Here is a 115,343-nt window from a genome sequence, read left to right on the forward strand (position 1 = left end):
ATGCGATTGGCAAAGCCGAGAATTCTGGTAACTGCACCTGCGGCGATTAAGATAACCGCGCCATAAAAGAACGATTGTCGCATACAAAGGTCCTTTCTGTATTGAGTAGTGGCTTCTCCACTTTTTCTTACTGTAAGGATATGGACGTGCCGGGCTTGGCATGACTAATTTGAGAGGAGAGAGGATAGCGATGGGCATGGAACTTCCGTTTGGTGATCTCTATGAAGATCTGCGAGACCTGTGTGTGAGCAAAGCAGAGGAATTTTCCTTATTGGGTTATGAAAATATTGGGCCGCGGGATATCTGGAAATGTGTAGCGGGACAATACAAGCAAATCCCAGCGATGCACCAGTTGGTGAACGATATTCTCTCCTTGAAAATAACCAAATATATGAACTATGTGATGATCGCCATGTACAAAAATCCGGACTCGATTTGACACCGATTTTTCTGCTTGGCTATAATGGGCATGTTGGTTACGGAATTATCGGGATTGTGAACCAGCGAGAGCTGTGAGGGAAAGGGGCATATTAGAGAGATGATTAAATGGAGCAGATTTCTGCTCTTCCTCGTCGTGGTCGGATTATTGGCTACCTTGGTCGGAACGACGACGGGGAATGTGGCAAGCAATATCAAATTGGGCTTGGACTTGCAGGGCGGATTTGAGATCCTGTACCAAGTGCAGCCGCTAGAAGGCAAACAGGTAAATACCGATTTGCTGAAGGCAACCGCAAAAATGGTAGAAAAGCGTGTAAACATCGGGGGCGTCGCCGAACCTGAGGTTACAATCGAGTTGCCGGACCGGATTCGCGTGAAAATTGCTTCAGCAAAAGCGAGCCAGGAAGAATTGCGCAGCATTATCGGGAAACCGGCTGTATTGACATTCCGCGATGAATCGGGCAAAACCGTGCTGAACGGAAGCGATTTGGCCGCCAATGGCGCAGGAGTCGGGTTTGACGATCTGAAACGCCCACTGGTTACGTTGAAATTTGCGAATCCAGAAAAATTTGCAGAAGTGACAAGAGTCAACCTGAAAAAGAAAGTTGCCATCTATCTGGATGAAAATATGCTGACTGACCCAACCATTCAATCGGTGATTACTGGCGGTAGCGCACAGATTACCGGGAATTACACTGTTGAATCGGCGCAGCAGCTGGCTGATATTTTGAACTCCGGTGCCCTTCCTGCCAAACTGACGGAAATGCAGGTAACGTCTGTAGGAGCAAGCCTTGGTGCGATGGCGCTGCAAAAAACGATTTATGCTGGTTACATCGGTGCGGCGCTGATCATTGTGTTTATGCTCGTCGTGTACCGCATGCCTGGCATGATCGCGAACATTGCGCTCGCCGGCTTCACGTATTTTTGTATGCTGGTCCTCGACTGGATGAATGCGACGCTGACCCTTCCGGGGATCGCGGGCTTTATTTTGTCGGTCGGGATGGCGGTAGACGCGAATATCATCACCTTTGAGCGGATTCAGGAAGAGATTCGGTCGGGGAAAACCATCCTTTCGGCTTTCCGTGCTGGACAACGCCGTTCGTTCATCACGATTATCGACGGACACGTGACAACCATGATCGCGGCTGCTGTGCTGATGTATTTCGGGACAAGCTCCATTCAAGGCTTCGCGATCATCTTGATTATGACGATCATCGTCAGCATCATCACCAATGTGTTCTTCTCCCGTCTTTTGCTCTGGATGGTTATTCGCGCCAACATGTTTAAGAAACCGTTCTGGTACGGAGTAAAGGAGAGTGACATCGGTGAGCTCTAAGAAGCTGGATCATGAAGATGTCATCAAGTTTGACATTGTTAAAAATAGACGCAAATTTTACGCCTTGTCCGGGGTGATCCTGGTCGTAGGGCTTATCATTATGATGGTGTTCGGCCTCAATTTGGGGGTAGACTTCAAAGCGGGGACACGACTCGATCTGTATATCGGCAAAGACTTCAACACAGAGGATGTTCATAAGATCATTGAGGAAAAAGCGCCGGGTTTCCACGCATCCCTCGTGACCAAGTTCGGTGACAAGGATCTGTCGGCAACGACCCGTTTTGACCAAAAAGTGCCGTCCAAGCAGTTGGAGGACATCGAAGCGGCGATGAAAGCAAAATACGGCAACCAAGTTACAAAACAAGAGTCGTCCGTAGACCCGTCCATCGCCAAAGAGCTGGCTTGGAAAGCAGGGGTGGCACTCGCGATCGCGTCCATCGGGATCGTGATCTACATTGCGTTCCGCTTCCAGTTCCTTTTCGGGATCGCCTGCATCATCTCGCTTTTGCACGATGCGTTCATTCCAATCGCGTTGTTCTCCGTTTTCCGTCTGGAAGTGGATCTGACGTTCATCGCGGCGATTTTGACAATTGTCGGTTACTCGATCAACGATACCATCGTTATCTTTGACCGGATCCGTGAAAACTTGCGCACGATGAAAGCAAAAACGCCGGAAGACCTCGAGCATCTTGTCAACGTGAGCCTCTGGCAAACAATGCGCCGCTCGGTCTTTACCGTTGCGACTGTATTCTTTACAGCGCTGGCGATTGCGCTTTTGGGTGGCGAAGGAATCCGCAATTTCTCACTTGCCCTTATTTTCGGTCTGGTGAGCGGTACCTATTCTTCTATCTTTATTGCTGCACAAGTGTGGGTTACACTGAAAAAACGCGAAATGGCACGCAAAAAATTTGCTCCGACCCCGAACGAAGGGTAAGACATTCTCCCGCAGGTGGACATCACCTGCGGGTTTTCTTTTTTTGTACAGATAAGAATTTATAAAATTCTTATCCAGTATAAGTGCAACCGCGGCTCCGCCAAAAGCTTGGCGTAGCCAGGTTTTCTAATCGTGTAAGAATTTATAAGTGCATGCGCTTATAAATTCTGGAGCGGAAGAAAAACTTCCGCTTTTAAATAGAATCGGCTTCTTCGAAAGGACTTCTGTAAAGAAGTTTTTCTTATTGACGCTTGTGGCTACAAGAAGATTTTTGCAAACGAGGAAAGGAAATCGCTCCAAAGTGATACACTATCTGGGAGAAAGGGGAGTACATTCATGGACGATCGTTTGGCAAAAGCCCAGTTTGGCGCCTGGGTGGGAATTATCGGCAACATTTTGTTGACCGCCATCAAGTGGGTGATCGGCTACGCGGCCAATTCGCGTGCGTTGATCGCCGACGCTGCCCATTCCGCCTCGGATGTCGTCGGGTCTGTGGCTGTACTTATCGGGCTCCGTGCCGCCGAACGACCGCCTGACAAGGACCACCCTTACGGACATGGGAAGGCGGAATCTGTCGCTTCTATCATCGTCTCCGTCCTGCTGATGCTGGTCGGCTTCGAAATCGGGTACGGCTCGATCGAATCGTTGTTCAAACCGTTGCAGGCGCCCGACATGCTGGCGGTATGGGCTGCAATCGGCTCGATGATTGTCAAGGAAGCCATGTTCCGCTACAAATACAATCTGGGCAAAAAATTAAACAGCCAGTCGCTCATCGCAAACGCTTGGGAGCACCGCTCGGACGTCTATTCTTCATTCGCCGCGCTGATTGGCATCGGCGGCGCCATATTCGGCGCGAAATGGCATGTGGGCTGGATGCTGTATCTCGACCCGGTGGCGGGCATATTCGTGTCCTTGCTCGTGTTGAAGATGGCGTACGATATTTTGATGGAGTCGATCCACAGCACGCTCGACCATGTCTTGCATGAGGAACAGACGACTCCGCTGCGCGACTCGATCCGATCGGTAGAAGGTGTGCTCCGCGTCGATGAGCTGCGTGCACGGGAGCATGGCCATTATCAGATCGTCGATGTGAAAATCAGCGTGAATCCGCATATCACCGTGGAGGAAGGGCACCGGATCGGCAAGCAGGTGAAGCATGATTTGCTCACCCAGTTCAAAGAAGTGCGCGATGTGTTCGTCCACATCAATCCATTTGATCCGACTGAAAAAGGGCACGCGCAGAAGTCAGAATAACGTACATACGATTCCGTTTTGCGAGCGTACAGTCGATCGCTGGCAAAGGCTTGGCTCCCGCCCCATTTTCGCATATAATTAACTGGGATTGGAGGGGGGGCCTATGCTAAAAGCGAGGACGCGCTGGCAAGTGGCCAGCTATGATGAAGCGATCACGAGTGAGCTTGCGCAAGCCTGTGGAATTTCTCCGCTGCTGGCGAGATTGCTGGCGATTCGCGGACTCGATACGCCGGAGCGGGCAAAAGCCTTTTTGCATGTAAGCGAAGAACAATTTCATTCCCCATATTTGCTCGATGGCATGGAGCAAGCCGTGCTCCGCATTCGGCAAGCAATTGAAACAGGGGAAGCCATCTGCATTTATGGTGACTATGATGCCGACGGGGTGAGTTCTACCAGCTTGATGGTGCATCTCATGCGCGAGCTGGGGGCGAACTTTGATTACTATATACCGAATCGCTTTAAAGAAGGCTACGGCCTAAACAAAGAAGCGCTGACCCATTTGGCGCAGTCCGGTGTGAAGCTCGTCATCACTGTCGATACGGGCATAAGCGCTGTGGAACAGGTAGAGCACGGACAGCAGCTTGGTATGGACATTATTGTAACGGACCACCATGAGCCGCCTGCTGTCATTCCCGATGCATATGCCGTAATCAATCCCAAAAAGCTGGGCTGCACCTATCCGTTCGATATGCTCGCAGGAGTGGGCGTCGCGTTTAAGCTGGCGCATGCTTTGCTGGAAAAACCGCCGATGCATCTCATTGATCTGGCGGCCATTGGCACGATTGCCGACTTGGTCCCACTGGTGGATGAGAACCGGATTTTTGCCGCATTGGGCCTGCGCCGTTTAAATGCGACGCGCAACATCGGGCTGAAGTCGCTGATTCGTGTGTGCGGCTTGGAGGAAACGGAGCTGTCGGCAGGTCAAGTCGGCTTTGCGATCGGGCCTCGGATTAACGCTTCCGGACGTTTGGAAACCGCAGAGGCAGCTGTGAAGCTGTTGACGGCTACCGATACGGTTGAAGCCGACCGGTACGCAATTGAGCTCGACCAACTGAACCAGGAGCGTCAGGAACTGGTCGCTCAAATGGCGGAAGAAGCGATCGCAATGGTGGAGCGCGAGTTTCCGATCGAGACCAGTCCGGTGCTCGTCGTGGCTCAAGAAGGCTGGAATGTAGGTGTGGTGGGCATCGTTGCCTCGAGATTGGTGGAAACGTTCTATCGGCCGACCATCGTACTCGGCATCGACCTCGAAAAAGGCATTGCCAAAGGCTCGGCCCGCAGTATCGCCGGTTTTGATATGTATGAAGCGCTGACGGCGTGCAAAGATTTGCTGCCGCATTACGGCGGCCATGTCATGGCGGCGGGGATGACCCTACCGATCGAAAACGTCGATTTGCTGCGCGAACGTCTCAAAGAGGTAGCTAACGAGTGCTTGACGCCCGAGGATTACGTGCCGATCACCAAAGTCGATTTGGCGACGACCATCGACGAGATCGGACTGGATTTGGCAGAGCAATTGGAGGCGCTTGCACCGTTTGGCATGGGCAACACGACACCGATTTTGCTCATCGATGAGGTAGCTGCGGCAGACATCCGCAAAATCGGACGCGATGAAAACCATTTGAAGTGCACCTTGGCGAATGGGACCAAGAACCTGGACGCGATCGGCTTCAAGCTGGCGCATTTGGGCGACCAGTTTACGCCGAAGGCAAAGCTTGCCGTGGTCGGCGAGCTATCAGTGAACGAGTGGAACGGCAAGCGTAAGCCACAAGTCATCATCCGAGACGCGTCGATTCCGCATCTGCAAGTGTTTGACTGGCGCGGTAGTAGGGAAAAACGGGCGAAATGGCGCCAGCTAGCTCGCGAGAAGCATGCGTTGACCGTTGTTTTTCATGAAGAAAGCATCCCGGGCCTTGATGAACTGATGCGCAAGGAGCCGGAAGGGGTAGCGGCGCCGGCGAGCTATCTACATTGGAGCAGCGATGTGCAAGAGACTGTGCCCAAGGAGTGCCGTTGGCTTATCCTCTACGACATGCCGACTAGACGCGCAGCGCTGTCCAGCCTGCTCGCTGCTAGCCCGCAGCTCGAACGGATCTACTGCATTTTTGGTGACCCGGAGCACGGTCTCGATCAAATCCAGTTTCCGCGACAAGAGCAATTCAAACAACTGTACCAATTCATGAGACAGTATCCAGCGATCAAAAAGATCCATCTCGATGCTTTGGCGAAACGGCAACAGCTCAAGCCTGACATCCTGAAGCGAATGCTGGCTGTGTTTTTAGAGCTGTCCTTCATCACCGAGACCGAGGCGGAATACGTGCTGAACCCGCAGCCGGCAAAGTCAGCGTTGGATCGCTCCGCCTATTTTCAATCATGGCAAGAGGAAGCCGAAATGGCGACAGAATTGTTGCTTTCCTCGCACGAATCTCTTATTCACTATCTTACGACATGGATGGCGACGACGCCGTCTTAGGAGGACATGAAATCCATGAATTTTAAAGATTATATTCGCGTTATTCCCGATTTTCCGCAACCAGGCATCCGTTTCAAAGACATCACTACTTTGCTGAAAGATGGTCCTGCCTACAAAGCGGCGATTATGGAGCTCAAAAGCTTTGCAGACACGGTGAACGCTGATGTCATCGCTGGACCGGAAGCGCGCGGCTTCGTTGTAGGCGCTCCGCTCGCGGTGGAAATGGGAATCGGCTTTGTGCCGGTGCGTAAATCGGGCAAGCTGCCGTTCGAGTCTATCAAGGCTGACTACAGCCTCGAATACGGCAAAGACGCGTTGGCGATGCACGTAGACGCGATCACACCAGGCACGCGCGTGCTGATCGCAGATGACTTGCTCGCGACAGGCGGAACCATCGCGACGACGATCAAGCTGATTGAGCAGTTGGGCGGCATCGTGGTCGGCGCCACATTCTTGATTGAACTGTCCTACCTGGATGGACGTAATCACCTGGGCGACATTCCAGTAAAATCCTTGGTGCAATATTAATCTTTCACTTAGAAAACCTGGCTCCGCCAAGCTTTTGGCTTAAGCCGCGGTTGCACTTATACTGGATAAGACTTCCATGCCTCGAACAGCGGCATGGAAGTCTTATCTGTATTACAAAAGACGGGCAAATGCCCGTTTTTTCGTTTTCATCGAACTACACCTTTACAAGCAACCCGACTTACCAGATAATAATATGAAACACCTACATTCTTTTCTTTCGGCTTGTCCGGAGGATTCACCATACATGAACAGGTTGCGTACAAGGGAAGGGACCTATGATAAGCGGCGTAGAAGAAGTGATTAAGAAGGCGAGTGCCTATTTAACCGAAGCTGACGTGGTAATGATTAAGCGCGCTTATGAGATGGCGAACAAGGCCCATGAAGGCCAAATTCGCAAATCAGGCGTTCCTTACATCATGCATCCGATTGCAGTAGCCGGGATTTTGGCCAATCTGCAGCTGGATGCAGTTACAGTGGCTGCAGGCTTCCTGCACGATGTAGTGGAAGATACGGACATTACGCTAGATATGCTCAGGCAGGAGTTCGGCAACGAAGTCGCTTTGCTTGTGGACGGCGTAACCAAGTTAGAAAAGATCAAGTACAAGTCCAAAGAAGAGCAGCTTGCGGAAAATCACCGGAAAATGCTGGTGGCCATGGCCCAGGACATTCGCGTGATTTTGATCAAGCTGGCTGACCGTCTGCACAACATGCGTACATTGAAGCACATGTCGGAAATCAAGCAGCGGGAAATCTCCGACGAGACGCTGGAGATTTATGTTCCATTGGCCCATCGTTTAGGGATTGCCTCGGTCAAATGGGAGCTGGAAGACACGGCGCTGCGCTATCTCAATCCGCAGCAGTATTACCGCATCGTCAATCTGATGCAGAAAAAACGCGCGGAGCGAGAGGATTATTTAAAAGAAGCGTCCGCCAACATTCAGGAAAAGTTGAAAGAACTGCATATCGAGGCCGAGATTTCGGGCCGGCCTAAGCATATATACAGCATCTACAAGAAGATGACTACCCAGAACAAGCAGTTTTATGAGATTTATGACCTGCTTGCGCTGCGTGTAATCGTACAGGATATCCGAGACTGTTATGCCGTCCTCGGGATCGTCCACACGCTGTGGAAGCCGATGCCAGGACGTTTCAAAGATTACATTGCGATGCCGAAGGCAAACATGTATCAGTCGCTGCATACGACCGTGATCGGCCCAAAAGGGGAACCGCTCGAGGTGCAGATTCGCACATGGGACATGCACAGGACCGCTGAGATGGGGATTGCCGCGCACTGGGCATATAAGGAAGGCAAAAGTGTCGTCAAGGACTCGTTCGAGGAGAAAATCGGCAATCTGCGCGAAATCATCCAAGGACGCCAAGAGGAATCTCCAAGCGCACAGGAATTTATGGAATCGCTCAAGCAAGATTTGTTCTCTGACATGGTGTTCGTCTTTACGCCAAAAGGGGACGTCGTGGAGCTGCCGAAAGGTTCCGTTCCACTGGACTTTGCGTACCGGATTCACTCGGCGGTCGGAAACAGGACGATCGGGGCCAAAGTCAACGGCAAGATCGTGCCGCTTGATTATACGCTCGCTACGGGTGATATCGTAGAGATTCTCACCTCGAAGCATTCGTACGGGCCGAGCCAGGACTGGTTGAAGATCGCCAAATCGGCGCAAGCCAGAGCGAAAATCAAGCAGTGGTTCAAAAAAGAGCGTCGCGAAGAAAACGTTGCCAAAGGCCAACAGATGGTCGAGATGGAAATCAAAGCACGCGGGTTCGATGTCAAAGAGGCCATGACAGAAGAAAATCTGAAGGAAGCCTCGGACAAGTTCAACTTCAGCGCGCATGAGGATATGTTCTCCGCAGTCGGCTATGGCGGCTTGACCGCCGCTCAAGTCGTGACGCGCCTCACCGATAAGCTGCGTAAAGAACGCGAAGAGCAGCAGGCGATACCAGAGTTCAAGTCGGCTGCTTCGCAAAAGCCGGCACGCAGTGAATCGGGCGTTAAGGTGAAAGGCGTGGAAAACTTGCTGGTGCGCCTGTCACGTTGCTGTACGCCGGTGCCGGGGGATGAGATCATCGGGTTTGTTACTCGCGGGCGAGGCGTCTCTGTGCACCGTCTGAACTGTCCAAACGTGTTGGCGGAAGATAATGAGGAGCGGTTGATTGGCGTCGAGTGGGATCAGATTTTGACCCACAACTACAGCGTGGATATCGAAATCACCGGCCATGACCGCCACGGCCTGCTCAACGACGTGCTGCAGGTTGTGAGCGAAACCAAGACCAACATCTCTGCTGTAAGCGGTAAGGCAGACAAAAACAGGGTCGCCACCATTCACATGACGATCTCGATCAACAATGTGGAGCATTTGCACAAGGTTGTGGAGCGAATCAAGCGAATCAAAGACATTTACTCGGTGCGCCGGATTTTGAACACATAGACGGAATACAACAAAAGCAGCGGCCCGGTTACGTGTGGGTCACTGCTTTTCTTTCATGCGCGAAAAATGAATGTACTCGGCATGTGTAAAAGGAAATGAGTAGACAGGAGAGAAGAAGATGCGCGTTGTTGTTCAGCGTTCCAAACAAGCGAGTGTAACAGTCGATCAGGAAATCGTTGGGCAGATTGAGCACGGCCTAGTTTTGTTGGTTGGCATCACACATACAGATACCGAAAAAGATGTGGACTATGTGGCCGAAAAGGTGGCCAATCTACGGATTTTTGAAGACGAGGAAGGGAAAATGAACCGGTCCGTTTTGGACACAGGTGGACAAATTCTCTCGATCTCACAGTTTACCCTGTATGGCGATTGCCGTAAAGGTCGTCGTCCCAGCTTTATCGAGGCAGCGCGTCCTGAGCAGGCGGAACCGCTGTACGACTTGTTTAACCGCAAGCTGCGCGAGCGCGGCCTTATCGTGGAGACGGGGCGATTCGGGGCAATGATGGACGTGCAGCTGATCAACCATGGGCCAACAACTTTGATTGTTGAATCATAAGGCTGCGATTCACACAACAAAAAAGGCCACGACCGCCAGACCATGCAAAAACCATCTCTTGGGCCGCACAAACGGCTCTTGTGAGATGGTTTTTTTTCACTAACGGACTGGAATATACAAATCCAACTGCGACTGCTCGTGCATGGGCCCGAGAAAGCGCTGGTCATACCGTTCGAAATCGTAGCCTTCGACCGGCTCGAGATTGTACTCCTTCAGCCATTTGGCGTAAATGTTTTGGAATGTAGCTGCAATTTGCGTGGTCGGGCCAGTGTGCGTAAAGACAGCATATTTTTGCGACGGGATCGTGATCGCCCGCATGCCATCAGGGATGTCCACTACATGGGAGACTTCATAGCCAGCCACATAAATCAGTAGCCCATCGGTTTTGCCGTCACATATGCCGTAGGACGCGTCCGGATTCACTTTATGCTGGACTTCATGCTCGCGTGGGATGAACCGCTGCCACATCGCAGGAATGCTGTCTTCTGTATTTGTACTGCGGTATTCCATTCCAACAATCGTCATTTCAGGTAAAACCACTACTTTTGGCTCGAGCATCATCGTTCCCCATTTCTCAATTTGATTGTTCATCATTTCGACTGCACGCAATATGTTTTGCTTCTGCTCGATTTCCATCCGAATGCGCTCGGCATGCTCCTGCAGAATGCGTGAGATCAGGGCCGGATCGTCAAAAGCGTTGCTTTGGACGAGGCCGTTGATCACCTCTAACCCGAGGCCAAGCTGTCGCAGCATGAGAATATTGCGCAGGGTGGCTAACTGTTCCGGCGCGTAGTAACGGTACTGGTTCTCACTGCCGATATGCGTCGGCGAATACAGCCCGATGGCATCATAGTGCCGCAGCGTTTTGGTCGAGATTCCAAAGATTCTCGCGATTTGGCCGATCGTTAACATCGCACGCCTCCTTTCTTTCGGCTACAACCGTATCGTACATCATTGCCCTTGGGGAAAGGTCAATGGCGATTCCACATCTTTTTACAGTACCAGAAAAATGGCATTCGATGAAAACGTTTTTGCTGAAATAAATCGTGCAGATCTGTAACTTTTTGTGCGGTAGAGCCGTGGAAAGGAGTGAAAGGGAGAGGGGGAGCCGTGAACCTAGATCACATCTATCGCCTGTACATGAAAGAAATTTACCTGTACCTCTACCGATTGACGAGAAATGAAAAGCAGGCGGAAGAATTGACACAAGATACGTTCACCCGTGCCTACTTGTATCTCGATGACTACCAAGGGGAAAAAGTGAGGCCGTGGCTGTTTAAAGTCGCTTACCATGCGTTTGTCGATTGGCATCGCAAGCATCGGGCGCAAATTCCGATGGACCCTGTCGTCTTGCAAGAAATGGTGGAGCACGCAGATGACAGAGGCAGTCCGGAGAAGCAGCTGTTGGAGAAGGAAGAGTGGCAAACGTTTCTGAAACTGCTCGACTTGCTTTCCGAAAAACAAAAACAGGTGCTGCTGCTTCGCTACAAGCACCATTTCACCTATGCAGAAATCGGCGAGGTGCTCGATGTAACGGCAGCAGATGTCAAGATAACCGTCTATCGCGGCAGGCAGAAGCTGCAGGTGATTTGGAAGGAGCGAATGAACAAATGAAGGACAGCCACAACAATTCAGTCCAAAAGCTGCAGGCCTATTTGCGTGGCGAGCTGGACGAAGACGAGATTCGCAAGCTGCGAGCAGAGATTGCGCAGGATGCGATGCTGGAAAGCAAGCTGGAGAAGCTGATGTTTGACGAACTCCTCGCTGATGATACGGATGAGCTACCGACGCTTTCCGAGCAAAAACAGCGGCAAATTTTGCGAAAGAGCAAGTGGCGCAGTAGATTCTCCCACATTTTTTTCACCACGGGGGGAATCACGGCGATCATCGTCGTACTGTTGATCGCTAGCCAGGTTTGCAATTATCTCTGGTTTTGGCCAGCGTCAAATGATTTCAAGCGGGTGATGGACGATGTGGTCAGCTTTACCAATCCGGGCGTATCAATCGGCGGCGGGGGAACAAGCGGCGGCATGTTTTTTTCCATGGAGATGAAGTACGAGCTGAGGGAACAAGTAGGTCGCGACCAAAAGCCGGTCGGGAAAGCTGAGAACCATGTTTTTTTGTTCACTCCCCGATTTTCTTATCAGTGGAATAATGGGTTCCATGACAATTTGCTCTTTTTTCATTATCCGCAAACGGCGGAACAAGGGGACAGGTACAACCAGACGGTGGAGAGGTCAGGGTGGCGGAAGCTCGCCAAGCTGCCCGATGGGACGGTCTCGCAGATGGCCATTTCGTTTGCAAAAACGATGACGCACGACGAGTATTTCGCGATCATGCGTAAATATGATCTGGACACGACGTGGCTGGCAATCGATACCGGGCAAGAAGAAGCAGAGGACGCTCACGCGCTGGGCAAAGGCGATGTATGGGGGTATGACCCTGATGCGCAATTTCTCTTTGCAGAAGGCTCACTGGAGGTAAATGGGGATGGACAGAGGAGAGCGAAGCTGTTGCTAAACGAGCTGGATTATTTGCAAAGCCAGAAGCAGCTGACCCTCGGGATGCTGAAGGATGCGCATTTTCGCTCAGATGTCAATCTGGAAGAGCGGATCGGCTATCTGAAGAAAAACGGGGTCAAGCTGTACGGGGCTGTTGTGACCGGACCGACCAAAGAGTTGCTGAAGCTTGAGCAGGAGCCGATGCTTTTGCACCCGTATGTGGGGCAAATCGACTGGTGGAACTGGGACCAAGCCGGGTCACACGGAATCGAATACAGTTATTAGATAAAAAAAGTGGCACCCCTGGCGTTTATGTCAAAAGGGGTGCTTTTGCTAGTTTCCGCAGGTTTTCAATTGTGGTGGGCCAGTGCGGCATTTTTTTTCATCTGAGATGTTTGGAGACTGGTCCGGTTCAGGATGTCCCGGAAGGTTGGGGAAGGGGAGGTGAATGTACTATGGTGCCTGTACATGGCAACCGCTGCGCTATAGATAACCTGATCGCATACGAAAGGCTGCGATAGCCGTTCAACCAGACGCTGGGCATGCTCCTGCGAGTGGGTAGTCAGTACAATGAATTCGTCGCCGGCAAAGCGGCAGATCGCATCGCTTTCGAGCGCACATTGGCGCAACTGCTCGCTGAAATGGGTCAAAACCTGGTCGCCGACCATATGGCCAAATTCTTTGTTGACGATGCCGAAATCGTTCATGTCCACAAACAAAAACCAGAAGGGCTGTCCGGAAGCTAGCAATTGCTCGGTGATATAAGTGATGTACGGACTGCGGTAAAGCTTTGTCAGCGGGTCCAACATCATGCTGATGCTGGCCATCACTGTTTCGCGTGTTACAATCCCTTCCAGCTGGCCTTCTCGCATCACAACCAATCGCTCGATCTCATGCCGCTGCATCGTGTTCATCGCGTCAAAAATAGATAGGTCAGGCGAGACCGCGATGAGTTTGGTGGTCATCGCGTCTGCTACCAAACGGTTCGGATGGCTTGTCCGGACATTGCGCGAGGTGATGATGCCGATCACCTGCTCCGCTTCAACGACGACAAGCGAACCAATCTTAAAGGCATCCATTTTCTCGCCTGCGGCTTTGACGCTTTTATCCGATGTAATCGTATGCACGTCTCGAGTCAAAATGTGAGCCAACTTCACTTCAAATCAACCTCTCGATTCACTTTGATAGACAGCTTCACTTCAGAGCGCAAAACCATGTACTCATTAAAGATTGATTCTGTTTCTTCAAAGGCTATTTGCATCAAGGTTTCACGATCGAGCATTTCCAGCAGCGTTTTCTTGACCAGAAGCGCTTCGATCTTGGCATGGTCGAGATGGATCACCTCAAATTGATCGGGAGAGAGTGCTTCTGCCATTCGCCGTACTGCCTCTGGCCCGATTGGCGCTTTTTTGCCGATAATCAGCAAATCTTGCATGGGAGGCATCTCAAATTCGGTTATATGTAAGGATAAAGACGCTTTTCGTGAGTACGGACTTCCATTGATCATGTGCATTCCCTCATCATTGAATTAGTCAATCTCTTCATAATTTACAGTTCTAAACAAATTTTTACAAGCATTCTGTAGGTAAAAAGTAGAAAATGACGAAGCTTGTTTTTAGTTAAATTGAACTACATGGCAAAAACGAACGAGCCCGGGAGGTTCTCCAAGGGCTCGTTCGTTTGATTGACAGGAGATTATCGGATCGATGCAAAGTATTTCACAATGCCGGTGTATAACCCTTGTGCTGCAGCGTCTTGCTGGCTGTCCGAACGCACGGCGAGCTCTTCTTGCGGGTTGGTGAGGAAGCCGACCTCTGCCAGTATAGATATCACCGGATTTTCACGCAGTACGTAATAGTCGCCAAAACGGGATTGTAGGTTGGCGTAATTCGTCGCTAGGACGAGCTCATTTTGGACGATGGAAGCGAGCTTGCCAGAGGTCGTCTGGTTGTAGTAAAAGACGATCGACCCGTTTGTCTGCGTATTGGGATGTGTGTTGTGGTGAATACTGACAAATAGATTTGCTTTGTTCGTGATGGCTACATCCACCCGCTGTTGAAGGGTCAAGGCACGGTCGTCGGAACGAGTCATGATCACGGTCGCGCCGGAGGCCTCGAGCTTGTTGCGGAGCTTGAGGGCTACCTGCAGGTTGATCGTTTTTTCCAGCGTGGAATAGCTTGTACCGGTTGCGCCGCTGTCTGTTCCACCATGCCCCGGATCGACGACGATGATTTTCCCATGCAATTCGTCGCCTTTGACGACGATTGGTGTCGAGTTGTCAGGCTGATCGTCAGTCGTGACCAGCCAGCTCGCGATATAGCCAATCTGCCCGTTGGCCAGCTTGATCTGGTACCAGTCACCGGAGCTTGCGACAAGTGTCAGCTTGTCACCAGTTTGCACACGAGTCAGAATCGCAGTGTTCGTGCCAGGGCCCGTACGAATATTGGTGTCGGAGCCGAGCACCGTCACCGTCTTTGCGGTAGGCGAGTGTGTCGGTGGCGTGCTTGGGACGGTGCGCTCTGGCTTGGTAACGAGCCAATTGGCGACCCAGCCGGTTTTTCCGTCAGGCGTTTGGACTTGGTACCAGTCGCCGTCCGCACCGAGTACGGTCAGTACCGTTCCCAAAGACATCGTTGTCAACAAGTCGCTGTCTGTCGTAGGCATGCTGCGCAGGTTGACGGCAGGCGCATTCACCTTGATGGTCCCGAGTGAAGCAGGCGGGTTCGGAGCGGTCGGATTGGTGCTTGTATCCGGTGTTGTCGGATTCCCAGATTGTGCGGCGACGCCCGGTTGAATCCAGGCGGCCATACCGTCGTACATGATTTGTGACCAGCCGTTCGAGCTGCTCTGGACCGTAACCTGATCGCCTTCGCTGATTTGTCCAATCGGCGCTTGCGACGCATTAGGTGCGGCATAAACGTTAACGGTTACGTGTAGTTGGATGGCAGTGCCTGCCTGTCCAGACACAGGAGGCTTTTGCGTTACGGTACCAGCCGATCCTGCTGGTTTCGCGGGTGCTGTGGTGGAAGCAGTTTCTTTAACCAGCCAACCGGCTACCCATCCTATCTGATTGGAGGGCAGTCGTATTTGCAGCCAATCGCCTTGCTGCTTTTCGACGGTGTAGCTCGTGCCGAGTGGCAAGGTGGTGGTGACCGAGGAGGTTAAGCTTGGGCCGGTACGCACGTTTAATTTGTCGACGGTTGTTTGTATGGTGCGGGCAGAGGCATAGCTGGGAAGCCCTCCGCAAATGAGTGTGCCTGCAACGACAAAGGCAAGAAGACGTTTTAACACTGTTGAACTCCCTTTCTGATAAACTCGCTGATGTTTGCCAAATTCTTCTTTGGAAAGGTTCTTGCATCATCCTGCATTTTCCTGCAAGAAGAGACAAAATCAGCGTGATTTGATGGTAATTCGAAAATCTGCCACAGGAGGATTCCTATGCGCCAATCATTGAACGAAACGTTTGCCAATCAGTTGAATCGCCAGCCGTTTTCCGTTGATTTTCATGATAATCTGGAAAAAGAAGCCGCGTTGAACGATGTAGAGATGTCACAAGAGTTTGGCTTGTCCATTCGCGAGGTGCAGAAGCTGCGCCGAAACAAGAAGTGACCTGCTGCTTACGCCCGCATGTTCATTGATTGACCGCGCTTTTCGTGTTCGGTAAGATGGATGAGTACACGAGAAAAGCAGGTGAACACATACGAATGATTCAAATACATTGCATTGGACATGCGTTTGAGCGAGAGGTCGGTTTTATTCTCGCTCTGTTTTTTGAAGATCCAGAGGTGACATACGTAACACAGCGGCAGGATGCAGCGCCGGAAGACTTGTACATTGAGCTGTCCTGCGCCCACACGACCGAAGGCGTACAGGCTGAAGGGAAGCTCATCGGTCAAGTAGGTGAAAAAGAGTTTCGCTATTTCCGCCCGTATACCGTTCGCGAGGAAAAGGCGGAGCGCAAAACAGCTAAGCAAGCGATTAGCTACACGCTGCTGACGCTGTTGGAACAGTACACCGGAATCGAGCAGGGCTGGGGAATTTTGACCGGCATCCGTCCGACGAAGCTTTTGCATAAAATGCTGGCGCAAGGGACGCCGCGAGAAGAGGTACACCGCCATCTGCGCGAAGACTACATGATGCGTCCGTACAAGCTGTCACTTTTGCAGGAAATTGTCGATCGCCAGCTGGAGGTGGTACCCGACCTATACGACATCAGTCGGGAGCTTTCGGTATATATTGGCATTCCATTCTGTCCGACGAAGTGTGCATACTGTACGTTTCCTGCTTATGCGATAAAAAGTCATACGGCATCGGTCAACCCGTTTCTGGAAGGGCTCCATTACGAGATTCGCGAGATGGGTAAATGGCTGACCAAGCACGATTTGCGCATCACCTCGCTCTATTTTGGCGGCGGGACGCCGACCAGTATAACGGCGGAAGATTTGGACGCATTGTTCGTCACGCTGCATGAATCGTTTCCTCATATGGACAAGGTGCGCGAGCTGACGGTGGAGGCGGGCCGGCCGGATACGATCACACCCGAGAAGCTGGCTGTGATGAAAAAATGGAAAACCGACCGGATCAGCATCAATCCGCAATCGTTCACGCAAGAGACGCTGCAGGCGATCGGGCGTCACCATACCGTTGAGGAAACGATCGAAAAATACAAGCTGGCAACGGAATTGGGCTTTGAAAACATCAACATGGATCTGATCATCGGCTTGCCGAACGAGGGAATGGACGAATGGCGTCACAGTCTGGAGGAAACGGCGAAGCTGATGCCGGCATCGCTCACCGTCCACACGCTGTCCTTCAAGCGCGCCTCGGAAATGACCCAAAACAAGGAACGATACAAGGTCGCTAGCCGTGACGAAATCCGCGCGATGATGGAGCTGGGCACGGAATGGACACAGGAAAACGGCTATTTGCCTTACTATCTCTATCGGCAAAAAAACATTTTGGGCAATTTGGAGAATGTGGGCTATTCGCTTCCCGGGAAGGAAAGCATCTACAACATCATGATCATGGAAGAGGTACAGACGATCCTCGGGCTCGGCTGTGGCGCCGTCTCCAAGCTAATGCAGCCAGGCAGCGAGCAGTTTACCCGCTTCCCCAATCCAAAAGATCCGAAAACCTACAATGACACATACCGTGAGCTCGTAGACGAAAAGATCAAGGCACTGGACGCCCTCTATCAATTTGCATAAAGCATCTTAGCGACAGGCTGTGAAGGCAGGCGTACGAAAGCGCAGGCCAGCACAGCCTGTTTGTCAAAAATGGGCGCATGCACCGATTGACAAGGCGTAGGAGCTCCAGTACGATGTAGGCAAAATGATTGCGCACAAATCCGGTCCGACCGGTCAGACTGAAAACAAGAAAGGAATCGGCAGCCATGGTGATCGTGAGCGAAACGGTACAAAAATACTTGCTAGACTTCATCCGCAAAAAAGAGCTGAAGCCAGAGGACAAGCTCCCCTCGGAGCGCGAGCTGGTCAACATGCTCGAGGTAAGCCGATCGTCGATTCGCGAGGCATTGCAGACGTTGGCGGAGCAAGGAATCGTCGAGAAGCGGCCGGGAAAAGGCGTCTATATTAAAAAAAATCCGTTCCAAAACAATGGGGAGATTACGCAAACGCTGATGATGCTGGTTGATTTCACGAGCTCGCTTCACCTCTTGGAATTGCGTCAAGGGGTAGAGGGGGAGATCGCTCATCTGGCGGCCAAGCGGATCGAGAAAGCGGATATCCAAATTCTCGAGCAATCGATCGTGGATCTCGAGGTATGCATCAAAATGGACACACCGATCATCGTTCCAGATCTCGTCTTTCACAACACGCTTGCCCGTTCCACACAAAATGGCATCATTTTGCAGGTATATAATTCAATTGCCGAATTTTTCAAAAAAGTGCGGATTGAGATGGCCACCGAAGACGATGTGCACCAGGCGCTTTATTATCACAAGGAAATCTTGCAGGCCGTCAAAGCTGGTGACAGCGAACGCAGCAGCAAATGGATGAGGGAGCACATTGAGGACGTCAAACAGCACTACCAAAAGATGCTGAATCGTCTGCGCTAGGTGAGGAAGAAAAATGGTAAAAAAGTTGTCACTAACTTAATGTTAGCACATATCTTTTTGTGATAAGATGGAAAAGCATCATCCAAAATCAAGATCGTAAGGAGTCACTATGTCAAAACGGGATTCAACCATCGAACAAGCCTATTTCCTCTCTTTTGTCATTGCGGTGATTGCGACGCTCGGAAGCCTTTATTTCTCAGAGGTGATGAAGTTCCTTCCGTGTGAGCTGTGCTGGTTTCAGCGGATTTTGATGTATCCGCTCACCATCCTGTTGGGCATCGCTGTCGTGCGCAAAGATTATAAACAGTCCCTCTATGTCACCGTCCTTTCGGTAATCGGCGGGCTTTTCTCCATCTATCACTACATGATTCAAAAGCTGCCAGCAATGCAGGAGCTCGGCAAATCCTGTGGCATCATCCCGTGCAACACTGACTATATCAATTGGTTTGGCTTCATCACCATTCCGATGCTGGCCTTGATTGCGTTTGTCCTGATCGCAGGACTGAATCTTTACATCTGGAAACAAACGAAGGGAGACTAATTCATGAAAAAACTGGTTATTTTTCTGGTCGCCATCGTCCTGGTTTTCATCGGCGGCATGGTGTACTCTGACTACTCTAACAAGCAAGCGGCACAAGGAAATCCGTATGGAAAAGAAACGTTGAATCCCGCCACGGTGGCACAGTTGAATGATCCGCTCTATGACAACCAGATCGTGCCGGATGCGCTGAAAGAGAGACTGGCGAAAAAAGAAGACACCTATGTTTACTTCTACAGCCCGCTTTGTGAGCACTGCGAGCGCACAACGCCGATTTTGGTTCCGGTAACGAAAGAATTGGGCATCGATATGAAAAAAAACAACGTGCTTGAATTCGATCAAAGTTGGGACGATTATAAAATCACCGGAACACCGACGTTGATCCACTTCAAAGATGGCAAGGAAGTAGACCGCATCGAAGGCGAATACGCTGCGGACGATTTCAAAAAGTGGTTCGAAATGACGGCGAAGAAATAGCAGTTGGCAAAAACTCCACGCGAGCCCGCTTGACGATCATGTTTGATTTTGATATGATTCGGAAATAATTAGTGATGATCTGATGACGGGACCAAGTACCTGCATGACGAGTAGCTAGAGAGGAAGTGTCGTGGCTGAAAGCACTTCTCTATGACGATGCAGCGAATGACCTCCACGAGGACTTCCGGTGAACGTATGATACCAGTAACCGGACAGCGTACGATCGGCGTTAACGATTTTGAAGTGGGATCATAAATATGATCCAAGCAGGGTGGCACCACGGGAGCAAATGTGAAGCAACGCGAACATCTCTCGTCCCTGATATGGCGATTTTTTCGTCGTATCAGGGACGGGAGTTTTTTATTTTATCACGTTTTGTTGGAGGAAGCGCTTATGGCCAAAATTCAAATTCCACGCGGCACGCAAGATGTCATGCCTGGGCAGGTCGAGCTGTGGCACTACATCGAGCAAAAAATGCGCGAGCTGTGCCACCGTTACAATTACGGAGAAATCCGAACGCCGATCTTCGAATCGACGGACCTGTTCCTGCGGGGTGTAGGCGAAACGACCGATGTCGTGCAGAAGGAAGTTTACTCGCTCGCATGGATCAAGGACAAACAAACGAAAGAGCTGACGCTCGGTGAAACGCAGCAGGAGGGGTTGACGCTCCGGCCTGAAAATACGGCGGGGGTTGTACGCTCCTATGTGGAGAACAAGCTTTACGGCGCGGCGAATCAGCCGACGAAATGGTACTACATCGGACCGATGTTCCGCCACGAGCGTCCGCAAGCAGGACGCTTCCGCCAGTTCACCCAATTCGGCGTGGAAGCGATCGGATCAGCTGATCCAGCGATCGATGCCGAGGTCATCTCAATTGCGATCCGCCTGTATGAGGAGCTGGGGATCAAAGGGCTATCCGTTGAGCTAAACAGCGTCGGCACCCTTGAAGACCGCGCACGCCACCGCACGCACCTGATGGCGTTTTTGGAAAATGTTCGCCATGATCTGTGTCCGGACTGCCAAGAGCGGATGGACCGCAACCCGCTGCGCGTGCTTGATTGCAAAGTGGAAAAATGCAAGACGCTGACAAAGGACGCCCCATCGATTTTGGAGCATCTGAGCGAAGAGTCTGCAGCTCACTTCCAGGCGGTGCAAGATTATTTGGCAGCGATCGGCATTCCTTTCACCATCAACCCGCGGATGGTGCGTGGACTCGATTACTACACGCAAACAGCCTTTGAGATCAAAATGGCGGAAATCGGCGCAGTGGAAACGCTCTGCGGCGGCGGACGCTACAACGGGCTGGTTGCCGATCTCGGCGGCGAGGATATGCCGGGCATCGGTTTTGCGCTGAGCATCGAGCGACTGCTCTTGGCGCTGGAAAAGCAAGGGATCGCGCTTCCGGTGGAAACCGGGATCGATTGCTTCATCGTCGTGCAAACCGAGCAGGCGAAAGCGACCGCCTTCAAGCTGCTCGACCAACTGAGGCAAGCAGGCGTGACCGCCGAAATGGATTACCTCGGGCGCAAAATGAAAGCCCAACTGAAAGCGTCGGACCGTCTGCAAGCGAAGTTTACTGCTATTATCGGTGAATCCGAGCTGGCAAACGGAACCGTTGTCTTGAAAGAAATGGCGACCGGCGAGCAACGTGAATTGCCGCTGGGCGAGCTGGCAGGAGCAATACGGAAATAAAACATACACAGTAGAGACAAAGTGGAGGGTTTAACAATGGCAAGCATTTATCGCACCCTGTATTGCGGGGACGTGAGCAAGGCACAAATCGGGCAGGAAGTTGTGCTCAATGGTTGGGTTCAAAAGCGTCGTGACTTGGGCGGCGTCATTTTCGTAGATTTGCGCGACCGCAGTGGTCTGGTGCAAGTAGTTTTCAACCCTGAGTATGATAAAGCGGCTTGGGAAAAAGCGGACCGCGTCCGCAGCGAATACGTTCTTTCCGTACGCGGAACAGTCGTAGCGCGCGCCGAAGAAGCGATCAACCCTAAGCTGAAAACAGGTGAGATCGAAGTCCACATCAATGAGATCACCATTTTGAACGAAGCGAAGACACCTCCGTTCCTGCTTGAAGACGACATCGAAGTCGATGAGCAGGTACGCTTGAAATATCGTTATCTGGACCTGCGTCGTCCGGAAATGCAAAAAACGTTCTTGCTGCGCAGCAAAGCGATGAAAGCATTCCGCGACTTCCTGGATCAAAACGGCTTCTTGGAAGTAGAAACGCCGATTCTCGGCAACAGCACACCAGAGGGAGCGCGCGATTATTTGGTACCTTCCCGCGTGCATCCAGGCGAATTCTACGCACTTCCGCAATCACCGCAATTGTTCAAGCAGCTGCTGATGGTGTCGGGCTTCGAGCGTTACTATCAAATCGCACGCTGCTTCCGCGACGAAGACTTGCGCGCTGACCGTCAACCTGAATTCACGCAGGTGGACATCGAGACTTCCTTCTTGCCGATGGAAGAACTTCTGCCGATGATGGAGCAAATGGTCGCACATGTATTCAAAGCAACCGTCGGCATCGACGTTCCAACTCCATTCCCGCGCCTGACTTATGCGGAAGCGATGGATCGTTACGGCTCCGACAAACCGGATGTGCGCTTTGGTATGGAATTGACCAGCATTTCCGACCTGGTGGAAAACTGCCAGTTCAAAGTGTTCGCAAGCGTAGTCGCTGGCGGCGGTCAAGTAAAAGGGATCAACGCAAAAGGCTGCGGCCACTATTCCCGCAAAGAAGCTGACGATCTGACCAAGTTCGTGAACCGCTACGGCGCGAAAGGATTGGCATGGATGGGCTTTAAAGACGGCGAAATCAAAGGGCCGATTGCCAAGTTCTTCAGCCCTGAAGAAATCGACGCGATCAAAGAGCGCATGGGAGCAGAAGAAGGCGACTTGCTGTTGTTCGTTGCCGACAAACCGAAAGTGGTCGCGGACGCACTCGGCGCACTGCGCAGCAAATTCGGCGCAGAGCTTGGCTTGATCAACAATGAAGAGTTCAAGTTCCTGTGGGTCGTTGACTTCCCATTGGTTGAGTGGGATGAGGAAGAAGGCCGCTATGTCGCACTGCACCATCCGTTCACTCGTCCAAAAGACGAAGACTTGCACCTGTTTGACACGAACCCTGGCCAAATGCGTGCGCAAGCGTACGACATGGTACTGAACGGCTATGAGCTGGGCGGCGGTTCGATGCGGATCTACAACCGTGACGTACAGGAAAAAATGTTCCAAGCGCTGGGGCATACTCCTGAGGGTGCGCGGGAAAAATTCGGCTTCCTGCTGAATGCGTTCGATTACGGTACGCCGCCGCATGGCGGAATGGCGCTGGGTCTCGACCGCCTGATCATGCTCCTGGCTGGCCGTACCAACCTGCGTGAAGTCATCGCGTTCCCGAAAACGGCGAGTGCCAGCGATTTGATGCTGAATGCACCGAGTGAAGTGGACGCTGCGCAGCTGAAGCAAATTCACATTGCAACAACAGCAGTAAAAGAAGAGGTTGAAGCGTAAGCGGTTTTCCCTTGGGTTAACTTGCACGCCCGCTTTTTCTTGTGTTACCATAACAATAACGAATAAGCCCTGCGATGTACGTGCCTACCGATTGTTTTGAGCCACAAATGTTTTATCGGGAGTTTTGCGTCCGGCCGGCGAAGACATGCCTCGTTCGAGTGGAAGTCTGATGCTGGTCGGCCATGCACCCACCTGCTAGCTGGCAGGTTCAAAACTGAGGTACAGTACGGCATAACGGGGCTTTTTTTCGCCATTTATCAATCCTACTTTTCCGATTGAATATAAAGTGAAAGGTTGTTTCAGTTATGTTGCATCAATTTTCACGCTGCGAATTAGCAATGGGTCCCGAAGGGCTCGAAACGATGAAAAACAGTACCGTAGCGGTTTTGGGCGTTGGCGGCGTTGGATCGTTTACGGTTGAAGCATTGGCCAGAACTGGTGTCGGCAAACTGATCCTGATCGACAAAGACGTCGTGGACATCACGAACATCAACCGACAGATTCATGCCACGTTGCATACGATCGGTCAGCAAAAGACCGAGCTGATGAAAGAACGTATCGCCGCGATCAACCCGGAGTGCGAGGTCGTCACCATGCAAATGTTTTATGACGAAACCACTGCACCGGAATTGTTTGCCCACAAAATCGATTACATCGTGGATGCGATGGACACGATGTCTGCCAAAATCCACCTTATCGTAGAAGCGAAAAAGCGCAACATTCCGATCATTTCCAGCATGGGTGCAGCCAATAAAATGGACCCGACTCGTTTTGAAGTGACGGACATTTCCAAAACGAGCTATGATCCGATCGCCAAAGTACTGCGTCGCGAATTGAAAAATCACGGCATTTACAAAGGTGTGAAGGTTGTTTACTCCAAAGAAATTCCTGTAACGATCCATACCGATGTGCGTGAAAAAATCGTCACGAATCCAGACTCGCCGATTCGCAAGGTAAAGCAGCCTCCAGCGAGCAACGCGTTTGTTCCATCAGTTGCAGGTTTGATCTTGGCTAGCGTCGTGGTCCGGGATCTCTTGAATTGGCAGCCGGCTAAAGGGTGAGAAGTATGATGGATGATCTGTTTTCGTTTTCGTATGAAGAAAAAGATTCAGGCCGAATGAAGCCGTTGGCGGCACGGATGCGTCCGAAAACAGTGGACGAGATCATCGGGCAGAGCGATATCATCGCGCCGGGCAAGCTTTTGCGCCGGGCGATCGAGGCTGACCATCTCTCGTCGCTTATTTTTTATGGGCCGCCGGGAACAGGGAAAACCACGATGGCAAAGGTGATTGCCAATTCGACCAAATCGCACTTTGTGGAATTGAACGCGGTGACTGCCGGTGTCGCAGACATCCGGAAAGTGGTTGAAGAAGCGAGGGACAGGCTGGTCATGTCGTCAACGCGCACGACCTTGTTCGTCGATGAGATTCACAGATTCAACAAAGCGCAGCAGGATGCGCTTTTGCCATTTGTCGAGGAAGGAACGATCATTTTGATCGGGGCCACGACTGAAAATCCGTATTTCGAGGTTAACGCGGCACTGCTTTCCCGTTCGCAAATTTTCCGGCTGCATTCGCTCGACACGGATGAGCTGCGAGAAGTGATGCGGCGGGCGATAACCAATGAGAAGGACGGGCTCGGTGAATTATTTGTACGCGTGACGCCCGAAGCGGAGGAGCATTTAATCCACTATGCGGAAGGCGATGCGAGACGTCTGTTGAACGCATTGGAGCTGGCAGCTTCCACGACTCCGCTGTCGGCCGACGGTTCCATCGAAATCACGCTGGACGTTGCAGTTGAATCGATTCAACGGCGGGCGGTTCGTTATGATAAGAATGGAGACAATCATTACGATACAATCTCTGCATTTATCAAATCGATTCGCGGCTCTGATCCTGATGCCGCGCTGTACTGGCTGGCCCGAATGATCGACGCGGGGGAAGATCACCGCTTTATCGCTCGCAGGCTGGTTATCTCGGCTTCCGAGGATATCGGCAATGCGGACCCGAATGCGGTGACGGTCGCGATATCTTGCTTTCAGGCGCTCGAACTGGTGGGCATGCCGGAAGGACGGATTCCGCTTGCGCAGGCGACCACATACTTAGCATGCGCTCCGAAAAGCAATGCGGCCTACAACGGGATCAATCAAGCGCTCGCTCGTATCCAAACCGACGGGCACAAGCCCGTTCCCATGCACTTGCGCGACCAGAGCTACAAGGGAGCGGCCAAACTTGGACATGGCGCTGGTTATTTGTACCCGCACAATGATCCGGAAGGTTACATTCCGCAACAATACTTCCCCGACGGGGTTTCTTATCGGTTTTATCAACCGAAAGAGATTGGCTACGAAAATGAGATCCGCGTGCGTCAAGAAGGGCGCAAACAGCGCGATGAAAAGGGCGAATAGCGGATATTCATATAGGAAAAGCTCCTCATGGAAGTACCCATCAGGAGCGTAAAAAAGGTTAGGTGCGAACGGTGCCGTCAGGCTTGTTCGGCAAATCGCCGGCTTCATTCGGCACTTTGCTGATGATATCAGCGCCAAAACGCGCTTTATGCGCAATGGTTCCGGCTGGATATTCATAAATCGTGTCAGACGGGTGATTGCGTCCGCGTTCGGAACGTTTGTTGGTAGCCATTTGGCCGTCACCTCCTGTACCGTATTTTCTCCACATCATATCTGCACATGTATGACAAATAATGCGTGATCACGCAACAGACAGGGCTTAGAGAGGAGTGTTGTTGGGAGTGAAAATTTCAACAAAAGGACGTTATGGATTGACCATTATGATGGAGCTTGCTACCCGCCACGGTGAAGGGCCGACATCGCTCAAGAGCATTGCGACACGGCATGAGCTATCGGAGCATTACCTGGAGCAGCTGATTGCTCCGCTGCGCAATGCCGGCTTGGTGAAAAGCATTCGCGGCGCGTATGGCGGTTATGTATTGTCAAAATCACCAGAGGAGATCACTTCTGGTGATGTAATTCGTGTTTTGGAAGGGCCAATCAGCCCGGTCGAGTTCACGGAAGAGGAAGATCCGGCGAAGCGCTACCTGTGGCTGCGCATCCGCGACAGCATTTCAGCGGTGCTGGATTCGACCACGCTCGCGGACCTCATCAATTACAAAGATGATGGTTTGTCTGACGGATATATGTTCTATATTTAACGGATTGATTAGTTTATAGAGGAAGTTCAGGTGACAGACGTGCGATATTTTGATCATGCGGCGACTACGCCGTTGCACCCGCAGGTCGTCGACGCGATGCAGCCGTATTTGCATGAGCATTTCGGCAATCCGTCCAGTTTTCATCGGTACGGTCGCGCTGCACGTGCGGCAGTAGAAACGGCCAGGGAAGAAATGGCCCGCTTGCTGGGGATTACACCACGCGAACTGATTTTTACCGGCGGCGCGACGGAAGCGGACAATAATGCGATCATTTCGATGGCATTCGGGCTTCGCCAAAAAGGGAACCACATCATTACGACGGCGATTGAGCATCATGCGGTTTTGCATGCTTGTGAGTATTTGCAATCGCTTGGCTTTGATGTCACCTATTTGCCAGTCGATGAAACCGGAATGGTTCATCTGGAAACGCTGAAAGCTGCAGTACGTGAGGATACGATTCTGGTTTCGATCATATACGGCAACAACGAAGTGGGAACGATCCAGCCGATCGAGGAAATTGGAGCGTTTTTGCGTGAGAAGGAAATTTTGTTCCATACGGATGCCGTTCAGGTGGCCGGAGCGATTCCGCTGAATGTAGGGCAGCTGCCGGTCGATCTGCTTTCGCTCACTGCCCACAAAATCAATGGCCCCAAAGGCATCGGTGCTTTGTATGTGCATAAAAACGTTAATTTCCATCCGTTTATCCACGGTGGCGCACAAGAGCGGAAGCGCCGTGCCGGCACGGAAAACGTAGCGGGAATTGTCGGTTTCACGGAAGGGCTGAAACGCAGCGTGCATGAGCTTGATGAGCGGGTTGCGAAATACAAAGCGATGCGTGAGGCAATGCTGTCCGTCTGGTCTGAGAGCGGTATCGAGTTTGCCGTCAATGGCCATCCCGAAAAATTTTTGCCGCATATTTTGAACGTGAGCTTTCCCGCGGTCGATACCGAAACGATGCTGATGAATCTGGACATTGCGGGCATTGCGGCCGCGAGTGGTTCCGCGTGCACATCCGGTTCGCTGGAAATTTCCCATGTGCTCGTCGCGATGGGGTTGCCAGAGGAACAGGCTAGTTCTGCCATCCGCTTCAGCTTTGGCCTGGGCGTGGATGTCGAGGATGCAGTCCATGTAGCGCAAACGGTCGTGGCGATAATCAAGCGGATCAAGCCATAGGTTCGGCGGCGGGTACAAAAGATAGCAAGAACCATCCGCTCATTTTGAGTGGGTGGTTTTCTTGCTTAAAAAAACGAAATGCGGATACGATTCAGGAGGAAACATGATACGTTATAACATTTGTTTCATTCAACAAGACGATCGCTTCCTGCTGCTGAATAGAGAGAAGCCAAGCTGGATGGGATGCTGGAATGGTGTCGGGGGCAAGCTTGAGCCGCATGAATCTCCACGTCAATCGATGATCCGTGAAATTGCAGAGGAAACAGGTCTAAAAGCCGCGGAGTACCTGTTGACTTACAAAGGGCTGGTATCGTGGACGGTTGATCGCGAGCAATTTGGGGGGATGTATCTGTATTCTGCGTCTGTTACAGAATCGTTCGCGTATGCGACGCCCCGGAAGACAGCAGAGGGCATCCTCGACTGGAAAGCGTTGGAGTGGATTTTGCATCCGAAAAATCAAGGTGTCTCGACAAACATCCCGCTGATCATGTCGCATTTTGCGGAGCCATCCGCCTTCCACCATCATTGCCACTACGATGACGACAAACTAGTAGCTACGATGACTGTGCCGATGGAAACGGCGACAGAAATGCGAGAGCAAATGAATGAATACGTAAAAGAATTTATGGCCCAAAATGGCTTGAAAGTTAATCAGCCGTTAGCCAATCGATAGCCGCCAGCAATAACGAGCCAAACATGCATCCTGCCCGCGTGTTCGGCTCTTTTTTGTTCAAGATTATCCCACGCCCGTTGCTTTCACCAACTTTTCATAAAACTTGAGTAGCATTGTAAAACTACGAACATGTGAGACAAGGGGTGAAAATGCTTGAACATCTTACTGGCGGAGGATGACACGAGGCTCGGCGAGCTGATTGTGCATATTTTGAAGAAAAAAGGCGGTTATCTGGTCGAATGGCTCACCGAAGGGGACGACGTGTACCACTTTGCGACACAAGTGCAATACGATGTGCTGATCCTCGATTGGATGCTTCCGGGGGAAGAGGGGGTGAGCATCGCGAAGCGGCTGCGGGGTGCGGGCTATTCCGGTGCTATCATCATGCTGACTGCAAAAGATGCGGTGGAAGACCGGATCATCGGCCTTGATGCAGGTGCGGACGATTATTTGGTCAAGCCGTTTGAGGTGGACGAGCTCTTGGCTCGCATCCGAGCGCTTGGGCGACGCAATTTTGCACCGATCCAAGAGCAGATTGTCACGATGCAGGGGATCAAAATCGATTTGTTGAACAGGACGGTTTTTCGCGATGACGAGGAGGTGCAGCTCACGCCGCGGGAATTCCAACTTCTTGAGCTGTTGATCCGCAATGAGGGACAGGTCTTGTCGCGGGAGTTGATTATGGAACGCATTTGGGGGCATGATGCGGACGTGTCTCTAAAGGCGATTGATGCCCAGATCAAATTGCTGCGTAAAAAAATGAACGGATCCTCGAAAAACGACCTGATTCAAAGCATACGCGGGGTGGGATACAAGCTTGATCGCCACTAGGATTAGACGTTTTTGTAAAAAACAGCGAGATCTGTTCACACTGACACAAAGCCAACTGACGATCCGCTACAGCATGCTGATCATGATTTTTCTGGCGCTGTTTATCGGTGCGGTCTACTTGCTGCTCAATGTGGCGGTATCGTTCGAGCAGGAACGGGAGCTGCAAAAAATCACTGACCAGGAAGTGGAGCTGATCGAGGCGGCGATCAAAACTCATTCCATCAGCGAGCTGCAGATTGAGGATTTGAATTTGATCCGAGATAATAGTAATCAATTTTTTTATTACCTTGTCGATACAGAAGGTCAGGTGCTTTATGGGGATGAGTACATTCACCGAGTTCAACGCGAGATCCTTGAGCGGGTGAAGGGGTGGCTGCCACAGCCCGGCGAATTCCGCTATGAGACGCTGATGCCTGTACCGCCGCCAGCCGGAAAAAAACTTCCTCCCGGGTTCCACACGATTCGATTGCTCATCACCGGCAAGACCCTTACCAAAGGGGATCAGGTTGTCGGCATTTTTTATTCCGGTCGGGACATCGGCCCGATCTATGAGTTTATGAATGGCATTTTATTGTTCCTGATCGGATTGGGCGTATTGTTTTGGGGAATATCGTTTTTGTTCAGTTATTTCATGTCGAAGCGGGCGATTGCGCCGATTCGCGAGTCGTTTTTGCGGCAGCGGGAATTCGTGGACAATGCCTCGCATGAGCTGCGGACGCCGCTCGCTATTTTGAAATCGTCGCTCGACGTGTTTGAGATCGAAGAAGAGGACCGCCTCACTGGCGTATCCAAAAAAGTGATGGCTCATATGAAGGATGAAGTGAGGCGGATGACCAGACTGATCGGCGATTTGCTGACATTGGCCCGTTCGGACTCCGAGCAGCAGTCGTTGAAAGTGGAGTCGTTCGATGTCGTCCCGGTCATTTGCGATATCCAGGAGGCGTTAGAAGTGCTGGCAAAAGAAAAGGCAATTGAGCTAACGGTCAAGATGCCAACGTCAATTCAAATCGATGGGGATCGCGAGCGGCTCAAGCAGCTGTTTTACATTTTGCTGGACAATGCACTCAAATATACGCCTGAAGGTGGCCGTGTCACGATGGTGGCGAGCGTTCAGACAAAAGAGAAGAAGCAATGGTCCGTTTTTCGTGTGCAAGATACGGGCGTAGGCATCGCCAACGAAGAGCAGGCGCGTATTTTTGACCGTTTTTATCGTGTGAACAAAAACCGCTCGCGGCAAATGGGCGGAACCGGACTCGGCTTGTCGATCGCCAAATGGATCGTGGAGGCGCATCAGGGCGAGATCAAGGTCACCAGCGAATTGCAAAAAGGGACAACGTTTGTTATCATGCTGCCGACCAGGCTTGAACGCTAGACAAGATTTCGCACCGCGGAGATTTTGACGAGATTCTTGTATAGGTCGAGAGGAATAGCCGGCAGCGTAAACAAGGCACTGATTAAAAAAGGCGTGCAAGGATAACCGATGGAAGGTATCCTTGCACGCCTTATTATCGTTTATATTCACACACCGTTCGTTACTTGCAAACTGCGCCGGTTTTAGCGTCGAGTTTGACTTCATGGTCGATGCCATCTTCGCCGTGAATGCGGATGTTGTAAAGGTCGATGCCATTTTCGTGGCGGAATTCGCTCGATTGAACATAGCCTTTATGCTGTTTCAGCGCGATCATTTTGATTTTTTCAATCGGTTGATAGCCGACTTTTTGCACAGCTTCCGATTTGGTGATTTTGCCGGTACGCGGATCGATTTTTTCCGTATAGACGTTTCCATCCTCGCCGACTACTTGAATGACATAGATTTCAACGCCATTTTCTCGCTGGAAATCCGATGTTTTAACGAAGCCTTTGTGCTTTTGAAGCGCAACATGTTTGATTTGTTCGAGAGGGAGATAGGACAGTTGATGAGATTGCTCCTGCTTGTTAATTTTGCCGCTGCGAGAGTCAATTTTTACGACGTACAGCTTGCCATCTTCCCCGACGATTTGGACGGCGGTAATGTCCGCGCCATTTTCGATTTGTCGCGCAGCCGATTTGACAAAGCCTTTGTGCTGCTGGAGAGCGATCGTTTTGATTTTGTCCAGCGGCAGAACGGTGGCTGCTTTTGCAGGAGCTGCTACTACATGGCCGATCGTGGCGGTTTGTGAATGCTCGTTCAGTTGATTTTGCCATTTCACTTGCGTATGTGTGGATGCTAGCTGAATGGGTTGTGCTTGTGTCGTATGTTCGGAAGCTTCCACTTGTTTATGTGCGTATGGATTCGCCGTATCGAATTCGGCGGCAAATACGCCGGAGGCCCCCAAAATGTTCAAAGCAACTGCTCCTGTCAACATCAATGCAAATGCGTTACGTTTTTTCATGGTTTCATTCCTCCAGGTCTGTTCTTTTGTGTGATGTGAAGCGTTGTTGTCCTTCACAATTGCTACTTTACCGATGGAGGGTGAAAAAATGGTGAAAAAGCCATTACGGAAATTTGACATAAATCTGTTAAAGATTCACATTCGTGTTGATTTATTCATGGCGTTGGTAATGGTACACTTGACCTATTACTAGTTTGCATATGCAGGCATAGGAGGTTATTCGATTATATGAACAAAAAGGTTTCCATCCGCTTTAAACTGCTGGTAACGATCATCGTGATCACGTTGGCGCCGATTTTTGCGCTGAGTTACTTGGAGTACATGAGCGCCGAAAAAGCCGTCAAGAACCTGACAACACAGGATCTGAAATATTTGACGCACCTCAAAGCGATGGAGCTGGCTCCTTTGCTGCAAAAGACCGACCTGACCGACAGCGAAAAGGCAAAGGTTGATGAAGTGGTGAAGGATGTCGCTACCACCTACTATCAACCAAACGGGATGATTGGCTACGCTTACATCTATGACAATACCGGAACGCTTTTGTTCCATCCGAAAGATCCAGGCAAAAACATTGGACAGGAAGCGTTCATGAAGCAAATGATTCAGGAGAAGACCGGTTATTTGGAATACATATGGGAAGGCAAGAAAAAAATCACGGCGTATGAAGAGCTGCCGAATGGTTGGATGCTGGCGATCGGCAGCTATGAAGACGATTTGCTGCAGCCGATCAACAAAAACAAAATCGTCATGTTCGCAATTGCCGTTGCGGGCTTTGTCGTCGCAGCACTTGCCGGAATTTTTATCGTGAACCGCATTCTTGTTCCGCTGCGCAAGCTGGTCGCGGCAATGAAAGCGGCGGAGACCGGGGATTTGACCGTGCAGGTGCCGGTTCAAACAGGTGACGAGCTGGGCCAGCTGTCTGCCATGTTCAATGAGATGATGATGGTCTTCCGCAAGATGCTCGCGGAAGTACAGGAGGTCTCGGAGCAAGTGGCGGCTTCATCGCAGCAGTTGACCGCAAGTGCGGCTGAAAGTGCGCGTGCCTCCGAACAAATTTCGATCGCGGCGACCGACATCGCGCAAGGCTCAGAAACCCAAAAGGAAACGGTGCAGCTGACCACCAATTCGTTGCACAGCATCGGACAAGATATCGGACAGATCGCCAAGTATGCCGATCATGTCAATGCGGATTCTAAGGAGGCCTATCAATTCGCTCACGAGGGCGAGCAGAAGCTGGGCGAGCTGGTCAAGGAAATGGATGACATCACCTGTAAAGTTCAGTCGACTGAAAAGGTGATTCGGGACTTGGGAGCACAGTCGGAGCAAATCCTCGGAATTATCACAATGATTCGGGAAATCAGCAACCAGACGAATTTGTTGGCTTTAAATGCCGCGATCGAAGCAGCGCGCGCGGGTGAACAAGGCCGCAGCTTCGCGGTAGTCGCGACCGAAGTGCGAAAGCTCGCGGAGCAATCCGGCAAGTCTGCGGAAGAGATTTCTGCCTTGATCCATACGATCAACGACGAGATCAGCCAAGCAGTCAGCGCGATGGAGCAGACAACAGAGGTTGTGCGCTTCGGACGCGAAGGGGTGTCGACGGCAGGCGAAGCGTTCCAGCGCATTTTGCGCTCGGTCGATGACGTTAATAAGCAAATTACGCGGATGAACCAATCATCACAGGCGATAGCCCAGGATACGCAAAAAATAGTCGGCGATGCGGACAAAATTACGAGCCTTGCTGAACAGGCTGCCGTCGACACGCAAGAGGTCGCCGCTGCGTCCGAGCAGCAAACTGCGACATCGGAAGAGATGAGCGCGGCATCAGACGTACTGGCAATCATGGCAGAGAAGTTGTCAGAGCAGGTGAAACGGTTTACAATTTAACGAAGAGATGGAGCGATCATGAGAATCCACTTGTCTTGAAAGTGGATTCTTTTTCTTATCGTAGAAGAAAGGAGGGGTCTTGATGGCGCAAGAATCCCTTTCGCTGTTTGCCGAAACCTATGTGCGCGGCCATGTTATCCAAGAAATTTTTTATAATGAAGAAAACTGGTACGGCGTGTTTCGGGTACGGGTGGAAGAGACCACCGAGCCGATCAAAGACAAGGAAACCGTTGTAGTCGGACACTTCCCTCGGCCGCATGAAGAAGAATTGTATACCTTTTACGGAGAGTGGAAGGTTCATCCTAAATTCGGCTCGCAATATATCGTGAGCCGGTACGAACGGGAAACACCGAAAACAAAGTCAGGCGTGGAACGCTATTTGGCGAGCGGCCTGTTTACCGGTATCGGAAAAAAGCTGGCCAAACGGATCGTGGAGCATTTGGGGGTGGACGCACTGAGCGTCATCGCAGATGACCCGGACCAGCTGCAAGCGATCCCGGGCATTTCGCCGACCCGGGCAAAGCTGATTTATGACTCTGTGCTGGAGCACCGTTCGCTGGAGAGGACAATGGTCTTTCTGTACGAATTCGGCATTGGCGTCCATTTGGCCCTGCGCATATATCAGACGTACAAGCTGGCGACAATGACGGTTCTGACCGAAACGCCGTATAAACTGATCGAGGATATTCAGGGAATCGGGTTCAAACGTGCAGATGAGATCGCGAGGGCAACCGGTGTGGCGGCATCTTCGCCGGAGCGACTGCAGGCGGCAGCGATTTATATCATGCAGGAAGCGTCCTATGGGGAAGGGAACGTGTATTTGCCCATGAAGGATGTGTGCGAGCGGACGCTGCAATTGTTACAGGAAGCTGGGGGCCACACGTTTACCCGCGAAGAAGCGGAGGGCGCCCTTCAGGAGATGCACCTCGCACAAAAGCTGTACTACGATGATGATGACAAAATTTATCTTCCGTCGCTGTTCTTTGCGGAAATCGGATTTGCCAAACGCGTGCGCTACTATGCCGATCGGGAGCCGGAGACCGTTTTTCCCGCATCCGAATTTTACAGTGCGCTCGGCAAGGTGGAGGATGAGCTGGGCATCACCCATGCACCCACGCAGCGTGAGGCAGTCGAAAAAGCGGTTTCCTCCGGCTTTATGCTGTTGACAGGCGGTCCGGGTACAGGGAAGACGACAGTCATTCGAGGGATATGTCGCGTGTTTTCACAGTTACACGGCATCTCCCTTGATTTGAAAAAATACAATCAACATGAAAATCCGTTTCCGATTTTGTTGGTCGCACCGACAGGACGTGCCGCGAAGCGCATGACCGAGACCACGGGGCTACCCGCGATGACGATTCACCGCTTATTGGGGTGGAATGGGCAGCAATTCGAGCACGATCAAGAGCAACAGGTACGGGGGCGATTGCTCATCGTCGATGAAATGTCCATGGTTGACATTTGGCTAGCCAATCAGCTGTTCCGCGCACTACCGGACGATATCCAGATCATTCTGGTTGGCGACCCGGATCAGCTGCCATCCGTCGGCCCGGGAAATGTGTTGCTCGATCTTTTGTCAGCTGATTTTTTACCGCGTGTTCAGCTTACCGATATTTACCGTCAGGCGGAAGAATCGTCCATCATCAGGCTCGCACATGATATTCGACAAGGAAAAGTGCCGGATGATTTGCTGACGTTTTTGCCAGATCGGCGGTTTTTCACAAGTTCGCCACAAGATGTCGTAAAAATTGTGAAACAAATTTGCGCCGGGGCCGTAAAAAAAGGGTATACTGCGAAAGATATTCAGGTTTTGGCCCCGATGTACAAAGGTGTGGCAGGGGTCAACCAACTGAACGCAGAGCTGCAAGCCCTGTTTAATCCCGGTTCTGAGACAAAACGGGAGATAACGTTCGGGGAGACCGTATTCCGTACGGGAGACAAAGTGCTGCAATTGGTCAACAACGCGGAGGAACATGTGTTCAACGGCGATATGGGCGAAATTGAAGCGATTTTCCGTCCGAATGAGAATGAGGAAAATGAAGAGCAGATGGTCATTTCCTTTGACGGGAGAGATGTTGTCTATCGGCGGTCGCAGTACCACCAGCTTACGCTCGCGTACTGCTGCTCCGTTCATAAATCGCAGGGTAGTGAATTCCCCATTGTGATCATGCCATTCGTCCGGAATTATTTCCGGATGCTCCGCAGAAAGCTGGCGTATACCGGTATCACTCGGAGCAAATCGTTTCTGATTATGTGTGGTGATCAGGAAGCGTTTCGCATGGCGGTCGAAAACGATGACGAAGGTGTGCGCTACAGTCATTTGAATCAGCGCCTTCGTGTGAACAGCTGATGGTTGGAACAGTTTGTTTCGAATGAGGAGTAGCCTCTTGCCTGATACTAAAAAGGCGGGAGGGATGTCCCTGATGCGCAAAGCACTGGATGCTATAGGCCTGCCGATTCTTTCAGTTGCCAGCGGACGAGTGACAGGAATGGTCCGCGATATACTTTGTGACGCTTGCGGACGTACGCTGGGAGTCGTCATCAAAGAGGCGAACTGGATGCACGATGGGATGTACATTCCGTTTCAAGCGATTCATTCAGTGGGCCAGGATTACCTGACCGTGCATGACGATTCGGCCCTTACTCCTCTGCATATGCTGCGAAACCTGGAAACGATCAGCCTGGTTACGGGAAAGTACAAGCTAAAAGGAAAAACAGTCGTGACCGATAAAGGGGAACGGCTGGGAACTATTGAAGATGTTTACTTCTCCATGAATTGGGAGAAGCTTGTAGGGTATGAATTATCGAACGGGTGGATAACGGATTTGACGGAGGGACGCAAACGTCTCGCCGCAAAAGATGGTTGTATTATCGGGGATGAAACACTGATCGTACCCAATTCAATTCGTATCCAGGCGTAAGAGGTGCAAGGAGGAGAGCGTCATGCGAGTGATTTGCCCCAATTGTAATTCCAAAGATATCGGCAAAATTGGTACAAACCAGTACTATTGCTGGAACTGCTACGTGGAATTGAGCGTTGCGGGAGAACAGGTATCCTCGATCTATCAGGTCGAAGAGGATGGTTCTCTGCAGTCGTTGAACGATTTGTTTTTTGAAGATCAGGTTTTGCCTGCCCAATAAAACAGCCATCGATCGTTTCGCCCAAAACGCTTTGAGGAGGAATGAAGATGTCTCGACGCAATCTGTTAAGTGTACTGATCACAAGCGGTATCGTAGCCGCCATTGGCTATATGCTGATGCCGAAACGTCGCAATGGGTTTTCGTTGAACATCAATCGTTTGCCTCTGTCGCGCAAAAATATGATGAAAGCAGGTGCGATGCTCTTTCGTTCCTTGCGAACAGCCGTAGCCAGATAATCAAAAAAGCAGCTGTCCGATGCGGACGGCTGTTTTTTTGTACAGATAAGTTTCATTAAATTCTTATCCAGTATAAGTGCAACCGCGGCTCCGCCAAAAAGCATGGCGTAGCCAGGTTTTCTAACATTGTGAAATAATTATTTTTTATAAAGGGAAATAAAGGAAAAATCCGTTTGGACAATTGAAAAATAAACAAAGGAAGCAACTTGCGACCTACATGATTTTTTATAAATAAGGTTCAGATAAATCATAATAAAATCTATTCGCAAAGTATTCAAATAAATTTGAAAGCGTTGTAAATTTATGGTCAATACCGGTTAGGGGGTATCATCCATGAGAAAGAACGCTTTTGTATTATTGAGCTCCATCGCCTTAGCTTCCGCCGCGATGGCAGGCTGTGCGGGCAATCAGACACAAGAAACCGCACAACCATCCACAACAAACCAAGGGGCGACTGCTCCATCGGCTGCAAAAACAGACAGTGGCAAGCCGAAGCTGTTCCGCATCGCCATTACGTCAGAACCTTCCACGGCTGATCCGGCGATTGCCGAGGACAATCAGTCCAATATGATGGTGACCTCGACGTTTGCCGGTTTGACTCGAATCGGTGAAGACGACAAACCGCATGAGGAAGTGGCCGAAAAAATCGACGTATCGCCCGATGGCTTAACCTATACGTTTCATCTGCGCGACTCCCAATGGAGCAACGGTGATCCGGTGACGGCTCATGATTTTGAATTCGCGTGGAAACGGGCGCTTGCACCAGAGACAGCATCCAATTATGCGTACCAGCTCTACTATATCAAAGGCGGGGAAGCCTACAACACGAAAAAAGGAAAAGTGGAGGATGTCGGCGTGAAAGCGCTCGATGACAAGACATTGGAAGTGAAGCTGGCGAATCCGACGCCGTTCTTCCTAGAACTGACGGCTTTCATGACCTATATGCCCGTCAATGAGAAGGTGGCCAAAGCCAATCCGAAATGGGCGCTTGAGGCGGCGACGCATGTCGGCAACGGACCATACAAACTGACCGATTGGCAGCACAAGAGCAAAATTGAGTTTACGAAAAACGACACCTATTGGGATAAAGACAACGTCAAAATGGATAAAATCGATGTCAGCATGATCGAGGACGAAAACACTGCTTTGTCCATGTTTGATAATGGCGAATTGGATTGGGATGGCGCTCCTTACAACACTATTCCGCTTGATGCAATGCCATCGCTCAAAGATTCTGGCAAGGTGAAAATCAAACCAATCGCCACCTCGTACTGGTACAAATTCAACACGGAAAAAGCTCCATTCAACAATGCCAAGATCCGAAAAGCATTCGCTTATGCGATTGACCGCAAAAGCTTGATCGACAATGTCACGCAAGCCGATCAAATGCCAGCGATGGGACTTTTTCCGCCATCGATGGCAGTGAAGCCTGACGGATATTTCAAAGACAACGATGTCGAGACCGCCAAGCAATTGTTGGCAGAAGGAATGAAGGAGCTCGGCATCACCAAGCTGCCGCCAATCACGATTTCGCACAATGCAGGGGACGGACACAAAAAGATTGCGGAAGCGATTCAGGGTCAATGGAAAAAAGCGCTCGGGGTCGATACTAAAATCGAGAGCCAGGAATTCAAGGTATACTTGGAAACGTTGCACCAAGGAACATACCAAGTCGGCCGCATTGGCTGGATTCCCGACTTCAACGACGCGATTAATTATGCCGAAGTGTTCAAGGATAAAAACGGCGGTAACAACGATACGCGCTGGGAAAATCCAAGATACAAAGAGCTGGTCAACCAAGCCGGCAAAGAGTCTGATCCTGAGAAACGCAAAGCGCTATTCGCGGAGGCCGAGCAAATCATAATGGATGAAATGCCGTTTATCCCGATCTATTACTATACGCGCGCATGGGTCGAAGCGGACAATGTGGCTCACGGCATTTACCAAGATCCGCTTGGCAACAGCGATTTGAAATGGGTCGATATGAAGTGATGAAAGAAAAACCCGTCTGGCTGCCCAGACGGGTTTTCACGTTTGCTTTGTGGAGTCATTACATCGCGCTGCGCTCATCAACTTCATGCGCATCGGCTTGCGCCGGCTGTGGACGGCGTCGACCAAACCAGAGGACACCGGCGATCACGACCAGGATGATGCCCCATTTGATCACTGGGTTTTCGCCAACATACGGCTTCACCAAGGCTTCGCTCGTAATCATGCTGCCTGCCGTATAGGCGAGCACAGCAGCCCCAATGTAAATCGTCGATGGGAACCGTTCCATCAGCTTCAACACGAAGCTGCTTCCCCACACCATCAGCGGCACGCTGATGACCAGGCCGGTAATGACCAGCCCAAAGCTTCCATGAGCGGCACCGGCGACGGCGAGCACATTGTCGATGCCCATGACCGTATCCGCCACGACGATGGTGCGAATCGCCGCCATCAGGCTAGTGCCGGCTTTCATGCCACTCCCGTGTGCTTCTTTGTCTTCCTGCAGCAGCCTGTAGGCGATCCAGATCAGCATCAAGCCGCCTGCGACCAAAAGACCAGGTATTTTGAGCAAATACACAACCGCAAGCGTCGCCAGCGCACGGATGATGATCGCGCCGACCGTCCCGTACACGATTGCCTTTTTCTGCTGTTCTTTCGGCAAGTTGCGCGCGGCCATGCCAATGACAATTGCATTGTCGCCGGCCAGCACCAAATCGATCACAACGATGGCCAATAGCGCGGAGAAAAAATCAAGTGACAACCATTCCATACTCCCATCTCCTCTTTCTTCTTTTTTTCTCACGCAAGGCCGAAAAACAAAAACGACCTCGCCAAGGCTTGGCAAAGGTCGTTTTTTACGCAAAAAAGACCTTTACCGTAAATGGCAAAGGTCTTGCTTACAACGTGTCCGTTGTCTGTACAACCGGGGAATGTGATTCCCGTAATGACGACTGTACAGTCCAGCTACTCCCCTTTGGAGGTGAATCATATAAGCTGATTCTAATCTGTTGATGGCTGGTTGTCAATAGGTGTACATGTTTCTTTTTGGCACTGCACATGCTAGTGAAGATGAAAGAATAGGAGGGATTCGGGCATGGAAACTGTGCGGCAATCCCGCTTCGTGCAGATCGCGGTCAATGTGATACTTGTTCTCGTCATTCTGAGCCTGCTATGGTTTCTACGGCCGATCTGGACCAAGGCTTGGCATATTATCGAGGAAATTCTCGTTCCGTTTTTATTCGGCATTTTGATTGCGTATCTGCTTCACCCGATCGTCTGCATGCTTGAGCGGCGAAGGGTACCGCGTATGGTGGCCGTGCTGCTGATCTATCTGTCGTTTGTGCTTGTCGTCGTGATTGCATGCGTCAATGCGATCCCGGTGTTCACCAAACAGCTGATCGAGCTGTCAGACGATATTCCCCGGCTGACCAATTGGTACCACTCGTGGCTGCAGGAGTGGGAATATCACAAATATTTTTTGCCGCAAAGCATCTCCAATGGGGTGGACCGTGTAATCGTCCAATCGCAGGAGAAAATGGCGGCAGGGATCGGGCAAATCGTCAACAATGCGAAAAGCACGATCGGGAAGCTGCTTGCATATGCCGTGATTCCGTTTATCGCGTTTTATTTGCTCAAAGATATGAAGTCGATACATGAGGGCGGCATGCTGATCATCCCACGGCGCTTCCGCAAACACGCACAGGCATTGCTGCGCGATGTGAATGACTCGCTGGGCAAATATTTGCACGGGCAAATGGTCGTAGCTTTGATCGTCGGGGCGTGCGCCTATTTGGCTTATTGGCTAGTGGATATGCCGTATCCGTTTGTGCTTGCTTCATTCGTCTGCCTGACGAACATTATTCCGTACATCGGGCCGATCATTGGGGCGGCACCTGCGCTTGTCATCGCGTTTACCATCTCGACGAAAACGGTGCTGGTCGTCCTGGCCGTCAACTTGGTCATCCAGGTGCTGGAAGGCAACATCATTTCGCCCAACATCGTCGGACGTTCGCTTCATTTGCACCCGCTCCTGATTATCCTTGCCTTGCTCACTGGGGAGGCGATCGGCGGGGTTGTCGGGCTGATTGTCGCGTTGCCCGTGCTGGCCATCCTGAAGGTCGTTATCAGCAGAATCGCCCTGATCATGCGCGAAGATTGACATCGTTGCAGGAAAAATCTATAATATGAATGAAATACCATTCCATCAAAATGGAATAGTGATCGATGAAGGATCGAGTAGGCAGCAGACCTTTTCCAGAGAGAGCGCCCCCTGGCTGTAAGGGTGTTCAAAAGAAGAGTTGCCGAAGGCTAATCCGAAGACTGGGAAAAAACCAGCGGCCAGACGCCGTTATCGTCTCTGAAAGCGACAGTTTTGCTACGACGCGTATGTGCGCCACAGCGAATCTGTAAGCAGGGTGGTACCGCGAGAAAACAGTTCTCGTCCCTGAGGGGATGAGGGCTTTTTTTTATTCCTTCGAAAAGCGTTTCGGCGATGCGCTAACGGTTTACGCAGGAAGGTTTTCAAATTTTTCAGGGGGTTTGGTAATGATGAAGAAATTAACCGGTAATCAAATTCGTCAAATGTATCTTGATTTCTTCAAAAGCAAGGGGCACCATGTGGAGCCAAGCGCACCGCTTGTGCCGCATGACGATGCGTCTCTTTTGTGGATCAACTGCGGGATGGCGCCGCTGAAAAAATATTTCGACGGACGCGAGATTCCAGACAATCCGCGCATCACGAACTCGCAAAAATCGATCCGCACCAACGATATCGAAAATGTCGGCCGCACTGCACGCCACCATACGTTCTTTGAAATGTTGGGCAACTTCTCCATCGGCGATTATTTCAAAAAAGAATCGATTCACTGGGCATGGGAATTTTTGACCAGTCCGGAATGGATCGGTTTCGATCCTGAGCTGCTGTCCGTCACCATCCATCCGGAAGACGACGATGCGTATGCGGTCTGGCACGACGAGATCGGCATTCCGGCAGAGCGGATCATCCGTTTGGAAGGCAACTTCTGGGATATCGGCGAAGGCCCATCCGGTCCGAACACCGAGATTTTCTATGACCGCGGTGAGAGCTTCGGCAACGATCCGAACGATCCTGAACTGTACCCAGGCGGAGAAAACGAACGCTATCTGGAAATCTGGAACTTGGTGTTCTCCGAGTTCAACCATAATCCAGACCACACGTACACGCCATTGCCGAAAAAGAACATCGATACCGGCATGGGGCTGGAGCGGATGGCATCCGTTATCCAGGATAAAGACAACAACTTCGAAACGGATTTGCTGTTCCCGCTGATCGAGGCTACTAGCAAACTGTCCGGCGTCGCTTACAAAGCGAGCGCGGAAACCGATGTGGCGCTGAAAGTAGTCGCCGACCACGTGCGTACTGTCGTGTTCGCGACTGGCGACGGCGCGCTGCCATCCAATGAAGGCCGCGGTTATGTCATCCGCCGTTTGCTCCGCCGCGCTGTCCGTATGGGTAAGCTGCTCGGCATCGAGAAGCCGTTCCTGTGGCAATTGACTGGCGTTGTCTGCGGCATGATGGGCGACCATTATCCAGAGATCACCGACAAGCGTTCCTTCATTGAGAAAGTGATTCGCGCCGAAGAAGAGCGTTTCCATGAAACATTGAATGACGGCTTGAGCATCCTCTCCGACATGGTGAAGGCGACCAAAGCAGCTGGGGGCACGCAGCTCTCCGGTCCAGACACGTTCAAGCTGTATGACACATACGGCTTCCCGGTTGATTTGACCGAGGATTTCGCATTAGAGCAAGGGCTGTCTGTTGACCGCGAAGGCTTTGACCAAGCGATGAACGAACAGCGTGAACGCGCTCGCGCTGCCCGTCAAGATGTGGACAGCATGAAGACCCAAGGCGGACCGTTGGGCGAGCTGACGGTTACAAGCGAATTTGTTGGGTATACTGAATTGGAAAGCACTTCCACCGTTGTGGCGATCATTGCTGATAATCAGCTGGTCGATACAGCCGAGGAAGGGCAAACTGTGCAAGTGCTGCTCGACCGCACGCCATTCTATGCGGAGAGCGGCGGTCAGATCAATGACCAAGGTACGCTGACCTCCGATCTGGTCAAAGCACGCGTGCTGGATGTGCAAAAAGGGCCAATGGGCCAAAACGTGCATACCGTTGTGATCGAAGCAGGCTCCCTAACCAAAGGAGCAGAGGTACACAGCGCGGTTGACCGCGAAGCGCGCCTCGATATTGTGAAAAATCATACCGCTACTCACTTGCTGCACCAAGCACTGAAAGATGTGCTGGGCAAACACGTTAACCAGGCAGGTTCGCTGGTTGCTCCAGAACGCTTGCGCTTTGACTTCAGCCACATCAGCGCGATCACGCCTGAGGAACTGGAGCAAATCGAACAGATCGTCAACCAAAAGGTGTGGGCAAACCTGTCCGTGGACATTTCGCTCAAACCGATCGCAGAAGCGAAAGCAATGGGGGCAATGGCGCTGTTCGGTGAGAAATACGGCGACATCGTTCGCGTGGTAAGAGTGGAAGATTACAGCCTGGAATTGTGCGGCGGCTGCCATGTGAACAACACAGCGGAAATCGGGTTGTTCAAACTGGTGAGCGAGAGTGGCATTGGAGCAGGTACGCGACGTATCGAAGCGGTAACCGGACGCGGCGCATTCCAGTACCTGAACCAGCAGCTGGTTACACTGCGCGATGTGGCACATGCCGTAAAATCTCCAATTCTTGCGGAAACACCTGCACGTGTGGAGGCTGTACAACAGCAGCTCAAAGAAGTACAGCGTGAAAACGAATCGCTGCGTGCTAAGTTGGGTAACATCGAGGCTGTATCACTCGTCGAACAAGTTAAAGAAGTCGGCGGCGTGAAAGTATTGGCTGCACGTGTATCCGCAACGGATATGGACAACTTGCGCGGCATGATGGATGAACTGAAAAACCAATTGGGCTCTGCCGTTATCGTGCTCGGAGCAGCTGAAGGCGACAAGGTGAACCTGGTTGCGGGCGTCACCAAAGATTTGATCGACCAAGGCTTCCATGCTGGCAAAATCATCAAAGAGGTTGCAACCCGTTGCGGCGGTGGCGGCGGCGGACGTCCGGACATGGCGCAAGCCGGCGGAAAAGATCCATCCAAATTGAATGAAGCGCTGGCAGCTGCACTTGAAATGGTACAAACCCAAGCGGTTGCAAAATAAACAAGCAGGAGTTTTTGGTGTGCCAGACGAATAAACTGGGTATCAAACCCTTGACGAACCGAGGTGTTACAGATGAATTTCATGGATAATACGATGAAATACTCCGTTCCTAAAGACAATAGCGAGGCTGAGGTGAGGGAAACCTTAACCGAAGTGTACAAAGCGCTGCAGGAGAAAGGATACAATCCGATCACGCAGATCGTGGGCTACTTGCTCTCCGGGGACCCGGCGTTTATTCCACGGCACAACAACGCGCGTAGTTTGATCGGCAAGATCGAACGCGACAAATTGATTGAAGAATTGGTGCGGGGCTATTTAGCCAACCAGAAGAAAGAGTCGTAGCGGAGGATTATGCGAGTACTTGGTTTGGATTATGGCGACAAGACGATTGGCGTCGCGGTCAGCGATGAATTGGGCTGGACGGCCCAGGGTGTCGAAACGATCCGACGCCAATCGGGTGAAAAAGATTTGGCACGTCTGCGCGAGCTGATCGGACAGTATCAGGTAGGAAAGATCGTTGTCGGTCTTCCGAAAAACATGAACGGGACGATCGGCCCGCGGGGCGAGCTTTGCCAAAAATTTGCTGACAAATTGGCACGGGAATTCTCTCTTCAGGTTACACTATGGGATGAACGACTGACCACGATGGCAGCCGAAAAAATGTTGATCTCCGCTGATGTGAGCAGGGAAAAACGCAAAAAAGTAATTGATAAAATGGCGGCGACCCTCATTTTGCAGGGATACCTGGACGCCAATTCGAGGTGACGAGCATGAGTGAAGAGATGATGGAAGAGTTTGAAGTAGGCGACGTAATTGCGTTGACCGAGGAAGGTAACGACGAGTCCCGCGATTTTCGGATCATGTACATTTTTGATATCGAGGACCAATCCTATCTGGTGCTGGTCCCGGTAGATCAAGAAGAGGACGAAGAGTACGAGGTGCACTTCCTGCGTTACGACGGTACGGATATGCTCCAGCCGATCGAGGACGATGAAGAGTGGGAGCGAGTCGAAGCTACATTCGAGACGCTGATCGCGGATCTGGAAAAAGAAGACATCTAAAAGGAAAGCCGGTGGGCCAATATTGGCCGCCGGCTTTTTTACTTGCTGGAATAACGACTGGTGTGATACAGGACGTGGTTACACAGCGGTCTGTCTTTCGCAACTTTCGGATGATCGAAATGGTTGATGAAGCGCATGCCGATTTTTTCCATCACGTTTTTGGAAGGGACATTGATAGCGGCTGTAAAGCTATATACATCGTGAAAACCTAACTCGCTAAAGCCATAACGCAAACTGGCTGCGGCTCCCTCCGTTGCAAAGCCTTTGCCCCAAGCTTCTTTTTTCAACCGCCAGCCGATTTCGATGCACGGTGTGAAATCAGACTCGAAGGTGGCACGATGAAAGCCGATGAAGCCAATGAACTCGCTGTTTTCCTTTACTTCTACGGCGTACAACCCATAACCGCTTTCGTGAAACTCGGCGACAATCGCTTGGTGGAACGCATCCGTCTCTTCGGCGGATAACCGTTTTGGAAAATAGTTCATCACCTGCTCATCCGCATTCATCTGGCGAAAAGGCTCCAGGTCAGCATGGTCCCAGTCACGCAACCGCAAACGGGGAGTTTCGAAATAAATCATGTTACACCTCCATGGATGGCGAAGATTTTTAATTCCACCTATTTACAGAAAAAGCGTATGGAAACTTTATTATAGTAGCTGGACGAAAAAATAAGCGCAAGCACGAAAAAATGAGAGCAGCGAAATTCGGAGTGGATGCAGCACCTTGTCCCAGACGCCCGGCTGCTTTTTTTGTTGGCTGCAATCGCCAACTGGAAGATGACAAGTTTTCTGCCGCGAGATGGTGCAAGCGGGACAATCTTTCGGTATAATGTATGGCGACGAGGGACAGAGGAGGCTATGTGCTTGAACCAACCGAACAAAAAAATAGAGAGACCGGTTGTAATCAGATCTGCGAAAGCGGGGATGAGACGCCGGGGAAATCGGATCATCAAGCTGATTCTCGGAGTAATCATCTTAGGTATAGTGGCATTGGGAGCAGGGGGACTCTATGTTTATTCCGAACTCCAGCCCGTCGAAGGCACGGGTACCAAGCAGGTTGTGATTCCTCCGGGCTCATCGATCGCCCAGATCGGGACGATTCTAGAGCAGGCCGGACTCATCAAAAACGGTACGTTGTTTCGCTATTATGTGAAGCTGAAAGGAATCGGCAGCCATTTGCAAGCCGGTGAATACAAGCTGACGGCCGGGCTTCCGATCGAGCAGCTGATCGCGCCGATCCAAGAGGGTGATGTGGTGGACAATTCGGTCCGCTTCACGATTCCGGAAGGCTGGAATATCGAGCAAATCGCAGCGTCGCTGGAGGAAAAAGGTCTGGTGACAAAAGCCGATTTTTTAAAGGAAGCCAATGAAGGACAGTTTCCTGAATTTCCGTTTGTCGCTCAAATTCCACAAAACAAAGAGCGAAAAAATCGATTGGAAGGCTATTTGTTTCCGGAAACATATGATGTGAACAAAGGCGCGAATGCGCAAGAAATTCTCGCCAAGATGCTCGGACAATTCGATAAGGAATTTAAGCCAGAATGGAAAGAGACACTAAAGGCGCACAATTTGACAATGGATGACGCCGTCAATCTGGCCTCGATCATTGAGCGGGAAGTGGTCGTTGACAAGGAGCGTCCGATTGTCGCGGGTGTGTTTTTTAACCGGATGCGTGATGGCTGGATGCTGCAGTCCTGTGCGACCGTTCAGTTCGTGCTGGGCAAGCAGCGCGATCGGATCACGTTTGACGATCTCAAAATCAACAGTCCTTACAACACATACATCCACAAAGGCTTGCCGCCTGGACCGATCGCCAATCCGGGCAGAGCTTCGCTGGCCGCTGTCGTGGAGCCGGCAAAAACCGACTATTTCTTTTTCGTAACCAAAAAGGACGGGTCCTCCGAGCACTTTTTTTCCAAAACGCTCGCGGAGCATTTGGCCAAGGATGCAAAGAGCAGAGGAAACTGGTAAGCAAATGTGTGAAGGAGGTTTTTTTGTATGATTACGGCACCGCAAATTGAGGCGTATATCGCCTCGCTTATTCCGGCGCGTTCGCCGCTGTTGACCCGCATGGAGGAAGAAGCTCACGCCGAGCACATTCCGATCATCCAGCTGCCGTCTGCGCAGCTGATGCGTTTTTTTGTGATGCAGCATCAGCCCAAATCGATCTTGGAAATCGGCACGGCGATCGGGTATTCGACAATCTGGCTTGCGGAAGCAGCACCTGATGCACGAATCGTCACGATGGAGATCGATCAGGAGCGGATCAGCCGTGCACGACAAAATTTCGCTGAAGCGGGCGTGACCGAGCGCATTGAATTGTTGGATCAGGACGCGACGAAGGGCTTGCCAGAGAGCTATCGCTTCGATTGCCTGTTCATTGATGCGGCAAAAGGGCAATACCGTACTTTTCTGGATCTGTATGTGCCGCACTTGAATCCAGGCGGCTTGGTCATCAGCGATAATGTATTGTTCCGCGGTCAGGTAGCTGATCTCGAATCCGCAACGCCACGTCAGCGGCCAATGGTTGAGAAAATCGATGGTTTTAATCGTTATTTGGCAGCGCATCCACTGCTCGACACAACCTTCATCCCCATCGGCGATGGACTGGCTGTCAGCGTATTGCGTAAGTAAGGAAGGGGAATTCACGAGATGGCGCACCACCCAATTTTGATCGGGGTTGCGGGAGGAAGCGGTTCCGGCAAAACGACCGTTGCTTCCGCCTTATATAAACAGTTTCAACATGAAAGCATTACGATGATCGAGCAGGACTCCTATTATAAGGACCAGTCGCACATGCTCCCGGAGGAACGCGTTCATACGAACTATGATCATCCGCTTGCGTTCGACAATGATTTGCTGCTGCATCATTTGCAAGAGCTTTTGGCAGGCAGAAGCATCCGGAAGCCGGTTTATGACTTCAAGGTGAACAACCGTGCCAAAGAGACCGTCTTGGTTGAGACGAAAGATGTCATTATCTTGGAAGGGATGATGATTTTCGAGGACGAGCGCATCCGCGATTTGATGGACATCAAGGTTTTCGTCGATACGGATGCCGACGTACGGATCGTACGGCGGATACAGCGTGACATCGAAGAACGAGGCCGGACACTCCAATCGGTCATCGACAGGTACTTGAATGTGGTGCGGGTGATGCACCTGCAATTCATCGAGCCGACCAAACGCTATGCGGACATCATCGTACCTGAGGGTGGCTATAATCGAGTGGCGCTTGATTTGCTCGCGAACAAGATCGATAGCATTTTGGCGGAAAAAAGAGAATATCAGGAGCAATAAAATGCGTGTGTTCCCTCCATTTGGCAAATACTAATTGCCGATTGGGGGGATTTTTGTTGAATAAGACGAGACAAATCAAACAGCGCAGCACGCTTGCGCTTTTCCTTTTTACATTGTTATGGGTCGGGTTGGTGACACGGCTCGGTTGGATTCAGGTCGTGGCTACCCATCACTTTTCCGATCATGATGTCGATTTGGTCAAAAGCGCGGTGAAGCAGCGGGAGCAAACGATCAAGCTGTCCAGCGGGCGCGGCGAGATATTGGACAAGGACGGCATGTCGCTAACAGGAAAGGAGCAGCGGGTGCTGGCTGTGTTTCCGCTTGCCCGCAAAAACCTGCTGGATGAAAAAGCCTTCACAGAATTGGCACGGCTCATCGGTCAACCCGAGCAAGGCTTGCGCAAGCAGCTGCAAATGGCAAAGCAGCCCGAGATTGTGCGCGATGAGAAAGGAGAGTCTGTCCGGTTAACGACAGGACAGATGGCGCAAATCAATCAGCTCGAACTTCCGGGAATTGTCGCCATCACCGTTGCCGAGCGGTATCAAGAAAATGAAATCGCCAAGCAGGTGATCGGCTATATACACCAGAGCCCTGAGCTGGTAAAAGAGCGTTATTTGCAGGAATGGAAAGCTAATCAAATGACGCTCGCTACACAGGTTGGGGCATCGGGGCTAGAAAAAAGCTTCGACCGCTTTTTGCAGGGGGTGGAGCCTGATGAACTCTCCTACTACGTTGACGGGCAAGGTCATCTGTTGCGTGGATTGGACCTCCGCCACCATGCGGGGCACAACCAATTTTATCCGCTATCCGTGAAAACGACGCTCGATCGGGCAATCCAGGAGCAGCTCGAACAAGTTGCAGATGAGAGCGGGCTGAATGAAGGCGCGATCGTCGTGCTCGATGTGACCAATGCCGACATCGTCGCTATGGTTTCCCGTCCGCAGTTTGATCCCACCAAGCTGCAGGCTAGCGATGCGTCATGGCAAAATCATGCGACGAAGCAGCTGGCGCCGGGCTCTGTATTCAAGACTGTTGTGGCTGCAGCGGCATTGGGAGAGGGGATCGTTTCGCCCACTGACCGTTTTTTGTGTGAGGGGGAATACGGTAAATTCGGTTTTTCCTGCTGGAACAAAGCGGGGCATGGCAGCATTACTTTGGAGGAAGCGTTCGCTGAATCTTGCAATATCGCTTTCGCCAAAATCGCCAGTCAGGTTGGGGGAGACACGATCGCCGCTTATGCCGAGCGGTTTGGGTTAGGGGCTGAGGTGGGGCATGTAACAGCAGCGCTTTTCAAACAGGAGCAGTTCCGCCAGATTTCGGGTGAGGAAGCTGGGCGCGTATTTTCTCCTACTGTATCGCGCGAGGATGAAGGCGTGCTGATCCAGACCGCTATCGGGCAGCGGGATGTGCGGATGACACCGCTTCAGGCGGCCAATATGATGGTGACGATTGCAAACGGCGGGCACGTCTATCAGCCGCGGCTTGTCTCTCATATTTTGTATCGAAACGGAGGCAATTTTTTTACGTTCGAGTCCAAGCCTTCTCAAGCAAAAGGGATTGATCTCGTCACCGCGTACAAGCTCAGGCGGATGATGCGGCAGGTCGTGGAAAAGGGAACGGGCAAGCTTCTGCAGGAGGCGAAATGGAGTGTGGCCGGCAAAAGCGGGACCGCCGAGACAGAAAAAAACGGCGAGCCCCGCAACCATCAATGGTTTGTCGGATATGCTCCCGCCGATGAGCCGCGTTACGCCATCGCGGTGGTGGCTGAAAATCGGCAAAACGGCAGCTCTCATTTGGCCACGAAATTGTTCAAATCGGTTGTGGATCACCTTGCTTTTCACGATCATACAGTGTCACTTGGCGGAACGGCCGGAGCGAGCCTGCCAAAATGAATCCCTTGGCCTGAATTTGCTGCTGTTTTCCCAGCCCGACAATGAGCATAATGGGGGATTTTGAGCCGTATTTGGCTTCGAATGCCTTCGTGGCGATTGTATGCTTGTCTGCACGACTTGGCGACAGGTTTCGGACGGTATGGCTGTGCCAGTCGCCGATATATTGCCAGCGACGCGTGCTTCGCGCCTGCAATCGCGTTACAAGGTTATTTAAATAAGAATCGTCAAAGACGACGGTGAGCGGCTGATGAACAGCCTTTGGGCCTGGCTCGCTCGCATACGTGACCAGCCAGTCGCGGGCGTTCAATTGGTAGCCCATCATGATCCCGCCGGTTTCCACACCGGGATTGCGCGAGACCGCTTGCTGGATTTGCCGGTGCGCTCGCGGCGAAAGGTATAGCGTTGACATCGGGTAAACCCTCCTTCGGGCAGCTTCCCGTTATCATATGCGATGACAGCCAGGAAGGGTTCATTGCCGTTTACCCAAGGCGTAAACCCGCAGCGCCACTTCCAATGCAAGCCGTTTGTCAGGTGACATGAAATCGTCGCCGAGCAGCTCTTTCATTTTTTCCAGCCGATGATAGAGCGTCTGCCGGACGATGAACAGCTTCTGGGCAGTGTTTTGTTTGGAGCCGTCCTCGGCCAAGTACACTTCAAGCGTTTTTATCAGTTCTGTACCTTTCGCACGATCATAAGCGAGCAGTGGCGCGAGAGTGTCTTCTACAAATGAAACGGTAGCTGCCTCCTTTTCAATCAGCAGCAACAGGCGGTAGATGCCCGCTTCTTCATAAAACGGGCTGATGGGACGATCAAGCAAGCGCCTGATCCGGAGCATTTGCATAGCCTCACGAAAGCTATCGCTTGCTTGCAAAAACGACTGTTTCATCCGACCGATGCCTGCGTATGAATGGGCAAACCCGAATGAGGCATAGCGGGAAGGCCCCGTCAGCGTCTCGATCGCCTTTTTCAGTCGGGCCGACGCGTGTTCGGGGGCGCCGATGTCCAGGGCGAGCACGATGATCTGCTGCGCGTGCATGGTGATGAACGGTTGAAACAGCTGAGAGAGAAACGCGAAACGGACCTGCAGGGCCAAGTGGATCCGGAGCGACTCGTCATCGTCCGGCCGCTCCTGGTTATCAGGCAGCACTGCTTCCTCCAGTTCAAGGAGTACGATTCGATACGTGCGGGCATTGGGACGCTTCACAATGCGGCTGACGAACTGCTGGACTTCCTCTTCGTTCGAATAGCGACCGTGAATCAAATCATCCAGCCAGGCTGCTTCCGATTGCGACTTTTTCTCTTCGATATAATGCTTGCGTAAAAAATCATGGGCTAGCGAAGTGGCTGCCCGATCCAAGATCAGCGAGTCAAACGGATCTGCTGCCCGCCTCGAGATGATCAGACCGATCAGTCCGAAGGTTTGTTCCAGCGCCACGACCGGGTGAAGTAAAAAGGTTGATTCGTCTTGCTCCTTCCATTGGACCGGTTCATCTGCGACGTTCGCGACTGGCAGGGCAGCACGATGGTCGTGGATGGCCTTGAGCCACGAGGCCTCCTGCTGCGGCTGCGTGCGGGGGAAGAAGAAGGGCGAATCTTGCACAGGCAAAAAAACGACCTGTGCCCCCGTGTGGTTCTGCAGCTCCTTGATGATGCTGCTTGTCGCACGAGAGGTGAGAGACAATGCATGGAAGGTGCGCGAGATAAGATCGAGCTTCACCAATGACTGGTGCTGGCGGTTGATGATCAGCGAGTGCAAATCCTGCGTCACTTCAATGAAGTTGACCGGCTGGCGAAAGACGATCAGCGGAAAATGGTGCTCGTCCGCTAGTGCTTTCATTTCATCCGAAATGGTAAAAAAATAATGACCCAGCTCGATACAAAGGCAGGTTGCTTTTCTGTCGATCAGGTTTTGCAAAAATTCGGTGTGCGAAATTTGCCCCCACGGCAAGCCCACTCCTGTGGAGAGAATCAGCTCATCGCCTTGTATGATCGTCTCGTCAAAAAGCGGGATTTCTAAAATGTGTACCCATCGTACTCTGCGATGCAGCCCCGACTTGCCCGCAACAACCTCTGCATGCGCAAAGAGGGGGCGTTTCAGCACCACGTCCAAAGTAACGGTCATATCTGACATGATTGAGTTCCCCCTTCATCTACGGAAGCGTGGATCGTACCAATTTCGGTCGTCGGAAGACAAAAATGTTAAAAATAGTATAGAAAATTTTTAACATTGTGTCTAATGTGTGTGATGCATGACGACGGTATAGTGGAGAAAAGAAGCGCGAAAGCAGGTGAATGCGAGATGGCACACATCGATTCGCTTTGGGCAGCTACGGCAAACGATCACCGAATTAGGCCAGCTCTTGAAGGGGAGTTGACGACAGATGTTGCAATTATCGGCGGGGGGTACACTGGATTGTCCACAGCCTATCACCTGGCTCAAAAGCAGGTAGGCTGCGTCGTATTAGAGCAGCAACAGGCAGGCTGGGGAGCGAGCGGCCGCAACGCAGGGATGGTGCTGACCGGCTACAAGCCGAGCATCGACTCATTGGCCAGCAAGCACGGCAAGGAAACGGCGCGTGAACTCTTGCACATTTCGGTGGAGGGCATCAAGCTGGTGGAAACAATTGTGCGTGAGCATCGCATCAGCTGTTCCTTGGAAAACTGCGGAAATTTCGATGCCGCTTTTAAGCCAGCCCATTTGGAGGCGCTGAAGCGAAATCAGGAGTTTATGCAAACGAATTTTGGCTACGAAACGTATGTGATCGATAAGGAACGGATGAAGCGGGAGGAAGTCAATTCGGACTTGTATCACGGTGGCTTGGTGGACCCGCACAGCTATTCCTTCCATCCGCTAAATTACGCGCTCGGACTGGCAGATGCAGCGGAAGCGAATGGAGCCGTCATCTATGATCGGACAGAGGTGACTGGGATTGCGAAACAGGGAAGCGAGTTTCTGATTCGTACATCCAGCGGCCACGTGCGGGCACAACATGTCGTGATGGCGACGAACGGCTATACGACGTCACTGGCCAAGTCGTTAGCCAAGAAAATGGTGCCGATCGGCAGCTTCATCGTGGCGACCGAGCGATTGTCGCGCGAGGCGGTAGAACGGCTCATCCCGCATAACCGGATGATCTCAGATACGAAAAATTTCCTCTATTACTTCCGCAGAACGCCGGATGATCGGATATTGCTGGGCGGGCGCGTCGATTTCAACGGAAAAGAGGGCGATGCGCTGTTTGGGCAGGTGCAGCAAAGCTTGATCGAGGTGTTTCCGACGCTTGCACAGACTGGGATGGATTATCGCTGGGGTGGACTACTCGGCTTTACCCTCGATTTTATGCCGCATATCGGTCAAACGGAGGAAGGCATTCATTTTGCGCTTGGCTATTGCGGACACGGCGCATCGATATCAACATTGATGGGCAAGCTGCTTGCAGAAAATGTGTGCGACCCACTGCGGGAAAAAAACAGCCTGGAGCGGCTGCCAATCCGTACGGTTCCGTTTCACAGCCAGCGTGCGCTGTTGCTCGGAGTAGCGTCCTTTTACTATCATTTCGTAGATAAGTATTTCTAAAGCGAAAACCATGTTGGGTTTTCGCTTCATCGTACGGCGAAACCATTTTTGGTTTCGCCGTTTGTCGCAAGAAGGGGGTGAGGGGAGCGACAGCGAACTATAGATTGATAGCTGTATTTTCTGACATATTATCCCTCACTGGAGTGAAATGCTGATGCTTTACCCTTTTTCAATCGCTTTGTATGTAAGCTTCGTTGTCTTTTCATCGATTTGGTTGGAACGGGCCCTGCACCCTTTCTGGGTTATTGCTGCAGCCGTTTGCTTCATGTTCACCGTATTGAATGAAAACCGCTCCAAGCATATGCAGAGCTTGCAGATTCTTTTTCTCGTCGCGTTCCATTTCGCAGCGCAAATCAACTGGTGCCACCCGCTCTATCTGATCTTAACTGCACGGGAGTACCATCGGACGCAGAGCATCCACCGCTCCGTCGGGGTGGCTGTCTTTTATTTTGCTCTCTATTCAAGCATTCGACTCAGCTATTCTCCGACCAAAGCGTACGAATTGCTTGTGACGATCGCAGATTTGTTCAGCTCATTGTTTGTCGTCTTTCTTATTTTTCTCTTCTTGCAGGTGCAAAAAGAACGGAGGCAGCTGGAAGAGGAGGCACGCCGTCTAGTCAGCCGTGACGCACTCACAGGGTTGATGAATTTTACGGAGTTCCATAAGCAATTGCAGGCATTGACACATTCCTCGGAGCCGTTCATTTTGTTTTTGCTCGATTGTCACGATTTGAAAACGATCAATTTTGAGCAAGGCTATTCTGGGGGGAATCAACTGCTGATCAAGTTGGCAGAATCTTTAGAAAAGGCTTTTCCGGACGCGCGTCTGATCGCCCGCTGCGGCGGAGACGATTTCGCTCTGGTGGTGCCGGCTACGCAAAACGGCAAGACGGTACAGTACTGCAAAGATTTGCTCGATCACCGGGTGGGGCCTGAGTTGGGGGTAGAGCTGATCTATGGCGAGGCTGTTTTTCCGGAAGAAGGCGGGACGAGGGACGAAATAATTTCCGCAGCCGAGCGAAAGCTGTTTTTGGTCAAGCGCGAGCTATGGCTGAAGCGTGAGGAAAATATGCTGCGCGCCGAAAAGCTGCGGGTCGTCGGCGAATTGGCTGCAGGCATGGCACATGAAATACGCAACCCGATGACAACGGTGAAAGGGTTTTTGCAAATCTCGAAGGAAAACAGCTACAACATCGAGCCGTATTATGAGCTTTTGATGATGGAAGTATCGCGGGTCAGCGAGCTTACCTCGGAACTGTTGCAATTTTCCAAACCGCATGCGGGCGATGTGCGTGTGATTCATTTGCAGGAGAGCATTCAGAGGGCCGTGTCGCTCGCGGAAGCAGAAGCGAATTATTACAGCCATCTGATCTGTTATGAGCCGGAGAGCGAGGAGCTTTATGTGCGGATGGACCGGGACAAGCTGGTCCAGGTGCTGCTCAACCTGCTCAAAAATGCATTTGATGCCATGCCTGAACCAGGTACGGTGACGATTACGTCAAGCCGATCCGATGAGTGGTGCACGATCGAGGTGATGGATACTGGAACAGGCATGTCCGAGCAGGAGCTCCAGCAAATCTTCAATCCCTTTTTCACAACAAAAGAGACGGGGACAGGGCTCGGGCTTTCCATTTGCCATAAAATCATGAATGATCATGGCGGATCGATCGAGGTCCAGTCACGTGAGCAGCATGGGACGGTGTTCCGCATGACTCTGCCGTTAGCGACCGGTGCCCAAAAGGTTTTGTAAAGCGGTGTCCAAATCTGCGTATCGAAACGTAAATTGGTGTTCGAGAGCAGCTTGCGGCACGGCATGCTGGCCTTGCAAAATGATTTCCGCCATCTCGCCAAGCAAAAGCTCCAGGGCAAAGGCTGGCACGGGCAGCCAATGGGGGCGTTTTAGCACACCTGCTACACTTCGACCAAACTGGTTCATGGTAACCGGCTTCGGGGCGGTGGCGTTGACAGGGCCGCTGATCGCAGGGGTCTGCATACTGAAGTGAATCAAACGGGCAACGTCCTCGACGTGAATCCAAGACAGCCATTGCTTGCCCGTGCCGACCTTTCCGCCGATAAATAGCCGGTACGGTAAAACCATCCGGCCCAGAGCGCCGCCGTTTTGACCCAAAACGACCCCCAGTCGCAAGCGGACGACACGAGTGGATTCTTCGGCAGGGAGAACAGCATTTTCCCACTGGTTTGTCACATCGGCAAGAAAGCCTTTTCCGGGTGGAAAGTTTTCGGTAAATACTGTCGTTTCCGAATAGCCATAATAACCGACAGCCGACGCGTTGATTAATACGCTCGGCTTTTTGTTTGTTTGCGAAATCGCCTGGACGATCGCCTGGGTCAAATGTAACCGCGATGTCAAAATGCGCTCTTTCCGTGCTGGCGACCACCGTCCCGAATTGATCGATTCTCCCGCAAGATTGACGATCGCATAATCGTCACCGAGCGAATCAAGCAAGGCTGGCAAGCGATCGATCTGGTAAGGCCGAACAGTCCCCGCAGCTACGGGGCGGTCATGGCGCGAAGCGATATAGACGGCGTGTCCGCAATCTTGCAAGGTGCGGGCAAGATGCTGCCCGACGAAGCCGGAGCCTCCAAAGATCAGAACGTCCATTCCAATTCCTCCCAATATACACGGCTGCTCTTAGTGTAATATAGGAGTCGACATTATACAAATCGTCTGGAAAGTTATGTAGTCCGCCACCACATTCCCGCACATTCCGGCATGGTCACCCAGTTGTTTTGAACGACCTGCTGTGCCAGTTCGTTGCTGAAGAAGAACCGGGCGAGCTCCTCTGCTTGTGCGAGGGATTCGAAAGAGTAGTCCGCGCGCAGCCATTTGTGGCTAAAGCCATATTCACTTCCCAGCTTGGCGTAGTAGGCGGTCAAAAAGTCGGGGGGAGCAGGGTGCGTTGTGCCTGTGCCCATCGTTTCAAACAAAATGACGGTGCCACCGGGGCGCAGGACACGATTGATTTCGGCCATGACCTGGCGTAGATCGTCTTGCCAAGCTGGCAATTCGGAGGAGCAGAGATAGCAGATGCTCCAGCCAGAGACGACGAGATCGACAGACTGATCGGCCACTGGCAAGTTGCGATGGTCGGCAACGCTCGTCTGCCAATTGGTGAAGCCACTTCTCTGCAGTTTGTCCGCCGTGATGGCAAGCATGGCAGGGGAGGCGTCAAGCGAATGAATGGAGCGCGCTTTAGCGGCAAGCGGCACTGTCAGCCTTCCCGAGCCAGCTCCCAGGTCGAGCACGTCGAGACCAGAAACCGGCCGTATCCGTTCTATTTCCTCCAATAAAATAGGCTGCTTGGAGATCATCAAATCGTATGTTTCAGCTTGAGAGCGGTAAATCGCTTCATGATCAGGCATTGTGTTCCCTCCAGATATAATTGGTGTGTTTCCCTTTGATCATACAGGTTGACGTAACGTGAAGGTAAAGTATAAACACGTCAGCGCATCGGTACCGCGTACACCACATGTAAGAGCTCATTGATTTGCTGATGCTTATACAAATAGCCGTGCTGTTCCAGCAACGGAAGAAATACCGACAGATTGGTGAAGTGGAATTCAGACAAGAGGGCATGCTGCTCCAGCTTGCCATCACGTAGCATACCTTCAAAATAAGCCTCGCGTTTCTCATGATCGGCAAACATCAAGTCAGCAATGCAAATTCGCCCGTGTGGCACAAGCACGCGCTTCATTTCTGCTACTGCCACCGTTTTTTGCTCGTCGGTCAGGTGATGCAGGGCAAAGCTAGTGACCAAAAAATCAAACTGATGATCGAGAAAGGGAATGGACAGCAGGTTGCCAAGCTTCGCTGTGAGCGAAGGAAATTTGCGCTGGCAATGCCGGAGCATTTCACGCGATTGATCGACCGCTGCCATGCGGATGCCTTGATGCAAGAAGAGGCCCGCTAAATTGCCGGTGCCAGTACCGAGATCAAGTCCATATTCGCCAGGGCGCGGGCCAATCAAGCGAACGAGCAGCTCAAGCGTTTCCTTATAATCTCGGTAGATGGAAAACTCCTCTGCTTTCGGCCGCACCCGATCGTCATGTGATTCGGCCCGATGGTCATAATTCCAGCGATCGTACCAGGCGCTCCGGGCCTCACGCAAACGTTTGGAACCATCGGCTAACTGGAAAATGTCGGCCATGTCAATCGATTGGTTCGATTTGAGCAGGTCGATCATTTGATCGGTAGTAAACAAAATCTGCTTCATCTCCACCCATTGCGCATACATGACGGAGCGCTGAAGCTCCAGATAATCGAGCAAGAGGTCTTTGTTTCCCGAATCGACATGGTTCAGCGCTTTGGCGATATCGTCTAGCGTCATGCCCACTTCGCGCAGGGCGATAATCGTTTGCAGGCGCCACACGTCTTGCTCAGAAAAGTGTCGATACTGGTTTTCGGCATGTCGGGGGGCGATCAGGCCTTTCTCTTCATAGAAGCGAATGGCCCGAGTCGAGATGTTCAGCTTTTGCGCGATTTCGTTGATTTTCACGGGGCTTGCACATCCTTTCACTCTTTAAAACTAAACCTTTACGTTACGGTAATGTAAAGAAAAAACTTAATAGAAAGCTACTTGACAAAAGTAAGTAAGTGAAGTTATGATACTAACTGAAAGTAAGTTACTGACATGATTTACTTTTCGCTTTCAACAATAATCATTGCGAAAACCCGCAAACTAATGAGGAAGGAGGCAATCACATGATTCGTATTTATCCTGCTGAATCTCGATATGCAGCTGATCACGGCTGGTTGAAAAGCAAATTCAGCTTTTCCTTTGCAGAGTACTATGATCCGAGCAACCAGCTTTTTGGACCGCTGCGTGTATTCAATGACGATATCGTCCAGCCGGGTTACGGCTTTGGCGCCCATCCGCACAGAGAGATGGAAATCGTCAGCGTCGTGCTGAAAGGCGAATTGGGCCACGAGGATAGCACCGGTAAGAAAGAGGTGGTTCGCCCGGGGGAAATTCAGCGCATGAGCGCGGGGACAGGGATTGTCCACTCCGAGATGAATCCATCGCAAACCGAGGAAGTCAACTTTTTGCAATTGTGGTTCCTGCCTGCTGAGACGGGGCTTACCCCTTCCTACGAGCAAAAGGCCTATGACATGAGCAAACGGAAAAATAACCTGCTTCCTGTCGTATCCAGTAAGGCTTTGGAAGAGCATGTGGTCCATATCCACCAAGATTTGACCATGTATCTTTCTGACCTGGAGGCAAATCATACACTTACGTTTGAGCAAGCGCAAGACCGGTATACGTATGTTTTCGTCATGGAAGGAACCCTCCGTTTAAACGGCGAGGCTGTGCTGAACCGACGCGATGCTGCGCGGATCACAGACATTACAAAGCTTCAAATCGAAACAGCAGAAGGCGCATCATTCATGCTGATTGACCTGCCTTCCGCCTAACAACCAACTATTGAAAGGAAGATTTTAACCATGGCAAAAGTTCTCTACATTACCGCTAATCCAAAACCAACTGAACTTTCCTATAGCTTGTCTGTCGGAGAAGAGTTTTTGAACGCATACCGCGCGGCAAACCCGCAAGATGAGATCGTGCATCTGGACCTGTACAACATGGAAGTGCCTTTCATCGACCAAGACGTATTCAGCGGCTGGGGCAAACTGCAAGCAGGCCAAGCGTTCGATTCCTTGACAGCAGTGGAACAAGCAAAAGTTGGAACGCTGGGTCAACTGAGCGATCAATTCGTTTCCGCTGACAAATACGTATTCGTAACACCTTTCTGGAACTTCAGCTTCCCGCCAAAAATGAAAGCATACATCGATTCGTTCTGCGTAGCAGGTAAAACATTCCGCTACACAGCAGAAGGTCCTGTTGGCTTGATGACTGGCAAACCAGCTGTACACATCCAAGCGCGCGGCGGCTTCTACTCCGAAGGCCCTGCAAAAGCTGTTGAGTTTGGCGATAGCTACCTGCGCACCGTTCTCGGCTTCGTCGGCATCACAGATGTTGAATCCGTGATCGTGGAAGGCCAAAACGCTGCTCCTGACCAAGCGGAAGCGATCAAAGCAAAAGCAATCGAAAACGCGAAGCAAGTAGCGAAAGCATTCGCAGCGAAACAAGTAACTGTATAAGGAACTGACACACGATCCTCCACCGATCCGCCCAAGGTGGGGGATTTTTTTATTTTTCCCCAGTGTTTACAACTGGCGGATTCATGAAAGCGCTTGTTATAATAATTGTATTATTCTGAAAAGTGGTGCTGCGATGAGCATTCCGCCGTATAAGGAAAATTTCTGCCCCTCTCCTTATGGAAAGACGCTGGAAGAGTATATCCGAAACACGGTCATCGTTGACAACGGGTTGGAAGCAAAACGAAAGCTGCTCCATTTCGTCTGGAAGCTGGAGCGTAAGCGGGTTTTGCTGTGCGATACTTCACAGCGAGCGGTGACGCTTCTGCTGGAATCGCCGGCGCTGCTCGCCAAAACACAAATCGTCTCACTCATCTCGTGGCGTAATTGTGTTTTGACCATCCGACCCAATCTGTGCAAGTTTGATGCTGAGGAGCGTGACGTAGAACGGGCGTTGCGAGCATGCGAGACCGACGCGTCGATTTTATTCGTTTATCTTCATGAAAAAAAGCTGTACCCGTTTCATAGTCCTGCTGATGCGATGCAGTGGGAGGAAGACAATTTGCATTATTTTCAAACCGTACGTAAAACATGGCGCGCGGAGTTCGAACAGATGCGCAAGGAACGGATTGACGCCCTCCTCGACGACTACAATCAGAATAAAGACAGCCTATGTCTCGAAGCGTTGAAAACCCTAGCCTGTGAATGAGCTAGGGTTTTGTTTTTTCCTATTATGGTCTGCCTTCATACCAGCTGATCTGCTGCACATGCTTGATCAAAAGCCGTTGGCTTCGTCCATCCGCATCGGCCATCCAGACGTCGCTCGTTTTCGGAGTGGAATGGGACAGCCACGAATCATAGTCACGTAAGCTCGTGCGAATCCAGGTCAGCTTGCCGGTTTTTTTCAAGTAATGCGGCTGATAGTCGCCGTAACCTGCGGGTGGAGTGGTCAAAGCTTTTTGCTGGTTCGTCTTGACGTTGACTTGATAGAGTGCGGGATGTGGCCGTTTGGCGGGATCATTGGAAAACTCGCCTTCCTTCGCGCGAGAGGTCGCAAGAATATCGTCGCTGTACCAGTCGAAATCAAGCTCGATGAACGAGGGGGGCGTCAGGTCAGTCGTCTTTTTTTGCGGCAGCTGAGTGATGGTCAGCTTTTTATTGGAAAATCCCGCAACGAGTCGGTCGCCTCCTCGGATGTAACCGAGATCGCTACGATTCGGCGCCCATTGGAACCACTGAGGATCCGCGAGCATTTCAGCGACGGTGGAAAACGACTTCCCGTCTGCAGACAGCACACAGAGCAAATTGCTGTCCATGGACCAAGATGCAGTCGGAGATACGATGAACGCGATCCACTGGCCATCGCGGGACCATTTGAAAGGCGAGGTGTGGATCGACAGCAGGTTGATGGAGCCCAACGTCAACGGCTGGGGGATCGTATAAAAAAGCTTTGCGTTTTTAAACAAATCCGATTGCTTCTGATTGAAGGCGATCGTATACAGCTTGGGGCTCGTCCAGCCGTCTGGGAGTAGATCGGCATTTGCGGAAGCAAGAAAGCCCGTTCCGTCCGGCAGCCAGGAATACGTGCTTACCCCGAGCGCCACGTTTTCAAACGGCTTCGGACGTCCTTGACGCAAATCGACTGTGTTCAAGACGGGAGCATCGAGGAGCGCGAGCACGTTTTTATCCGGCGCCCATCGCGCCATCGTGCCATGTTGCTGATAGACGCGGGATGCCCGGCGCTCTTGTGTGTCATAGACCCAAATGCCGTCCGGCTGTTCGTACGAAATCCAGCGCCCGTCGAACGACCATTGGGGAAATTGGGCGCCTTTTGTGGTGGTCAGCTGGACTTCCTTTCCGTTTTCGCTGAGCCACAAGGTGTCATCGCGGATAAAAGCAGCCTTTGCCGGAGTCGCGGGGGGCGCGGCTTGTACGCCGGAGGCAAGCGGCAAAAAGAGCAGCGTGATCAAGGCTGCCATGAGCAGCAAACGTTTCTGCATATTGTGCACCTCACTTTAGGTCTACTATGCCCAGACGCGAAGCAAACTTACTGCAAAAAATATTTGTTTGAAAATTTATAAATATATGAATTTGTAAGAAGGAATTCTCATTCGATTGTAGAAACATCACTATGTAACCGATTACACAAAGAAGATGAGGGGGAAAACGGCATATGAGAGCAAGGTTTTTGAAAGCGGCACTACTTTTCCTTGCGGCGATGTTGATTCTTGCCGGATGTGCGTCCGGCGCAAAGCAACAGTCTTCTACAGACAATTCGGGCGGTGCAAGCGGCAAAGCGGCTTTGAAAGTGGCCTATTACGTTAATGGTACTTTGGGTGACAAAGGATTTTTCGATTCCGCGCAAGCCGGTCTGGAGAAAGCGAAAAAAGACTTGGGCATCGACCTGAAAACGGTTGAAGGCGGTACCAATCAGGCAGACTGGGCAGCCGGTCTGGAATCGCTCGTCTCCGGCGGCAAGTATGAAGTAATCGTAGTCGGTACGAGCCAAATGAAAGAGATCGCGATTGATATCGCGAAGCGCTACCCCAACCAGAAATTCATTTACTTTGACGAAATGATCAAAGATGTGCCGAATTTGTACTCGATGCTTTACTCGCAAAGCGAAGGTTCGTTTTTGGCAGGCGCGTTCGCCGCATTGGTAACGACCAGCACAGAGCTGCCAGGTGCGAATCCGGACAAAGTGATCGGTTTCGTCGGCGGAATGGATATCCCGATCATCAACGACTTCAAAGCAGGCTATGAGCAAGGTGCGCAGTACGTGGACAAAGACGTGAAGGTTATTGCTTCTTATGTCGGCGATTTCTCCAACGCGCCGAAAGCCAAAGAGCTGGGTCTTGCACAATACAACACGCAAAACGTGGACATCTCTTACAACGTAGCGGGCGGCGCAGGCTTGGGATTGCTCGAGGCGGGTAAAGAAGTGGGCAAATATTCGATCGGTGTCGATGGAAACCAGAATCCGCTCTACCCTGGCAGCGTGCTGACCAGTATGATGAAAAACATCGACCAGTCGATTTATCGCGCGCTTGAATTGCACATCCAAGGCAAGCTCGCTTACGGTACCAATGAAGTGCTAGGAATCAAGGAAGGTGGCGTCGGCCTTGCTGAGGATGACCTCTACAAACAGCATGTGCCGAAATCCATTCAGGACAAAATGGCGGAAATCTCCAAAAAGTTGAGCGGCGGCGAAATTCAGGTGAAATCGATCATGCAATAATCTAGAACGGATAACGAGGGAAGTGCAAGCTTCCCTCGCCATTACGCTAAAGAGGTGCGAAAGATGGCAGACCTGCTGGAAATGAAAAACATCCACAAAACGTATCCGAATGGCACTAAGGCCAACCAGGGCGTCAACCTCAAGATCCGTGAAGGGGAGATTCATGCGCTGGTCGGCGAAAACGGCGCAGGCAAATCCACGCTGATGAAAATCTTGTTTGGCCTCGAACAGCCAACAGATGGCGAATTGCGCTACAAAGGACAACCAGTCACATTTCACAACCCCAAGGACGCCATCGCACATGGGATCGGAATGGTTCATCAGCATTTTATGCTTGTCCCTTCCTTTACCGTAGCGGAAAACATCGTACTTGGGATCGAGAAGCGGCGGGGACCGCTTTCTCTGTTCACCGATCGTAAGGCAGCCGTAAAGTCGGTTCAGCAGCTGTCCGAAAGCTACGGCTTGCGCGTACAGGCGGAGGCGAAGGTGGAGACGATCTCGGTAGGACAGAAACAGCGGGTGGAAATCTTGAAGGCGCTGTATCGCGGCGCCCGGCTGTTGATCCTCGATGAGCCGACAGCGGTGTTGACCCCGCAGGAGACGGATGAGCTGTTTGTTGCCCTGCGCCAGTTAGTGACCCAAGGTTACACGATTATTTTCATCACACACAAGCTGCGCGAGGTCATGGAAATTTCCGATCGGGTCACCGTTCTACGGGCGGGCAAGACGATCGGGACGCTTGCGACAAAGGAAACCAACAAGGAAGAGATTTCACGATTGATGGTGGGGCGGGACGTGCTGCTTCGCGTAGAGAAAAAAGCAGCGAATCCCCAAGATGTCGTTCTCGCGGTAGAAAATCTGTCGGTTGCAGACAACCGCGGATCAATCGCAGTCAAACAACTTTCCTTTTCTGTGCGGAGCGGCGAAATTTTTGGCATTGCCGGAGTCGAGGGCAACGGACAGACAGAATTGGTGGAGGCGATCACCGGATTGCGTGCGCGTGTCGGCGGATCTGTACGCTTCCTGCAGCAAGAACTGACCGGGTTGGATGTGTTAGGCATCCGAAATCTGGGCATCGGGCATATTCCGGAGGATCGGCAGTCACGCGGCGCGTGCCTCACCGCCAGCATTCAGGAGAATCTGATACTTGATTTATATCGCCAAAAAGCGTTCAACCGTGGTGGGCTGTTGCATCAGGCCAACTTGAAGCAAAAAGTCGATGAGCTGATCGCGCATTATGACATCAGGACCAAGAGCGGGGATTTTTTGGCCGGCTCGCTATCCGGAGGGAATTTGCAAAAGGTAGTCATCGCACGGGAGCTATCCAAAGACCCGAAATTGCTGGTAGCTTCACAGCCGACTCGCGGCGTCGACATAGGTGCAATCGAATTCATCCATCGCGAGATCATCCGCAAGCGCGATGAAGGGTCCGCCGTGCTGCTCATTTCGGCAGAGCTTTCCGAGGTGATGAGCCTGTCGGACCGGATCGGCGTGATGTACAACGGAGAGCTGGTAGCCATTCTAGAAAACAATCACGCATTGACCGAAGAGGAGATTGGCTTCTATATGCTCGGTGTGAAAAAGCATGAAAAGAAGGCGATGGGATCATGAAAAATCGGAGTGAATTGACCTTAGAGCTCACAGGTATTGTTGGCGCCGCCATCGCTGCGGTAGCGATCGGCTTTCTGGTGATTTTGTGCATTAGCACGGAGCCGCTCACAGCAATCCAGTCCTTTCTGTTTGACCCTTTTGCAAATCCTTTCAATTTTGGCACGGTCTTAAACAAGATGACACCGCTTCTTTTCACCGGGTTGGCGCTCGCTGTCGTGTTCCAGGCAGGGGTTTTCAGCATGGGGGCGGAAGGGCAACTGTATGTAGGGGCTTTTACGGGCTCGCTGGTTGCCGTTTACGTACACGGCTTGTCGGCATGGGTGCATATCCCGTTGATTCTGTTGTGTGCCGTGCTGGGTGGTGCATTGTATGGGTTGATTCCCGGTGTATTGAAGGCGTATTTTCGCGCGGACGAGATCGTCAGCACGCTGATGCTCAACTTCATCGCGACGCTCGGCGTTTCGTATTTTTTGAACAATGTGTTTAAGGACCCGACGAGCGGCGGCTATGCCCGGATGAATTTCATCGACAAGGAGTCGCTTCTGGGCAAATTCATCGACGGATTTCCTGCACACAGCGGGCTGTTCATCGCGTTGGGTACGGTAGCGATCGTCTACCTGCTGCTGTATAAGACGAGATGGGGCTATGAGATTCGGCTCGTCGGCAAAAATGCACTGTTCGCCGAGTATGGCGGCATTCGCATCAAGCGGGTTGTTGTCCTTTCGGTTGTGCTCTCCGGGGCGTTGGCTGGTCTGGGTGGCATCGTTGAGGTGCTCGGCATACATGGTACGCTGAAAGACAATTTCTCCGTAGGACTTGGCTTTGACGGCATCATTATCGCGTTGTTGGCCCGCAATCATCCGTTGGGCGTGGTTGTCGCCAGCTTTTTCTACGCTTATTTGCAGGTGGGCGGTCAGCTGATGCAAGCCAATACCGATGTGCCGCGAGAGCTTGCGATCATTATTCAAGTTCTCTTGGTACTGTTTGTTTCGGCGCAAGCGGTGTTCGCTTATTTGCGTCAGCGTAAAACGGTTAGGGTGACTGGGGGTGTTGACGTTGCTCAGTAACCTGTGGGAACAAGTGATCAATTTGAGCCTGTTTGCGGTGTTGCTGCGGGTGACGGTCCCGATTCTGTTATCCGCTTTGGGCGGTCTCATTTCTGATCTGGCCGGCGTAATTAACATCGGGCTGGAGGGGCTGATGCTCATCTCCGCATTCGCTTCCATCGCTGTCGGCTCGCTGACTGGCAGCTGGGTACTCGGGGTAGTCGCAGGCATCGCCGCATCGGTGTTAATCAGTTTGGCGATGGGCTTTTTCACACTGCGGCTCAAGGTGAACATCATCATCGCTGGTTTTGCAGTCAACATTTTCGGCTCAGGCGTAACGGTCTTTTTACTCAATGTGCTGTTTGGAGCGACGGGCAACTACAACCCGAGCGACCTGGACAAAATCCCGACAGTCATCATCCCGGGGATCGAGTCGATTCCGGTCGTGGGCAAGCTTTTGAGCGGGCACAACCTGATGGTGTGGGTCGCACTGCTCGCCGTCCTGTTTTGTTATTACATGCTGTATCGCACGCCGTATGGTGGACATCTTCGCTCGATCGGCGAAGCGCCTGATGCTGCACGATCCTTGGGTATTCCGGTGGAGCGGGTGCAATATTCGGCGCTCATGTGGAGCGGGGTTTTCACAGGTTTGGCAGGCTCGTACTTATCGATGGGCATGACTAGCATGTTCGTGAAAGATATGACGGCGGGCACGGGCTTTTTGGCGCTCGCAGTCGTGGTATTCGGCAACCGCAATCCGCTCGGGGTCTTTTTCGGCGCGCTGATCTTTGGACTCGCGACAGCGGTGACGACGATGATCGAAACGACTGCAGGCAGCGGTGTGCCGAGCCAATTTGTGAAAATGATTCCGTATATCGTGACGATTGTCGCTCTCGTCATTTTGGCGCTGCGCAAGCATCGGAAGCAGCTTGCCATGTCCGGAGCGGGAGCTTGAACCCCATAACCACTAGAGGAGGCCTATGAAATGAGCGTGAACCAAACAAAACGGAAAGTGATCCTGGACTGCGATCCGGGCCATGATGATGCAATCGCGATTTTACTTGCGGCCAAGGCTCCGAAGGTGGAGCTAGTGGCAATCACGACCGTCGCCGGCAATGCGGAGGTAGAAAAAACAACGGTCAACGCACTGAAAGTATGTGAGATTGCGGGACTTAGCGACGTTCCGGTTGCCCGCGGCGCCGGACAGCCGATCTTGCGTGAACGCCGGACCGCCCCGGACATTCATGGCGACTCAGGGATGGATGGCCCGCTGTTGCCACAGCCGACGAAAAGCCCTGTAGAAGAGCATGCAGTAGACTTGATCATCCGGCACTTGCTTGCATCGGATGGGGATATTACACTTGTTCCGGTGGGACCTTTAACCAATATTGCCCTTGCTATGCGTCGTGAACCAGCGATCATTCCTAAAATTCAGGAGATCGTACTGATGGGTGGCGCCATGTTCGGGAATACCACGCCTGCTGCGGAATTCAATATTTTCGTCGATGCGGAAGCGGCAAAAATCGTATTTGAAAGCGGCGTCCCGCTGGTGATGGTCGGGCTTGACCTGACACACCAGGCGATGGCGACCCCTGAAATTGTGGAACGCATTGCTGCCATCGATAACAATGTGAGCACATTCGTTGTCGAGCTGCTGAACTTTTTTAGCGATACGTATTTTCATGTATTCGGCTTTGGTGGCGCCCCGATCCATGATGCCTGCGCGATTGCCTATGTGAATGATCCGAGCGTGTTTACGACGATCAAGCGGCGGGTGGATATTGAGACAAAAGGCGAGTTCACGTATGGGATGACGGTTGTCGACTTGTACGGGGTTACGGGCAGAGAACCCAATGTTGAAGTAGCGGACAAGCTGGACCAAGAAAAATTTTGGACGATGCTTTGCGACGCACTGAAACAGTATTCATAGGAGGGACATATGAGCGAACGGAAGAGAGTCATATTGGATGTGGACACGGGGATTGACGATGCGCTGGCGATTCTCTATCTGTTGAAATCAAAAGAAGCGCACGTGGAAGGAATCATCGCGGGCTTTGGCAATGTGGACGCTGAGCTGGCCGCCGAAAACACGTTGAAAATCGTCGAGCTCGCGGATTGCGGCTATGACGTGCCTGTACTGGTTGGGGCAAAAGGACCGCTTGTGCGCGCCTGGAAGGGGCCAGTAACACATATTCACGGAGCAAACGGCATCGGTAACGTGGAGCTGCCTAAGCCGAAGCAAGCGGTAAGCGAGGAGCATCCATCGGTATTCCTTTCCCGTTTGGCGAACACATATCCTGGTGAAATTACACTTGTTACGGTAGGACGCATGACCAATCTGGCAAACGCCCTGGCACATGACCCGTCGCTGAAAGAAAAGCTGAAGGAAGTCGTCGTCATGGGCGGTGCGATCCGGGTGCCGGGCAACGTAACGCCCGTCGTGGAGGCGAATATGGGGGGCGATCCGGAAGCGGCTTATTTCGTGGTCGAGTCCGGCATGCCGCTGACGCTGGTAAGCCTGGACGTCACGATGAAAACGCGGTTGACCTTGGCCCATCTAGATGTCTTGGAGCGGATTGCCGAACCGGACCGCAGCCAGATTGCCCGCACGGTACGCGAGCTGCTCACGTTCCGTCTCGAAGCGTATGCCAAAAGCAACGGTATCACCGATGGCAGCCCGCTGCATGATCCGCTCGCAGTTGCTGTAGCGCTCGACCCGACACTGGTAGAGACTGAACAGCTGCATGTCGCGATCGAATGCAAAGGAAGCGTATCGGCTGGTGCGACCATCGCCGATATGCGGGCGGTACCGCGGGTAGGAAAGGTGCTGACGACGTGCCACAGCGTCGATGCGGAGCGGTTTATCAAACGGTTTGTCGCTGTGCTGGCAGGACGGGATGAGGAGGAAGTCACATGGAATATATAATTTTGGATGTGGACACCGGGATCGATGATGCGCTGGCCATTGCTTATGCGGTTCGTTCGCCGCTGGCTGAGGTACTTGGGCTAACGACCTGCTTCGGCAATACGTCTGTCGAAGAAGCGACACGCAATTCGCTGCAGGTGCTAGAGCTGCTCGGCGCGGATCACATTCCGGTCGCGATGGGAGCACCGAATCCGCTGCTGCGAGCACCGCTCAAGCAGAAAGCGACCGCGATTCATGGCGAAAATGCAATCGGCGACGTGGAGCTGCCGCTGCCAAAATCCGAGGCACTGGCGATCGACGCTGCCACGTTTATCGTTAACACGGTGCGTGAGCGTCCAGGCCAAGTGACATTGGTGACGGTCGGGAGCCAAACCAATCTGGCGCTCGCTATCATGAAAGACCCGGAAATCGTCAAGCTGGTGAAACGCGTGGTCATCATGGGCGGCGCCGTCACAGTTCCCGGGAACGTCACGCCTGTAGCGGAAGCCAATATTTATTCCGATCCAGAAGCGGCCGCTTACGTATTCCAATCGGGTATCCCGATCACACTGGTGGGCCTGGATGTCACAATGCAAACACTGCTGACACGCGAGCATCTCGCAGACTGGCGGGCAAAAGGAACAGACCTCGGCCGTACGCTGGCAGACATGTGCGATTTTTATATGGACGCCTACTACCAATTCAATCCGACGCTCGGCGGCTGTGCCCTGCACGATCCGCTCGCAGTAGGTGTGGTCTTGGACCCGACATTTGTCCAAACGCGCTCGCTGCATGTGCAGGTCGACACCGAGGGCTCCTTGTCCATCGGCCGCACAATCGGCGACCTACGCGCCAATTCAGCACAAGCCCCAAACATGGACGTCTGCCTGGAAGTCGACGTCGAACGATTTGTCACTCATTTTTTGGAATGGGTTGTGTAACGAAATAGGGAAGAAGGACAGAGCTAGTTTTTTTACAGGCTCTGTCTTTCTTATTTTTTGTACCCCTAATTTGAAATCTTTTTTTGTCATCAGCAGCTAGGGATTTTCGCAAGAAAGTGGAACGGAAGCTTTGACGATGCCTGCCAGGTGAAAGCAAAAAAACGCAAACGCCTTTAGCGCCACATCTACTACCTGAGATACTTCCGCCGCGCAGCGTGTGGCTTTGGGGCGCGGTTTGCGTTTTTTTGCTTTCGCCGTTCACCCCGACCCACAGTGGGCATTGTCACCGCTTCCGTGGAATTTTCTTGCGAAAATCCCCTCCCTTCCCCAAACAAAAAAATATTTCAAACTACCACTTTCTTTTCTCCCCCTGATCTAATAAAATAGTGTAGGATTAAAAATATACTCGGTACATTAATTACATCGTTTCAATAAGAGAACCGCTCCACAAACAAGAAACATTTGGATGAAAGGGATGCTACCATGACTGCTCAAACACATCATTACGATATCGTCATCGTCGGAGGAGGACTTGCAGGTTTGTCTGCAGCCGCCTATTTAGCGAATAAAGGAAAAAAGGTCGCTGTTTTGGAACGTGGCGCACTTGGCGGGCGAGCAGTGACATTACCCATAAAAGGTTTTCACTTCAATTTTGGAGCCCATGCGATCTATGGTCGCGATACATCCGTATTGCGCACCTTTGAAAAAGAACTGGGCATCCACATCAATTGGCGCGACTTTACGCCGAGCAAAGCAAAATATGACATCGGCGATGAAGTGACCGACGTGCCTGCAAACATTCAAGGTCTTTTCCGCACAAAAGTGCTAACAGGTTTAGATAAAGTAAGCTTCACCTTCAACATCTTGAAAACAATGCTCAAACTGGAGTCCGGCCACCCGCACCTCTCGATTCAAAAATGGCTGGAGAAAAAGGAAGTCAATGATGAAGTCCGCGAGATGATGCTGACGCTGGCGTCCTCCAACTTCTTTACGAAAGAGCCGGAAAAAATCCCTTCGGATGTGTTCTTCCGTTACTACTCCCGCTTGTTTTTGACCAACAAGCCGGTTGCATACATCGGTGGGGGCTGGCAATCGCTAATCCAGGAATTCGTGCGCGTGATCGAAGCGAACAACGGTACGATCTACACAAAAACCAAAATCGACCGTGTCTCGTTTGAAGATAACCGTATCACCGCTGTACATGCAGGTGAGGAAACGACGTTTACCGGCGATCAGTTCATCATGTGCATTCCGCCGAAGGAGCTGGACAAAATCATGGCCGGTTCCCGTCTGGAAGGTCTTGCGAAGCACTATGCCCAATACGACCCAACCTATGTAATGGTGTATGATATCGGCTTGAAAAAACGGATCGAAAGCCCTTATACCTACATTTACGACAAGCAAAACAACATGTTCATCACGGACATCTCGTACTACGACACAAGCTGTACGCCAGAGGGCGGCCAACTGCTGCAGGCAACCGCGTACCTGCGCCAAGAGGACATGGGCAAAAAAGAAGTGCTGGAAGCGTACAAAGAAAAAATCGAACATATGTATGACAAACACTTCCCAGGCTGGAGAGAAGAACTGGTCGTGCCGCGCGTATCGCAGCGCGCAGTGGTACAAGAAATCAAATGGACGATGAATCAGCAAGCGATGCCGGTCTTCTTCCCGGATTACCGCAACCTGTTCTTCGCAGGCGACTGGTGCCAAGGCCAAGGCCAGCTTTCCGAGCTGTCGTTCTCCAGCGCAATGTCCGTTTGCGAGATGATCATGCAGCATCAGGAACTGGAGCTTGTCAGCAAGCATTCGATCGGGTAAAGGTACATCAATAAAGATAGGCAAGGAAAAGAGCGTGCATTCCGCGATGGGATGCGCGCTTTTTTGCGCATTTCGATCGAAGTAGCCAAGCCGCTTGCAGGGTCATACGGGAGTTGCATTTTCTGTTATCGAATGCCGACGTGAATGGCTGGTAGAAAATATCGAACCTTTTTTGCATCTGCCGATGAGAAAAAGGTTCAGGGGATAACAGCGAAAAACAAGCCCCGGGGGATTGGTACAAAAATAACGATGCGAAATGTGTTCGGTTTTTGCGTGGCTGAAGGCGAAATGATTCGAAAGAAAGGCGGCATAGAAGTTGCAACTACTAATTGGCAACCGGGGGAGGGAAGGGTGTTCATGTGAAACAGACTATGATCATCCGCAAATGAAGTTCGCGTGACTTGAGATACGTGAAATAAAAAAAAAAGCAATCGTTAGAATAATACGATTTTTCAGTAAATAAAATTGACTACACTTCCAATTTGCTCTAAAATGAAATAAATATTGTCAAGACTGTAAACGTTTGTCCTCCTTCATGCCCGTTGCGAGATCACAGACGTAGACACCAGTCCGATTTCCGCCACCAGAATGCCTCTGGCGCGCGGAGCTTGGGCTGGTTTTTTCTGTTTATCGGCGACACAAGCGAAAGAGTCATTCGAAAGGGGTGCGCGCGTTATGAATGAGATACATCTGGCCATCACGGATGCGACGAAATGGTACAAGAAATTCAAAGCGGTCGACAAGATCAACCTGGAGGTGAAAAAAGGGGAGTTTCTGACCATTCTGGGGCCATCCGGTTCCGGCAAAACCTCATTATTGAAGCTCATCGCTGGGTTCGAGGAAGTGAGCGCCGGTTCGATCTACTTGAACCATCAAGATATTACGGGCAAAAAACCATATGAGCGGGACATTGGCATGCTTTTTCAAAACTATGCGCTTTTCCCGCACATGACCATAGCAGACAATATCGCCTATCCCCTCCGCCTACGGAAAGTGAACAAGCAGGAGATCCGCGAGCGGGTCCAAAAAATCCTCGATCTCGTGCATCTGTCCGAGTACGGCAATCGTTTTCCCGCGCAGTTGAGCGGTGGTCAGCAGCAGCGAGTGGCATTGGCGAGAGCGATCGTCTTCAATCCGCCGCTTTTATTGCTGGATGAGCCTTTAGGTGCCCTCGACAAAAATTTGCGTGAGAAGATGCAATTGGAAATCAAGCATATTCAGGAAAAGATCGGGATTACAACGATCAGCGTGACGCACGATCAGGAGGAAGCGCTAACCATGTCGGATCGGGTTTGCGTGATGAACAAGGGGCGAATCGAGCAAATTGCTACTCCGCAGCAGCTATACCAAAGGCCAGTCAACAAGTTCGTTGCCGAATTCATTGGTGAAATCAATCTGCTCGCAGGCGAGGTCGTCGGAAATGAGGAAGGCCAATTGGCGATCCGGTTGTTTGCGGATGCTGGCATCACGCTGCATTCCAATCATGACGGGGGTTTCAGCGAAAGAGAAGCATACGTGGCGATCCGGCCGGAAAATATTCAGCTCGCTTCTGACCGTGGCGCGTTTAAAAACACGATGGAGGCGAAAGTTTGCGAGACGATTTATGTAGGGGACGCCTGCAAAGTCAAGACCAGAACAGCTTGCGGACATGAGATGACGGTCAAGATTCCGGCACGGCTATCCGGAAGCTGCAAAGCCGGTGATGAGATTCTCTTGGGCTGGAACCTGTCGGAATCGACCGTGATTCCGTATGAGCGCGAGGCGATCTTAGCATAACGAAATGCCAAAAAAATATTGGGGGAATTATCATGGGCAAAGGGTTGAAAGTCAGCTTGGTTACGCTTGTTGCAGGACTTGTGGTCGCGGGCTGTAGTGGGGGAGGGAGCGAGCAGGCGGCTAGCACCTCCTCTACTGGCGGGCAAGCGAGTGGAGAACAGCAGGAACTGGTCGTCGTCGACTGGGGAGGCGCTTCGTCAGACGCGGCGAAAAAAGCGGAATACGAACCGTTTGAAAAGAAATTCAACGTGAAGATTACCGTTGTTTCTCCGACAGATGTAGGTAAGCTGAAAGCGATGGTCGAGAGCGGAAATGTCGAGTGGGATGTCGTCAATTCGGATACCGATGTGGCGATTCGACTTGGCAGCGAAGGACTGCTCGAAAAGCTGGATTATAGCGTCATCAATGCCAAGGACGTGTACCCGGAGCTTGTCTCTGATTATTCCATCGGGCAGGAGCTGTTCTATACGAATATCGGATACAGCACCGAGCTATTTCCGGGGGACAGCCATCCGAAAAGCTGGACGGATTTCTGGGATACCGCAAAATTTCCAGGTCCTCGCTCCTTGTATAAGACGCCGATGTCTACGCTTGAAGCGGCGCTGCTCGCCGATGGCGTAGCTCCCGACAAACTGTATCCGCTCGATGTCGACCGTGCTTTAAAGAGCCTCGATAAAATCAAAAAAGACGTAAAAGTGTGGTGGGAAGCGGGCGCGCAACCTCCTCAGCTGCTGTCAACCAAAGAAGTGGCGGCTTCTATGGCGTGGAACGGTCGCATTTCTGTAGCGAAGGCACAAGGCTCCAAAATCGACAATGAGTTCAATCAGGCACTTGCCATGTCGACCTCATGGGTCGTTCCGAAGGGGACGCCGCATAAAGACTTGGCGATGAAGTTCATTGCGTATGTGTCCGAACCTGAGCCGCAGGCGGAGTATTCCAAACTGATCGATTATGCGCCGACCAATGCCAAGGCGCTGGACTTGTTGTCTGAGGACTTGAAAGCGCGGCTTGGGCAGTTAAAGAAGGACAAGGAGAATCAGGTGATCCTAGACGTCAACTATTGGGCGAAGAACTTCGATGAGGTAAACGAGAAGTTCAATAAGTGGCTACTGCAATAGGATGGGCTCTGTCGGTAAGAGGGAATCGCCGTCTGTATCACGAATCGCGAAGACGACAAGGTTCGGACCATATGTAAGGGGGAACTTTATGTCAAAAGGTAAAACACAGGCAGCAGCACTGCCCGCAGTGCCCTCGCTGCAAATCGCCAAAATTCCGGGACTCAAGTGGCTGCTGCTGATCGTACCGCTCGTGTACGTCATGTTTCTGCTATACTACTCGATGATCAGCGTCCTGAAGCTGAGTGTAGTCGATCATACCGGATTTACGCTTACCTACCTGAAGGACGTGCTGACGGATACGCTTTATTTGAAAGTGCTGTGGAATACGCTGAAAACATCGTTCTTGGTCACCGTGTGGACTGTGATTCTCGCATATCCGATCGCGTATCTGCTAGTCGTCATTGAGTCGGGGACTTGGAAAAAAGTCATAATGGGAACGGTCATGATTACGATGTGGATCAGCTTGCTTGTTCGTACGTTCACCTGGACCGTAATCCTGCAGGAGCACGGTGTGGTCAATTCGGTTTTAATGAATCTCGGGGTAATCCAGGAACCGCTCAAGCTACTGTACAACACGGTCGGCGTCACCATCGGGATGACCCACATTTTGCTGCCATACATGGTTTTGAGCCTGTATGCGGTCATGGAACGGATTGATCGCAGGCTGATCCAAGCGGCGCAAGGGATGGGGGCAAAGCCCTGGCAGGCCTTTGTCCACATTATGTTTCCGCTCTCCTTGCCAGGCGTCATGTCAGGATCATTGATCGTGTTTGTACTCGGACTGGGTTATTTCATTACGCCGGCATTATTGGGCGGACAAGGCAACATGATGATTTCCAAGCTGATCCAGGAAAACATCCAAACAACGCTCAACTGGAATCTGGCCGCAGCGCTTGCGCTTGTGCTACTCGGGACAACGTTGTTGCTGCTAGGGTTGGCGTATTGGGTGTCCCGGTTGTCACCGATGTTGAAGGGGGATCGTTAAGCATGTGGCTGCGCATTGTGGTAGGGATTTTGCTTGTGCTGATGATCGCCCCCATTTTGGTGATGATTCCGCTCTCCTTCAGCTCACAGGTCGCGTTTCAATTTCCGCCTGAAAGCTATTCGATGCAATGGTATGAAAACTTTTGGAGCAACAGGCAGTGGACGGAAGGATTGTGGCGGAGCGTCGTCGTCGCCTTCTTTACGGCAATTGTCTCGCTTGCCCTGGGAACGATGGCGGCATTGGCTGTGAACCGCCTTACCTTCCCTGGCAAAAAAATCTTTCTCAACCTGATGGTGGCACCGATGATCATACCGGTTATCGTGGTGGGGATCGCGATGTACCATACGTTTTCAGCCTACAAGCTGACCAATTCGATTCCGGGATTGGTGTTGGCCCATTCAATCCTTGCGATCCCGATCGTATTCGTCACGATAATGGCAGGTCTCAAAGGAGTGGACGGCAACCTCGAGTTAGCGGCACAAAGCCTCGGCTCCACGCCGATCGGCGCATTTTTCAAAGTCACCCTTCCGTTGATCCGTTCTTCCGTGTTTACAAGTGCTTTGTTCGCTTTCATAACTTCATTGGATGAGGTTGTCGTTAGCATTTTTATCGCAGGCTCCAAAACGAAGACGCTGCCGATCGTGATGTGGGAAAACATGAGGACGCAAGTCGATCCAACCATCGCTGCGGTATCAACCTTATTGATTGTCGGCACGGCGGTGTTTTTGATTTTGTCGCAGAGGGTGTCAAAGGGTGGAGATGCCCGATCATAAATGGAACAACTGCATACTGAAAAGAAAGGTTTTCGCTAATCGATGCGGAAGCCTTTTTTTCTTGTGCCAGGTGGATTTTGACTGTTATTATTCATCACTTTGACATCAATAACTTCATTTTATGAGTATTATTGAAGTGTATAATTTCAAATGTTAAACTATTCGTAAAATTACCTAGATCTCTACTGATCCACAAAGGAGCCGCTGCACATGAAAGCAAACGTCAAAGAACGAATCCGCACTCATTTTGCCGGTTTGACAGCAAGCCAACGTATGATCAGCCGCTTTGTGCTGGATAAGCCGAACCTGATTGCTGTACATACGGCCAAAAAAATCGGTGAGCTGACCAGCACGAGTGAATCGACGGTCATTCGTTTCAGCTATGCGCTTGGTTATTCAGGGTATGGTGAGATGCAGGAAGAGATCAGGCGCACTCTCTTGATATCCGATCAGCTACGCGGGCCGATCGAAAAGCATCAAGAAGCGTCCGGCGAGCGCGTCACGAGCGAAAATTTTGTCCAGCAGGCGTTGGAGACGGATATCGCCTACATTCAGCAGGCGCTCGCGAATGCAGACGTAGCATTGTTCCGCAAAGCGATTGAGCTAATCATGTCGGTGGACAAAATTGTCGTCGTCGGCTTCCGTTGGTGCCACATACCCGCGACATGGCTTTCCAATGCACTCAATACGCTAAAAGGCGATACGCACCTGTACCAAGGAGCAATTGGCAACGCAGACTATCTGATTACGGAGCATAGCAAAAAATGGCTCGTCATCGCTCTTTCATTTCCGCGACATCCGTCAGAAACAATTGCCTTCGTCAAAGCAGCCAAGACGGTTGGCGCGCAGGTTCTGGCGATTACGGAGGGTGAGCTGTCGCCGATCAGTGCAGAAGCGGACGTTATGCTCAAGGTGACGACGCCGCAGCCCGTTGCTACCAATGGCATGCCGACGTTGTTTTCCATCTTGAATGCACTGGTGGAGGGGGTAATGGCGGCAGGCGGCGATGAGATTACGCACCGGCTGCAGCAATATGACGAGATCAGCTCAACCTTTTATTCTTTTACAGGAGATGAAGAAGATGAGTAAGACGATGACGTTCGCCGCTACTGGCGACAGTTTTATCACGAGAAGCACGGCAAATGATCCGGATCAGTTCGCTCGCATCGCACAGCTGCTGCAAGAAGCCGATGCCTGCTTCACCAATCTGGAGACGACCGTGCATGACAACGAAGGCTATCCCGGCGCGTTTAGCGGTGGCACGTGGGCGATGTCCCCGCCGCAGGTACTGCACCATTTGAAAGAATATGGCTTCAACCTGATCGGCTGGGCGAACAACCACACGCTCGATTATTTATACGGCGGGCTGGAAGCGACGGAACGGTATTTAAACCAGTATGAATTCGTTCATGCGGGCGCGGGGAAAAACTTGGCGGAGGCATCGGCCCCGCGGTATCTCGATTTGCCGGCGGGACGTGTCGCGCTGATCGCAGCGACATCGACCTTCCATCCATGGTGGGTCGCAGGCGAACAGAGAGCCGACAGTATCGGAAGGCCTGGCATCAATCCGATGCGCTATTTGACACAGCATGCGGTGTCTCTGGAAAGGCTGCAGCAGCTCAAAGAGATCGCGGATACAGTGGACATCAACGCGGTGAACAAGGTGCTGATCGAGGAAGGATTCATGAATCCGCCGGGAGAGGGGATCTATTTGTTCGGCAATGCCCGATTCGTCGAGGGGGCAGAGGAGAAGACGACGACAGTTCCGCATCCGCGTGATTTGAAGCGTATGCTTGACTCCATTCGGGAAGCGAAGCGCCGCGCGGATTACGTACTGGTCAGCCTTCACGTCCATGAAATGAAAGGCGCGGACAAGGAGGTTGCCGCGGATTTCGTGCAAACGGTGGCGCATGCATGCATTGACGCAGGCGCGCATGCGATCATTGGACACGGTCCGCATATTGTGCGCGGCATCGAGCTTTATCGAAAGCGGCCGATTTTTTACAGCCTCGGCGATTTCATCTTTCAGACGGAGACGGTGAGCAGCCAGCCAGCTGACTTTTACGAGTTTTATGGTTTATGCCATACGCATCGGGTGGCAGACGCGCTGGAGGCGATGAGCGCCAATTATTCGCGGGGATTGTGCGTGCATCGGGATGTGTGGGAGTCGGTTATTCCCGTTTGGAAAATGGCGGATGGCGAGCTTACGGAGCTGTTGTTGTATCCGATCGAGCTGGGCTTTGACGAACCGATTTACCGGATGGGCTGCCCGGCTTTGACACACGATACGCGCATTTTGGAATCGCTTCAACGTTTAAGTGCACCGTATGGGACGACGATCACCATCGAGGACGGCGTCGGAAAAATAAGGGTTGATTGAGAGGGAGGGAGACCGTATATGAGAGAGCGTGTATTTGCGCGGCTGGAAGCCTTGTATCCCAAGCTTGTCGCCATCCGCCGGGATTTGCACATGTACCCGGAGCTATCGTTTCAGGAAGTGAGGACGCCGCAAAAAATTGCGGATGCGTATCGGGAATGGGGGCTAGAGGTCCGCGAGCAGGTGGGAGGCAGGGGCGTTGTCGCGGTTCTTCGCGGGGAAAAGCCGGGCAGGACAGTGGCGCTGCGAGCCGATTTCGATGCGCTGCCGATCCAGGATGAGAAGGAAGTGCCGTACAAGTCGCGCATGGAAGGCGTCATGCACGCTTGCGGCCACGACATTCACACGGCTTCCTTGCTGGGCGTGGCTGAAACGCTTGCAGCGGAACGAGAGGCGCTCTCGGGCACGGTCGTCTTCATCCATCAGTTCGCTGAGGAGGTGCCGCCGGGAGGGGCAATCGCGATGATCGAGGACGGCTGTCTCGAGGGGGTGGATGTGATTTTCGGGGCGCATGTGGCCTCCATTTTGCCGCTCGGCGTAATCGGGGTGAAGGAAGGCTATCTTACCGCAGCATCAGACAATTTCACGATCGAGATCAGCGGAAAAGGCGGGCACGGCGCCGGACCGCATTTGACAGTCGATGCGCTGGTGACCGGCAGCCAGCTGGTGACGGCTTTGCAGCAAATCGTGTCGAGGCGGGTTGACCCGCTCCAGCCAGCCGTTTTGACGATCGGAACGTTCATGAGCGGCGGAGCGCCGAATGTGATTGCCCAGACTGCCAAGATCGAGGGCACTGTCCGTACGTTTGATGAAGTAACGCGCAGTCTCATGGAGGAAGCGATTGGCACCATTACGCATGCGACAGCAGCAGCGGCGGGGGCACGTGCGATATATGACTACAGCAAAGGGTATCCAGCCGGTTGGAACCATCCGGGCGAAACCCGGCAGGTGGAGCGGATTGCCAAGGAACTGTTTGGTTTTGAGCAGGTGATGCAGCTTCCCGCTGGCATGGGTGGCGAGGATTTCGCCTACTATCTGCAGCGTGTGCCAGGCAGCTTCTATTACGTAGGCGGGGGGAATGCGGAAATTGGCGCGAGCTACCCGCACCATCATCCGCGCTTTGATGTGGATGAACGATCGATGCTGCACATTGGAAAGCTGTTTTTGGCGTTAGTTCTGGACAGCTTGTCGCTAGACCATCCGTAAAAAACGAAAAGGGAGTGAGACAAGATGGCATGGGTCACCCTTGTTTTATTGTTCGTCCTGTATATGATCAACTATGCCGACAAAGCGATTGCGGGCTATTCGGCTGTGCAGATCATGCAGGAGCTTCAGCTGTCGGCCACGCAATGGGGCGTTGTCGGCAGCAGCTTCTTCTGGTTGTTTTCCATTGCGGGTGTGCTAGGAGCCGCCTTGTCCGACAAGATCGGAACGAAAAAAATGCTAGCGATCATGGCGCTTTCCTGGACTATCGTACAGTTTGGCGCATATGCGATCGCGAGCTTGCCGATGCTGATGGGCGCACGCATCCTACTCGGCATTGGGGAAGGGCCGTTTTGGGCAACGGTCGTTAGCCATTTGAGCAAATGGTTTCCGGAGGAGCGGCGAGGGCTTGTCTTCTCTACCGTCAATTTTGGCGCTTTTGTCGGAGCTGTTGCGTTCGCGCCACTGTTGGTCGGCATCATCGAATCGAGCGGCTGGCGTCATTCCTGGGCGATGCTAGGCGCCGCGAGCCTGGCCTGGTTTTTGGTCTGGATGTGGATCGGCAAGGAGAAGCCGCATGCAAAAGCAATCGCACCTGAAGAGCTGATTGCCAAGGAACCGATCCAGTGGAAGAAATTGTTCGCGATTTTGTTCTCGGCCAGCTTCATCTTTACGTTTCTGATCTACTTTGCCCAAATCTGGGGAACGACATTTGCCGCTGTATGGGAACCGGTCTATTTGGTCAAGGTTCTGGGCTTTACCCCAAAGCAAATGAGCTATGCCATCGCAGGAACCGGCTTGCTCGCGGGTCTGATGACGATCGCCATCTCCTGGTATGCCGACACGCTGTATAAGAAAAACCGCAGTTATCGCAAATCATATGTAACCGTCGGCGGAATCTCGATTATCCTCGGAGGAGTGTTTTTCTACGCGATGTCAGTAACGCACCAAGCTGTATGGGTGCTGATTGCAGCCTGCCTTGCCAAAGGCTTTTCATTCTCAGTCGGCACCTCGGCATCCGTGATCGCCACCAGTCTGATGCCCGAGCGCAAAGGCTTGATCATGGGCGTACTCTCAGGATTTGTCACGATTGCAGGAATCATCTCACCGATCGTGACGGGCGCAATCGTGCAGGCGGCAGGGAATGACATTAGCCGTGGCTTCGGCAATGCATTAATTGCCAACGGCGTGCTGTTCGTGGTATTTGGCATCCTATTTTTACTCTATGTGAAACGCAACGAAACTGGACAACGTGTGCAGGAAGAGAAGGCCTCAGCCTGATAAAAGTGAAAAACGTGATGGCAGTATAGGCAAAACCTACGGACAAGATAACAAAAAAGTATAAGTATATTGAAATTAAATGAAGTAGAATAAAAAGTAATTTCAATATAGTCAAACAACAGGAGAGACGTAGCAGTGAACAAAGTAGAGAAAATCAGTAAGTTCGTAGGCAGTACGTTTTCAGTTTGGGTCCTATTATTCGCCATCATCGGATTTTTCGTTCCGCAAGCATTTGTCGGTATGAAGGCAAACATTTCGTTGCTTTTGGGCATTATCATGTTCGGTATGGGACTGACCCTGTCCGCAGCCGATTTCCAGGAAGTGTTCCGCCGCCCGATCGACGTGCTGATCGGCGTGGTCGGCCATTATTTGATCATGCCGGCGCTCGCTTATTTTTTGGCGATAGCGCTCCAGCTTCCGCCTGATATCGCAGTTGGTGTCATCCTCGTTGGCTGCTGCCCGAGCGGGACAGCTTCCAATGTCATGACGTTCTTGGCGAAAGGCGACGTTGCGCTTGGCGTTTCAGTCGCATCGGTTTCGACATTGATCGCGCCAATCGCAACACCGGGAATCATTTCCTTGCTGGCAAACAAATGGATGACGATCAATACACAATCGCTGATCCTTGACATCATTGAAGTCGTTATCGTTCCGATCGTCCTCGGCGTAATCGTGAAAGCCTTGTTCAAAAAACAAGCCGAAGCGAGCGTCAAAGCGCTCCCATTGGTTTCGACAATCGCCATCGTACTGATCGTCGGCATCGTCGTCGCCATCAACAAAGGGAAAATTCTCGAAACAGGCGGCATCATCTTCGCTGTCGTGATTTTGCACAACCTTCTCGGATACCTGTTGGGGTATTTATTTGCGGAAATGTTCGGTTTGAACCTCGCCAAACGCAAGGCGATCACACTGGAGACCGGCATGCAAAACTCCGGACTGGGCGCGGCCCTGGCTGCAGCGCATTTCAATCCGATTGCAGCGGTTCCAAGCGCGATCTTCAGCGTCTGGCACAACATTTCAGGTTCGCTCTTGGCGACATGGTTTGCCAAGCGAGAAGAAAAGCGCTCCGTCTAGAAAAGCAGATTGACATGCGATTCACCCGTTTTCTATAATAGGCTTACGAGATCAATTTGTACGAATGTTCGATATTTTGCGATGACAAGGACGAGTAACGGAAAAGCGTGATGCCAGAGAGCCGTTTGTTTTGCTGAAAGAACGGTCATCACCTGTCCGTGAAAATCACCTTGGAGCTGCGCCGCGAACAGGCTCTTAGGCCTCAGTAGCAAGCGACGTCCTCGTCCGGCGTTAACGGATGCGAGTCACCACTGGTGACTTAGTCGAGCCTGCCGCTCGCAAGACGGCAGGGAAGCTGAGTGGTACCGCGAGCCAAGAACCTCGCCTCAGCAACCAGGCCCCACAAAAGGGGTCGGTTGCTTGGGTGAGGTTTTTTTATTGATAACAAGACGCGATGACAAGGACAAGTAGAGGAATCAGCAGATGCCAGAGAGCCGTTCGAATTGCTGAAAGAACGGTCATCCGCTCTCCATCGAAACATCACCTTGGAGCAGCGCTGTGAACAGGTGTTTTCGGCCTCAGTAGCGAGCGACGTCTCATCCGGCGGTAACGGATGCGAGTCACCACAGGTGACTTAATCGAGCCTGCCGCTCGCAAGACGGTAGGGAAGCTGAGTGGTACCGCGAGTATGCCTTCGCCTCAGCAATCGGATGGACTGCCAGTGTGTAGTCGGCCGGTTGCGGGCGAGGGCTTTTTTTCATACAAAAAATAATTCAACAAAGGAGAGAGAAGAATGAACCAAACTTTTACTTTGGTCGTGAATGACCAGCCAGACGTTTTGCTGCGCATCATCGGTGTCCTGACCCGCTACAATGTCTGCATCAAAAGCTTTTCGCATGTCCCGGCAGAAGAGGAAGGAACGGCAATCATGACATTCAGCGCGTTCTTTGAAGAGAAATGGTACGATCTCGTTCTCAAGCAGCTGGTCAAGCTGATCGATGTAATCGAGCTAAAAGCGACGTAGGCACACCTCCAGACATGCCAGCCTGCATCGTTACGACTCAAGCGCAAGGCTGGCATGTCAGTCTGTCACGGCCGATTGTTTTTGCCGATGGAGCTGGCAGTTCCACGATACACCCGGTGGAAATTTGCTGATCTGAAATTTTGCATATTTGGAAATAGTCAATCCTTGAAAATTGGAAGAGATTGTACTAATATGTTCGGTGGGCATAGCAATATTTTATATATCGGAAAAAGTGATAATTGAATGAATTAAGTTCGAAAAAGGCAAACTCATTGAAAAATGGGGACGCAAAGCTAAAGGGGCTTCCATGTCATCAAAAACATGTTGCCAGCCAGCTACCGAGTAGTGTACATGTTGGTGTCCGCAGGTCACGATCCTTTTCGAATGCTGAAAAGGGTCGTTTCTTTTTGGCAGGAAAATCGCGGAGTAGCTGGGGAGGAGAGCGCAAGCGGATGTGAAATGACATTGCCGATTGTTTAATTTCGCTTACATAGAAAGGCTGGAGAAGAAGTTCATGCTTCGTTTTGAAAAAGAGAGTCGTCTATTATATGGGATTAGGCATCCTGTCCTGTCCATCTCCGGTTTCATTCTTCTGCTTCTCCTAATTGTGATGATCGACGGCTTCGTGTTCCCGTATAAAGACCTAAAAGGCATTTATCTCATTCCTCTACTTACGGCCGGCTGTGTGTTTTGGCGAAATATGCCGCTGCAGCTAATCATCGCCAGCCTCATCACATGGCTGTGGTACTTTTTTCCTCCCTATGTAAGCCAGCATTTCGTGCAAATTCTGCTTCAATGGCTTACCAATGTACTAGCGGTCATTGCTATCTCCACGTTGATCAAACTCTATCTTGCGGAAAAAGATCATACGCTCGAGCTGACGGTGGCGCTTGCCAAATCGTTGGACTCGCGCGATCCGCATACGGCGTGCCACTCTGAAAATGTGGCGCACTATGCGGTATTAATTGCCAAGGAGCTTGGACTGCCAAAGCGCATCTGCCAGCAGGTGTATTTGGGTGGACTTTTGCATGACATCGGCAAAATTGGCGTTCCGGAATCGATCCTGACCAAACCTGGACGGCTGACCAAAGAGGAATATGAAGTGATCAAGCAGCACCCCAGCATCGGCTTTGAAATGGTCAAACACATCCCTGCCTTTCAAAAACGGGGGATTTTGGACATGATATTGTACCATCATGAACGATACGATGGGACCGGCTATCCAAAAGGGCTTTCGGGCGGGGACATCCCATTGTTTGCGCGCATCATGGCCGTGGCCGATTGCTTTGATGCGATAACCTCGACGAGGGTTTATCGGAAGGAAGCTGAGCTCGCGGTCGCATGCACCGAAATCGAGCGGAACAAAGGCGAGCAATTCGACCCGATAATCGTGGATGCGTTTTTGCGCATGATAGAACAAACAGGGCCCGAAATCTTGCGAACATATCGAAAGTAGCGGATAGTAACCGCGGGAAACGAAACGACAGCGCTCATCGGAGCGCTTTTATTTTTAAACTCAGTGAACGAGAGGGTTTTGTTTTCTGGTGATAACGCGTACAATGGTATCCTGTACAAAAGAATATAGAGGAGGAACTGTACGTGGAAGAAAGACAAACACCCTGGCAGTTCGGCCTGGGCTCCTTGCAATGGTTTATTTTTTTGCTGGCCAATGCAGTGGCGCTGCCGATTGTGATCGGGGGAATCTATCAGCTGCCGCTGCCAAAAGTGATGGAGTTGATGCAGCGAACCTTTTTCGTCGTCGGCGTCACGTCGTTTTTGCAGGGCTGGATCGGACATCGGTTGCCGATAGCGGACGGTCCAGCAGGTTCGTGGGTAGCGGTGTTCACCATTTTTGCCGATATGGCAATCCGGCAAGGACACGATCTCCAGCAGACGTTGCGAATACTGGAAGGCGGCATGATCATGGCAGGACTCTTGCTGATCGTGCTTGGAGCGACGGGCGTGATGGTGCGTATGCGCAAACTGTTTACCCCATTGGTGACAGGTTCGTTTTTGCTCTTGCTTGGCTTTCAGCTGAGCGGCGTTTTCCTGCTCGGCATGCTCGGGGCGCACGGAGAACCGGCGAAAGCTGATTTGCACACCGCGCTGATTTCATTTGGCGTCTTCGTGCTTGTCATCGGGCTGTCGGTATGGGGCAAAGGCTGGATGAGAGGCTACGCCGTTTTGCTCGGCATCATCTCAGGTTGGATTGCTTACTCGCTCAGCGGAAAAAGCGGTGCAGTGCTACCCGCGACGGACTGGTTCCAACTGCCGCGCGTTTTTGCCTGGGGCATGCCGGTTTGGGATAGTGGAATGGCTGTAGCGGTCGTCTTGTTCACTCTGCTTTTGGTATCGAATACGGTGGCGGCTGTAACCGCAGTGAGCCATATGGTTCCCAAGCGTCTGGAAAAGGAAGCGGGAGCTCTGAATGCCGGAGGATGGGCAGGTGGAATCGCACATCTCTTTTCGGCGGTATTTTCAACGGTCGGGATTGTACCACTGCCAGCGAGCGCAGGTTTCATTGGTTTGACGAAACAGCATCGGCTGCGTCCTTTCTTGACGGCATGTATCGCACTTTCGTTGATCTCGCTCGTTCCCGCCGTCATCAGTAAGCTGTCGTTATTGCCTGGACCGGTGGCCAATGCGGCATTGATGGCATCGTTCGTCCAGCTGATCGCACTTGGCTTGCAGACGATAACGCGAGAAGCATTGGATCAACGTAGGCTGACGATACTCGGCGTGACTTTTTTGTTTGGGGTCGGCACGATGTTTTTGCCGAAAACGATTTTCGCACAACTGCCTTCCGTCATTTCCTATGTATGCGGCAACGGATTGCTTTTGGGGACGCTGCTCGCCATCGCACTGGAGCAAGTATGGAAAAAGGAAAAGGAAGTATCTGTTGGTGCATAGTTATGCAAATTTGAATAGAAAAATCAGCGCTGATGTCTGTAAGCGCGTCATTCTAGCAGAATCAGGAACTGGTACGAGAGTTGCAATGTCCGGTTGAAGGAAAGAGAGGGTTGATGGAAACGAAAAAAGCAAGTAGAAACGCACCAAAAGGGATATGTTTGTTTCAACTGGTCCGACCGGTCTTACTGGTATGAATGGGAATGAACATATCTGATACACTCGAAGGAGGTTTTGCCTTTCCATGAATGTAAACACCGAAGCCAATTCTAGCCTCAAAAGGGTCCTCCCGCTTGCATCTGTCGTCTTTTATGGATTTGCCTATTTGATTCCTACCTCTGTATTCGATATGTATGGAATCGTCTCGAGCATGACGCATGGCATGCTTGCCCTTACTCACCTGGTGACGGCGATTGCGATGATTTTTACGGCATACAGCTTTGGGCGAATGGCGGCTGTCTATCCGATTTCGGGTTCGTCGTACACGTATGTCCAGCGTGCCATCAGCCCGTATTTGGGCTTTCTGACCGGTTGGGCACTCTTGAGCGATTATTTGCTGATTCCGATGCTTTCCTATGTAATCGCTGCCAACTATGTGTCGACGGTCTTCCCGCAAATTCCAAGCTGGGTGTGGGTTGTTCTGTTTGCTGGAACCGTAACGTTCATCACGCATATCGGAATTAAAGTGACGGCTTGGGTGAATAACATCATTGTTCTGTTCCAGTTTTTCGTACTGCTTGTTGTTGTCTTTTTTATGTGCAAGCATTTGCTCGGTGGGGGCGGTGCAGCGACGTTTTTCGATTGGAGCGCGTTTTATAACGCCAAGGAGCTTCACCAAGAAGGCGTAGGCTTTGGCGTGATTTTTTCCGGAGCCTCGATTTTGGTGCTTTCCTATCTGGGCTTTGACGCGGTAACGACGCTGGCGGAGGAAACGATCAACCCGCGCGTTACGATTGGCAAAGGGGTTATGATCATCTGCGCCGGGGCGGGAATTGCTTTTACGATCATTTCTTATTTCTTGCTCTTGTCTTGGCCGACTGGCTGGAAGGAATTCGCTGACGTGAACACGGCGTCACTGGAATTGTTCAAGCGTGTCGGATTGGATTCATTGACAGTCATCTATCCGTTTTTGGCAGTCATCGGTGCATTGGCCGGTCCTTTGGCGGCACAGACGTCCTGCTCGCGGATGCTGTACAGCATGGGGCGTGACAATATTTTGCCGAAGAAATTTTTCGGCTATTTGCATCCGAAGCGTTCCACACCGACGTTTAGCATCTTGTTCATCGGTGGGATCAGTATGATCGCCTCGTTTTTGGATTTGACGACAGCGATTTCCTTGGTGAATTTCGGGGCGCTGTTTGGCTTCACGTTTGTGAATATTTCTGTTATTTTCCATTACTTCATCAAGGAGAAAAAACGGAACGGCTTCAATCTGGTTCGCTATCTGATCGTTCCGTTGATCGGAGCGGGCGTGTGCCTGACGTTCCTGTTGAATCTGGATGGGAATGCGAAAACAGTTGGTTTCATTTGGTTAGTAATCGGTTTGATCTACTTGGCGATTCACACAAACTTTTTCAGAAAGCTGCCGCCTGAGCTGAAGCTGGATCAGTAAGGGGCCGATTACGAATACAGAAAGGGGAGTGTAACGGATGAGCACGGGTTATTGGCTGACCAATGTGCGGCTGGAAAGCGGCTTTTGCTTGGAACACGGTGAGGTTGTCGGGACGACGACTGAAAATTGCCGAATCAGAATTGAAAACGGCGTCATCGCGGAAATTGTTTCGTCCGAGCAGCCGATAGAGACGGAATTGCCGTGTCTGGACGGAGAGGATCTGCTGCTACTGCCAGCGTTTCGCGAAATGCACATCCATTTGGACAAGACGTATTACGGCGGACCGTGGCAGGCGTGCATGCCAGCGACGAGCGTATTTGACCGGATCAAGGAGGAGGAGGAGCTTCTGCTGCGCCAGCTGCCGACGGCACAAGCGCGGGCAGAAGCACTGATTCAGCTCGTGGCCAAGCATGGTGCCACCCACATCCGAACGCACTGCAACATCGATCCGGTCGTCGGGCTGCGCAACCTAGCTGCGACCAAAGCGGCGCTTGCCGGCTATGAGGGGGTCATTTCCTCGGAAATCGTTGCTTTCCCTCAGCACGGTCTCTTGCGCAGCGAATCGGTCGCCCTTATGAAAGCGGCTTTGCAGGAAGGTGCGACGATTGTCGGTGGGGTCGATCCGGCGACGGTAGACGAAAATATCGAAAAATCACTGAACACGATCATCGAGCTTGCGGTGGCGAGTGGAAGCGGAGTCGATCTTCATCTTCATGACGGCGGACAGCTCGGGATACACACGATGAGACAGCTGGCGGCGCTAGTTGTGGAGGCGAGGTTGCAAGGCAAGGCGATGGTGAGCCATGCGTTTGCATTGGCTGACGTTGCGCCTGCGGAAGCGGCCGATGTTGCAGCGGAGCTCGCTTATGCCGGAATCGGAATTGCATCCACCGTTCCGATTGATATGCCGACGATTCCCATACCACTCTTGCATGAAAAAGGCGTGAGCGTATGCCTGGGCAATGACAGCATCACAGACCACTGGGACCCATTTGGCACTGGTGACCTGCTGCAAAAGGCAAGCCGGATGGCCGAGCGATTTGGCTGGAGCGATGAACGTTCGCTCGCGGAGGCACTAGGTTTCATCACGGGCGGGAAAAAGCCACTTTCTCCGAATGGCGAGCGCGTGTGGCCGGCGGTCGGCGATGAGGCGTCCATGGTGTTGGTTCAGGCGAGCTGCGCGGCAGAAGCGGTAGCGCGGAGGGCAAAACGACGGGCAGTGCTGGCAAAAGGGCAGGTCATCAGCGGAAGCATTCGCCAGGCTGGCCTGCGCTAGGTTAGATGAGAAAGGAGTGGGACGGACGTGCATACACCTTATTGGTTGACCAATGTGTTGATTGAGAACGGATTTTTGCAAAAGGCTGGCGTGGTTTGCGGAACGAAAACAGAGACGGTTCATCTGCGCATCGAAAACGGCAAGATCGCGCAAATCGTTTCGGGCGATACCATCCTCGCAGACAATGCGGAACGAAAAGATGCCAAAGGCCGACTTGCGCTGCCCTCGTTTCGTGAGGCTCACTGCCATCTGGACAAGACGCTGCTTGGCGGAGGGTGGCGGGCAAGCAAGCCATTCCGGTCGATTTGGCAAAGCATCGAAACGGAGACAGAGCAGCTCGCTAGCTGGTCGGTACCGACGGCAGAACGGGCGCGAAACATGCTTGCGATCATGCAGCAGGCAGGCTCCACTCATGTACGGACACATGTCGATCTCTATCCTGAGGTGGGCCTCGCGAATTTGGAAGCGGTGCGCGACGTGCTGGCAGACTATCAAGACATGCTCACCTATGAGATCGTGGCGTTTCCCCAACGGGGCTTACTCCGTTCCCAGTCGGTTGGCCTGATGCGCGAGGCGCTGCGAAATGGCGCAACATTGGTTGGTGGCGTCGATCCCGCCACGATTGACGGGGATACAGAAGCATCGCTGCACGCCATGATGGAGCTTGCGGTCGAAGCTGACGCGGGGATTGATCTTCATCTGCATGATGCCGATCAATTGGGGATCTACACGATCAAACGGCTGGCAGCGATGACGATCGAGGCAGGCTGGCAAGGGCGGGTGACCGTCAGCCACGCCTACTGCCTGGGGGAAATCGCCGTCGAGGAAGCGGCGGATGCCGGCGACATGCTGGCGGCTGCGGGGATCTCGATCATTACGAGCGTGCCGATCGACAGCCAGATGCCCCCGGTGAAACTGCTTACCGAGAAGGGCGTTCGCGTTGCAGTCGGCAGCGATAATATTTATGACAGCTGGTCGCCGTTTGGGAATGGCGATATGCTCGAGCGGGCAAGCCGACTGGCGGAGCGCTTCCGCTGGATCGACGAGCATTCGCTCTCCCGTGCCTTGGCCTACATTACAGGGGGCAAAACCCCGTTGTCGGACGATGGAAAACAGCAATGGCCATTAGAGGGAGACGATGCGAGCCTCGTGCTGGTCGAAGCTTCCTGCTCGGCGGAAGCGGTCGCTCGCGTGGCAGATCGCACGGCTGTTTTACACAAAGGCAAGCTTGTCGCAGGAGAGTAAACGAATCTAAATAGGAGTGCATCGAGCACAAGCATCATAAAAGGTGGAACCAGCCGTTCTGTGGCTGGTTTTTTCCATGTAAACACATAGAATTTCATTGGATGAATGATCCCGAAAAAAACGGAGTTTCCCCATTACCAGATTCGCGTTTCCCTTGTATGATGGAGAAAGGTTTTGCTTTCGCATCGCGCAAGGAGGTCAATTACGGTGAATCGGTTTACTCTCGGGGTCTTTTTTGTCATTCTCTCTGCTGTCGGATTTGGCGTGATGCCCATCATCGCCAAATATGCGTACCAAGGAGGGGTGAATGTTGACACCCTGCTCACGCTGCGTTTTTCGCTGGCATCCATTTTCTTTTTCTTGTATCTCTGGCTAAAAAAAGGGCATCATGTTTCCATCACGAAAAAAGAGTGGTTCGCCCTTGCCTTATACGGGGGCGTCATTTATGCGGTGATTTCCATTCTCTTCTTTTGGTCGATTCAATTCATCCCGGTGTCGCTCGCCTCTCTATTGCTCTACACATATCCGATTTTCGTAGTAGTATTATCCATTATCGTGGAGCGCACGGGAATATCCAAAATGCTCGGCCTTGCCATCCTGCTTTCATTGCTCGGTTTGGCCCTCGTGCTCGGGACTAGCTTTCAGTCAATCAATTACTATGGTGTTCTTCTTGCGGTTTTGTCCAGCATCGGATACGCAGTCCATATCGTTTTGATGAACCGTACCGTACGGAAGCTGCCGCCAATGATCACGACCGCTTTCGTCATCTTGTTTACCGCGATCAGCCAGCTTCTGTTTGGGATCACATGTGGCACGCTGCATACTGACTTTTCGGGCAGTGCGTGGTTATCTATTTTTGCGCTTTGCTTCGTTTCTACGATTTTGCCGCTGCTCACGTTTTTTCTAGGCTTGCAGCTGGTCGGACCGACGAACGCATCGATTCTCAGCACGTTTGAACCGATCGTAACGATCCTTCTGTCGGCGCTGCTGTTTCATGAGACCTTCACCTTGCTTCAGCTGCTGGGCATCGCGGCTGTTCTTATCGGCGCATTCCTCGTAGTCAAGGGCGGCAATAAAAAGTCGGCGGACGAGCCTGTAGCCGTCGCGGAAAAATTATAGCGGGTTTAAAGGAGTAGTGATCATATGCAAAAAGTTCTTGTGTTGTACGGCAGTTCCCGAGAAAACGGGAATTCGGAAAAATTGGCCGATCGAGTCGTAGAAGGACTCGGGGCTACCAAAATCTATTTGCGTGAGCATGCTATCACCCCGATTCATGACAAGCGGCATACCGAGGAAGGCTTTCAGCCGGTGGATGATGATTACGACAGCATCGTGCATCAGATGTTAGCGCACGATGTCATTATCTTTGCAACGCCGGTGTACTGGTACGGCATGTCCGGCATCATGAAAAACTTTATCGATCGCTGGTCACAGAGCCTGCGGGATCGCTCCCTGTCATTCAAGGAGAAAATGGGGCACAAAACGGCTTACGTGGTCATGACCGGCTATGACCAGGCCAAGCTGAAGGGGCTTCCGCTCGTGCAGCAATTCCAGCACATTTTCGAGTTCGTCACCACGACGTATGGCGGCTATATTATCGGGGAGGGCAATAAGCCGGATGATATTTTGGTCGATGAATCGGCATTGTTTGAGGCGGATAAATTGAATCGCCGCCTGCGCGGGGAAACAGCCCAGTAATCGATTGACAACGATATCGTGAGCATAGAAAAGGGGACTAGCGCTCGTGCGCTGTCCTTTTTTTGTACAGAAATTCTTTACAAAAAAGTAGCACATTCTCCAGGTTCTCCGTCTTGTTTTCTGAGGGTCCTTCCCCTAGAATGAACCAATGACCAAATTCCGTTTTTAGTCACATGTTCACAATGGGGCAACAGGCTGGGGAAAGGGGAGCTTTTCCATGAATCAGGAAAAACACCAGCACATCGTCAATGCCGCCAAGCAAGCCTTCCAGCACTTTGGCTACAAAGCGACTACACTTGAGCAGATTGCCAAGTATGCGAATATTGGAAAGGGTACCTTTTACAATTTTTTCAAAACAAAAGAGGAAGTGCTGCAATTCATCGTTGAGGAAGAGCTCGTAAAATTGAACCGTTTCGCAGAGGAAACGATGCAAAGTGAGCCGCCACAGATCGAAATGCTGCACAACTACCTGTATACCTGCATGCTTTACCGCAAAGAGCATGATCTGTTCTGCAAGCTTGCGCAAGAAGTCGACGCATTTGGCACGCCGGAAGCAGCGATGTGCTTGCGCCGGCTGGAAGAGGCGGGAGAAAACCAATTGAAAGAGATCATCCATTTTTTGGTTGACAAGAACGTCATGGAGTCATGCGACGTGGAATTAACGGCATTCATTATTCGAGAGCTGTATGCAGCGCTCGTCTACAAATGGGAAAAACAGCATGAGCCGCTCAGCCTGGACCGCATTTCCAGCTTGTTCCGGCAATATGTGCGTCCCGGTTTAGGCCAACGGGAGGTTTCCCTACCTTAGGGTGAAAAGGAGAGAGATTGAAAACGTGAATTCACAAAAGTTGAACAATGGACCTTTGCTGATTTTGATGGTAAACATGTTTATTGCCATGCTCGGGATCGGCTTGATCATTCCGGTTTTGCCGAAATATATGCAATTGTTTGGTGCGACAGGGGCAGATTTGGGGTATTTGGTAGCAGCATTCGGTCTTACGCAATTCCTCTGTTCGCCGATTGCCGGAGAATGGTCCGACAAATACGGGCGAAAGCTGATGATCTGGACCGGTTTAGGCGCTTTTGCGCTGTCACAGCTGATTTTTGCCATGGCGGATTCGATGTGGCTCTTGTATGTGTCTCGTTTGATCGGGGGCATGGGGGCAGCTGCGATGATTCCGTCCATGATGGCGTTCGTGGCGGATATCACCACGAATGAAAACCGCGGGAAAGGGATGGGCCTTTTGGGTGCATCCATGTCGCTCGGATTCGTGATCGGGCCGGGGATCGGCGGGTTTTTGGCGGAGTTTGGCCTACGCGTTCCATTCTATGTATCCGCTGCCGTTGCAGGTTTGGCGACAATCGCCTCGCTGATTTTCCTGAAAGAGACCTTGTCGCACGAAGCGCAGATGGAAGCGAGAAATTCGCAGAAGAAACGGGAGAACATTTTCAAGCAGTTCGCCATGTCGGTGAAAGCGCCGTACTTTGTGCTTTTGATCCTGATTTTCACCTTGACTTTTGGCCTCGCGAATTTTGAAGCGATCTTTGGGCTTTATGTCGACAAGAAATATTCGTACACCCCTACGGACATTTCCATCATCATCACGGTTGGGGCGTTGGTTGGGGTGATCATCCAGTCCATGTTTATCGATAAGCTCTTGAAGCGTTTCGGTGAGAAGAAACTGATGAACGCGAGCTTCCTCATTGCGGCGCTCAGCTTTTTGCTGATGCTGCTGTCGGGCAGCTTCTGGTACACACTGGTAACGTCCTCCATCTTTTTCGTCTTCACGTCCATTTTGCGTCCGGCAATCAATACGCTGCTGTCCAAAATGGCCGGGCAGGAACAAGGCTTCGTTGCAGGGATGAACAATGCCTACATGAGCCTCGGCAATATCGTCGGACCGACACTGGCGGGCATTTTGTTCGATGTCCACGTCAATTTGCCGTATGTGTTCGGCGCAGTGATTTTGCTGGGGAGCCTGGTGATGTCGCTCAGCTGGAACAGACGTACTGCCAGCCAAAAGAACATGGCTACAGCTGTGCAGCGCTGATCGTAGCCTACAATGATTTGGAGAAAGGACAGCCGGTGCCTTTAGCAGGGACCGGCTGTTTTCATATCCAGTATAAAAGATGCAGCATGAGCGAATGGGGCTCAACATACATAAACAACAGGCAAGCACTTTAGCTGGTTTTGGTTTGAGAAAAGGAGTGAAAACAAGTGACCATGTGGGATTTTTCGCAAACGAAGCATCACGTTCTGCTTTGTAACGGAGGGAGTTGCATGCAAAAGGGTGGAGAGGAAGTCACCCAGGCGATCCGTGCCGAAATCAACAAAGCAGGAGCGGATGACATGATTCATACGACGCGAACACGCTGCAACGGCAGATGTGAAGAGGCGTGCGTCGTCATCGTTTATCCGTCTGGGGTATGGCTCAGCGGCGTCCGACCAACTGATGCAGGCGAGATTGTCACCTCCTTGCAAAATGGCGGATTTCTGGAAAGGCTGGTCTCGCACGTGTATCAGTCGGATCATTTTATACGTTCGGAACATACGAAAAAAGGAATGCGGAAATTGAAATAATGGATGATGGCTACCTTCGCGACGTGGCCAGAAGATAATACTTGCCCATCTGCTTGATAGCAAGCTGATCGCTGCTGTTGCTGCCTTTGATTTCATACACCATCCGGGTGCCCCGAATAAATGACGCCTGGCCCAAATGGGTGCCTATCTCACGCGTCGGCAATTGTTGATCAGATACTGCGTATGTTTTTCCGTCCCAAACGACTTCAGCCGGAATAGGGCCGAGCTCTTCCTGGCTGGCAGGGAGAGATTCTTGCCCCGGGACGATTTCAGACGAACCTGTGAGCAAGAGCAAGGAAAGTAAAAGAATCGAAAGATCTTTCATCGTGGGCACCTCCACTCTGGTCTTATCCGAAGGATTCGCTGCTAGGTAGGGGATTCCTTTATTTTCCATCTCGACAACTTTCTACTGAACGTGCGAAAAAGCGCAAACCGTCGCGGTTTTAGACGCAAAACTATCTGTATTGCGGACGCAAGCCTGTGCGGGTTTGTGTTTTTTTGTATGTTCAGAATCGATGCTACAGTGGCTCACCTACCACAAATATATTTTCGACGCCACTGCGTTTTCATGATGTGCCATGCTCGATCCCATGGATCAGAAGGGGTTGACAGCTTGGAATTAGGTTGTATAATACAAGTACATAGTTTCATCATACAACTAAATTCAATTGGGAGCTTCAGAAGGATCCGTCCCTGTCCGCTTTGATGAAATGATACAAGCGGACGCTGAGGAGAATACTACTACCATGCATCCCAAATGGAGGGGAAAGAAAGATATGTCGTCAGATTCGCAGTATCAGGATCTAACCCAACAGCAAAATGCGTTTCGCCAGCCGCTGTCGGTTTGGGTCATCGCATTCGCCTGTGTCATTTCGTTTATGGGAATCGGTCTCGTAGACCCGATTTTGCCGGCGATTGCGAAAAAAATGAACGCAACGCCCAGCCAAGTTTCGCTCTTATTTACAAGTTATAACCTTGTTACTGGCATTGCGATGTTGATTACCGGTTTTGTGTCCAGTCGGTTGGGGACAAAGTGGACGTTAGTTGTTGGCGTGTTCATTATCATCGTCTTCAGCGCACTCGCTGGCAACTCCAATACGATCAATTCGATCGTGTGGCTGCGCGGCGGTTGGGGTTTAGGGAACTCGTTGTTTCTGGCAACCGCATTGTCCGCGATCGTCGGGTTATCGGCCTCCGGGGCTGCCAAGGCAATTATTTTTTATGAAGCGGCGCTCGGGATCGGGATCGCTGTTGGTCCGCTTCTCGGCGGGGAGCTTGGCTCGATTTCCTGGCGTGGCCCGTTCTTTGGCGTTAGCGTGCTGATGGCTGTCGCGTTCCTGTTTTTACTGTTCGTCATGCCGAATGTGGCGAAGCCAAAAAAACCGATCAAACTGTCTGCACCATTCAAAGCGCTTAGCTATCCGGGCCTCTTGACGTTGGGGGGCGTCGCATTTCTGTACAATTTCGGCTTTTTCACGTTGATGGCGTACTCGCCTTATTTAATGGAGCTTAACGAGCGTGGTCTTGGCTTCGTTTTCTTTGGCTGGGGCTTGCTGCTCGCCATCACCTCCGTTTTCGTTGCACCGCGGCTGCAGCAGCGATATGGAACGGTAAAGTCCATCATTTCGGTATTGAGCATTTTTGCGGTGATTTTGCTGGTGATGGGAATCGGTTCTTCCGTTCCGGTCGTAATCATGGCTTGCGTGGTCATCTCCGGGTTTTTCCTTGGTATCAATAACACTTTGATCACGACAGCGGTTATGGAATCCGCACCGGTCGAACGTTCCGTTGCATCTGCTGCATATAGCTTTGTCCGTTTTTTGGGCGGTGGGATTTCGCCATGGCTCGCAGGCAAACTGGCGGAAATGTTCAACCCGAGCGTGCCGTTTATTTTCGGTGGTGTGATGGTTTTGCTCGGCGTGCTGTTCCTTGCCGTACGTCGCAAACATCTCGCAGGCATTGATTCGGCAATTAATCACCATTAATCGTTTTTTTGTGAGAGTTTGGGAGGGATGGCTTATGTATCAGCGAATATTGGTTCCGGTCGACGGGTCGGCGCATGCGCGTCATGCGGTCCGTTCTGCCAGATGGATTGCGCAAAGCGCCGGGCAAGATATCAGAGTGACCCTTTTGCATGTGAACCCGACGATAACACTCAATGAAGTGGCGATTGATGTGGACGACATCGATCAAATACAGGAGGAGGAAGGTCGCAAAATCGTGGCGGAGGCGCAGGAGTTGTTTGCTGACACCGAGATCCAGTGTGAGGCGGTATGCCGTTTCGGCAATCCGGCGAAAACGATTTGCGAGGTGGCCAAGGAAGGCAACTACGACCTGATCGTCATGGGCAGCAGAGGGCTGGGGCTGCTCAAGGAAATGCTGATCGGCAGCGTCAGCCACGATGTGATTCAAGGTGCGCATTGTCCGGTATTGATTGTGAAATAACCGTTAAAGCAAAATAGAAAAGACAGCAGAGGAGGCTCGTGCCTGCCAATGCTGTCTTTTTTTGCTCGATTTGTGCAGAGATTAGGATGTTGTAGACGTATAAGATTGTCCCAGGGTCTCCGGAATAACCAACTCACCTCTATTACAGAGTCGAACAAAGGCGGAGACGCACTCGGGATCAAAGTGGGTGCCACTTCCCTCAACAATTACTTGCAACGCACGTTCCTGAGACCAAGGCTCGCGATACGATCTTCGCGAGGTCAACGCATCGTAAACGTCTACAATGGCAAGGATTCTTGCGAGCAGTGAAATCTCTGTGCCTTTCAGCTTGTCCGGATACCCGGTCCCGTCCCATTTTTCGTGATGGTGCCGGATGACGGACAGCTCTTCGGTCATGAAGCCAATATATTTACACATCTCGTAAGCGATAACAGGATGTTGCTCGATTACGCTTCTTTCGTCCGAATCCAGCTTTCCTGGTTTATTCAGAATCTCGCTAGGAATCTGTATTTTCCCTACATCGTGAATGAGACCGCCTCTAGCCAGGGCTCGCAATAGTTCGGAGTTTAGATTCATGGCCTGGGCCAATTGCAATCCGTATATGGCAACACGGAAATTGTGACCGGCCGTATATTCATCTTTGGTTTCCGTGGCGACGATCAGATTTTTCATGCTGCTGGAGATGCTAATGCGAAGTTGATCCAAAGATGGATACCCATTCACCTGATGAAATGTTTGAGTTACCGATATGTTCGATCGATACTGGGCGATAATACCAAACAACAGCAGTAAGGCCGACGCTGCGAGGACTACATGATACAGCCACCAGGCCAAAGTCCACATCATGGTTGAGACCATGAAACATTCTGTAATGGAAAGCAGTACGGAACCAAATACGATAGCCGAATGCAGAGGAAATTTGACTAACCGAAATTGCTGAAAGTATCTCTTTGCCGCCCAAAGATACAGGAAGACTGTGAGAATTGCCAAGAGATAATTCAATGGCCCGAAATCGATGGGAATGAAGTTGGAAATGCTGGGTTTAACAAGAGCTGCGATATTCATCAGGATAATAATGATTACCCAACCAACGACAATCCTTCTCCGATGCTTCGACACGACGCGGATAAAGGAGTGGTCTGATGATAGGGTCGAGAGGAAAATCCAAACTGCGCACGTAGTCATCGCGATCTGTGAGGAAACACCTGCCAAGTGGTATTGATCAGCAATAATGAACCCAGGGGTCGAAAGTGCGTGAATGAGAAAAAAACCGTTTAGAGATAAGATCGCTAATGCAAGCATAAGCACACTCATATCCCGAAGTCGAATCCCCGTCCAGCCAACCGCAATTGCACTGATGGCCAAGACAAGGAGTGTTGGAGAAATGACATAAAAGTGAAAACGGGGGAGATCCCACATGGTACTGTGTCCGGGGAACGTTATAAGATACGCATACGCCAGAAGAAGCACGGCAGTAGTTATTGACATGGTTAAGAATAAAGAACGAGGTGAACGTGGCATCATCATTCCAACTTTCCAATTTAAGCTAAATTCCTAGCAATATATTCAGGATTCGACATTTACAGTGTCAAATCCTGTTCGTAACTGTTCGATTATGTCAGGAGGCATGACCGGGATACCTTGATAGATTAGGAGTCGGTCTAAAACGTTATAATTACCGAAAAACGATTTCCTTGCCTTTGCCTGACGTGTGTGCTATTCTTTAACTAACGACCGGTAGGTAGGAGAACTACCGTGAATAAGAGAGGGAAGAGATATGACGTTAGCGCAAATCAAGGCCGTTTCCTTGCCATTGTTCGCTAAGCATGGCTATGAGGGCGCATCGCTTTCTGACATCGCACAAGGCGTGGGCATCAAGAAGCCGTCGATTTACGCACACTTTAAAGGGAAAGAAGACTTGTTCCTCGCTGTTTTTGAAGATGTTCTGCACCATCAGGTAGTGGAGATGGAGCAGCTTCTAGAGGAGATGGATCGCGCGGATACGGAAAAGGTGCTGTACGCCTATTTGCGAGCCAATTGCCTTTATTTTAAACAAGAGGACGTGAAGGCTGCTTTTTTGAAACGGGCGATGCTGTTTCCGCCAGCTGCTTTGGCAGGTGAGCTGCGTGTACGTTTTCTGAAGCAGGAAGAACAACTGCTGGCGAGCCTAACCGGCATTTTCACGGAGGGTTTACAAAAGGGCCACTTGCGTCCCAACAAGCTCAATGATTTGATCGCTGCCTATTTGGCGATGATGGATGGCTTGTTCATCCAGCTTTATTATTACACGGACGAAAATCATGACGAGCGGATCGCTGGTGCCTGGAACATTTTCTGGTCCGGCGTAAAACGATAAATTGACACATAGAGGGGAGACATACAAAATGGCATGGGTATTTTTGATTGTGGCAGGTCTTTTTGAGGTGGTATGGGCGATGGCGATGAAATATAGCGAAGGCTTCTCGCGACTTTGGCCAACGGTGATTACGATTGCGGGGATGATTGTCAGCTTCTACTTTTTGTCGCTGGCCCTTAAATCGCTTCCGATCGGTTCTGCTTACGCGATCTGGACAGGGATCGGCGCGCTTGGCACTGTAATTTTTGGGATGGTCTTTTTGGGTGAACCGCGCCATACGATGAAGCTGGTATTCTCTGCGCTTCTGATCATCAGCATCATTGGCCTGAAAGTAAGCTCCGGTTCCACTGAACAAGGGGAAGCCGATACGAAAACAGTCGCGGTCCAGCAGACCGAGCGGATGTAACCGATCTTTATTTCTTCCATGAAAAAAAGTTCCGGCTCTTTTCAATGCGAAAAAGGGCCGGTCTTTTTTTACGCAAGGAATGCAAAAGTTTTTAACTGCAAAAGGTTTCAACCCGGTCGGTTCAGGGGTACTATCCATATAGAATAGAAACACCGGTTGTGGGGGAGAGAACATGTTAAGGAAAAGTCTGATACTAAAAGCGAACTTGTTTATCGTACTACTTATTTTTCTACTGGCCTCGTGTTTAACCGCCGTCTCCTATTATCGGGATGAAACGATGTATTACGAGAAGCTCAAGGGCATCAGCGCGATGGATGTCATCTTGTGGCAAGCTTATCCGGACGACGTTCAAAAGATCGTCTCCACGATTGAATCCAATCCCGACGCATACAAGACGGATGAAACGATCAAATCTTTCGCACCGATGCTTGAAGGTGCGCTTAAAAAAGATTTGGCGACCAATTCATACCTGATGTTTCCTGGCGTACATACCACGGGCGGCAAAAGCTCGCTCAAACTGATCTTGGCAAACGAGGCGCTGTATCAGGCTGGTGATTTGCCAGGCAGTGAGTACGAAATGTCACCTGAATATTTGCAGGCATACAAAGACTTTGAGGCAACCGGACTCGGCATCTCGAAGCCGTACACCGACCAGTATGGGACGTGGGTGACGATGTTGAGCCCGTTGAAAAATGCCAAAGGCGAGCTCATCGCAGTATTTGGCATCGATTTTGATTACGGCGTGGTGAAAGTCGAGCTCAATCGAGCGCTGTGGGAGAAGATCGGTATTGCAATTGGACTTGAGGCATTGTTTATTGGTATCAGCGTGTTTGTGGTCCGTCGCGCGCTGAAGCCGGTGAAAGAGATGTCGCGCCTCAGCTTGAATGCCGCTAACGGCGATTTAACGGTCACAGCTGCCATCCATTCCAACGATGAGATCGGACAGATGTCCGCCAATTTCAATGCGATGATCGCCAATATGCGTTTGTTGATCGGGCATACGCAGGAGATTACCAACCAGCTGTCAGGCTCCGCTGAGATGTTATTGCAAAATGCCGAGCAAACGGCAAAAGCAAGCGAACAGATCGCAATTGATATTCAGGAGGTTGCGACCGGGGCCGAAGCACAAACCCAAGGGGCAGAAGAGACAGCGCGGGCGATGGAGGAAATGTCGCTCGGCATATTGCGCATCGCCGAATCGGCGTCGCGTGTTTCGGAATCGGCTATCGATGTATCTGGTCACGCGGCACAAGGAAATGACGTGATCCAGACGACGGTCATTCAAATGAATGCGATCAACAATTCGGTCCGCGAATCAGCGAACGTGATCGAAGAGCTGTACAGCCATTCGCAGGAGATCAGCAAAATTACCGATGTCATCACGGATATTTCCAACCAAACCAATCTGTTGGCCTTGAATGCTGCGATCGAGGCAGCGCGGGCGGGTGAACATGGGCGCGGCTTCGCCGTGGTGGCCGACGAGGTACGCAAGCTCGCGGAACAATCGAAAAAGTCTTCCGACCAGATCGCCACGTTAATCGTCGGGGTGCAAGCAGCTACGAGTCGCGCAATGGAGCAGATGGCGCGCGCAGAAAGCGAGGCAAGTGCGGGCGAGACAGTTGCTAACGAGGCAGGACAAGCTTTTGGACGCATCGTCTCCGCGATCCAGGAGGTAACCGGACAGATTCAGGAAGTTTCCGCATCGGCAGAGCAGATGTCCGCCAGCTCGGAGGAAATCACCGCGACGATCGAGCAAGTGGCGGGAACAGCGAAAGATGGCGCCTTGTACAGCCAGAATGTGGCTTCCGCGTCTGAAGAGCAGCTTGCTTCCATGCAAGAAATCAGCTCATCGACGCATCGCCTGAACGAATTAGCACAGGATCTGCGCAAAGCGATCAGTCAGTTCAAACTGTCCTGATAAAAAGGTTGAAATCTGTCTATTTTTCAAAGACAGAATCCCTCTTACAATCTCTTTAAAGACACAAGCTATCGACAAAGGAGAAGGTAAGATGGAAGCCATGCGTTACGCAAAACGAACCTGTACTGATCAAACGAAAATCGATGAATTTTTAAACCTAGCGAAGACGGGTGCGCTGTCCATGGTAGATGGAGAGTTCCCGTATGTCATCCCGCTGAATTTTGTCTGGCATAATGGAGCAATTTACTTCCACGGCGCAGATGCTGGTCGCAAAGAGCGTGTCCTGCAAGCCAACAACAACGTCTGCTTTTTGGTCAGCGAAGAGTACGGGACGATCACCGATCCGGTCCCAGCGGAGACGGACACCGCTTATATGAGTGTGATGCTTTTTGGAAAGGCGGAGCGGATCACCGAGCTGTCACAGGCGACCGGTGCTTTGCAAGCAATGCTCGATAAATATGTGCCTGGCTATTATGAGCAACAATTGTCGCGCCAGCATGTGGAAAAATACCGTTCGTCACACGGCGCGCAGGTGGCGGTGTACAAGATCACACCGACAGAGGTGTCAGCCAAAGTGAATCCCGTCAATGAGCAGAAAATGTTCATGCCTGGCCGACGGATGCAGCAGGACGTATAACGGCAATAGGAGCTAGAAACCAAGCAAAAAATAGACAATCGACATGTAGCGATTCGCAAGCTTGCCAACGTAAGCGAGCAGGCCAAGTGATTGACCCCAACGGTTTTTCGAAAAGCCGTTAGGGTCTTTTTTTCTGCTCGTTTTACCATGCGCGCATGGTGGAAAAACAGCCAGATGTAGGTTTGTGTGGAAAAATTTTCGAGAAGTGTGCTACAATCATATTTACTGTGTTTTTAGAATCATTACACATTATTTACTTATACGCGAATAGGTGGGGATCGTTTTGTTTGGAAAAAAATGGACTAGTGTGCTGCTCGCCACTGCTCTGATGAGCCCAGTGGCTGCGTTTGCGCAAGGGACAGGACAAGCACCTGCAAAGGAAGCAGCAAAGGCTTCCGTGATTGCTCCGGCAGATGCCGTATTTACGAATGGTGTCGTTTACACCGTGGACCGCAATCGCAATGTCGTACAGGCAATAGCGATTCGGGGCGACAAAATCGTCTACGTTGGCAGCGACGAAGGAGCAAGAGCATTTATCGGTGCGAAAACCAAAGTGACCGATTTACAAGGAAAAATGGTGCTCCCCGGCTTTATCGATAGCCATACGCATGCGAGCAAAACAACGGGATTGATTTACTCGATCGACCTGTTCGACGGTGACTCGATCGAGAAATACGTCGAGATCATTCAGGCGTTTGTCAAAGAACATCCGAAGGAGCCGACGCTGCAAGGACGTGGCTGGAGCAATCCGGTGGCGCCGGGAATCGGCCCGCGCAAGGAAGTGCTGGACCAAATCGTACCGACAACGCCAATTGCGCTCACGTCGGATGACGGCCACTCGCTGTGGGTCAATTCGGCAGCTATGAAGCTCGCTGGTATCACAAAAGATACACCAAATCCCACAGGCGGTGTAATCGAACACGATTCGAAGACCGGCGAACCGTCTGGAACGCTGCGCGAAAAAGCGATGGATCTGGTTTTGAAAAAAATCGGGGGCTACACGGTGCAGCAGTATGAGACCGGGATTGAGGCTTACCAGCAAAAAGCGATAGAACGCGGTGTCACGACCGTGCGTGACCCGGATTTGCTGCGTTACCCGAATGTGCTGGAAGCGTATGAGGAGCTGGCCAAGGAAAACAAGCTGACCATCCGCTTCCGCAACGCGATCACCGCCAATCCGGACAAAGGCCCGGAGCAGGTGGCCGAGTTCGTGAAAATTCGCGACCGCAATCAAACGCCACTGTTCCAGATCAATTCAGTCAAAATTTTTATGGACGGTGTCGTTGAAGGCGCTACCGCGTATCTGGAAAAACCGTATGAGCACAAGCATACGAACGGGGAACTGATCTGGAAGCCAGAAGTGTATCAAAAGACAGCTGCGGCTGCGGACAAAGCGGGCTTCCAGCTGCACATCCATTCCATCGGCGACGCTTCCACACGCATCGCTTTGGATGGAATGGCCTATGCCGAGCAGCAAAACGGCGACCACGATGCGCGCCATTCCCTTGTCCATCTCCAGCTGGTGAATCCGCAAGATATCGAGCGCTTCAAAAAGCTCGGTGCGGTCGGCATCGTCCAACCGTTCTGGTTCATGCAAGAGGACGGCTATTACGATGAGATCGAAGTGCCGTATTTGGGCCAAGAGCGTGCGGAAAAAGAATATCCGATGAAAAGCCTGATTAATCAAGGGGTGCATGTTGCCTCCTCAAGCGACTATGTCGTGACACCGGAATTCAACCCGTTGAACGGCATCCAGCAAGGAATCACCCGGATCGCTGACGGCGAAACCGATCCAAAAAAAATTGCCAACCCAGAAGAGCGCGCGACATTGCCTGACATGATCGCCAGCTTCACCATCGAGGGCGCTTATGCTAACCATGTGGATGACATCACGGGTTCGATCGAGCTGGGCAAAAAAGCTGACATCATCGTACTGGACAAAAATCTGTTCGCCATCCCAGTCACACAGATCAAAGATGCGAAAGTGCTGCTGACGATGGTCGAGGGAAAAGAAGTGTTTCATCGGGCGGTAGAGAAGAAGTAAGAGTAAGAGCGGCCATCGCAGCGAGCGGTGGCTGTTTTTTTGTGGATGCGGTGGAAGTGTGCAACGAATCGTAAATCAATTGTAAAAGTCGTGGACAAATAGCAATAGATCCGCAAGAATCCGCTATACTTGCAAATGGAGGGAACAACTAACAGTAAATCCCTGGGAAGAGGAGAAGGAGTTGGACTTGATGCCACATGGAGAGGCAAAACGATATAAGACCGACTGGCAAACGATTTGGAATGTACTGCTCATCTCAACGAAATTGGGCCTGACTTCATTTGGTGGACCCATTGCCCATCTCGGTTATTTTCACAATGAATACGTTCGTCGCCAAAAATGGATCGATGAGCGAAGCTACGCAGATTTGGTTGCGTTGTGCCAGTTTTTGCCCGGACCAGCCAGCAGCCAGGTTGGGATCGGAATCGGTGTCATGCGAGCGGGAATGTTGGGGGGAATCGCTGCGTGGATCGGGTTTACATGGCCGTCTGTCATAGCGCTTGTCTTGTTTGCTTTTGGAATAGGGGGGATGGATCTCGCGCATGCCGGCTGGATACACGGTTTAAAGCTAGTCGCCGTAGCAATTGTCGCACAAGCGATTATCAGCATGGGCCAAAAGCTCGTGCCGGACCGCAGCAGAGCAACCATCGCGTTAGGGACAGCAGCGATCACGTTACTTTGGCCGTCGAGTGTCGGTCAGGTGATTCTGATTGTTGTTGCAGGTATCATTGGTACACTTCTATATAGGAAAGCTGAAAGCAGTGGTTCACCGAAAATCTGCATCCCCATCCCGCGTATGGCAGCGACGATCTGTCTTGCGTTGTTTTTTGTGCTCCTGTTGGGGCTGCCATTGCTTCGCAATCTGTATCCGTTACCAGGGATAACACTTTTCGACGCTTTCTATCGGGCGGGCTCGCTTGTTTTCGGTGGTGGGCATGTCGTCCTGCCGCTGCTGGAAAAAGAAGTGGTCCCGACCGGCTGGATCAGCAAGGAAGCATTTCTTGCAGGATATGGAGCAGCGCAAGCAGTGCCCGGACCGTTATTTACGTTCGCCGCTTATTTAGGGGCTGTGCGAGGAGGATGGCTTGGCGCGGCAGTTGCGACGCTCGCCATATTTCTGCCGGCTTTTCTGCTCGTGGTCGGTGTGTTGCCTTTTTGGGTGGATATCCGTAAGAGCCCCAAGATTCAAGGGGCGCTCGCAGGGGTTAACGCAGCGGTGGTCGGATTGTTGCTGTGTGCATTTTATGATCCGATTTGGACGAGTACAATCGAAGCTCCGGCTGATTTTGCAGCTGCCGTTGTTTTGTTTCTCATGCTTGTGTTTTGGAAAATGCCGCCGTGGGTGGTTGTGATTGCGGGAATGGTTGTTGGGTGGGTTTTAGCTGTGTGAACGGACAAGGGATGATAAGGTACAAAAAAAGCAAGATGCTTCCTAATTTCCAATGGGCAGCATCTTGCTTTTTGTTCTTTCTTTCATGCTGAGCGCGATTTAGTAAGAAACGAAAATTGACAAGGCCCGATAAAAAGGGCGATTAAGGAGTAACCATTAGCGGATGATGTTTCATAAAACTAATGTATATTCGCCCTAGTATTTATATAGTTGACGGTTTCACCTGGTCGACTAATGTAGCTCCGAAGATACCCGTCGTATTGTTACCCGCTACCTTACTACAGGAGGTGGAAAAAATGGATGAATTTAAAAAGGAACTTAAAAAATTGAACGTTGACAAATTTCAGGGCGGAAAAGTAACGCCTTGGGACAATCAAATGCAGAAAGATGCTGTTTTGGTTCAAAGAAGATGCGGCCGCTGCAGTTGTTCTTGCCGTTGTTCCTGCAGCTGCTCTTGTAGCTGCTCCTGCAGTTGTTCCTGCAGCTGTTCCTGCAGTTGTTCTTGCAGTTGTTCTTGCAGCTGTTCCTGCAGTTGCTTCTTCTTTTGCTTCTTTATCCGTTAAGGAAAGTTTCGAAAGGAAATGGTGGTTCTTCGAGAAAGTGAGGCAGCCTCTGCATAGGGAAGTAATGACCTAGCAGGGGCTTCTTCTCTAAAAGATCTGGCATGAGGGACAAATAGCCGTACATAAGATGACTGTGAAAGTGATGGTGCAGATTTGAGATTGACTCATGGTAAGGAGGAGTGACATGACAAATTTGAACCCTACTATGCGTCTGAAAGTAAAAAGGGACACGTTTTTTCTCCCTGATCCAAATGGCAGCGTGTATTTTCGCAACAACGTTGGCTCATTCCGCATGGAAGGCAGTGGGATCGATCAGTGGATTGAAAAACTGTTGCCAGTGTTCAATGGGGAGCATACGTTGGACGATCTCACTGAAGGGTTGCCGGACGAATACCGTGATCGTGTGTTTGAAATCGCAGAAAGCTTGTTCCAAAACGGATTTGTTCAGGATGTAAGTCAAGAACTTCCCCATCAATTGACGGACAAGATTCGAAAACAGTATGCGTCTCAAATTGAATTTTTGAACCATTTCGCTGATTCTGGTGCTTATCGTTTTCAGTGTTATCGTCAAGCGAAAGTGTTGGCGGTAGGCTCTGGTCCATTCTTTGTCTCCCTGGCTTCAGCGCTCCTGGATTCTGGCTTGCCCAAATTCCACTTGCTAATCACAGATTCGGTACCGACCAATCGAGAGCGGCTAAAGGAACTGGCGGTACATGCACACAAAATGGACGCCGACGTTGCGATTGAGGAGCTTGGCCTGCAGATCAAGGGTGAGAGTTCTTGGTGGGAGGCCGTACAGGCATTTGATTTTATCTTGTACGTGTCGCAGGAGGGCGATGTCGAGGAACTGCGGATTCTTCATAGGGTTTGCAGGGAGGAAGGAAAGGTGCTGCTGCCAGCCATGTGTTTGCAGCAAGTAGGTCTAGCGGGGCCACTGGTACACCCTGACTCTACGGTATGTTTGGAGTCGGCGTTGCGCCGCATCCATGAAGCCGCGCTCAGCAAAGACCCACAGCTGAACACATTCTCTTCCACTGCAGGAGCGATGCTGGCAAATGTAATCGTGTTTGAATTGATCAAAACGGTTACGGCTGTGAACGAAACGGAAATGAAGAATCATGTATTCCTGCTTGATCTGGAGACATTGGAAGGAAGCTGGAATTCGATCATGCCCCATCCGTTGGTGACAGAACAAACGGGGATCAAATGGGTTGAAAATCTCGATCCACTTCTCGAACAGGAGTCGGTCAAAGGTGAGTCAAGCGGATTGGTTTCTTACTTCAGTTCGTTGACATCATCGAAGACAGGGATTTTCCATATGTGGGAGGAAGGTGACTTACACCAGCTTCCATTGGCACAGTGCCGCGTTCAAGCAGCTGATCCGCTGTCTGAGGGGCCGGCAAAGCTGTTGCCGGAGATGGTCTGTACGGGCATGACACATGAAGAGGCGAGAAAGGAAGCGGGATTGGCTGGACTTGAAGCATATTTTTCACGTATGGTCGGGACGTACAAAACGGAGTTTCCTACTGAAATAGGAATGGTAGATCCAGATGAATTTGTTGGCGTGGGAGTAGGAGAAACCGTTGCGGAGAGTGTGTGTCGTGCGCTGCAACAATGTTTGTCTGAAGAACTGGGTAAGCAGCAGATGGATCAAAAACCTCATGTCTTTCGAGTACAAAGTACAGTAGAAGATAAACATTGCCAGTTTTATATGCAAGCATTGACCACAATAAAAGGAGCACCGATGATCGGCTTGGGAGCGGAAGTGTTCGGCTTTCCTGTTGTTTGGGTTGGTACAGGTGAGTACTGGTATGGCAGTGTTGGCTTGAACGTAACATTTGCGCTGCGAAAGTCGTTGCAACAGGCATTATGTAGGGAACAAAACAAAGCGGACCTCCTACTGCCGCAAGCGTTAGAGGTTTCATCCGTTCTACTGGAAGATCGTGAGCAAGAGAGCCTTGAGATTCCCGCGGTTGAAGAAGAGGCACAAACGGACGTACTGCAGTCCGCCTTGCAGGTTTTGAAACGGAATCATAAGCAGATCTTCCTCTTTGAATTTGAGCTGGAACCGTTTTTGAAAAAGGAAATGGCCGGGGTGTTTGGTGTGTTGCTGCGAGAGGAGGTGTCCAAGTGAGCGCAGTCGTTATGGTTGTCGGAGAAGGGCTGTTGGCAGATTTCGTGTGTCGAGCGCTGTCTACTACCTATCAGATTGTGCATCAACACGATTTGAAGGCAGGGTTACCGAAAACGGCTGATTTGGCTCTGGTGTTGGACGATGCCTGGCATCCAAGTGTATATCAAGAGGCGGAAAAGGTGTTTCAACCAGCCGGCATTCCTTGGTTACGCGGTTTCGTTACATTTGGTGAAGGTGTGATCGGGCCACTGGTTCGCCCTGGTATTCCGGGGTGTTCCCAGTGTGCAGGCCTTCGACAACTTATGGCGGGACGTGATCGCAAGGAGATGTGGGAGCTGCAAAAGAGGCTCGAAGAGTTCGGAGGAATGCGCCATGACGCATGGGCATCACACAATGGACTTTTGCAGATGACTCACCTGCTAGTGGCGGAAGCGCAAAGGGTGTTGACAGGCGATCAGGCCCACTCGGAAGGTCGGATGTTTTTCATGAACTTAAAAACGCTTAAGTCCTCACTTCACTTCATTCTGCCCGAGCCGTCATGTCAGGTATGCGGTCAATTGACTGAGGACTCATCGATGGCGGCCAGTATTTCGCTGCAGCCCAGTCCGAAAAGCAGCATCGACAGTTACCGCTGTCAGTCGATGGATGTCCTAAAGAAAGTGCTGAGTAGAGATTATCTGGATTTCCGGACAGGCCTTTTGAATGGGAAAATGCGTGACCTCGTGTCACCGTTTGCCGACGTGAGTGTGAATCTGCCGATGTTCAGGGGAGACGAGTCTACAGCAGGTCGGACTCATTCCTATGCACAAAGTGAGATGACAGCCATTTTAGAGGGCTTGGAACGGTATTGTGGCTTAGTCCCCCGAGGCAAACGGACAGTGGTCCATGACAGTTTTCACAATATTGCGGATCAAGCACTCGATCCCGTCACGGTTGGGTTGCATACAAAGGAACAATATGAGATCCCAGGTTTTCCGTTCAAAATGTTTGATCCTGATGAACCGATCGATTGGGTATGGGGCTATTCCTTTTTACAAGAGCGGCCGATTTTGGTTCCGGAGCTGCTAGCCTATTACGGCTTGGGCTATCGTCAAGGGTTAGTCTTTGAAACTTCCAATGGATGTGCGTTAGGCGGAAGTCTGGAAGAAGCAATTTTCTACGGTATTTTGGAAGTGGTGGAGCGTGATTCGTTCCTGATGACTTGGTACGCAAAACTACCGCTCCCTCGCCTAGACCCTTATTCTGCGAATGACCAAGAACTGAGTTTAATGGTCGAACGTTTGCAGGCGGTTGCAGGATATGATGTCTATTTGTTTAACGCGACGATGGAGAATGGGATTCCGAGTGTGTGGACGCTGGTGAAAAACAGGAAACAAAAGGGATTGAATCTTATTTGTGCGGGGGGAGCCCATCCGGACCCTATAAGGGCGGTAAAGAGCTCGTTGCACGAGGTAGCAGCCATGTTGCTAACACTTGAAGAGAAATTCGAGTCGAACCGCGAGGAATATGAGCGAATGTTTCACGATCCATTCCTGGTGAAGAAAATGGAGGATCATTCAATGCTATACGCTTTACCGGAAGCGGAAGAGCGCATGCAATTTTTACTGAATGATCATGGTCCATTGCGAACGTTTGAAGAGGAATTCAAACAGAAGGTGAGGCATGCAGACCTGACAGATGATCTGAAGGAGATTCTCCAGTCGTTTCGCGATTTGAATCTCGATGTGATCGTGGTGGACCAGACGACACCTGAAATCTTACGAAACGGACTGCATTGCGTAAAAGTACTGATTCCGGGGATGCTGCCGATGACGTTTGGACAACATTTTACCCGCGTGTCGGGATTAGAGAGGGTATTACGTGTACCCGCGGACCTTGGATTTGTGAAGCAACCACTCACATATGAGCAGCTCAATCCACATCCACATCCGTTTCCATAAGGCGTGATGAGGAGGAACAAGGATGAATTTGGATGAATTTCTGTACAATCTGCATTTTGACACTGATAAGGCAAGACCTCTGGACTTTGAAGTGGAATGGGACGATGCACCACTTCCATTTAAGCTCTACCGTGGCTTGCCTGTGATTCCCTTTTCTCCAGATACACCACTTACACTGTTCAAAAAAGAGACGCCAGTGAAGCCCACCCTGCACGTAATCGGTCATTTTCTTTGGTACGTATACGGACTAACTCAATTCAGCCATTCTGCCCCTGACACGGACTTTGCAGAACCAGCTTTTGGTCCGATGCAATTGTACCGGAGGTTTATTCCCTCCGGTGGCTCGTTGTATCCAAATGAATTATATGTATATCTGAAGCTAGAGGATGCTCCCACAGGAATTTACCATTATGATGTGGTACACCACCGATTGGTGTTGTTGAGGAGCGGAAATTTCGACTCCTATATTGCGCAGGCCCTAGGCGAGCGTTGTGACATTTTCGCTTGCTTTGCTACTGTTTTCGTGTCAACCATGTTTTGGAAAAATTTCTTTAAATACAATAACTTTTCCTATCGCTTGCAAGGACAAGATGCTGGCGTGCTGATCGGACAATTACTGGAGGTCGCGAAACGGTTTGGCTTTGAATCGGGGGTGTACTTCCAGTTTCTTGACCGGGCAATCAATCATCTGCTCGGGCTGTCCGAACGGGAGGAGAGCGTATATGCGGTCATACCACTAGCGATTGAGTCTGGTATCACTTGGTTTGGGAAAGGGAGTGGCGGTGATCGGATTGTTTCTGCCGCCGAATTGTGCCGGGAGTTGCCAGCAATTCAGCATGATCATTATGTTCGGTCACAGAGGGTCCTAGAGTATCCGACGCTGCTTAAAATGAACGAAGTGTCATTGCAGGACTCGCCGCGATCGTTTCGCCAGATCGAAGGGAAGAAGAAGTTTACCTATGCGGACCATTCGGTGACACTGCCAAACGTGAAGCGCATGTCTTATGATCTGGCATCGGTCTGCCGAAAGCGGTTTTCACCGGGAATGAATTTCTTTTTAGATAAGGTCAGCCAAAAGCAACTAGCCACTCTGTTGCAAGAAGTGACTGCTTCCTTCGTTTATCGAAATGATTTGGATGAAGAACAGGAGAATCCCCAATCACGTGTGGCGCTGTACTGCTGTTTGTATAACGTAGAAGGCATTCCGGACGGTGCTTACCGCTATGACAGTGCGAATCATGCATTGCGTCTGGTACGACTTGGAGATCATCGGCACTGGCTGCAAAAGGGAATGTATATGGAAACTGTTAACCTGTTCCAAACTCCACTCTGCTTTCATGTGTCAGGGGCTAAGGATCACCTCATACCAGCACTCGGGTATAGAGGGTACCGCATCCAACAGATGGAATCCGGCATGCTCGTGCAACGGTTACTGTTAGCCGCGTCGGCCATCGGGATGCAGGGGCACGCGCTCCTTGGATATGATTCGAACATCTCTGATGAGATTTACCAGATGGCTCCGATTGGGGAAACGAGCCTCATTCAAATTCCTGTTGGTTCCCATCATGCTAGTCCTAAGTTGGAGGGGAGCTTGCGTAGCTAGGAAATAATGGAGAAATTAGGCAGTCCGTCGGTGAACGGACTGCCTTTTCATTTCATCATCTACGGTTTAGTCTCATGTTGTATGGCATTATCTTCAAGCACATTGTACTGGCCTGTAATGCGTACGTTGGAAACCTTGTTGCTGCGGATGTCATTAGCGGAGACGTAGTTGCCGTTATTTGCAAGCGAGAGTCCATGTCTCTGGTTGTGTGTCGAACTGTTGACCAGAATCGAGGCGAAGCCTGCTCCGGAAATCTCATGGATTCCGTCTCCGCCGTTGTGGGAGATGTAAACGCGGATGGTGAATCCTTTGATTTCGATGTGAGTCCCGTAGATGGCGAAGGCTGTGTTTAGGCGCTTTGCACCGTCGAGAACGACGCTGCCTTTCGCGATGAGGCCTCAAGACAGAGTAGCCGTCCCATTTCCTTGGTACATGCACACATAGGCGCGCGCCCACATAAGAATAGAAGTAAGCGAAATCCGAATGTGGGAGGTGGCAGCCGTGTCCAGCATTTTGATGGCATTATCGATGATGGTCAAAGAGCTGGTTGTGCTCGTCGGATACGTCAAAAATAACGCGTTTCCACAACCGTTGTCTGAAGTGGACGAGGAGAAATTCCTGCGCCTGATGGCAACCGGTGACCCGTTCGCACGCAACAAACTGATTGAGCATAACCTTCGGTTGGTGGCTCATATTGTGAAGAAATTCGAAAACACAGGTGAGGATAGCGAAGATTTGATCTCGATTGGTACGATCGGGTTAATTAAAGCGATCGAGAGCTATCAGGTTGACAAAGGTACTAAGCTGGCTACCTATGCTGCAAGATGCATTGAAAATGAAATCCTCATGCATCTTCGCAGCCTGAAAAAAACAAAAAAAGACGTTTCCTTGCACGATCCGATCGGAATGGATAAGGAAGGAAATGAGATCACGCTCATTGATGTACTTGGTACAGAAACAGACGAAGTAGTTGATGCAGTACAATTAAAGCTTGAGTCCAGTAAAATTTATCAGCATATTCATATCCTCGATGACAGGGAAAAAGAAGTCATCATCGGCCGGTTTGGGCTGGATCAGGATAAAGAGAAGACGCAGCGAGAGATCGCGCGCGAGCTGGGGATTTCACGATCGTATGTGTCGCGCATTGAAAAACGGGCATTGATGAAGCTGTTCAATGAGTTTTATCGGGTAAAGCAGACGCAGGGGAGATAGGGGAGCAGCAACAAACGACTGCGAACAGGGAAGCAGCCGTCGGCGCAACGAAGTCGACGGCTGTTATTTTCTTTTCGAAAAGAGTGTGTTGAAGGGGAGTTAAATTATTCGTTTTCCTTTCGTTTTATTCCCAAACTCTATCTCAAGGTCAATTGCTGCGCAATCTCCCAGACATGTCCAGCCGGATCTGTGAAGGCAGCAGTTCGTACTCCCCACGGGCGGTCCACTGGACCGTTTAGTAGAGCAATGCCGCGTGTACTCAATTCGTTACATACTGCATCCACATCATCCACCCCGATAGTAAATTGGAAACGAGATCCGGATTCTCGGGTTGCTACTTTTCCAGGACAGAGCAAATCGTATGCCTCGGAAATTTCCAGGAGGTTAATGCTCATATTTCCGAATTTGTATACCGCAGACACATCGTCTTCATATACGGCGGAGAATCCAAATACATCTTGATAAAACACCTTTACCTTTTGCAAATCTTCCACAAACAACGTAACAACATCAACATTCAACGACCCTAAAGATCTCATAGACACACTCCTTCACATTAGGATTAAAACGTTAATCTAAGTCATTATTGGCTACTATACTATACTCGATGATTTGATATTTCTTTTCATTTGCTATGTTGATCTTTTTTTAGCTCTCCAGTCAAAGCATTTAGAGATGTTCCACGATCTATTCGAGATTGAGCCAAATAAAAAGATCCCCTGTTCATTCCATGTTGGACATGACCAGGGGATCATACTTTGCAATTTTCATGCACGAAATCACCTCTCTATTTATTTGGTAGTGATTTTCTTGAACATTTCTGCATAAGCCAGTTCGCGTTTTCTTTCGCCTGCTTGATAAGCTTTATCCAAAACTTCTAACGACTCGATAACAGATTTTAATAATCGAAACATGTGACATTTCCTCCTGATAGATGATGTTTATCCTTTAATCATTAATTGATGGCGTTTGTTTTGTAATACTTCATAACCTTTGTTTAACGTTTTGAACCACTCGACTGTAGATTTCCATGTCTTTACCATTTTGAATTACCTCCGTGTTTTTGTTGTACCTTTATTATCTCTGCTTCGTTTTCTTTTCACAAAGTCGCTATTCGCTTATGAAAGCGACAATCATTGGTACTGGAAGCGAATGAAAACGACTTCATGAGGACCAATCTCAATATTTCGAGGTTATGCTCTGTATTTCTCATCTTTTCATAAATCAATGAACGCTTCGTGAATATTTTTGTTACATGCTGCTGGTACATTTACTGGGAATCGCAGCGATGTATTTGGCTGGAATTTTGTTTCGTTATGCAATGTTTACCATTTCAGAGGTATAAAAAAGCGCCCTGAGGGCGCGTCGGAGATTAACGAGTGGGTGAATGTTACATTTTTTATGGGGAGATAAGGAATCAGTGAAAATAGGAGGATTGTTGTTGCTGTTCAACTAGCACATAGTGTTAAACCCTATCCTCCCGACATGTATGCAATTAGAATAATGACATTACATTTTTTAATCCGCTAATGAAGACATAGAAAGAAAAGTAGAGAAATAGTAACCCTGACGCTAATGAGAAGACTCGAAGCATTTTAGCACCCATTAACTTTCCACCAATACTACTTAAATAGGCAAGAAAAGCTCCCCAAACGATTGATACCGTTACAAATCCAAAGAAAAATGGCACCAAACTTTGGTCGACAGATGAATTACCAATCGTTGAACTAACAACACTTCCTCCAACCGTTGCAAACCATACTAATGCTGTAGGAGCAGAAACAACTAACCATATACCAGTAAAGAAATATGCCCACAAGGATCTCTTCGCAACGTCTTTTCCTTCTAACGTAATTTGCTTAGGCGAAAAGAAATCTTTTATTGCCTGATACGTTAAATAGCAAAGCATGATTGTTCCACCAATCCATAAAATATTTTGGAAAATAGAACTAGATTGTAACAACAATGCGATTCCTAACACAGAAAGTACTGCATAAACCATATCACCCACTGCACAGCCTATTGAAAAAATAAAAGCAGGTAAAAAACCTTTTGTAATGCCTGTTCGAATAAGAGCGAGATTTCCCGTTCCAAGTTCAAGTACGAGAGACATACCAATTAAAACGCCTGAGATGTAGAGTGCCATAATAATCATCCTTTCTCAAATAAAAAAGCTCTCGCCTCTAAAATAAGAGACGAGAGCATAACTACCCGTGGTATGTAGGTGCCACAAAATGTGACAGCTTTTACCGTTGTTAACGAGGCCTCCCCCGATGTCCCTGCTAAATTTCAGGACATTTTTCCAAAGTGAGTTGACTCAAATTGATTGCATAAGGTATGCATCGTCATCATTAGCGTCAACATCATAAACTCACTTCTTCAACCAACTTAATATGGAGTTGTTCTGATTATACAAGCACTATAGTAAATAAGCAATGATGTATCTTGAATCCGGATCTAGTTGGAATCGTGTAATGCAGGGGAGGCTGGCAGAGGGGAGTGGAGTTCCTTTAGGAAGCTATGGAAAGAAGGCCCTTAATTAAGAGTCTGTAAAATATTCTGTGTAAACTCTCAACCTCCTAATT

At 51.0% G+C, this 115,343-nt stretch carries 105 protein-coding genes, 1 other RNA gene, 1 riboswitch and 1 other annotated feature (1 of these 108 running past the window's edge); of the genes, 86 read left to right on the plus strand and 20 right to left on the minus strand.

What is annotated here, in order from left to right:
- Window positions 1–83, minus strand: the 5' portion of a protein-coding gene (spoVB, locus tag EDM56_RS08935; RefSeq protein ID WP_122917536.1) for a stage V sporulation protein B. It extends 1,498 nt beyond the left edge of the window; the window shows 83 of its 1,581 coding nt (coding positions 1–83); it begins with the start codon at window positions 81–83; its stop codon lies beyond the left edge, outside the window.
- A 113-nt stretch (window positions 84–196) separates the two neighbouring features.
- Between spoVB and EDM56_RS08940 the strand changes: the two genes are divergently transcribed.
- The 8 genes from EDM56_RS08940 to dtd all read left to right on the plus strand — a co-directional run bounded on the left by EDM56_RS08940 (window position 197) and on the right by dtd (window position 9,963).
- Window positions 197–439, plus strand: coding sequence for a post-transcriptional regulator (locus EDM56_RS08940; protein ID WP_122917671.1), 243 nt, complete (start codon window positions 197–199; stop codon window positions 437–439).
- Between the two features lie 99 nt (window positions 440–538).
- The gene (gene secD, locus EDM56_RS08945; RefSeq protein WP_122917537.1) at window positions 539–1,774 is read left to right on the plus strand and encodes a protein translocase subunit SecD; all 1,236 of its coding nucleotides are present in this window, start codon (window positions 539–541) and stop codon (window positions 1,772–1,774) included.
- A complete protein-coding gene (secF, locus tag EDM56_RS08950) occupies window positions 1,764–2,708 on the plus strand; it encodes a protein translocase subunit SecF (RefSeq protein ID WP_122917538.1) in 945 nt (314 codons plus the stop codon). The genes secD and secF overlap by 11 nt, the downstream gene beginning before the upstream one ends.
- A 336-nt stretch (window positions 2,709–3,044) precedes the next feature.
- Complete coding sequence (locus EDM56_RS08955) at window positions 3,045–3,962, plus strand: cation diffusion facilitator family transporter (RefSeq protein ID WP_122917539.1); 918 nt, start codon at window positions 3,045–3,047, stop codon at window positions 3,960–3,962.
- Between the two features lie 103 nt (window positions 3,963–4,065).
- A complete protein-coding gene (recJ, locus tag EDM56_RS08960) occupies window positions 4,066–6,435 on the plus strand; it encodes a single-stranded-DNA-specific exonuclease RecJ (protein ID WP_122917540.1) in 2,370 nt (789 codons plus the stop codon).
- Window positions 6,436–6,450: 15 nt separating this feature from the next.
- The gene (locus tag EDM56_RS08965; protein ID WP_122917541.1) at window positions 6,451–6,963 is read left to right on the plus strand and encodes an adenine phosphoribosyltransferase; all 513 of its coding nucleotides are present in this window, start codon (window positions 6,451–6,453) and stop codon (window positions 6,961–6,963) included.
- 275 nt (window positions 6,964–7,238) lie between these two features.
- A complete protein-coding gene (locus tag EDM56_RS08970) occupies window positions 7,239–9,407 on the plus strand; it encodes a RelA/SpoT family protein (RefSeq protein ID WP_122917542.1) in 2,169 nt (722 codons plus the stop codon).
- 118 nt (window positions 9,408–9,525) lie between these two features.
- On the plus strand, window positions 9,526–9,963 hold the full coding sequence (gene dtd / locus EDM56_RS08975) for a D-aminoacyl-tRNA deacylase (protein ID WP_122917543.1): 438 nt from the start codon (window positions 9,526–9,528) through the stop codon (window positions 9,961–9,963).
- A 99-nt stretch (window positions 9,964–10,062) separates the two neighbouring features.
- On the opposite strand, the gene EDM56_RS08980 is transcribed toward dtd, so the two are convergent.
- Window positions 10,063–10,875 (minus strand): MerR family transcriptional regulator, encoded by an 813-nt coding sequence (locus EDM56_RS08980; RefSeq protein ID WP_122917544.1) that lies wholly within the window; start codon window positions 10,873–10,875, stop codon window positions 10,063–10,065.
- Between the two features lie 198 nt (window positions 10,876–11,073).
- Here EDM56_RS08980 and EDM56_RS08985 point away from each other — a divergent pair, with 198 nt between their 5' ends.
- Together EDM56_RS08985 and EDM56_RS08990 are read left to right on the plus strand one after the other, a co-directional pair.
- Window positions 11,074–11,577, plus strand: coding sequence for a sigma-70 family RNA polymerase sigma factor (locus tag EDM56_RS08985; protein WP_246009316.1), 504 nt, complete (start codon window positions 11,074–11,076; stop codon window positions 11,575–11,577).
- On the plus strand, window positions 11,574–12,749 hold the full coding sequence (locus EDM56_RS08990) for an anti-sigma factor (protein ID WP_122917545.1): 1,176 nt from the start codon (window positions 11,574–11,576) through the stop codon (window positions 12,747–12,749). The genes EDM56_RS08985 and EDM56_RS08990 overlap by 4 nt, the downstream gene beginning before the upstream one ends.
- A gap of 65 nt (window positions 12,750–12,814) precedes the next feature.
- Here the strand turns inward: EDM56_RS08990 and EDM56_RS08995 are convergent, their stop codons facing one another.
- The 3 genes from EDM56_RS08995 to EDM56_RS09005 form a co-directional block, all read right to left on the minus strand.
- On the minus strand, window positions 12,815–13,621 hold the full coding sequence (locus EDM56_RS08995; RefSeq protein WP_122917546.1) for a GGDEF domain-containing protein: 807 nt from the start codon (window positions 13,619–13,621) through the stop codon (window positions 12,815–12,817).
- Window positions 13,618–13,899 carry a hypothetical protein gene (locus EDM56_RS09000; RefSeq protein ID WP_246009317.1) on the minus strand — a complete coding sequence of 94 codons (282 nt, stop codon included), beginning with the start codon at window positions 13,897–13,899 and terminating at the stop codon, window positions 13,618–13,620. The genes EDM56_RS08995 and EDM56_RS09000 overlap by 4 nt, the downstream gene beginning before the upstream one ends.
- A 260-nt stretch (window positions 13,900–14,159) precedes the next feature.
- A complete protein-coding gene (locus EDM56_RS09005) occupies window positions 14,160–15,755 on the minus strand; it encodes an N-acetylmuramoyl-L-alanine amidase family protein (RefSeq protein WP_122917548.1) in 1,596 nt (531 codons plus the stop codon).
- A 147-nt stretch (window positions 15,756–15,902) separates the two neighbouring features.
- On the opposite strand from EDM56_RS09005, the gene EDM56_RS31445 reads away from it, so the two are divergent.
- From EDM56_RS31445 to EDM56_RS09050, 10 genes are all read left to right on the plus strand, one after another.
- Window positions 15,903–16,073 carry a hypothetical protein gene (locus EDM56_RS31445; protein ID WP_183192360.1) on the plus strand — a complete coding sequence of 57 codons (171 nt, stop codon included), beginning with the start codon at window positions 15,903–15,905 and terminating at the stop codon, window positions 16,071–16,073.
- 95 nt (window positions 16,074–16,168) lie between these two features.
- Window positions 16,169–17,671 (plus strand): coproporphyrinogen III oxidase, encoded by a 1,503-nt coding sequence (locus EDM56_RS09010; RefSeq protein WP_122917549.1) that lies wholly within the window; start codon window positions 16,169–16,171, stop codon window positions 17,669–17,671.
- A 185-nt stretch (window positions 17,672–17,856) separates the two neighbouring features.
- Entirely contained in the window at window positions 17,857–18,540 is a 684-nt protein-coding gene (locus EDM56_RS09015; protein ID WP_122917550.1) for a FadR/GntR family transcriptional regulator, read from the plus strand.
- A gap of 109 nt (window positions 18,541–18,649) precedes the next feature.
- Entirely contained in the window at window positions 18,650–19,081 is a 432-nt protein-coding gene (locus tag EDM56_RS09020) for a disulfide oxidoreductase (RefSeq protein ID WP_122917551.1), read from the plus strand.
- Window positions 19,082–19,084: 3 nt separating this feature from the next.
- Window positions 19,085–19,555: a thioredoxin family protein gene (locus EDM56_RS09025; protein WP_122917552.1), complete on the plus strand. Its 471-nt coding sequence runs from the start codon at window positions 19,085–19,087 to the stop codon at window positions 19,553–19,555.
- A gap of 393 nt (window positions 19,556–19,948) precedes the next feature.
- Window positions 19,949–21,247, plus strand: coding sequence for a histidine--tRNA ligase (hisS, locus tag EDM56_RS09030; RefSeq protein WP_122917553.1), 1,299 nt, complete (start codon window positions 19,949–19,951; stop codon window positions 21,245–21,247).
- Between the two features lie 36 nt (window positions 21,248–21,283).
- A complete protein-coding gene (gene aspS / locus EDM56_RS09035) occupies window positions 21,284–23,071 on the plus strand; it encodes an aspartate--tRNA ligase (RefSeq protein ID WP_122917554.1) in 1,788 nt (595 codons plus the stop codon).
- A gap of 63 nt (window positions 23,072–23,134) precedes the next feature.
- A non-coding RNA gene (gene ssrS, locus EDM56_RS09040) (6S RNA) lies at window positions 23,135–23,316 on the plus strand.
- 60 nt (window positions 23,317–23,376) lie between these two features.
- The gene (locus EDM56_RS09045; protein WP_122917555.1) at window positions 23,377–24,132 is read left to right on the plus strand and encodes a tRNA threonylcarbamoyladenosine dehydratase; all 756 of its coding nucleotides are present in this window, start codon (window positions 23,377–23,379) and stop codon (window positions 24,130–24,132) included.
- An 8-nt stretch (window positions 24,133–24,140) separates the two neighbouring features.
- Window positions 24,141–25,478, plus strand: coding sequence for a replication-associated recombination protein A (locus EDM56_RS09050; protein WP_122917556.1), 1,338 nt, complete (start codon window positions 24,141–24,143; stop codon window positions 25,476–25,478).
- 58 nt (window positions 25,479–25,536) lie between these two features.
- On the opposite strand, the gene EDM56_RS31450 is transcribed toward EDM56_RS09050, so the two are convergent.
- A complete protein-coding gene (locus tag EDM56_RS31450; RefSeq protein ID WP_183192362.1) occupies window positions 25,537–25,710 on the minus strand; it encodes a hypothetical protein in 174 nt (57 codons plus the stop codon).
- A 109-nt stretch (window positions 25,711–25,819) separates the two neighbouring features.
- Between EDM56_RS31450 and cymR the strand changes: the two genes are divergently transcribed.
- The 5 genes from cymR to EDM56_RS09075 all read left to right on the plus strand — a co-directional run bounded on the left by cymR (window position 25,820) and on the right by EDM56_RS09075 (window position 30,288).
- Window positions 25,820–26,239, plus strand: a complete 420-nt coding sequence (gene cymR, locus EDM56_RS09055) for a cysteine metabolism transcriptional regulator CymR (RefSeq protein ID WP_122917557.1) — start codon at window positions 25,820–25,822, stop codon at window positions 26,237–26,239.
- A 30-nt stretch (window positions 26,240–26,269) separates the two neighbouring features.
- On the plus strand, window positions 26,270–27,412 hold the full coding sequence (locus EDM56_RS09060) for a cysteine desulfurase family protein (RefSeq protein ID WP_122917558.1): 1,143 nt from the start codon (window positions 26,270–26,272) through the stop codon (window positions 27,410–27,412).
- A gap of 103 nt (window positions 27,413–27,515) precedes the next feature.
- Window positions 27,516–28,085 (plus strand): NUDIX hydrolase, encoded by a 570-nt coding sequence (locus EDM56_RS09065; protein ID WP_122917559.1) that lies wholly within the window; start codon window positions 27,516–27,518, stop codon window positions 28,083–28,085.
- Window positions 28,086–28,238: 153 nt separating this feature from the next.
- On the plus strand, window positions 28,239–28,916 hold the full coding sequence (locus EDM56_RS09070; protein ID WP_122917560.1) for a response regulator transcription factor: 678 nt from the start codon (window positions 28,239–28,241) through the stop codon (window positions 28,914–28,916).
- Window positions 28,903–30,288, plus strand: a complete 1,386-nt coding sequence (locus EDM56_RS09075; protein ID WP_122917561.1) for a sensor histidine kinase — start codon at window positions 28,903–28,905, stop codon at window positions 30,286–30,288. Before EDM56_RS09070 ends, EDM56_RS09075 begins: the two co-directional genes overlap by 14 nt.
- A 160-nt stretch (window positions 30,289–30,448) precedes the next feature.
- On the opposite strand, the gene EDM56_RS09080 is transcribed toward EDM56_RS09075, so the two are convergent.
- A complete protein-coding gene (locus EDM56_RS09080) occupies window positions 30,449–31,288 on the minus strand; it encodes a PepSY domain-containing protein (protein WP_183192363.1) in 840 nt (279 codons plus the stop codon).
- Window positions 31,289–31,516: 228 nt separating this feature from the next.
- Between EDM56_RS09080 and EDM56_RS09085 the strand changes: the two genes are divergently transcribed.
- From EDM56_RS09085 to EDM56_RS09110, 6 genes are all read left to right on the plus strand, one after another.
- On the plus strand, window positions 31,517–33,172 hold the full coding sequence (locus EDM56_RS09085; RefSeq protein ID WP_122917563.1) for a methyl-accepting chemotaxis protein: 1,656 nt from the start codon (window positions 31,517–31,519) through the stop codon (window positions 33,170–33,172).
- 82 nt (window positions 33,173–33,254) lie between these two features.
- On the plus strand, window positions 33,255–35,522 hold the full coding sequence (recD2, locus tag EDM56_RS09090) for an SF1B family DNA helicase RecD2 (protein ID WP_122917564.1): 2,268 nt from the start codon (window positions 33,255–33,257) through the stop codon (window positions 35,520–35,522).
- A gap of 73 nt (window positions 35,523–35,595) precedes the next feature.
- Window positions 35,596–36,093 carry a PRC-barrel domain-containing protein gene (locus tag EDM56_RS09095; RefSeq protein WP_122917565.1) on the plus strand — a complete coding sequence of 166 codons (498 nt, stop codon included), beginning with the start codon at window positions 35,596–35,598 and terminating at the stop codon, window positions 36,091–36,093.
- Window positions 36,094–36,115: 22 nt separating this feature from the next.
- Window positions 36,116–36,313: a hypothetical protein gene (locus tag EDM56_RS09100; protein WP_122917566.1), complete on the plus strand. Its 198-nt coding sequence runs from the start codon at window positions 36,116–36,118 to the stop codon at window positions 36,311–36,313.
- Between the two features lie 47 nt (window positions 36,314–36,360).
- Window positions 36,361–36,549: a hypothetical protein gene (locus EDM56_RS09105; protein ID WP_246009318.1), complete on the plus strand. Its 189-nt coding sequence runs from the start codon at window positions 36,361–36,363 to the stop codon at window positions 36,547–36,549.
- 333 nt (window positions 36,550–36,882) lie between these two features.
- On the plus strand, window positions 36,883–38,541 hold the full coding sequence (locus EDM56_RS09110) for a peptide ABC transporter substrate-binding protein (RefSeq protein ID WP_122917568.1): 1,659 nt from the start codon (window positions 36,883–36,885) through the stop codon (window positions 38,539–38,541).
- Between the two features lie 58 nt (window positions 38,542–38,599).
- Here EDM56_RS09110 and EDM56_RS09115 read toward each other — a convergent pair whose 3' ends face one another.
- A complete protein-coding gene (locus EDM56_RS09115) occupies window positions 38,600–39,307 on the minus strand; it encodes a TerC family protein (RefSeq protein ID WP_122917569.1) in 708 nt (235 codons plus the stop codon).
- A 324-nt stretch (window positions 39,308–39,631) separates the two neighbouring features.
- Here EDM56_RS09115 and EDM56_RS09120 point away from each other — a divergent pair, with 324 nt between their 5' ends.
- The 5 genes from EDM56_RS09120 to EDM56_RS09140 all read left to right on the plus strand — a co-directional run bounded on the left by EDM56_RS09120 (window position 39,632) and on the right by EDM56_RS09140 (window position 44,795).
- Window positions 39,632–40,696, plus strand: coding sequence for an AI-2E family transporter (locus EDM56_RS09120; RefSeq protein ID WP_122917570.1), 1,065 nt, complete (start codon window positions 39,632–39,634; stop codon window positions 40,694–40,696).
- A 389-nt stretch (window positions 40,697–41,085) separates the two neighbouring features.
- Window positions 41,086–43,734, plus strand: coding sequence for an alanine--tRNA ligase (gene alaS / locus EDM56_RS09125; RefSeq protein ID WP_122917673.1), 2,649 nt, complete (start codon window positions 41,086–41,088; stop codon window positions 43,732–43,734).
- Between the two features lie 72 nt (window positions 43,735–43,806).
- Window positions 43,807–44,076, plus strand: a complete 270-nt coding sequence (locus tag EDM56_RS09130; RefSeq protein ID WP_122917571.1) for an IreB family regulatory phosphoprotein — start codon at window positions 43,807–43,809, stop codon at window positions 44,074–44,076.
- Window positions 44,077–44,085: 9 nt separating this feature from the next.
- Window positions 44,086–44,499, plus strand: a complete 414-nt coding sequence (ruvX, locus tag EDM56_RS09135) for a Holliday junction resolvase RuvX (RefSeq protein ID WP_122917572.1) — start codon at window positions 44,086–44,088, stop codon at window positions 44,497–44,499.
- 5 nt (window positions 44,500–44,504) lie between these two features.
- Entirely contained in the window at window positions 44,505–44,795 is a 291-nt protein-coding gene (locus EDM56_RS09140) for a DUF1292 domain-containing protein (protein ID WP_122917573.1), read from the plus strand.
- Between the two features lie 38 nt (window positions 44,796–44,833).
- Here the strand turns inward: EDM56_RS09140 and EDM56_RS09145 are convergent, their stop codons facing one another.
- The gene (locus tag EDM56_RS09145; protein ID WP_122917574.1) at window positions 44,834–45,373 is read right to left on the minus strand and encodes a GNAT family N-acetyltransferase; all 540 of its coding nucleotides are present in this window, start codon (window positions 45,371–45,373) and stop codon (window positions 44,834–44,836) included.
- A 345-nt stretch (window positions 45,374–45,718) separates the two neighbouring features.
- Here EDM56_RS09145 and mltG point away from each other — a divergent pair, with 345 nt between their 5' ends.
- Genes mltG through EDM56_RS09165 form a run of 4 tightly spaced genes read left to right on the plus strand, consistent with a single transcriptional unit; the run spans window position 45,719 to window position 49,983 of the window.
- Window positions 45,719–46,765: an endolytic transglycosylase MltG gene (gene mltG / locus EDM56_RS09150; RefSeq protein WP_246009328.1), complete on the plus strand. Its 1,047-nt coding sequence runs from the start codon at window positions 45,719–45,721 to the stop codon at window positions 46,763–46,765.
- A gap of 27 nt (window positions 46,766–46,792) precedes the next feature.
- Window positions 46,793–47,428 carry an O-methyltransferase gene (locus EDM56_RS09155; protein ID WP_122917576.1) on the plus strand — a complete coding sequence of 212 codons (636 nt, stop codon included), beginning with the start codon at window positions 46,793–46,795 and terminating at the stop codon, window positions 47,426–47,428.
- A gap of 18 nt (window positions 47,429–47,446) precedes the next feature.
- Window positions 47,447–48,091: a uridine kinase gene (gene udk, locus EDM56_RS09160; protein ID WP_122917577.1), complete on the plus strand. Its 645-nt coding sequence runs from the start codon at window positions 47,447–47,449 to the stop codon at window positions 48,089–48,091.
- 56 nt (window positions 48,092–48,147) lie between these two features.
- Window positions 48,148–49,983: a peptidoglycan D,D-transpeptidase FtsI family protein gene (locus EDM56_RS09165; RefSeq protein WP_122917578.1), complete on the plus strand. Its 1,836-nt coding sequence runs from the start codon at window positions 48,148–48,150 to the stop codon at window positions 49,981–49,983.
- On the opposite strand, the gene EDM56_RS09170 is transcribed toward EDM56_RS09165, so the two are convergent.
- On the minus strand, window positions 49,901–50,392 hold the full coding sequence (locus EDM56_RS09170) for a Mov34/MPN/PAD-1 family protein (RefSeq protein ID WP_122917579.1): 492 nt from the start codon (window positions 50,390–50,392) through the stop codon (window positions 49,901–49,903). The genes EDM56_RS09165 and EDM56_RS09170 overlap by 83 nt on opposite strands.
- A 60-nt stretch (window positions 50,393–50,452) precedes the next feature.
- Entirely contained in the window at window positions 50,453–52,114 is a 1,662-nt protein-coding gene (locus EDM56_RS09175; RefSeq protein WP_122917580.1) for a PucR family transcriptional regulator, read from the minus strand.
- A gap of 168 nt (window positions 52,115–52,282) precedes the next feature.
- Between EDM56_RS09175 and EDM56_RS09180 the strand changes: the two genes are divergently transcribed.
- Window positions 52,283–53,560, plus strand: a complete 1,278-nt coding sequence (locus EDM56_RS09180; RefSeq protein WP_183192364.1) for an NAD(P)/FAD-dependent oxidoreductase — start codon at window positions 52,283–52,285, stop codon at window positions 53,558–53,560.
- A gap of 154 nt (window positions 53,561–53,714) precedes the next feature.
- Complete coding sequence (locus EDM56_RS09185; RefSeq protein WP_122917582.1) at window positions 53,715–55,310, plus strand: sensor histidine kinase; 1,596 nt, start codon at window positions 53,715–53,717, stop codon at window positions 55,308–55,310.
- Here the strand turns inward: EDM56_RS09185 and EDM56_RS09190 are convergent.
- From EDM56_RS09190 to EDM56_RS09200, 3 genes are all read right to left on the minus strand, one after another.
- Window positions 55,281–56,183: a TIGR01777 family oxidoreductase gene (locus EDM56_RS09190; RefSeq protein WP_122917583.1), complete on the minus strand. Its 903-nt coding sequence runs from the start codon at window positions 56,181–56,183 to the stop codon at window positions 55,281–55,283. The genes EDM56_RS09185 and EDM56_RS09190 overlap by 30 nt on opposite strands.
- Window positions 56,184–56,257: 74 nt before the next feature.
- Window positions 56,258–56,944: a class I SAM-dependent methyltransferase gene (locus EDM56_RS09195; RefSeq protein ID WP_122917584.1), complete on the minus strand. Its 687-nt coding sequence runs from the start codon at window positions 56,942–56,944 to the stop codon at window positions 56,258–56,260.
- An 80-nt stretch (window positions 56,945–57,024) separates the two neighbouring features.
- Window positions 57,025–58,077: a MerR family transcriptional regulator gene (locus EDM56_RS09200; RefSeq protein ID WP_122917585.1), complete on the minus strand. Its 1,053-nt coding sequence runs from the start codon at window positions 58,075–58,077 to the stop codon at window positions 57,025–57,027.
- Window positions 58,078–58,283: 206 nt separating this feature from the next.
- Here EDM56_RS09200 and EDM56_RS09205 point away from each other — a divergent pair, with 206 nt between their 5' ends.
- From EDM56_RS09205 to EDM56_RS09215, 3 genes are all read left to right on the plus strand, one after another.
- On the plus strand, window positions 58,284–58,994 hold the full coding sequence (locus EDM56_RS09205) for a pirin family protein (protein ID WP_122917586.1): 711 nt from the start codon (window positions 58,284–58,286) through the stop codon (window positions 58,992–58,994).
- 30 nt (window positions 58,995–59,024) lie between these two features.
- Window positions 59,025–59,681, plus strand: a complete 657-nt coding sequence (locus EDM56_RS09210) for an FMN-dependent NADH-azoreductase (RefSeq protein ID WP_122917587.1) — start codon at window positions 59,025–59,027, stop codon at window positions 59,679–59,681.
- 133 nt (window positions 59,682–59,814) lie between these two features.
- A complete protein-coding gene (locus EDM56_RS09215) occupies window positions 59,815–60,387 on the plus strand; it encodes a hypothetical protein (RefSeq protein ID WP_122917588.1) in 573 nt (190 codons plus the stop codon).
- A 22-nt stretch (window positions 60,388–60,409) separates the two neighbouring features.
- Here EDM56_RS09215 and EDM56_RS09220 read toward each other — a convergent pair whose 3' ends face one another.
- Window positions 60,410–61,678, minus strand: coding sequence for a TolB family protein (locus EDM56_RS09220; RefSeq protein ID WP_122917589.1), 1,269 nt, complete (start codon window positions 61,676–61,678; stop codon window positions 60,410–60,412).
- Between the two features lie 173 nt (window positions 61,679–61,851).
- On the opposite strand from EDM56_RS09220, the gene EDM56_RS09225 reads away from it, so the two are divergent.
- The 28 genes from EDM56_RS09225 to EDM56_RS09370 all read left to right on the plus strand — a co-directional run bounded on the left by EDM56_RS09225 (window position 61,852) and on the right by EDM56_RS09370 (window position 94,110).
- Complete coding sequence (locus tag EDM56_RS09225; RefSeq protein ID WP_122917590.1) at window positions 61,852–62,916, plus strand: BMP family lipoprotein; 1,065 nt, start codon at window positions 61,852–61,854, stop codon at window positions 62,914–62,916.
- A 63-nt stretch (window positions 62,917–62,979) separates the two neighbouring features.
- Window positions 62,980–64,527 (plus strand): ABC transporter ATP-binding protein, encoded by a 1,548-nt coding sequence (locus EDM56_RS09230; RefSeq protein ID WP_122917591.1) that lies wholly within the window; start codon window positions 62,980–62,982, stop codon window positions 64,525–64,527.
- On the plus strand, window positions 64,524–65,594 hold the full coding sequence (locus EDM56_RS09235; RefSeq protein ID WP_122917592.1) for an ABC transporter permease: 1,071 nt from the start codon (window positions 64,524–64,526) through the stop codon (window positions 65,592–65,594). The genes EDM56_RS09230 and EDM56_RS09235 overlap by 4 nt, the downstream gene beginning before the upstream one ends.
- Window positions 65,575–66,528, plus strand: coding sequence for an ABC transporter permease (locus EDM56_RS09240; protein WP_246009319.1), 954 nt, complete (start codon window positions 65,575–65,577; stop codon window positions 66,526–66,528). The genes EDM56_RS09235 and EDM56_RS09240 overlap by 20 nt, the downstream gene beginning before the upstream one ends.
- A gap of 30 nt (window positions 66,529–66,558) precedes the next feature.
- Window positions 66,559–67,503, plus strand: coding sequence for a nucleoside hydrolase (locus EDM56_RS09245; RefSeq protein WP_122917594.1), 945 nt, complete (start codon window positions 66,559–66,561; stop codon window positions 67,501–67,503).
- A gap of 9 nt (window positions 67,504–67,512) precedes the next feature.
- Window positions 67,513–68,499 (plus strand): nucleoside hydrolase, encoded by a 987-nt coding sequence (locus tag EDM56_RS09250; RefSeq protein WP_122917595.1) that lies wholly within the window; start codon window positions 67,513–67,515, stop codon window positions 68,497–68,499.
- The gene (locus EDM56_RS09255) at window positions 68,487–69,419 is read left to right on the plus strand and encodes a nucleoside hydrolase (protein ID WP_122917596.1); all 933 of its coding nucleotides are present in this window, start codon (window positions 68,487–68,489) and stop codon (window positions 69,417–69,419) included. Before EDM56_RS09250 ends, EDM56_RS09255 begins: the two co-directional genes overlap by 13 nt.
- 483 nt (window positions 69,420–69,902) lie before the next feature.
- Window positions 69,903–71,240 (plus strand): phytoene desaturase family protein, encoded by a 1,338-nt coding sequence (locus EDM56_RS09260; RefSeq protein WP_122917597.1) that lies wholly within the window; start codon window positions 69,903–69,905, stop codon window positions 71,238–71,240.
- A gap of 675 nt (window positions 71,241–71,915) precedes the next feature.
- Complete coding sequence (locus tag EDM56_RS09270) at window positions 71,916–73,016, plus strand: ABC transporter ATP-binding protein (protein WP_122917599.1); 1,101 nt, start codon at window positions 71,916–71,918, stop codon at window positions 73,014–73,016.
- Between the two features lie 32 nt (window positions 73,017–73,048).
- Window positions 73,049–74,134, plus strand: coding sequence for a polyamine ABC transporter substrate-binding protein (locus EDM56_RS09275; RefSeq protein ID WP_122917600.1), 1,086 nt, complete (start codon window positions 73,049–73,051; stop codon window positions 74,132–74,134).
- A gap of 88 nt (window positions 74,135–74,222) precedes the next feature.
- Entirely contained in the window at window positions 74,223–75,119 is an 897-nt protein-coding gene (locus EDM56_RS09280; RefSeq protein WP_122917601.1) for an ABC transporter permease, read from the plus strand.
- A gap of 2 nt (window positions 75,120–75,121) precedes the next feature.
- Window positions 75,122–75,892, plus strand: coding sequence for an ABC transporter permease (locus EDM56_RS09285; protein ID WP_122917602.1), 771 nt, complete (start codon window positions 75,122–75,124; stop codon window positions 75,890–75,892).
- Between the two features lie 210 nt (window positions 75,893–76,102).
- The gene (locus EDM56_RS09290) at window positions 76,103–76,981 is read left to right on the plus strand and encodes a MurR/RpiR family transcriptional regulator (RefSeq protein ID WP_122917603.1); all 879 of its coding nucleotides are present in this window, start codon (window positions 76,103–76,105) and stop codon (window positions 76,979–76,981) included.
- The gene (locus tag EDM56_RS09295) at window positions 76,974–78,272 is read left to right on the plus strand and encodes a CapA family protein (RefSeq protein WP_122917604.1); all 1,299 of its coding nucleotides are present in this window, start codon (window positions 76,974–76,976) and stop codon (window positions 78,270–78,272) included. The genes EDM56_RS09290 and EDM56_RS09295 overlap by 8 nt, the downstream gene beginning before the upstream one ends.
- 18 nt (window positions 78,273–78,290) lie before the next feature.
- A complete protein-coding gene (locus tag EDM56_RS09300) occupies window positions 78,291–79,475 on the plus strand; it encodes an amidohydrolase (protein ID WP_122917605.1) in 1,185 nt (394 codons plus the stop codon).
- Between the two features lie 24 nt (window positions 79,476–79,499).
- Window positions 79,500–80,753, plus strand: a complete 1,254-nt coding sequence (locus EDM56_RS09305; protein WP_122917606.1) for an MFS transporter — start codon at window positions 79,500–79,502, stop codon at window positions 80,751–80,753.
- Between the two features lie 135 nt (window positions 80,754–80,888).
- Window positions 80,889–81,827, plus strand: a complete 939-nt coding sequence (locus tag EDM56_RS09310) for a bile acid:sodium symporter family protein (RefSeq protein ID WP_122917607.1) — start codon at window positions 80,889–80,891, stop codon at window positions 81,825–81,827.
- 72 nt (window positions 81,828–81,899) lie between these two features.
- Window positions 81,900–82,159 (plus strand) — a binding site (T-box leader).
- Between the two features lie 401 nt (window positions 82,160–82,560).
- On the plus strand, window positions 82,561–82,791 hold the full coding sequence (locus tag EDM56_RS09320; RefSeq protein ID WP_122917609.1) for an ACT domain-containing protein: 231 nt from the start codon (window positions 82,561–82,563) through the stop codon (window positions 82,789–82,791).
- A gap of 252 nt (window positions 82,792–83,043) precedes the next feature.
- Window positions 83,044–83,134, plus strand: a riboswitch (cyclic di-GMP riboswitch).
- A gap of 171 nt (window positions 83,135–83,305) precedes the next feature.
- Window positions 83,306–84,247, plus strand: a complete 942-nt coding sequence (locus EDM56_RS09325; protein ID WP_246009320.1) for an HD-GYP domain-containing protein — start codon at window positions 83,306–83,308, stop codon at window positions 84,245–84,247.
- Between the two features lie 143 nt (window positions 84,248–84,390).
- A complete protein-coding gene (locus EDM56_RS09330; RefSeq protein WP_246009321.1) occupies window positions 84,391–85,701 on the plus strand; it encodes a purine/pyrimidine permease in 1,311 nt (436 codons plus the stop codon).
- 241 nt (window positions 85,702–85,942) lie between these two features.
- Entirely contained in the window at window positions 85,943–87,310 is a 1,368-nt protein-coding gene (locus EDM56_RS09335) for an APC family permease (RefSeq protein WP_122917610.1), read from the plus strand.
- A gap of 37 nt (window positions 87,311–87,347) precedes the next feature.
- A complete protein-coding gene (locus EDM56_RS09340; RefSeq protein ID WP_122917611.1) occupies window positions 87,348–88,586 on the plus strand; it encodes an amidohydrolase in 1,239 nt (412 codons plus the stop codon).
- Window positions 88,587–88,613: 27 nt separating this feature from the next.
- Entirely contained in the window at window positions 88,614–89,831 is a 1,218-nt protein-coding gene (locus tag EDM56_RS09345; RefSeq protein ID WP_122917612.1) for an amidohydrolase, read from the plus strand.
- 207 nt (window positions 89,832–90,038) lie between these two features.
- Entirely contained in the window at window positions 90,039–90,950 is a 912-nt protein-coding gene (locus tag EDM56_RS09350) for a DMT family transporter (protein WP_221175969.1), read from the plus strand.
- 24 nt (window positions 90,951–90,974) lie between these two features.
- Entirely contained in the window at window positions 90,975–91,529 is a 555-nt protein-coding gene (locus EDM56_RS09355; RefSeq protein WP_122917613.1) for a flavodoxin family protein, read from the plus strand.
- 217 nt (window positions 91,530–91,746) lie between these two features.
- Window positions 91,747–92,337, plus strand: coding sequence for a TetR/AcrR family transcriptional regulator (locus EDM56_RS09360; RefSeq protein WP_122917614.1), 591 nt, complete (start codon window positions 91,747–91,749; stop codon window positions 92,335–92,337).
- Window positions 92,338–92,362: 25 nt separating this feature from the next.
- Entirely contained in the window at window positions 92,363–93,580 is a 1,218-nt protein-coding gene (locus EDM56_RS09365; RefSeq protein WP_122917677.1) for an MFS transporter, read from the plus strand.
- 167 nt (window positions 93,581–93,747) lie between these two features.
- Window positions 93,748–94,110 carry a (2Fe-2S) ferredoxin domain-containing protein gene (locus EDM56_RS09370; RefSeq protein WP_122917615.1) on the plus strand — a complete coding sequence of 121 codons (363 nt, stop codon included), beginning with the start codon at window positions 93,748–93,750 and terminating at the stop codon, window positions 94,108–94,110.
- Window positions 94,111–94,120: 10 nt separating this feature from the next.
- On the opposite strand, the gene EDM56_RS09375 is transcribed toward EDM56_RS09370, so the two are convergent.
- Window positions 94,121–94,435, minus strand: a complete 315-nt coding sequence (locus EDM56_RS09375; protein WP_122917616.1) for a hypothetical protein — start codon at window positions 94,433–94,435, stop codon at window positions 94,121–94,123.
- A gap of 451 nt (window positions 94,436–94,886) precedes the next feature.
- Between EDM56_RS09375 and EDM56_RS09380 the strand changes: the two genes are divergently transcribed.
- Entirely contained in the window at window positions 94,887–96,095 is a 1,209-nt protein-coding gene (locus tag EDM56_RS09380; protein WP_122917617.1) for an MFS transporter, read from the plus strand.
- Window positions 96,096–96,129: 34 nt separating this feature from the next.
- Window positions 96,130–96,555, plus strand: coding sequence for a universal stress protein (locus tag EDM56_RS09385; protein WP_122917618.1), 426 nt, complete (start codon window positions 96,130–96,132; stop codon window positions 96,553–96,555).
- A gap of 81 nt (window positions 96,556–96,636) precedes the next feature.
- Here EDM56_RS09385 and EDM56_RS09390 read toward each other — a convergent pair whose 3' ends face one another.
- Complete coding sequence (locus EDM56_RS09390; RefSeq protein WP_122917619.1) at window positions 96,637–98,082, minus strand: HD-GYP domain-containing protein; 1,446 nt, start codon at window positions 98,080–98,082, stop codon at window positions 96,637–96,639.
- A gap of 250 nt (window positions 98,083–98,332) precedes the next feature.
- On the opposite strand from EDM56_RS09390, the gene EDM56_RS09395 reads away from it, so the two are divergent.
- From EDM56_RS09395 to sigK, 11 genes are all read left to right on the plus strand, one after another.
- Window positions 98,333–98,911, plus strand: coding sequence for a TetR/AcrR family transcriptional regulator (locus EDM56_RS09395; RefSeq protein ID WP_122917620.1), 579 nt, complete (start codon window positions 98,333–98,335; stop codon window positions 98,909–98,911).
- A gap of 28 nt (window positions 98,912–98,939) precedes the next feature.
- Window positions 98,940–99,317 carry a quaternary ammonium compound efflux SMR transporter SugE gene (sugE, locus tag EDM56_RS09400; RefSeq protein WP_122917621.1) on the plus strand — a complete coding sequence of 126 codons (378 nt, stop codon included), beginning with the start codon at window positions 98,940–98,942 and terminating at the stop codon, window positions 99,315–99,317.
- A gap of 172 nt (window positions 99,318–99,489) precedes the next feature.
- Window positions 99,490–101,235, plus strand: coding sequence for a methyl-accepting chemotaxis protein (locus EDM56_RS09405; protein ID WP_122917622.1), 1,746 nt, complete (start codon window positions 99,490–99,492; stop codon window positions 101,233–101,235).
- 91 nt (window positions 101,236–101,326) lie between these two features.
- A complete protein-coding gene (locus EDM56_RS09410; protein WP_122917623.1) occupies window positions 101,327–101,872 on the plus strand; it encodes a pyridoxamine 5'-phosphate oxidase family protein in 546 nt (181 codons plus the stop codon).
- A gap of 283 nt (window positions 101,873–102,155) precedes the next feature.
- Window positions 102,156–103,916, plus strand: coding sequence for an amidohydrolase (locus EDM56_RS09415; RefSeq protein ID WP_122917624.1), 1,761 nt, complete (start codon window positions 102,156–102,158; stop codon window positions 103,914–103,916).
- Between the two features lie 190 nt (window positions 103,917–104,106).
- Complete coding sequence (locus EDM56_RS09420; protein ID WP_122917625.1) at window positions 104,107–105,306, plus strand: chromate transporter; 1,200 nt, start codon at window positions 104,107–104,109, stop codon at window positions 105,304–105,306.
- A 296-nt stretch (window positions 105,307–105,602) separates the two neighbouring features.
- Window positions 105,603–105,869, plus strand: a complete 267-nt coding sequence (locus EDM56_RS09425) for a heterocycloanthracin/sonorensin family bacteriocin (protein ID WP_122917626.1) — start codon at window positions 105,603–105,605, stop codon at window positions 105,867–105,869.
- Window positions 105,870–106,053: 184 nt separating this feature from the next.
- Window positions 106,054–108,003: a putative thiazole-containing bacteriocin maturation protein gene (locus tag EDM56_RS09430; RefSeq protein WP_122917627.1), complete on the plus strand. Its 1,950-nt coding sequence runs from the start codon at window positions 106,054–106,056 to the stop codon at window positions 108,001–108,003.
- Window positions 108,000–109,943, plus strand: coding sequence for a TOMM precursor leader peptide-binding protein (locus tag EDM56_RS09435; RefSeq protein WP_122917628.1), 1,944 nt, complete (start codon window positions 108,000–108,002; stop codon window positions 109,941–109,943). The genes EDM56_RS09430 and EDM56_RS09435 overlap by 4 nt, the downstream gene beginning before the upstream one ends.
- Before the next feature lie 22 nt (window positions 109,944–109,965).
- Window positions 109,966–111,546 (plus strand): SagB family peptide dehydrogenase, encoded by a 1,581-nt coding sequence (locus tag EDM56_RS09440; RefSeq protein WP_122917629.1) that lies wholly within the window; start codon window positions 109,966–109,968, stop codon window positions 111,544–111,546.
- Between the two features lie 501 nt (window positions 111,547–112,047).
- On the plus strand, window positions 112,048–112,758 hold the full coding sequence (sigK, locus tag EDM56_RS09445) for an RNA polymerase sporulation sigma factor SigK (RefSeq protein WP_122917630.1): 711 nt from the start codon (window positions 112,048–112,050) through the stop codon (window positions 112,756–112,758).
- A gap of 137 nt (window positions 112,759–112,895) precedes the next feature.
- On the opposite strand, the gene EDM56_RS09450 is transcribed toward sigK, so the two are convergent.
- The 3 genes from EDM56_RS09450 to EDM56_RS09455 form a co-directional block, all read right to left on the minus strand.
- A complete protein-coding gene (locus EDM56_RS09450) occupies window positions 112,896–113,297 on the minus strand; it encodes a VOC family protein (protein ID WP_122917631.1) in 402 nt (133 codons plus the stop codon).
- Window positions 113,298–113,549: 252 nt separating this feature from the next.
- Window positions 113,550–113,672, minus strand: a complete 123-nt coding sequence (locus EDM56_RS32060) for a hypothetical protein (RefSeq protein WP_281274946.1) — start codon at window positions 113,670–113,672, stop codon at window positions 113,550–113,552.
- 581 nt (window positions 113,673–114,253) lie between these two features.
- Entirely contained in the window at window positions 114,254–114,904 is a 651-nt protein-coding gene (locus EDM56_RS09455; RefSeq protein WP_183192365.1) for a LysE family translocator, read from the minus strand.
- Window positions 114,905–115,343 lie beyond the last annotated feature (439 nt).

It is taken from the genome of Brevibacillus fluminis (genome assembly GCF_003710825.1).
GTDB classification, from domain to species: Bacteria; Bacillota; Bacilli; order Brevibacillales; family Brevibacillaceae; genus Brevibacillus_D; species Brevibacillus_D fluminis.

Excerpts from the sequence above, each read along its gene's own strand:
- EDM56_RS08940 (WP_122917671.1), top strand. The coding sequence starts at position 197 with ATGGAACTTCCGTTTGGTGATCTCTATGAAGATCTGCGAGACCTGTGT.
- secD (WP_122917537.1), top strand. The coding sequence starts at position 539 with ATGATTAAATGGAGCAGATTTCTGCTCTTCCTCGTCGTGGTCGGATTA.
- EDM56_RS08955 (WP_122917539.1), top strand. The coding sequence starts at position 3,045 with ATGGACGATCGTTTGGCAAAAGCCCAGTTTGGCGCCTGGGTGGGAATT.
- recJ (WP_122917540.1), top strand. The coding sequence starts at position 4,066 with ATGCTAAAAGCGAGGACGCGCTGGCAAGTGGCCAGCTATGATGAAGCG.
- EDM56_RS08965 (WP_122917541.1), top strand. The coding sequence starts at position 6,451 with ATGAATTTTAAAGATTATATTCGCGTTATTCCCGATTTTCCGCAACCA.
- EDM56_RS08970 (WP_122917542.1), top strand. The coding sequence starts at position 7,239 with ATGATAAGCGGCGTAGAAGAAGTGATTAAGAAGGCGAGTGCCTATTTA.
- dtd (WP_122917543.1), top strand. The coding sequence starts at position 9,526 with ATGCGCGTTGTTGTTCAGCGTTCCAAACAAGCGAGTGTAACAGTCGAT.
- EDM56_RS08980 (WP_122917544.1), bottom strand. The coding sequence starts at position 10,875 with ATGTTAACGATCGGCCAAATCGCGAGAATCTTTGGAATCTCGACCAAA.
- EDM56_RS08990 (WP_122917545.1), top strand. The coding sequence starts at position 11,574 with ATGAAGGACAGCCACAACAATTCAGTCCAAAAGCTGCAGGCCTATTTG.
- EDM56_RS09000 (WP_246009317.1), bottom strand. The coding sequence starts at position 13,899 with ATGCAAGATTTGCTGATTATCGGCAAAAAAGCGCCAATCGGGCCAGAG.
- EDM56_RS31445 (WP_183192360.1), top strand. The coding sequence starts at position 15,903 with ATGCGCCAATCATTGAACGAAACGTTTGCCAATCAGTTGAATCGCCAG.
- EDM56_RS09010 (WP_122917549.1), top strand. The coding sequence starts at position 16,169 with ATGATTCAAATACATTGCATTGGACATGCGTTTGAGCGAGAGGTCGGT.
- EDM56_RS09015 (WP_122917550.1), top strand. The coding sequence starts at position 17,857 with ATGGTGATCGTGAGCGAAACGGTACAAAAATACTTGCTAGACTTCATC.
- EDM56_RS09020 (WP_122917551.1), top strand. The coding sequence starts at position 18,650 with ATGTCAAAACGGGATTCAACCATCGAACAAGCCTATTTCCTCTCTTTT.
- EDM56_RS09025 (WP_122917552.1), top strand. The coding sequence starts at position 19,085 with ATGAAAAAACTGGTTATTTTTCTGGTCGCCATCGTCCTGGTTTTCATC.
- hisS (WP_122917553.1), top strand. The coding sequence starts at position 19,949 with ATGGCCAAAATTCAAATTCCACGCGGCACGCAAGATGTCATGCCTGGG.
- aspS (WP_122917554.1), top strand. The coding sequence starts at position 21,284 with ATGGCAAGCATTTATCGCACCCTGTATTGCGGGGACGTGAGCAAGGCA.
- EDM56_RS09045 (WP_122917555.1), top strand. The coding sequence starts at position 23,377 with ATGTTGCATCAATTTTCACGCTGCGAATTAGCAATGGGTCCCGAAGGG.
- EDM56_RS09050 (WP_122917556.1), top strand. The coding sequence starts at position 24,141 with ATGGATGATCTGTTTTCGTTTTCGTATGAAGAAAAAGATTCAGGCCGA.
- EDM56_RS31450 (WP_183192362.1), bottom strand. The coding sequence starts at position 25,710 with ATGGCTACCAACAAACGTTCCGAACGCGGACGCAATCACCCGTCTGAC.
- EDM56_RS09065 (WP_122917559.1), top strand. The coding sequence starts at position 27,516 with ATGATACGTTATAACATTTGTTTCATTCAACAAGACGATCGCTTCCTG.
- EDM56_RS09080 (WP_183192363.1), bottom strand. The coding sequence starts at position 31,288 with ATGAAAAAACGTAACGCATTTGCATTGATGTTGACAGGAGCAGTTGCT.
- EDM56_RS09085 (WP_122917563.1), top strand. The coding sequence starts at position 31,517 with ATGAACAAAAAGGTTTCCATCCGCTTTAAACTGCTGGTAACGATCATC.
- recD2 (WP_122917564.1), top strand. The coding sequence starts at position 33,255 with ATGGCGCAAGAATCCCTTTCGCTGTTTGCCGAAACCTATGTGCGCGGC.
- EDM56_RS09095 (WP_122917565.1), top strand. The coding sequence starts at position 35,596 with ATGCGCAAAGCACTGGATGCTATAGGCCTGCCGATTCTTTCAGTTGCC.
- EDM56_RS09100 (WP_122917566.1), top strand. The coding sequence starts at position 36,116 with ATGCGAGTGATTTGCCCCAATTGTAATTCCAAAGATATCGGCAAAATT.
- EDM56_RS09105 (WP_246009318.1), top strand. The coding sequence starts at position 36,361 with ATGTCTCGACGCAATCTGTTAAGTGTACTGATCACAAGCGGTATCGTA.
- EDM56_RS09110 (WP_122917568.1), top strand. The coding sequence starts at position 36,883 with ATGAGAAAGAACGCTTTTGTATTATTGAGCTCCATCGCCTTAGCTTCC.
- EDM56_RS09115 (WP_122917569.1), bottom strand. The coding sequence starts at position 39,307 with ATGGAATGGTTGTCACTTGATTTTTTCTCCGCGCTATTGGCCATCGTT.
- EDM56_RS09120 (WP_122917570.1), top strand. The coding sequence starts at position 39,632 with ATGGAAACTGTGCGGCAATCCCGCTTCGTGCAGATCGCGGTCAATGTG.
- alaS (WP_122917673.1), top strand. The coding sequence starts at position 41,086 with ATGAAGAAATTAACCGGTAATCAAATTCGTCAAATGTATCTTGATTTC.
- EDM56_RS09130 (WP_122917571.1), top strand. The coding sequence starts at position 43,807 with ATGAATTTCATGGATAATACGATGAAATACTCCGTTCCTAAAGACAAT.
- ruvX (WP_122917572.1), top strand. The coding sequence starts at position 44,086 with ATGCGAGTACTTGGTTTGGATTATGGCGACAAGACGATTGGCGTCGCG.
- EDM56_RS09140 (WP_122917573.1), top strand. The coding sequence starts at position 44,505 with ATGAGTGAAGAGATGATGGAAGAGTTTGAAGTAGGCGACGTAATTGCG.
- EDM56_RS09145 (WP_122917574.1), bottom strand. The coding sequence starts at position 45,373 with ATGATTTATTTCGAAACTCCCCGTTTGCGGTTGCGTGACTGGGACCAT.
- mltG (WP_246009328.1), top strand. The coding sequence starts at position 45,719 with ATGAGACGCCGGGGAAATCGGATCATCAAGCTGATTCTCGGAGTAATC.
- EDM56_RS09155 (WP_122917576.1), top strand. The coding sequence starts at position 46,793 with ATGATTACGGCACCGCAAATTGAGGCGTATATCGCCTCGCTTATTCCG.
- udk (WP_122917577.1), top strand. The coding sequence starts at position 47,447 with ATGGCGCACCACCCAATTTTGATCGGGGTTGCGGGAGGAAGCGGTTCC.
- EDM56_RS09170 (WP_122917579.1), bottom strand. The coding sequence starts at position 50,392 with ATGTCAACGCTATACCTTTCGCCGCGAGCGCACCGGCAAATCCAGCAA.
- EDM56_RS09175 (WP_122917580.1), bottom strand. The coding sequence starts at position 52,114 with ATGTCAGATATGACCGTTACTTTGGACGTGGTGCTGAAACGCCCCCTC.
- EDM56_RS09180 (WP_183192364.1), top strand. The coding sequence starts at position 52,283 with ATGGCACACATCGATTCGCTTTGGGCAGCTACGGCAAACGATCACCGA.
- EDM56_RS09185 (WP_122917582.1), top strand. The coding sequence starts at position 53,715 with ATGCTTTACCCTTTTTCAATCGCTTTGTATGTAAGCTTCGTTGTCTTT.
- EDM56_RS09190 (WP_122917583.1), bottom strand. The coding sequence starts at position 56,183 with ATGGACGTTCTGATCTTTGGAGGCTCCGGCTTCGTCGGGCAGCATCTT.
- EDM56_RS09195 (WP_122917584.1), bottom strand. The coding sequence starts at position 56,944 with ATGCCTGATCATGAAGCGATTTACCGCTCTCAAGCTGAAACATACGAT.
- EDM56_RS09205 (WP_122917586.1), top strand. The coding sequence starts at position 58,284 with ATGATTCGTATTTATCCTGCTGAATCTCGATATGCAGCTGATCACGGC.
- EDM56_RS09210 (WP_122917587.1), top strand. The coding sequence starts at position 59,025 with ATGGCAAAAGTTCTCTACATTACCGCTAATCCAAAACCAACTGAACTT.
- EDM56_RS09215 (WP_122917588.1), top strand. The coding sequence starts at position 59,815 with ATGAGCATTCCGCCGTATAAGGAAAATTTCTGCCCCTCTCCTTATGGA.
- EDM56_RS09220 (WP_122917589.1), bottom strand. The coding sequence starts at position 61,678 with ATGCAGAAACGTTTGCTGCTCATGGCAGCCTTGATCACGCTGCTCTTT.
- EDM56_RS09225 (WP_122917590.1), top strand. The coding sequence starts at position 61,852 with ATGAGAGCAAGGTTTTTGAAAGCGGCACTACTTTTCCTTGCGGCGATG.
- EDM56_RS09230 (WP_122917591.1), top strand. The coding sequence starts at position 62,980 with ATGGCAGACCTGCTGGAAATGAAAAACATCCACAAAACGTATCCGAAT.
- EDM56_RS09235 (WP_122917592.1), top strand. The coding sequence starts at position 64,524 with ATGAAAAATCGGAGTGAATTGACCTTAGAGCTCACAGGTATTGTTGGC.
- EDM56_RS09245 (WP_122917594.1), top strand. The coding sequence starts at position 66,559 with ATGAGCGTGAACCAAACAAAACGGAAAGTGATCCTGGACTGCGATCCG.
- EDM56_RS09250 (WP_122917595.1), top strand. The coding sequence starts at position 67,513 with ATGAGCGAACGGAAGAGAGTCATATTGGATGTGGACACGGGGATTGAC.
- EDM56_RS09255 (WP_122917596.1), top strand. The coding sequence starts at position 68,487 with ATGGAATATATAATTTTGGATGTGGACACCGGGATCGATGATGCGCTG.
- EDM56_RS09260 (WP_122917597.1), top strand. The coding sequence starts at position 69,903 with ATGACTGCTCAAACACATCATTACGATATCGTCATCGTCGGAGGAGGA.
- EDM56_RS09270 (WP_122917599.1), top strand. The coding sequence starts at position 71,916 with ATGAATGAGATACATCTGGCCATCACGGATGCGACGAAATGGTACAAG.
- EDM56_RS09275 (WP_122917600.1), top strand. The coding sequence starts at position 73,049 with ATGGGCAAAGGGTTGAAAGTCAGCTTGGTTACGCTTGTTGCAGGACTT.
- EDM56_RS09280 (WP_122917601.1), top strand. The coding sequence starts at position 74,223 with ATGTCAAAAGGTAAAACACAGGCAGCAGCACTGCCCGCAGTGCCCTCG.
- EDM56_RS09285 (WP_122917602.1), top strand. The coding sequence starts at position 75,122 with ATGTGGCTGCGCATTGTGGTAGGGATTTTGCTTGTGCTGATGATCGCC.
- EDM56_RS09290 (WP_122917603.1), top strand. The coding sequence starts at position 76,103 with ATGAAAGCAAACGTCAAAGAACGAATCCGCACTCATTTTGCCGGTTTG.
- EDM56_RS09295 (WP_122917604.1), top strand. The coding sequence starts at position 76,974 with ATGAGTAAGACGATGACGTTCGCCGCTACTGGCGACAGTTTTATCACG.
- EDM56_RS09300 (WP_122917605.1), top strand. The coding sequence starts at position 78,291 with ATGAGAGAGCGTGTATTTGCGCGGCTGGAAGCCTTGTATCCCAAGCTT.
- EDM56_RS09305 (WP_122917606.1), top strand. The coding sequence starts at position 79,500 with ATGGCATGGGTCACCCTTGTTTTATTGTTCGTCCTGTATATGATCAAC.
- EDM56_RS09320 (WP_122917609.1), top strand. The coding sequence starts at position 82,561 with ATGAACCAAACTTTTACTTTGGTCGTGAATGACCAGCCAGACGTTTTG.
- EDM56_RS09325 (WP_246009320.1), top strand. The coding sequence starts at position 83,306 with ATGCTTCGTTTTGAAAAAGAGAGTCGTCTATTATATGGGATTAGGCAT.
- EDM56_RS09335 (WP_122917610.1), top strand. The coding sequence starts at position 85,943 with ATGAATGTAAACACCGAAGCCAATTCTAGCCTCAAAAGGGTCCTCCCG.
- EDM56_RS09340 (WP_122917611.1), top strand. The coding sequence starts at position 87,348 with ATGAGCACGGGTTATTGGCTGACCAATGTGCGGCTGGAAAGCGGCTTT.
- EDM56_RS09355 (WP_122917613.1), top strand. The coding sequence starts at position 90,975 with ATGCAAAAAGTTCTTGTGTTGTACGGCAGTTCCCGAGAAAACGGGAAT.
- EDM56_RS09360 (WP_122917614.1), top strand. The coding sequence starts at position 91,747 with ATGAATCAGGAAAAACACCAGCACATCGTCAATGCCGCCAAGCAAGCC.
- EDM56_RS09375 (WP_122917616.1), bottom strand. The coding sequence starts at position 94,435 with ATGAAAGATCTTTCGATTCTTTTACTTTCCTTGCTCTTGCTCACAGGT.
- EDM56_RS09380 (WP_122917617.1), top strand. The coding sequence starts at position 94,887 with ATGTCGTCAGATTCGCAGTATCAGGATCTAACCCAACAGCAAAATGCG.
- EDM56_RS09385 (WP_122917618.1), top strand. The coding sequence starts at position 96,130 with ATGTATCAGCGAATATTGGTTCCGGTCGACGGGTCGGCGCATGCGCGT.
- EDM56_RS09390 (WP_122917619.1), bottom strand. The coding sequence starts at position 98,082 with ATGATGATGCCACGTTCACCTCGTTCTTTATTCTTAACCATGTCAATA.
- EDM56_RS09395 (WP_122917620.1), top strand. The coding sequence starts at position 98,333 with ATGACGTTAGCGCAAATCAAGGCCGTTTCCTTGCCATTGTTCGCTAAG.
- sugE (WP_122917621.1), top strand. The coding sequence starts at position 98,940 with ATGGCATGGGTATTTTTGATTGTGGCAGGTCTTTTTGAGGTGGTATGG.
- EDM56_RS09405 (WP_122917622.1), top strand. The coding sequence starts at position 99,490 with ATGTTAAGGAAAAGTCTGATACTAAAAGCGAACTTGTTTATCGTACTA.
- EDM56_RS09410 (WP_122917623.1), top strand. The coding sequence starts at position 101,327 with ATGGAAGCCATGCGTTACGCAAAACGAACCTGTACTGATCAAACGAAA.
- EDM56_RS09420 (WP_122917625.1), top strand. The coding sequence starts at position 104,107 with ATGCCACATGGAGAGGCAAAACGATATAAGACCGACTGGCAAACGATT.
- EDM56_RS09425 (WP_122917626.1), top strand. The coding sequence starts at position 105,603 with ATGGATGAATTTAAAAAGGAACTTAAAAAATTGAACGTTGACAAATTT.
- EDM56_RS09430 (WP_122917627.1), top strand. The coding sequence starts at position 106,054 with ATGACAAATTTGAACCCTACTATGCGTCTGAAAGTAAAAAGGGACACG.
- EDM56_RS09440 (WP_122917629.1), top strand. The coding sequence starts at position 109,966 with ATGAATTTGGATGAATTTCTGTACAATCTGCATTTTGACACTGATAAG.
- EDM56_RS09450 (WP_122917631.1), bottom strand. The coding sequence starts at position 113,297 with ATGAGATCTTTAGGGTCGTTGAATGTTGATGTTGTTACGTTGTTTGTG.
- EDM56_RS32060 (WP_281274946.1), bottom strand. The coding sequence starts at position 113,672 with ATGTTTCGATTATTAAAATCTGTTATCGAGTCGTTAGAAGTTTTGGAT.
- EDM56_RS09455 (WP_183192365.1), bottom strand. The coding sequence starts at position 114,904 with ATGGCACTCTACATCTCAGGCGTTTTAATTGGTATGTCTCTCGTACTT.